Origin of the sequence: Zobellia galactanivorans (genome assembly GCF_000973105.1) — a bacterium.
GTDB classification, from domain to species: Bacteria; Bacteroidota; Bacteroidia; order Flavobacteriales; family Flavobacteriaceae; genus Zobellia; species Zobellia galactanivorans.
The window spans coordinates 2,726,565-2,841,907 of the sequence record NC_015844.1 but is presented as its reverse complement, the minus strand read 5'-3'; the positions used below and the strand labels follow the sequence as shown (position 1 = coordinate 2,841,907).

General features: G+C 43.6%; 89 protein-coding genes and 2 tRNA genes (2 of these 91 cut by a window edge). 24 read left to right on the top strand and 67 right to left on the bottom strand.

Features of this window, described 5'->3' with window-relative positions:
- From ZOBGAL_RS11420 to ZOBGAL_RS11410, 3 genes are all read right to left on the bottom strand, one after another.
- On the bottom strand, window positions 1-3,330 hold the 5' portion of the coding sequence (locus ZOBGAL_RS11420; RefSeq protein WP_013993766.1) for a VCBS repeat-containing protein. Its footprint begins 102 nt before the window's first position; 3,330 of the gene's 3,432 nt are visible here — the first part of the coding sequence; the start codon lies at window positions 3,328-3,330; its stop codon lies off the left edge, out of view.
- A 192-nt stretch (window positions 3,331-3,522) separates the two neighbouring features.
- Window positions 3,523-4,974 (bottom strand): RagB/SusD family nutrient uptake outer membrane protein, encoded by a 1,452-nt coding sequence (locus ZOBGAL_RS11415; protein WP_013993765.1) that lies wholly within the window; start codon window positions 4,972-4,974, stop codon window positions 3,523-3,525.
- A 17-nt stretch (window positions 4,975-4,991) separates the two neighbouring features.
- Complete coding sequence (locus ZOBGAL_RS11410) at window positions 4,992-8,117, bottom strand: SusC/RagA family TonB-linked outer membrane protein (RefSeq protein ID WP_013993764.1); 3,126 nt, start codon at window positions 8,115-8,117, stop codon at window positions 4,992-4,994.
- A gap of 340 nt (window positions 8,118-8,457) precedes the next feature.
- Here ZOBGAL_RS11410 and ZOBGAL_RS11405 point away from each other — a divergent pair, with 340 nt between their 5' ends.
- Complete coding sequence (locus ZOBGAL_RS11405) at window positions 8,458-9,711, top strand: NRAMP family divalent metal transporter (protein ID WP_013993763.1); 1,254 nt, start codon at window positions 8,458-8,460, stop codon at window positions 9,709-9,711.
- A gap of 29 nt (window positions 9,712-9,740) precedes the next feature.
- On the opposite strand, the gene ZOBGAL_RS11400 is transcribed toward ZOBGAL_RS11405, so the two are convergent.
- The 7 genes from ZOBGAL_RS11400 to ZOBGAL_RS11370 all read right to left on the bottom strand — a co-directional run bounded on the left by ZOBGAL_RS11400 (window position 9,741) and on the right by ZOBGAL_RS11370 (window position 20,742).
- Window positions 9,741-11,678, bottom strand: a complete 1,938-nt coding sequence (locus ZOBGAL_RS11400) for an OmpA family protein (RefSeq protein ID WP_013993762.1) — start codon at window positions 11,676-11,678, stop codon at window positions 9,741-9,743.
- A 9-nt stretch (window positions 11,679-11,687) separates the two neighbouring features.
- Window positions 11,688-12,671, bottom strand: coding sequence for a PorP/SprF family type IX secretion system membrane protein (locus tag ZOBGAL_RS11395; RefSeq protein WP_013993761.1), 984 nt, complete (start codon window positions 12,669-12,671; stop codon window positions 11,688-11,690).
- Window positions 12,672-12,679: 8 nt separating this feature from the next.
- Window positions 12,680-16,384 carry a T9SS C-terminal target domain-containing protein gene (locus ZOBGAL_RS11390; protein ID WP_013993760.1) on the bottom strand — a complete coding sequence of 1,235 codons (3,705 nt, stop codon included), beginning with the start codon at window positions 16,382-16,384 and terminating at the stop codon, window positions 12,680-12,682.
- A gap of 151 nt (window positions 16,385-16,535) precedes the next feature.
- Window positions 16,536-17,423 (bottom strand): ACP S-malonyltransferase, encoded by an 888-nt coding sequence (gene fabD, locus ZOBGAL_RS11385; protein WP_013993759.1) that lies wholly within the window; start codon window positions 17,421-17,423, stop codon window positions 16,536-16,538.
- A 70-nt stretch (window positions 17,424-17,493) separates the two neighbouring features.
- Window positions 17,494-18,003 carry a gamma carbonic anhydrase family protein gene (locus tag ZOBGAL_RS11380; RefSeq protein ID WP_013993758.1) on the bottom strand — a complete coding sequence of 170 codons (510 nt, stop codon included), beginning with the start codon at window positions 18,001-18,003 and terminating at the stop codon, window positions 17,494-17,496.
- Between the two features lie 26 nt (window positions 18,004-18,029).
- Window positions 18,030-18,758: a LytR/AlgR family response regulator transcription factor gene (locus tag ZOBGAL_RS11375; protein WP_013993757.1), complete on the bottom strand. Its 729-nt coding sequence runs from the start codon at window positions 18,756-18,758 to the stop codon at window positions 18,030-18,032.
- A gap of 28 nt (window positions 18,759-18,786) precedes the next feature.
- Entirely contained in the window at window positions 18,787-20,742 is a 1,956-nt protein-coding gene (locus ZOBGAL_RS11370; protein WP_013993756.1) for a tetratricopeptide repeat-containing sensor histidine kinase, read from the bottom strand.
- Window positions 20,743-20,990: 248 nt separating this feature from the next.
- Here ZOBGAL_RS11370 and ZOBGAL_RS11365 point away from each other — a divergent pair, with 248 nt between their 5' ends.
- Window positions 20,991-22,178 carry a vWA domain-containing protein gene (locus tag ZOBGAL_RS11365; RefSeq protein ID WP_013993755.1) on the top strand — a complete coding sequence of 396 codons (1,188 nt, stop codon included), beginning with the start codon at window positions 20,991-20,993 and terminating at the stop codon, window positions 22,176-22,178.
- A 78-nt stretch (window positions 22,179-22,256) separates the two neighbouring features.
- Here the strand turns inward: ZOBGAL_RS11365 and ZOBGAL_RS11360 are convergent, their stop codons facing one another.
- Window positions 22,257-23,270 carry a PorP/SprF family type IX secretion system membrane protein gene (locus ZOBGAL_RS11360; protein ID WP_013993754.1) on the bottom strand — a complete coding sequence of 338 codons (1,014 nt, stop codon included), beginning with the start codon at window positions 23,268-23,270 and terminating at the stop codon, window positions 22,257-22,259.
- A gap of 133 nt (window positions 23,271-23,403) precedes the next feature.
- On the opposite strand from ZOBGAL_RS11360, the gene ZOBGAL_RS11355 reads away from it, so the two are divergent.
- The 3 genes from ZOBGAL_RS11355 to ZOBGAL_RS11345 all read left to right on the top strand — a co-directional run bounded on the left by ZOBGAL_RS11355 (window position 23,404) and on the right by ZOBGAL_RS11345 (window position 25,667).
- On the top strand, window positions 23,404-24,318 hold the full coding sequence (locus ZOBGAL_RS11355; protein ID WP_013993753.1) for a NifU family protein: 915 nt from the start codon (window positions 23,404-23,406) through the stop codon (window positions 24,316-24,318).
- A gap of 83 nt (window positions 24,319-24,401) precedes the next feature.
- Window positions 24,402-24,602: a dodecin family protein gene (locus ZOBGAL_RS11350; RefSeq protein WP_013993752.1), complete on the top strand. Its 201-nt coding sequence runs from the start codon at window positions 24,402-24,404 to the stop codon at window positions 24,600-24,602.
- A 228-nt stretch (window positions 24,603-24,830) separates the two neighbouring features.
- The gene (locus tag ZOBGAL_RS11345) at window positions 24,831-25,667 is read left to right on the top strand and encodes a mechanosensitive ion channel family protein (RefSeq protein ID WP_013993751.1); all 837 of its coding nucleotides are present in this window, start codon (window positions 24,831-24,833) and stop codon (window positions 25,665-25,667) included.
- A gap of 4 nt (window positions 25,668-25,671) precedes the next feature.
- Here ZOBGAL_RS11345 and tsaB read toward each other — a convergent pair whose 3' ends face one another.
- The 26 genes from tsaB to ruvB all read right to left on the bottom strand — a co-directional run bounded on the left by tsaB (window position 25,672) and on the right by ruvB (window position 56,917).
- Window positions 25,672-26,346 carry a tRNA (adenosine(37)-N6)-threonylcarbamoyltransferase complex dimerization subunit type 1 TsaB gene (gene tsaB / locus ZOBGAL_RS11340; RefSeq protein WP_013993750.1) on the bottom strand — a complete coding sequence of 225 codons (675 nt, stop codon included), beginning with the start codon at window positions 26,344-26,346 and terminating at the stop codon, window positions 25,672-25,674.
- A 97-nt stretch (window positions 26,347-26,443) separates the two neighbouring features.
- A complete protein-coding gene (locus ZOBGAL_RS11335) occupies window positions 26,444-27,793 on the bottom strand; it encodes a TolC family protein (RefSeq protein WP_013993749.1) in 1,350 nt (449 codons plus the stop codon).
- Window positions 27,794-27,824: 31 nt separating this feature from the next.
- A complete protein-coding gene (locus ZOBGAL_RS11330) occupies window positions 27,825-28,967 on the bottom strand; it encodes an efflux RND transporter periplasmic adaptor subunit (protein ID WP_013993748.1) in 1,143 nt (380 codons plus the stop codon).
- A gap of 62 nt (window positions 28,968-29,029) precedes the next feature.
- Window positions 29,030-30,292: an ABC transporter permease gene (locus tag ZOBGAL_RS11325; RefSeq protein ID WP_013993747.1), complete on the bottom strand. Its 1,263-nt coding sequence runs from the start codon at window positions 30,290-30,292 to the stop codon at window positions 29,030-29,032.
- A 1-nt stretch (window position 30,293) separates the two neighbouring features.
- A complete protein-coding gene (locus ZOBGAL_RS11320) occupies window positions 30,294-31,523 on the bottom strand; it encodes an ABC transporter permease (protein ID WP_013993746.1) in 1,230 nt (409 codons plus the stop codon).
- Window positions 31,513-32,217, bottom strand: a complete 705-nt coding sequence (locus tag ZOBGAL_RS11315) for an ABC transporter ATP-binding protein (protein ID WP_013993745.1) — start codon at window positions 32,215-32,217, stop codon at window positions 31,513-31,515. The genes ZOBGAL_RS11320 and ZOBGAL_RS11315 overlap by 11 nt, the downstream gene beginning before the upstream one ends.
- 109 nt (window positions 32,218-32,326) lie before the next feature.
- Entirely contained in the window at window positions 32,327-33,439 is a 1,113-nt protein-coding gene (locus tag ZOBGAL_RS11310; RefSeq protein ID WP_013993744.1) for an efflux RND transporter periplasmic adaptor subunit, read from the bottom strand.
- 63 nt (window positions 33,440-33,502) lie between these two features.
- Window positions 33,503-34,762: an ABC transporter permease gene (locus tag ZOBGAL_RS11305; protein WP_013993743.1), complete on the bottom strand. Its 1,260-nt coding sequence runs from the start codon at window positions 34,760-34,762 to the stop codon at window positions 33,503-33,505.
- 33 nt (window positions 34,763-34,795) lie between these two features.
- Entirely contained in the window at window positions 34,796-36,040 is a 1,245-nt protein-coding gene (locus ZOBGAL_RS11300; protein WP_013993742.1) for an ABC transporter permease, read from the bottom strand.
- Window positions 36,041-36,138: 98 nt separating this feature from the next.
- Window positions 36,139-36,372 (bottom strand): hypothetical protein, encoded by a 234-nt coding sequence (locus ZOBGAL_RS11295; protein WP_013993741.1) that lies wholly within the window; start codon window positions 36,370-36,372, stop codon window positions 36,139-36,141.
- 38 nt (window positions 36,373-36,410) lie between these two features.
- Window positions 36,411-36,944, bottom strand: a complete 534-nt coding sequence (locus ZOBGAL_RS11290; protein ID WP_013993740.1) for a DUF420 domain-containing protein — start codon at window positions 36,942-36,944, stop codon at window positions 36,411-36,413.
- Window positions 36,945-37,667 carry an SCO family protein gene (locus tag ZOBGAL_RS11285; RefSeq protein ID WP_013993739.1) on the bottom strand — a complete coding sequence of 241 codons (723 nt, stop codon included), beginning with the start codon at window positions 37,665-37,667 and terminating at the stop codon, window positions 36,945-36,947.
- Window positions 37,668-37,693: 26 nt separating this feature from the next.
- Window positions 37,694-38,329, bottom strand: coding sequence for a hypothetical protein (locus tag ZOBGAL_RS11280; protein ID WP_046287889.1), 636 nt, complete (start codon window positions 38,327-38,329; stop codon window positions 37,694-37,696).
- Between the two features lie 104 nt (window positions 38,330-38,433).
- Window positions 38,434-38,817, bottom strand: coding sequence for a cytochrome C oxidase subunit IV family protein (locus tag ZOBGAL_RS11275; protein ID WP_013993737.1), 384 nt, complete (start codon window positions 38,815-38,817; stop codon window positions 38,434-38,436).
- Window positions 38,818-38,872: 55 nt separating this feature from the next.
- A complete protein-coding gene (locus ZOBGAL_RS11270) occupies window positions 38,873-39,862 on the bottom strand; it encodes a cytochrome c oxidase subunit 3 (protein ID WP_013993736.1) in 990 nt (329 codons plus the stop codon).
- A gap of 96 nt (window positions 39,863-39,958) precedes the next feature.
- Window positions 39,959-40,540 carry a cytochrome c oxidase subunit 3 gene (locus ZOBGAL_RS11265; protein ID WP_013993735.1) on the bottom strand — a complete coding sequence of 194 codons (582 nt, stop codon included), beginning with the start codon at window positions 40,538-40,540 and terminating at the stop codon, window positions 39,959-39,961.
- Between the two features lie 4 nt (window positions 40,541-40,544).
- Window positions 40,545-41,444: a heme o synthase gene (gene cyoE / locus ZOBGAL_RS11260; RefSeq protein WP_013993734.1), complete on the bottom strand. Its 900-nt coding sequence runs from the start codon at window positions 41,442-41,444 to the stop codon at window positions 40,545-40,547.
- 173 nt (window positions 41,445-41,617) lie between these two features.
- Window positions 41,618-42,322: an energy transducer TonB gene (locus ZOBGAL_RS11255; RefSeq protein ID WP_013993733.1), complete on the bottom strand. Its 705-nt coding sequence runs from the start codon at window positions 42,320-42,322 to the stop codon at window positions 41,618-41,620.
- Window positions 42,323-42,375: 53 nt separating this feature from the next.
- Window positions 42,376-42,777: a VanZ family protein gene (locus ZOBGAL_RS11250; protein ID WP_052725539.1), complete on the bottom strand. Its 402-nt coding sequence runs from the start codon at window positions 42,775-42,777 to the stop codon at window positions 42,376-42,378.
- Window positions 42,770-43,150, bottom strand: coding sequence for a glycine cleavage system protein GcvH (gene gcvH / locus ZOBGAL_RS11245; protein ID WP_013993731.1), 381 nt, complete (start codon window positions 43,148-43,150; stop codon window positions 42,770-42,772). The genes ZOBGAL_RS11250 and gcvH overlap by 8 nt, the downstream gene beginning before the upstream one ends.
- A gap of 145 nt (window positions 43,151-43,295) precedes the next feature.
- Window positions 43,296-50,471, bottom strand: a complete 7,176-nt coding sequence (sov, locus tag ZOBGAL_RS11240; protein WP_013993730.1) for a T9SS outer membrane translocon Sov/SprA — start codon at window positions 50,469-50,471, stop codon at window positions 43,296-43,298.
- Window positions 50,472-50,476: 5 nt separating this feature from the next.
- Window positions 50,477-51,058, bottom strand: a complete 582-nt coding sequence (ruvA, locus tag ZOBGAL_RS11235) for a Holliday junction branch migration protein RuvA (protein WP_013993729.1) — start codon at window positions 51,056-51,058, stop codon at window positions 50,477-50,479.
- Window positions 51,059-51,113: 55 nt separating this feature from the next.
- Window positions 51,114-53,411: an NADP-dependent malic enzyme gene (locus ZOBGAL_RS11230; RefSeq protein WP_013993728.1), complete on the bottom strand. Its 2,298-nt coding sequence runs from the start codon at window positions 53,409-53,411 to the stop codon at window positions 51,114-51,116.
- Between the two features lie 113 nt (window positions 53,412-53,524).
- Window positions 53,525-54,850, bottom strand: a complete 1,326-nt coding sequence (locus ZOBGAL_RS11225) for an MFS transporter (protein ID WP_013993727.1) — start codon at window positions 54,848-54,850, stop codon at window positions 53,525-53,527.
- A 122-nt stretch (window positions 54,851-54,972) separates the two neighbouring features.
- On the bottom strand, window positions 54,973-55,893 hold the full coding sequence (gene queG / locus ZOBGAL_RS11220; RefSeq protein ID WP_013993725.1) for a tRNA epoxyqueuosine(34) reductase QueG: 921 nt from the start codon (window positions 55,891-55,893) through the stop codon (window positions 54,973-54,975).
- 1 nt (window position 55,894) lies between these two features.
- Window positions 55,895-56,917: a Holliday junction branch migration DNA helicase RuvB gene (ruvB, locus tag ZOBGAL_RS11215; protein WP_013993724.1), complete on the bottom strand. Its 1,023-nt coding sequence runs from the start codon at window positions 56,915-56,917 to the stop codon at window positions 55,895-55,897.
- A gap of 119 nt (window positions 56,918-57,036) precedes the next feature.
- Between ruvB and ZOBGAL_RS11210 the strand changes: the two genes are divergently transcribed.
- Complete coding sequence (locus tag ZOBGAL_RS11210) at window positions 57,037-59,301, top strand: acyl-CoA dehydrogenase family protein (protein ID WP_013993723.1); 2,265 nt, start codon at window positions 57,037-57,039, stop codon at window positions 59,299-59,301.
- Between the two features lie 21 nt (window positions 59,302-59,322).
- On the opposite strand, the gene ZOBGAL_RS11205 is transcribed toward ZOBGAL_RS11210, so the two are convergent.
- From ZOBGAL_RS11205 to ZOBGAL_RS11165, 9 genes are all read right to left on the bottom strand, one after another.
- Complete coding sequence (locus ZOBGAL_RS11205; protein ID WP_013993722.1) at window positions 59,323-60,144, bottom strand: GIN domain-containing protein; 822 nt, start codon at window positions 60,142-60,144, stop codon at window positions 59,323-59,325.
- A 157-nt stretch (window positions 60,145-60,301) separates the two neighbouring features.
- Window positions 60,302-62,131 (bottom strand): cytochrome c oxidase subunit I, encoded by a 1,830-nt coding sequence (locus tag ZOBGAL_RS11200; protein ID WP_013993721.1) that lies wholly within the window; start codon window positions 62,129-62,131, stop codon window positions 60,302-60,304.
- Window positions 62,132-62,197: 66 nt separating this feature from the next.
- Entirely contained in the window at window positions 62,198-63,307 is a 1,110-nt protein-coding gene (locus ZOBGAL_RS11195) for a cytochrome c oxidase subunit II (protein WP_013993720.1), read from the bottom strand.
- Window positions 63,308-63,337: 30 nt separating this feature from the next.
- Window positions 63,338-64,666, bottom strand: coding sequence for a hypothetical protein (locus ZOBGAL_RS11190; protein ID WP_013993719.1), 1,329 nt, complete (start codon window positions 64,664-64,666; stop codon window positions 63,338-63,340).
- A 16-nt stretch (window positions 64,667-64,682) separates the two neighbouring features.
- Window positions 64,683-65,243, bottom strand: coding sequence for a c-type cytochrome (locus ZOBGAL_RS11185; RefSeq protein ID WP_013993718.1), 561 nt, complete (start codon window positions 65,241-65,243; stop codon window positions 64,683-64,685).
- A 2-nt stretch (window positions 65,244-65,245) separates the two neighbouring features.
- Entirely contained in the window at window positions 65,246-65,776 is a 531-nt protein-coding gene (locus tag ZOBGAL_RS11180; protein ID WP_013993717.1) for a DUF3341 domain-containing protein, read from the bottom strand.
- A 2-nt stretch (window positions 65,777-65,778) separates the two neighbouring features.
- Complete coding sequence (nrfD, locus tag ZOBGAL_RS11175; protein WP_013993716.1) at window positions 65,779-67,530, bottom strand: NrfD/PsrC family molybdoenzyme membrane anchor subunit; 1,752 nt, start codon at window positions 67,528-67,530, stop codon at window positions 65,779-65,781.
- Between the two features lie 33 nt (window positions 67,531-67,563).
- The gene (locus ZOBGAL_RS11170; RefSeq protein ID WP_013993715.1) at window positions 67,564-70,725 is read right to left on the bottom strand and encodes a TAT-variant-translocated molybdopterin oxidoreductase; all 3,162 of its coding nucleotides are present in this window, start codon (window positions 70,723-70,725) and stop codon (window positions 67,564-67,566) included.
- A 34-nt stretch (window positions 70,726-70,759) separates the two neighbouring features.
- The gene (locus ZOBGAL_RS11165) at window positions 70,760-72,130 is read right to left on the bottom strand and encodes a c-type cytochrome (protein WP_013993714.1); all 1,371 of its coding nucleotides are present in this window, start codon (window positions 72,128-72,130) and stop codon (window positions 70,760-70,762) included.
- A gap of 235 nt (window positions 72,131-72,365) precedes the next feature.
- Between ZOBGAL_RS11165 and ZOBGAL_RS11160 the strand changes: the two genes are divergently transcribed.
- Window positions 72,366-72,737 carry an SPOR domain-containing protein gene (locus ZOBGAL_RS11160; protein WP_046287459.1) on the top strand — a complete coding sequence of 124 codons (372 nt, stop codon included), beginning with the start codon at window positions 72,366-72,368 and terminating at the stop codon, window positions 72,735-72,737.
- 58 nt (window positions 72,738-72,795) lie between these two features.
- Here the strand turns inward: ZOBGAL_RS11160 and infB are convergent, their stop codons facing one another.
- From infB to rimP, 3 genes are all read right to left on the bottom strand, one after another.
- A complete protein-coding gene (gene infB / locus ZOBGAL_RS11155) occupies window positions 72,796-75,657 on the bottom strand; it encodes a translation initiation factor IF-2 (protein ID WP_013993712.1) in 2,862 nt (953 codons plus the stop codon).
- A 122-nt stretch (window positions 75,658-75,779) separates the two neighbouring features.
- Window positions 75,780-77,012 carry a transcription termination factor NusA gene (gene nusA / locus ZOBGAL_RS11150; RefSeq protein WP_013993711.1) on the bottom strand — a complete coding sequence of 411 codons (1,233 nt, stop codon included), beginning with the start codon at window positions 77,010-77,012 and terminating at the stop codon, window positions 75,780-75,782.
- 16 nt (window positions 77,013-77,028) lie between these two features.
- Window positions 77,029-77,490, bottom strand: coding sequence for a ribosome assembly cofactor RimP (gene rimP, locus ZOBGAL_RS11145; RefSeq protein ID WP_013993710.1), 462 nt, complete (start codon window positions 77,488-77,490; stop codon window positions 77,029-77,031).
- 192 nt (window positions 77,491-77,682) lie between these two features.
- Between rimP and ZOBGAL_RS11140 the strand changes: the two genes are divergently transcribed.
- A complete protein-coding gene (locus tag ZOBGAL_RS11140) occupies window positions 77,683-79,050 on the top strand; it encodes a cation:proton antiporter domain-containing protein (protein ID WP_013993709.1) in 1,368 nt (455 codons plus the stop codon).
- A 45-nt stretch (window positions 79,051-79,095) separates the two neighbouring features.
- Here ZOBGAL_RS11140 and ZOBGAL_RS11135 read toward each other — a convergent pair.
- A tRNA-Gln gene (locus tag ZOBGAL_RS11135) sits at window positions 79,096-79,167 on the bottom strand.
- A 298-nt stretch (window positions 79,168-79,465) separates the two neighbouring features.
- On the opposite strand from ZOBGAL_RS11135, the gene ZOBGAL_RS11130 reads away from it, so the two are divergent.
- Entirely contained in the window at window positions 79,466-82,852 is a 3,387-nt protein-coding gene (locus ZOBGAL_RS11130) for a glycosyltransferase family 117 protein (protein WP_013993708.1), read from the top strand.
- 131 nt (window positions 82,853-82,983) lie between these two features.
- Here ZOBGAL_RS11130 and ZOBGAL_RS11125 read toward each other — a convergent pair whose 3' ends face one another.
- The 3 genes from ZOBGAL_RS11125 to ZOBGAL_RS11115 all read right to left on the bottom strand — a co-directional run bounded on the left by ZOBGAL_RS11125 (window position 82,984) and on the right by ZOBGAL_RS11115 (window position 85,371).
- Complete coding sequence (locus tag ZOBGAL_RS11125) at window positions 82,984-83,280, bottom strand: thioredoxin family protein (protein WP_013993707.1); 297 nt, start codon at window positions 83,278-83,280, stop codon at window positions 82,984-82,986.
- A 96-nt stretch (window positions 83,281-83,376) separates the two neighbouring features.
- Window positions 83,377-84,600, bottom strand: a complete 1,224-nt coding sequence (locus ZOBGAL_RS11120; RefSeq protein ID WP_013993706.1) for a metallophosphoesterase — start codon at window positions 84,598-84,600, stop codon at window positions 83,377-83,379.
- A 48-nt stretch (window positions 84,601-84,648) separates the two neighbouring features.
- Window positions 84,649-85,371, bottom strand: a complete 723-nt coding sequence (locus ZOBGAL_RS11115) for a copper homeostasis protein CutC (protein ID WP_013993705.1) — start codon at window positions 85,369-85,371, stop codon at window positions 84,649-84,651.
- A gap of 64 nt (window positions 85,372-85,435) precedes the next feature.
- Here ZOBGAL_RS11115 and ZOBGAL_RS11110 point away from each other — a divergent pair, with 64 nt between their 5' ends.
- The 7 genes from ZOBGAL_RS11110 (at window position 85,436) to tsf (ending at window position 93,380) form a co-directional block, all read left to right on the top strand.
- On the top strand, window positions 85,436-86,425 hold the full coding sequence (locus ZOBGAL_RS11110) for an isoaspartyl peptidase/L-asparaginase family protein (RefSeq protein WP_013993704.1): 990 nt from the start codon (window positions 85,436-85,438) through the stop codon (window positions 86,423-86,425).
- Between the two features lie 58 nt (window positions 86,426-86,483).
- Window positions 86,484-89,315 (top strand): DNA polymerase I, encoded by a 2,832-nt coding sequence (gene polA, locus ZOBGAL_RS11105; protein WP_013993703.1) that lies wholly within the window; start codon window positions 86,484-86,486, stop codon window positions 89,313-89,315.
- Between the two features lie 102 nt (window positions 89,316-89,417).
- A complete protein-coding gene (locus tag ZOBGAL_RS11100) occupies window positions 89,418-89,765 on the top strand; it encodes a T9SS type A sorting domain-containing protein (protein WP_013993702.1) in 348 nt (115 codons plus the stop codon).
- Window positions 89,766-90,130: 365 nt separating this feature from the next.
- Window positions 90,131-90,586, top strand: a complete 456-nt coding sequence (rplM, locus tag ZOBGAL_RS11095; RefSeq protein ID WP_013993701.1) for a 50S ribosomal protein L13 — start codon at window positions 90,131-90,133, stop codon at window positions 90,584-90,586.
- Entirely contained in the window at window positions 90,586-90,972 is a 387-nt protein-coding gene (rpsI, locus tag ZOBGAL_RS11090; protein WP_013993700.1) for a 30S ribosomal protein S9, read from the top strand. Before rplM ends, rpsI begins: the two co-directional genes overlap by 1 nt.
- 259 nt (window positions 90,973-91,231) lie before the next feature.
- Window positions 91,232-92,305 (top strand): 30S ribosomal protein S2, encoded by a 1,074-nt coding sequence (gene rpsB, locus ZOBGAL_RS11085; protein WP_013993699.1) that lies wholly within the window; start codon window positions 91,232-91,234, stop codon window positions 92,303-92,305.
- Between the two features lie 109 nt (window positions 92,306-92,414).
- Entirely contained in the window at window positions 92,415-93,380 is a 966-nt protein-coding gene (tsf, locus tag ZOBGAL_RS11080) for a translation elongation factor Ts (RefSeq protein ID WP_013993698.1), read from the top strand.
- A 145-nt stretch (window positions 93,381-93,525) separates the two neighbouring features.
- Here tsf and ZOBGAL_RS11075 read toward each other — a convergent pair whose 3' ends face one another.
- Window positions 93,526-95,394, bottom strand: coding sequence for a M61 family metallopeptidase (locus tag ZOBGAL_RS11075; protein WP_013993697.1), 1,869 nt, complete (start codon window positions 95,392-95,394; stop codon window positions 93,526-93,528).
- A gap of 180 nt (window positions 95,395-95,574) precedes the next feature.
- Here ZOBGAL_RS11075 and pyrH point away from each other — a divergent pair, with 180 nt between their 5' ends.
- The 6 genes from pyrH to ZOBGAL_RS11045 all read left to right on the top strand — a co-directional run bounded on the left by pyrH (window position 95,575) and on the right by ZOBGAL_RS11045 (window position 103,039).
- Window positions 95,575-96,282 (top strand): UMP kinase, encoded by a 708-nt coding sequence (pyrH, locus tag ZOBGAL_RS11070; RefSeq protein ID WP_013993696.1) that lies wholly within the window; start codon window positions 95,575-95,577, stop codon window positions 96,280-96,282.
- A gap of 44 nt (window positions 96,283-96,326) precedes the next feature.
- A complete protein-coding gene (gene frr / locus ZOBGAL_RS11065) occupies window positions 96,327-96,881 on the top strand; it encodes a ribosome recycling factor (protein ID WP_013993695.1) in 555 nt (184 codons plus the stop codon).
- Between the two features lie 135 nt (window positions 96,882-97,016).
- A complete protein-coding gene (locus tag ZOBGAL_RS11060; RefSeq protein WP_013993694.1) occupies window positions 97,017-99,413 on the top strand; it encodes an efflux RND transporter permease subunit in 2,397 nt (798 codons plus the stop codon).
- A gap of 78 nt (window positions 99,414-99,491) precedes the next feature.
- Window positions 99,492-100,925 carry an asparagine--tRNA ligase gene (gene asnS / locus ZOBGAL_RS11055; RefSeq protein ID WP_013993693.1) on the top strand — a complete coding sequence of 478 codons (1,434 nt, stop codon included), beginning with the start codon at window positions 99,492-99,494 and terminating at the stop codon, window positions 100,923-100,925.
- Window positions 100,926-100,973: 48 nt separating this feature from the next.
- Window positions 100,974-102,434: an RNA polymerase factor sigma-54 gene (gene rpoN, locus ZOBGAL_RS11050; protein WP_013993692.1), complete on the top strand. Its 1,461-nt coding sequence runs from the start codon at window positions 100,974-100,976 to the stop codon at window positions 102,432-102,434.
- The gene (locus tag ZOBGAL_RS11045) at window positions 102,434-103,039 is read left to right on the top strand and encodes a membrane protein (RefSeq protein WP_013993691.1); all 606 of its coding nucleotides are present in this window, start codon (window positions 102,434-102,436) and stop codon (window positions 103,037-103,039) included. The genes rpoN and ZOBGAL_RS11045 overlap by 1 nt, the downstream gene beginning before the upstream one ends.
- Here the strand turns inward: ZOBGAL_RS11045 and ZOBGAL_RS11040 are convergent.
- The 8 genes from ZOBGAL_RS11040 to ZOBGAL_RS11005 form a co-directional block, all read right to left on the bottom strand.
- Window positions 103,034-103,720, bottom strand: a complete 687-nt coding sequence (locus tag ZOBGAL_RS11040; protein ID WP_013993690.1) for a porin family protein — start codon at window positions 103,718-103,720, stop codon at window positions 103,034-103,036. The two genes, ZOBGAL_RS11045 and ZOBGAL_RS11040, sit on opposite strands and share 6 nt — an antisense overlap.
- 81 nt (window positions 103,721-103,801) lie before the next feature.
- On the bottom strand, window positions 103,802-104,284 hold the full coding sequence (locus tag ZOBGAL_RS11035) for an ExbD/TolR family protein (RefSeq protein WP_013993689.1): 483 nt from the start codon (window positions 104,282-104,284) through the stop codon (window positions 103,802-103,804).
- A gap of 21 nt (window positions 104,285-104,305) precedes the next feature.
- Complete coding sequence (locus ZOBGAL_RS11030; protein WP_013993688.1) at window positions 104,306-104,932, bottom strand: ExbD/TolR family protein; 627 nt, start codon at window positions 104,930-104,932, stop codon at window positions 104,306-104,308.
- Window positions 104,933-104,947: 15 nt separating this feature from the next.
- Window positions 104,948-105,388, bottom strand: a complete 441-nt coding sequence (locus tag ZOBGAL_RS11025) for a hypothetical protein (RefSeq protein ID WP_013993687.1) — start codon at window positions 105,386-105,388, stop codon at window positions 104,948-104,950.
- Between the two features lie 25 nt (window positions 105,389-105,413).
- A complete protein-coding gene (locus ZOBGAL_RS11020) occupies window positions 105,414-106,160 on the bottom strand; it encodes a MotA/TolQ/ExbB proton channel family protein (RefSeq protein ID WP_013993686.1) in 747 nt (248 codons plus the stop codon).
- Between the two features lie 251 nt (window positions 106,161-106,411).
- Window positions 106,412-106,499, bottom strand: a tRNA-Ser gene (locus ZOBGAL_RS11015).
- A 109-nt stretch (window positions 106,500-106,608) separates the two neighbouring features.
- Window positions 106,609-107,640 carry an asparaginase gene (locus ZOBGAL_RS11010; protein WP_013993685.1) on the bottom strand — a complete coding sequence of 344 codons (1,032 nt, stop codon included), beginning with the start codon at window positions 107,638-107,640 and terminating at the stop codon, window positions 106,609-106,611.
- A gap of 31 nt (window positions 107,641-107,671) precedes the next feature.
- Window positions 107,672-108,439 carry a TatD family hydrolase gene (locus tag ZOBGAL_RS11005; protein WP_013993684.1) on the bottom strand — a complete coding sequence of 256 codons (768 nt, stop codon included), beginning with the start codon at window positions 108,437-108,439 and terminating at the stop codon, window positions 107,672-107,674.
- A gap of 37 nt (window positions 108,440-108,476) precedes the next feature.
- Here ZOBGAL_RS11005 and ZOBGAL_RS11000 point away from each other — a divergent pair, with 37 nt between their 5' ends.
- On the top strand, window positions 108,477-108,917 hold the full coding sequence (locus tag ZOBGAL_RS11000; protein ID WP_013993683.1) for a retropepsin-like aspartic protease family protein: 441 nt from the start codon (window positions 108,477-108,479) through the stop codon (window positions 108,915-108,917).
- A gap of 98 nt (window positions 108,918-109,015) precedes the next feature.
- Here ZOBGAL_RS11000 and odhB read toward each other — a convergent pair whose 3' ends face one another.
- Window positions 109,016-110,233, bottom strand: coding sequence for a 2-oxoglutarate dehydrogenase complex dihydrolipoyllysine-residue succinyltransferase (gene odhB / locus ZOBGAL_RS10995; RefSeq protein ID WP_013993682.1), 1,218 nt, complete (start codon window positions 110,231-110,233; stop codon window positions 109,016-109,018).
- 48 nt (window positions 110,234-110,281) lie between these two features.
- Window positions 110,282-113,095: a 2-oxoglutarate dehydrogenase E1 component gene (locus tag ZOBGAL_RS10990; RefSeq protein WP_013993681.1), complete on the bottom strand. Its 2,814-nt coding sequence runs from the start codon at window positions 113,093-113,095 to the stop codon at window positions 110,282-110,284.
- A 97-nt stretch (window positions 113,096-113,192) separates the two neighbouring features.
- Between ZOBGAL_RS10990 and ZOBGAL_RS10985 the strand changes: the two genes are divergently transcribed.
- Window positions 113,193-113,729, top strand: a complete 537-nt coding sequence (locus tag ZOBGAL_RS10985; RefSeq protein WP_013993680.1) for a hypothetical protein — start codon at window positions 113,193-113,195, stop codon at window positions 113,727-113,729.
- On the opposite strand, the gene ZOBGAL_RS10980 is transcribed toward ZOBGAL_RS10985, so the two are convergent.
- The 3 genes from ZOBGAL_RS10980 to ZOBGAL_RS10970 all read right to left on the bottom strand — a co-directional run.
- A complete protein-coding gene (locus ZOBGAL_RS10980; RefSeq protein ID WP_013993679.1) occupies window positions 113,726-114,079 on the bottom strand; it encodes a hypothetical protein in 354 nt (117 codons plus the stop codon). The two genes, ZOBGAL_RS10985 and ZOBGAL_RS10980, sit on opposite strands and share 4 nt — an antisense overlap.
- Before the next feature lie 80 nt (window positions 114,080-114,159).
- The gene (gene galE, locus ZOBGAL_RS10975; RefSeq protein WP_013993678.1) at window positions 114,160-115,176 is read right to left on the bottom strand and encodes a UDP-glucose 4-epimerase GalE; all 1,017 of its coding nucleotides are present in this window, start codon (window positions 115,174-115,176) and stop codon (window positions 114,160-114,162) included.
- Window positions 115,177-115,283: 107 nt separating this feature from the next.
- Window positions 115,284-115,343: the end of a DegT/DnrJ/EryC1/StrS family aminotransferase gene (locus ZOBGAL_RS10970; RefSeq protein ID WP_013993677.1), read on the bottom strand. Its footprint extends 1,095 nt past the window's final position; only the last 60 of its 1,155 coding nucleotides appear in the window; its start codon lies beyond the right edge, outside the window; it ends in the stop codon at window positions 115,284-115,286.

Below are 115,343 nucleotides of genomic sequence, written 5' to 3'. Positions count from 1 at the left end.
GGTTTTCACATCTCCCTTAATGAACAAGCCACTCTCATATGGAAAAAGCGACTTAAAGCCTCCTTTACCATTCCCCAAAAGCAAATTTCCATAACTTCCATCATTTCGGGGTGTTTCAACTTCAGATTGGTACAAATTTCCCGACAGCAGCGCATCGGCATGACCGTCACTATTAAAATCGTCAATGAGGATACTATTGACCGAGGAGAATTGCGTCAACGCATCGAGTTGGTGCACTTTGAATTTAAAGTTGCCTAAATTTTCGATATAGGAACTGGCAAAGGTAGTAGCCCCGTAATGCAATGAATTTTTCAATTCTTCCTTACCGTACACCGTTGACAGGTCGGCTGCCCCAAAATCATCATAACTAGGGAATTTCTTTTTTATAAAAGGCATCTGATCCGATGAACATTGCCTACCCCTTAACGGATAGACCTTTCCTTCTTCATGGTAACCCAATACGATATCTAGTGTGCCGTTCCCATCAAAATCGCTTGTAAACACTTCAAACGGTGCTTCTACAGAGGCTTTGTATTTATAGTTTTCACCTAGATTGCCCACTATAAAATCCATATCCCCATCTTGATCAAAATCTGCCGTAGCCACACTAAACCACCAACCCACCTGATCATCCAAACCGGCCTTAGTGGTGCTATCTATAAATTTACCCTTGTCATTTTCGATAATCTTTACGGGCATCCACTCCCCTACGACAATCAGGTCAAGATCATTATCACTATCGACATCTACCCATTGCGCTTCCGAAACCAAACCGAATTCCGCCATAAAAGGCGCCACATCTTGGGTGACGTCAACAAATTCAATTTTACCTGCTTTGCTTTCGTTTCTAAGCAAATAACTCTTTGCCGGAAAAGGATACTTACCCGGCACCAATTTTCCCCCAACAAAAAGATCTATATCGCCATCATTATCAAAATCGCCAGCTTTGACCGATGCCCCGCTTGTCACTATTTTCGGAATGGCCTTCGCTCCTTTTGCAAACTTACCCTTTCCTAAATTTTCATAAAACCGATCTTGATAGTAGTCATCGTTTTCCTTTGCTTCATTGCCCCCCGAGACCACGTACAAATCAAGGTCGCCATCGCCGTCGGCATCGAAAAATTCCGCTGCCAAGTCTTCATGCATTTTATCTTCTTTCCATGGATGGCCCGACGGCTCAAAATCACCGTTCGATTGCTGCAGCCATAATTCGGAGCTTTCGTTTTTCGCCCCTCCTATATAAAAATCATCCAAACCGTCATTATTTACGTCACCCACAGCTAAAGCCGGACCGTTCTGGGAGAACTTATGGGGTAGCAATATTTCACGTTGAAAGTCGTCAAAATCGTTCTCCTTGTGCTCGAAAGTATTTTTTAAATCGTGTGATACATCCTTAAAGAGAAATGCGTTGTCGCTAGATACATCGTTCGAAAGGCCGCTCTGGGCATCATCGTATTTCAAAACCAACTCTTGGTTCGTTGGCACATCTTTAAGCGACTGACGTTTTCCATCGGGCCAGGTTATCGATACCTTGTCTATTACGTTCTTTTGCCCCGTACCGTAATGCAGTCTATTGCTTACCGACGATTGAAACCCTCTTGACACATAAAGTTCCTTAGACTGCACTACATCATCATACTGCAACGAGATTCGTGCCCCAATACCATTTATATTGCCTTTTTCACCCCTTAACTTGACGGACAAGTAATTATTATCAGGCGCCAATTCGCGACTGTTATTCCGATAAACCGTCACGGGATCATTTATATTGTTTCCGACAATATCCAAGTCACCATCGTTGTCTAGATCAGCGTAAACGGCACCATTTGTTGCGGTAGGTACATTCAATTTCCAGGATCCGTTCATTTCGGAAAATGTAAAATCGCGATTGTTCAAATAAAGTAAGTTTACTTCCTTCTTTTCTGGCATTACCGCTAGAAGGTCTCTATAGTACGATGCAATCAGGGAATCTTTATTGCCATATTTTTTTATATCGTCATATAGTTTTGCTACCCGTTGCCTTTTGTAAATAACAAAATCGTTATTTCGAAATGAGCGCAGTACCCCATTGGAAACAAATACATCTTGCCATCCGTCATTGTTCATATCAAAAAACAAGGGAGCCCAGCTCCAATTGGTCTTTGAAAGCCCGGCGAATTGCGCCACATCGGAAAAAGCCGGTACCGTGCTATTTTCCAACATATTACCATTATTCAATTGTAGTGTATTGAACATATATTGATAATGGAGCCCCTTGCCAACGAGGTCGTGAAATCGTTTGGGATTCATACCGCTCATATTGGTCTTTAAATCATAGTTGTTATTCGAAACCATGTCGACCGATATAAAATCGAAATAACCATCATTATTGATATCGGCGATATCGTTACCCATCGAAAAATTGGAAATATGATTGGTAGCCTGCTGAACCACCTCTTTAAAGGTCCCATCCTTTTGGTTGATATACAGGTGGTCTTTCTCGGAATAGTCCATACCGATGACCATATCGGGCCATTGATCATTATTCAAGTCCCCAATGGCAATACCGAGACCATACCCAATACCGTTGTCGACAATCCCCACCTTTTCCGAAACATCGACATATTTACCTTCGTTGTTCTGAAATAACCTATTGCTACTATATTCCGATTTTTGGCCAAGGAGTTTGTCGATATTCGATTCGGTTTCTGCAGGATCGATACCGTGGTTTAAAAGAAACATATCAAGATCCCCATCTTTGTCATAATCAAAAAAAGCAGCTTGGGTAGAATAATGGGCAAGATCAAGACCATACCGGCTTGCCTCTTCTACAAATTCAGGGACACCTTTATCATTTACCCCTTGATTGATGTAAAGTTCATTTTTTCGATGTTCGGGATTGGGATAATTTCCCGATTTCGAAATATAAATATCGAGTAGTCCGTCTGAGTTGATATCGACCATGGTTACCCCCGTAGGAAAGCCCGTCTTTCCTTTTAATCCAGCTTCGAGCGTCTTCTCCTCGAACACCAAACCTCCCTTATTGAGAAAAAGCTTATTGCTATATAAGTTGGATATAAAATACAGGTCTTGTAAGCCATCATTATTTAAATCCCCTACCGAAACTCCGCCCCCGTTGTATAGATACTCGTACAACACCCCATTTATGGTAGGACTCTCGTTGATAATATTTACAAAGTTCAACTGTGTTTCACTTGGTGACAGTATCGTAAACAGGGGTTGGGAGACTTCCTTAGATCCTTGTTTACCTAAAGACGATTCCTTTTTTTCAGCGCATTGTAAGAACAACATACAAATGACTACAATGGTATAATAACGGCGACTCTTCATCTCTGCTGATTTTGGCATTCCATTTCTCCCTGCTATTCGGTCAGACCCTATTATAAGTAAAAGAAAATAATAAGTCCTTAAAAACCAAATGATTTTCCAAAGGAAGGGATATCCTCAGGAAAACCATTTGATCATTTTACTGTATTAAAAAAACGTATTGGGACCAGATATTCTACTCCCCCGTACCGTTTGCTAATAATTCTCATTTTGAATCAGCACCCCATTACTCAAATCGATTTCGCGCTGAGGGATAGGGAAGTAATAATGCTTTGGTCTGACGAAGGTTCGAGGAGGATCAAACTGCCCTCTATCTTCGGCATAAATAGCTGCGATATCGACAATATTGGCCTTATCCCAGCGCATCAAATCTTGATGGCGTTGATTTTCGCCAACGAGTTCAACCCGTCTTTCATGGATAAGTTCTGGCATATCGGCATTTTCAATCGGAGCAAGTCCGGCCCTTCTTCGTACTTCATTAATCTCAAAATCACCAGAACCGGCACCATTTAAACGAATCTTGGCCTCAGCAACCAAAAGATATACATCGGCAACCCGTAATACGGGTACATTCTGATCACCATTTAAATTACCATCGGCCTTGTAGTTGGCATATTTGGTCAAGCTATACCCCGTTTGTGTCAAATCGGAGGTAAATTCTACAACTCCTCCTTCACCTCGGTCGACCATGTCCCCGGGGCTTAAAATTGAATTGGCCAATCGTACATCACCTTCTTCAAATTCATTCACAACATTTTCGACCGGGTCATGAAAATCCCAACCACCCCATGGTCTGGGCGCATCGAACATCTTGGGCACATCGGCCCAATTTTCCTCTCCTTGTACGGAAAATAACATTTCGGGGTTATTCTCGGTCTCAGGCACAAAGTTATCCCTAAAGTTAGTAGCCAATGGATATGGCCCACCAATTACTTCTTCTCCTGCATCAATGGATTTTTGAAACTCCTCTTCGTAAAGATATAGTTTTGCCAAAAGTCCGTTTGCCGATCCCTTATTGACCCTTCCTAAATTTTCGGCATCGTGGGTTTCGGGCAATAGACTGGCCGCCATGACCAAATCAGCTTCTACTTGGGCACGTATGTCGGCCAAAGATGATTTGGGGATATTAAAGTTGCCTTCAATAGTGTTGGCCTCCAAAATTAAGGGCACCTCACCATACAGTACGGAAAAACGCCAGTAGGCGAAAGCACGTAAAAAATGAGCTTCACCCAATATTCTGTCTTTAAGGGCCGCATCGATATCTTCAATACCGGGAACATTGATCAAGACCGAATTGGCTCTAGATACAATCTCGTATTTGGCACCCCAACCGCTTCGAAAGCCATCATTACTGGGATCGAACGTAAAGTTCTCCATCGCTTCTTCATAACCGTGGTCACCAGCCCTAAAAATATCATCGGAACAATTGTCGAATACGTTTTCACTGTGACCGTACAAATCTTCCCAACGCAAAGGTTCGTACATGGCCGTGGAGGCCGCATTGGCATCTGCGCCATTTCGCCAAAACTCAGCCGATGTCGATTCCCCGTAAGGAATTGTATCCAACACTTCTTCATTACAACTTATTATGATTCCGGCTATAAGCAGACAGGAAAAAACCTTTTTTATTATCATATTATTTTTCATGGTTCTTTTTTCTTAAATTAAAAACTAAGGTTTACCCCTACCAAAAAGGTTCTAGACTGAGGGAACTGGGCAAAATCAACATTCTGCTGAAGGTTACCATCGGTTAGCCCCAATTCTGGATCCAAACCTGAATAGCCTGTTATTGTGAATAGGTTTTGAGCGGTGACATATAAGCGTAAACGGCTCAAACTAATTTTTTCGATATAGTCACCGGGCAAGGAATAGCCGATTGTCAGGTTTTTTAAACGAAAATAATCGCCAGATTCTATGAACAAATCCGAAGTTCTATGGTTAAGGTTCGTACGAAGCGTAGACACTCTTGGAATTGAGTTACTCGTACCCGGCCCGGTCCATCTGCCTTGAATATCGGAATATACGTTAAAAGGATAGGAAGCATCAAGACCTTGCATTCTGTCCGCATTGTAAATATCTACTCCCGCCGCACCTAAGAAAAAGGCGGTAATATCAAAGCCTTTATAGGCGATGTTGGTATTGATACCATAAGTAACATCTGGGTGTGGACTTCCTATTATCGTTCGGTCTACATCGTCGATTACCCCATCTTCATTAATATCGACAAATCTCACATCACCGGGCACCGCTCCCTCTTGCAAGGCATGGGCATCGACCTCATCTTGTGTTTGAAAAAGGCCATCTGCCTTCCACCCATAGAATGTTGCTATAGGCTCCCCTTCAAAGGTCCGTGTCAGTTCTTGGTTAGGTCGGCCATAAAAATCAGAGGCCAAGAAATTACCATCTACCAACTTAATGACCTTATTCTTGACAAAGGCCGCGTTGGCCCCTATGCCATAGCTGAAATCCCCCTTGGAATCTTGCCAGTTCAATTCAATCTCGAGTCCCTTGTTCTCAACTTTTCCAACGTTCTGGAACGGAGAGGAAATCGAGCCCTGACTACCAATGGCAGGAGGCTGCAACAACATATCTTCCGTATTCTTTATAAAATAGTTGAAATTAGCTGTCAGCCTATTATCCATCATACCCACATTCAAGCCAAAATTACTCATCACTACCGTCTCCCATGTTACATCTGGGTTGGCATAACTAGCTTGGGACACACCTTCTACCTGATTGCTTCCATCAAGGCCAAAAGAATATTTTCGACCTGCACTTAGTCTCGCCAAATATTGCAACCTTGAGATATTTTGGTTCCCCAATTCACCCCAACCTCCGGTCAACTTAAGGTCACTAATGAATGGAACGTTAAAAAATGATTCTTCAGAAAGTCTCCATCCTAAAGAAAAAGCAGGGAAGGTTCCCCTTTGATTGCCATCCGCAAAGCGAGATGATTCATCTGACCTTAAGGTAGCGGTAACTAAATACTTATCCTTATAGGAATAATTCAACCTTCCGAAAATTGATTTCAAACCATCATGTGACCGGAATTCATCTGCCGTATCAGCATCTCCATTTTTTAATAGTTTCTGGCTATCGGAAGATTCTACGTTAAACGTTCTTGCACTGAATCCCTGTGAATCGAAAGATTGTTCGGTATAGCCGGCAACTCCCCCAACCACATGGTCTCCAAAGACTTTGTTATAAGAAAGAAAATATTCCATTAGAAAAGAATAAGTTTCGCTATACCCTCGGTACCTACTGCTAGTTCCTCTCTGTCTAATTTGATCCAAAATCTGCGCACTATACTCTCTTTGATCGTTCAACTCGGCATCCACGCCCAAATTGGCCTTAAACTTCAAAGCCGGGGTCAGTGTGATTTCAGCGGCCACATTTGATAAAATTCGAGTGGTCCTGTTTTTTGCGTCGTCAATATCGACCGTATATATTGGGTTGTTGATGTCGCCGAACTCACTACTTACTTGAGATGAGCTATATGTTCCATCTGAATTACGTACAGGAAGGCCTGGATGAAAGCGAATAGCACTCCAAATCAGCCCTGATTGCGCCGAAGTGGTATCAAAGTTATTGCTGGCACGGGTGGAAAGCGAAAGGTTTTGCTCGATCTTCAACCAACTATTAATCCTATGGTCAGAGTTTATTTGTAAGCTAAGACGATTGGCCTGGGCCTTTTCGATAACCCCTTGCTCATCATAATATCCCAAACCAAACAAGAAAGACGATTTCTCACTTGATCCCGTAATGGTCAAATCTACATTCTGGGTTGTACCGGTTCTGAACAGCTCATCTTGCCAATTCGTTCTTTGGGTAAGATATTCGGAATCTTCCCAAATCTCATTAACGGGTAGACCATCGTTAACGTAACGTTCCCTTTTTATCGCAGCTAACCCAGGCGCATCGAGTACGTCAATAGTCTTGACAACATTAGAAAAGCCAACATACGAATCTAACGTCATTTGGGTCTTCTCGCCTTTTCTGCCTTTTTTCGTTGTTATAATTACAACTCCATTGGCAGCACGAGTACCATAAATTGCCGAAGCCGAAGCATCTTTCAAAACTTCGATAGACTCGATATTATTTTGGTTTACCCCGGCAATACTGCTTGTAGGCACACCGTCTATAACGTATAAGGGGTCTGAATTATTAACCGTTCCCGTACCACGGATTCTTATTGAAGCTCCAGCTCCTGGTGCTCCACCGTTGTTGACCACTTGAACACCGGCCAGTCGTCCTTGGAGTACTTTATCTACACTCGATACCGGTAAATTTTTAAAATTATCACCACTTACGGAAGATATAGCCCCGGTAACATCCTTTTTCGCCGTAGTACCATAGCCCACAACAAAAACCTCCTCTAATTGAGAGGCATCAGGTTCCAATGAAACATTAATCGTCGACTGAACTCCTACTTGTATTTCTTTTGTGGCATACCCTAAATAAGATATAAGCAAGAAATCACCCTCACCGGTAACCTCTATTGAATAATTGCCATCAAAATCGGTGGTAACCCCAACAGTCGTGCCTTTAATGAGTACGGTAGCTCCAGGCAAAGGTTCTCCGATCTCATCGGTAACCTGCCCCGTAACAGTAGTCGATTGAAACAAGTCATTTGAGTATGCAAGTTCATATTCAAAATTAGAATTTACAGGATTAGCATTTACGTTGGCAACAAATGCTAAAGCAAGGATACAGGTCAATAGGTTGCCTTCCGATAGACCGAACTTTCGTGTAAAGGAAACCGAATGCCCTCCATAGTGTTTTTTTTTCATAATAAGTAGTAGTAGTAGTTAGGAATTAGTTGAATATATCATTTGGCACCAATTCCCAAACCTACTTAGTACTCAGTGGCAACTTTCACCTTAGTAGAATTGAAATAAGACTCCATACAATAGACGTTAAATATACACTTAATGTCGATGCGCCTTTCCAAATCTGCCTTTATTTCATAAAAAAATATTAATTTTTTGCCGGTATATTTACGTTTTAAAGTAAAACCCTACATAGTCGATATTAAAATCTTCGTTTTTTAAAACAATGGAGATTAAGAACATAAAATTTTAGCCGACACCTCTAGATTAAACTATTAATTTAGGCGGCTCATACAAAGAAATGCTATCCAAACTGAAAATCCTTCTAAAAAACCTCGGACCCGGACTACTGTTCGCCAGTATGGCGATAGGTACGTCACACTTAGTTCTGTCTACCAAGGCCGGTGCCCAATACGGCTGGGTCATGGTCATACCCATTTTGCTCGCCAATGTTTTCAAATATCCTTTTTTTGAATTCGGCGTACGCTATACCAACGTTACCGGAAAAACCTTGACCGAAGGCTACCTCAATCGTGGAAAAACCTATTTGTGGTTTTATGGTTTCATTACCTTGGTATCGACCTTTACCATTTTAGCGGCACTTTATACGGTGACGGCCGGGCTATTCATTAACCTTTTAAAGATATCGCATGTTTCCATAGACATGATCGCCTTGGCCCTATTCTGCTTTATCAGCATACTGTTGATCGTTGGCAAATACCGGTTTATGGAAGTTTCGCTAAAATTTATCGTTTCACTCCTCTTTATTGCCCTGCTGGCAACGACGGCAGTGGTGATTTTTAAGGGCAGTGTAGAACGGATACCCGATTTCACGCCGCCGCCCCTCTTCAACAATGCGGGCATTCTTTTTCTGATCAGCCTAATGGGATGGATGCCGACTACGGTTGAAGCTTCAAGCTGGGTCAGCCTATGGAGTGTAGAGAAATGGAAGACCCAAGCAAAGCCTTCACTTTCCGAATCATTACAGGAATTTAGGGTTGGCTATTATACGACCTGCCTGCTAGCCCTATTCTTTCTGACTATCGGATGTATGACGCTTTACGGCACTCAAACCGAACTCAGCGGGAACGCCGTTACCTTTGCCGATCAAATCGTACAGCTGTTTACCGCACATATAGGCCCATGGGCCTATATCTTGATTTCGGTAGCGGCCTTTGCTACCATGTTCAGTACGTGTATGACCGCCCATGATGCCATCGCCAGGGTCAGTATCGACATACTTGAACTCGGGCTCCCACGCTTAAAGCTGTCGGGAAACAAGCGTATTTTTGCCGTAGGAGTAATCGTTTTGGCCCTTGTAAACTATATTGTGGTCAGTTCCTTTAGTGCCAATATGGGACAATTGGTTTCCCTAGCCACATTTGTATCTTTTGTGGTAGCGCCCATTGTGGGCTATATGAACCTAAAAAACGTTATGAGCGATGAAATACCACAGGCCCATCGGCCTAAAAAAGGGCTGAGAATTCTCACCTATGCCGGTATCTTGTTCTTATCGCTCTTCTCCGTTTATTACTTCTACATCGTAGTCTTTTAATCAAAAGAGAAGGAGCAAGCCCCTTTTTTCTACTGGCTTAACTCGTCATAGTTTTCTATAACAAAAAGCGTTCTCAAGTTTTGTTTATGAAGAAAATCGAGACAATACACTCCGTTGGTACAATTGTTCAAGATTTTCTCTTCCCCGTATCCTACCGCTTTGGTAATATTGCTCGGTGAAACACCCTTGTTCAACAAATACTTCTTTATATTCTCCGATCGCTTTTGAGAGAGCCGCTTATTGGTGCTATTACTTCCCCGGCTATCGGTATGTGTTTCGATGGCAATCTTTAGACGCGGAAACCTTTTGACGGCATCTACCACCTTATCAAGCTCGGGCGTCATCTCCAAGGTAATATCGGTCCTTCCCGAAGCAAAGTAAAAGTTGTTGGTGTGCAATACTTTCTTCCCTTCCTTCTCCCTAACAATATCATCAAAGGAAAGTAACTCTATTTGCAATGGCCGCTTCTGTATTTCGGCCAGTTCTTTTGGATTGTAGCTTTCCTTAAAGGTAGAGTAGCCGTTTTTAACGACTTCCAAGGAAACCATGTCCGTATAGGGTATTTCCACCTTATAATCCCCATTCTTGCCCGATACGGTTCTACTTAAAACCTCTCCTTGAACATCAAGTACTCGGACCTCAACGCCAGCTATAGGTTCATCATAGGGAGGCTTTACTATTTTACCCCTAAAAATCAAGGTTTTAGGACCTGGTTTTTCGGTAATTTTAAAGCCGTAGATATCGTCGTTGCCTTTTCCGCCCGGCCTATTGGAAGAAAAATACCCCATAAGCTCGTGTCCCTCGCCCGGCCTAATAATAAAGCCGAACTCATCGTATTTTGAATTTATACCCTGCCCTAAGTTTACAGGTATACTGAAATCATCACCGCTCCCTATATTACTGCGGTAAACATCCATACCTCCGTAACCGTAGAAAACATCGGAAGAAAAGAAAAGGCTATTATCAAACACAAAGGGTGCTATTTCGTTACCGGGCGTATTGATTCGCGGTCCTAAATTGATAGGCTCAGACATAACTTGGCCGTTGTTGGTCACCACATAGTAAAGATCTGTGCCCCCATAACTATCTTCAAAATTAGCGGCAAAGTACAGACGCTCGTTTTTATCATCGTAAAATGGATAGTAGAAGGAAGTACTCAAATCGCGCAATAAAAAACGGAAAAGCCCACCCTCATAGGCCATCCCTATGGACAAAGCATTCTTTCCCTTTTCATCGAAGGTCAAGTTCTTACCGTCGGCATTTGAAAGCACGTAATACGTACCACCTGTGGCTTCGGAATAAAAGGGTGTAGATTTATGGAACGGCGAATCGGGAACGCCTTTATACAGGCTTACATTATCGAGGTTCCCCCCCTTTTCAATATCGGCTTCGTAGATATCGAGGTAGGACTCGCCCGAAGGACCGTAAACCCGTTTCGATTTGCTCTTTCTTCCACTACTGAACAACAGTTTATCGTTGTAAAAGGCTGGTGAAAAATCTGAAAACGCACTATTGGTATTCAGGTTAAACACGAAGAAACCCGCAGCCTCGGTTTCCTTTTTTTCACGTAGGAGGTAATTGAACTCCGCGTTTTCTACCAACTCGCTCGCAAGCTCATTGCTTTTTGATTTCAAAAAGGCCCTTATTCTTTCTTGTTCCGAGATTTTACCGAAACTCTGCAACATCTTATTAAAACGATGGGCAGACATAATGGTATCGTTCTTATGGATATCAAGGTATATTTTTGAAGCCTTGTTGTACTCACCGGTTTTAAAATACGAGTCGGCCAGGTTCAACAATTGATGGTTGGTAATGAACTTACCCGATTGCATTTGTTTCTTATACTCCTTAATTGCCTCTTCGTAGGCGTAACTATAGAAGTATCCATCGCCCTTAGATGTCAGCTCTTGACCAAGGGAAGACCCTATGGCCAAACTAAATAATAATATGAAGATTCTGAATTTCATAGTCTAATATTAGAAAAATCTAGGCGTATCGATTTGTTTTGGTTTTCCTTTCAAGCTCTTTCCGCTTCCGCCGGAGCCGTCTCCCCTACCCAAATAAAATTTGAGAATCACTTCATGCGAACCGCTACTGAACTCTCCAAGTGGATTGGTATTGTAGTCATACGAATAGCCGATAAAACTACCATTGGTTATCTGAAAACCTACGAGTCCGCTCACGGCACTCCCCAATCGGTACGAGGCTCCCATGGTAAACCTATCGTTGAACAAAAAGTTGGCGCTAAGGTTTGTATTCACAGGCGCCCCATTGATATAGTTGATCAAGAAAGCCGGTTTAAACTTTAGGGTTTCCGAAAAATCGAAGACATAGCCCCCAATAAAGTTGAACTGCAGCTTGTCTTCTATAATCGTGGCCACCTCATCGTTATAGATGCCGTCGGTCAAAAAGTTCGGTATCGACGCCCCTAAGTACCAGATATCGTCTTCGTATAAAAAGAACCCGGCACCAATGGTCGGATAAAACTTAGAAATGGTCTCACGCCCCAAAATAGGTTCGCCCGGATTTTCAAACGTACCTTTTGAAAAGTCAACGTTCAAAAAAGAGCCACCGGCATCCATACCAAAGGAAAGCTTCGTATTGTCAGAAACATTAAATTGGTACGAATAGGCCAATTCAACGTAGGTCTGGGTAGACGGCCCTAACTGGTCGCTTATAATATTAAAACCGAGCCCGTTCTTTTCGTTGGCAAAGGGTATATTGGTACCCAAACGAATGGTGCGCGGCGAACCTTCGATATCAAGCCATTGGGCCCGATAGGTCGCAGCAATTTCCGGATTCTGTACCGACCCCACATAGGCAGGGTTGAAACTACCGATGTTATACATATACTGCGTATACTGAGGTTCTTTTTGAGCAAAGCTGTTTGCCGATATAAACAATACACCTATAGTAAAGCAGATGTAACCGTGAAAGGATTTTAGTATTCTATTCTGCATTATCCGTATTATCTTATAAGCTGGATCCAGCCTTTTTTAGTGGTGGTGGTTTCAAAACCTTCTACTTCTTCCTCTAAGGTTAAATTTAAAACATAAAAGTAAGTACCGTCAGGCGCTTCCTTACCCTTCCATGTTCCGTCCCAAATAACCTCATCGGTCATTTGATCACCTTCGAAAACCACTTTACCGTACCTGTTAAATATTTTGATATCGTAGACGAGGTCTACCAATCTCGATTCTAATTCCCTATTGATTTTCAATACATCATTGGTTCCGTCATTGTTGGGCGAAAACTGATTGAAGACTATGCCCAATTCCGCAGTTGTTCTTTCCGAAACATTGACTGTGGCCGTAGCCCTGTTGTTATCGTAATTTCCTTCACTTTCGGCTGGAGAAGATCTTGTTATTTCCGCGGTGTTCTCAAAAGTACCGGCGATAGGAAGCGCCATCCTAATTTCAAGTACGGCAACCTCGTTCCTAATCAGTTCGGGTATACTCCAAATTCCCGTTTCAGGTATGTACTCGCCTTTATCTGCCGTACTACTGATATACACCAAACCACTATCGACATCAGAGGAAAGGGTATCTCGGACTATTATTCTGGAAACCGCATCTTCATTGGATTCGTTCGTCACCCTTATAGTAAAGATTACTTCTTGTCCGACCAATGGGTTTACCCTACTCAAGTTTCGGTAAGGCCGTTGAACACCCAAGGTGTCATCTTCTTTTACGATCCTAGCAAATTTTTCCAATACCAAATCGATGCCTTCGGGCAAATCAATATTCAATGTCACCTCAGCAGTATCGTTATCAGGGTTGTCGTCTACCGGAAAGGACTGTAGTAATTCGGCACGGTTGGTATAAGGCCCGCCGTCAAGTACTTCTGCCGTTAGGGTCATAGTGACCGTCCCCCCTTCGGATATCTCTGGAATGGTCCACTCACCCGTAGTCAATACATAACTACCGTCGGAGGTGTTATGACCTTTATAGTCGAATCCTTCTTCCAACATCTCCCCTATGATAACGTTCCGAACAATTCTATTGGATAGATTATTTACCGTAATGGTAAAAATAACCTCATCGCCTGCAATGGCCTCGGCCTTATCAACCGTTTTCATCACTTCAAGATCAATGGGTGTCGGGTCACAGTTTCCGTTGTTGATGTCGGGATCACAAGCATCTAAGGGATTCGTTCCATCAGCTTCTTCTTGTCCATCGGTAATTCCATCACCATCGGTATCACATAATCCGTTAGAATTATCAGGCACACATGGATTATCGTTACCGGGATCCAATTGATCCACAACCCCGTCCAAATCAGAATCCAACACATTGGAATCCAAGGCATCGATTATACCGTCGCCATCCTCATCCAAGGGATTGGCAGGATCATCACCTACTTCGTCCCCATCGTTTATTCCATCATCATCGGTATCGGGATTGTCGGGATCGGTTCCTAGGCTGGCTTCCACTCCTCCTAACAATCCATCACCATCATCGTCGGTATCACAACTGCTGACGGCGATAGAAACTTGGGCCGTTTCGTTTTCACAAGGTGCCTGGGCCCCTGTTGTTGTATAGGTAAACACATAGGTACCGCTAGGCACTCCTTGAAAATCTACCACATTATCCGCATTTGGACTCACATTGACAGGGCCGTCGAACCATGCCCAAGTACCGGCACTGGCGATAACCGAAAACGTATTGTCTAAATCAAAGGTGGTAGTACCATATCTTTCGTCGTTACAAGAAGATGCATCCTCTGGGCTACCTGCGGTAACAGCCGGATTAATCGTAGCTATCACCTCGGTTCTTTCCGAGATACAACTATTGGCTTCGGCCTCGACAAAGTAAGAAGCGGTACGCGTCAAATTATTGATAGTGAAACTCGCCCCTGTGCCTAAGCGCGAACCACCGGTGGCACTTGCATACCAATTAATGGTAGCATCTTCCGTTGCGGTAGCGGTAAGAACGACCTGGCCCGGCCCACATCTACTGTCCCCTTCGGTATCCGTAATTTCCGGTGTTGGGTTTACCACCAACGATATGGTCTGTACTGGCCCATCACATTCCAGTGCCGTGTCATAGTAAAACGCATAATACGTTCCAGGCAAGGGATTGGTTATCCTATTGGGCGGAACAGGAGTACCTACTGGATTCCCGGCATTTGTTGCCCATCGTAAAACGGTACCTGCTGGGGCACTACCTTGAATATAGTCGGTCAACGAAGTAGTAATCTCATCACAAAAATCAGTAGGAATGCTCCCATTTACAGCGGGAGCTATCTTGGCCGCACATTTATTACAATCTTCAACGGTAATAATTACCTGTGTAGAATCGTTTTCACAAGGAGCTATGGCTCCGGTCGTAGTATAGGTATACACATAAGTACCGGCCGTTTTACCACTAAACTCGACACGGTCATTGGCCCCTACCGGCTGAACCGTCTCAGGCCCTGAAGAATAACTCCAAGTACCCGGAGCTTCTCCCGTAATCAAAGTACCAAGGTTTACGGCGGTATCCCCAAAATCACCATCCGTGTTATTACACAGCGTAGTTGCCGTAGTAGTACCTGGAGATGGCGGGGTGTTAATAGTTATGCTAACCGGATCACTACTGGCGGTATAACATGAATTGTCGTTCGCCCAATATACGGCGTAATAGGTACCCGACGCGGTAACCGTGGCGTTAGCCAACAAGTTAGCGACTGCCGTTGGGTTGGCCGTTGTACTCCACCTCAACGAACTACCCGCAGGGGCACTTGCGGCACCGCCAACGACAAAAGTATTTAAATTGACACTTGTGCTGGGCGGATTACAAAAAGTCGTCAGCCTTGCTCCATTGATGGCAGGCGGGGTATCCCCGGCCACACAGTCATTATCAAGAATAGTAACCGTTCTTCCCGCAACACCAGGCTGGTTGACTGAAAACAGGGTAGTATTACTAGGGGTACCCAATTGAAGGATTGCGGTTTCGTTGGGTTCGGGATCCGTATCGTCAATTACATCGATAAACAGGTTGACCTGGTTTACCCCGGCCGGAAAAGAAAGTTGGCCTTGGGTAAGATTGGTCACCGTTCGAACCACATAATCGACATTTCGGGTGGCGGTACTTGCAGCAGTAAAGGAATAGGGCACCGTAATGGGCGTTCCCGTTCCGTTGGCCTTATCCAATTTCACTACATATTGCCCCAGATTGGCTGCACCTGGCGCTTCTACTTCGGCGGCATTGGCATCCAGTCTTTCCAAGGTAAAGGTCCCTTGGTCGTCATCCGCAACATTTAAAGTAACAGACCTAGCGATTGGGTTAATCGTACCACTACTAGCACCAGATAGGGTAATAACAATGCTTTCATTGCCTTCGACCAAATCGTCTTGGGCGATATTAACATTAATCGTTCTAGAAGGGTTGAGGCTATTCAAAGTCACATTCCTTGTAAAGGGCTCAAAATCATCGTTTTCGGTAGCAGTACCCCCAACAGTAAAAGTAACAACATTAAATTCTCCCAAATTATTAGTGTTCCTCGATATCGTAAAACTTGCCCCATTCGTATTTCCATCGGTCTCAGCTGCACTGTTGTCAGATGAGGTAATGGAAATAACAGTCTGGGCCATCAACGATTGGCCGGAACTAAGTAGAACCAACAATAAAAATGCTTTGCCAATGGTTCTCAGGTCATTGACAGAACGAAGTATTTTCTTTTTCAATTTCATAACTGTCCTTTGAATACAAATTCAATACACAGCAAATAAAGTAGGTCGTGGCTAAATGGGCGTCAATATTACTAAAAAAATCGTCCTCAACCTTAAATTAGGGGTTAAATCAAGGTTTTACGGACAAACTACATAATATACGGAATAAAGATCAACTCGGGATATCTGCCGATCGACTTTCTGTTCCCGGAACAATTTTTCTTACCAGTCCTTGAAGCACTTTGCCGGGGCCGACCTCGATAAACAGGGAAGCTCCGTCCTTCACCATTTGTTCCACACTTTGCGTCCATTTTACGGGAGCGGTCAATTGCAAAATCAAGTTCTTCTGAATTTCCGCGGAATCGCTCACAGCAACGGTAGTCACATTCTGATAAACCGGACATTTCGGACTAGCAAAAGTCGTATTCTCTATGGCCGCCGCCAGTTCTTCCCGGGCAGGCTCCATCAAGGGAGAGTGAAAAGCGCCACCTACGGGAAGTACCAAAGCCCTTCTAGCTCCCGCTTCCTTCATTTTCACGCACGCTTTTTCAATGGCTTCCACCTCACCTGAAATCACCAATTGCCCAGGGCAGTTATAGTTCGCCGCAACGACAATACCAGGTGTCTCCTCACATATTTTCTCTACAAGGGCATCCTCCAAACCTAAAACCGCTGCCATAGTACTGGGCTGAAGCTCACAGGCTTTTTGCATGGCCAAGGCACGTTGCGATACCAATTTTAAACCATCTTCAAAACTCAAGGTTCCGTTGGCCACCAAAGCGGAAAACTCGCCTAAAGAATGACCGGCCACCATATCCGGCTTAAAACTGTCGCCCATTACCTTACTTAAAATAACCGAATGTAAAAAAATAGCCGGTTGCGTAACCTTGGTCCGCTTCAAGTCTTCAGGCGTACCTTCGAACATTATATCCGTTATCGGAAAACCAAGGATATCATTGGCCTGTTCAAAGAGTTCTTGGGCCAAGGGATAGTTCTCGTAGAGGTCTAACCCCATACCTACAAATTGCGCTCCTTGTCCGGGAAATATATATGCATTCATTATTTTTATTTTTTAGTGGGTGCAAAAATAGCAAATAAAGTTCAAGTGCCAACCTCGGCCTTAAGGCGTCCTATTCTTTGAACCAAGCCGAGTAGGTGACGTAATTGTTTGCTATACGATCGATTTCGCCCGAACTGAGTTCCGGACTTATATCTTTTATCTTTTTTGCCGGTGTACCGGCAAAGACGCTTCCGGCCGGCACATGGGTGCCCTTGGTCAGCACTGCTCCCGCAGCTATAATGCTATTGCTCTCTACCACACAATCATCCATAATGATGCTTCCCATCCCTACCAGCACATTATCCTTTAGGGTACACCCATGAACTATGGCGTTATGCCCTATGGAAACATTATTACCGATAGTGGTGGGCGATTTTTGATAGGTACAGTGCACTATGGCCCCATCTTGTACATTGACCTTATTTCCCATTTTTATATAGTGCACATCGCCCCGAAGTACGGCATTGAACCAAACACTACATTGGTCGCCCATACTTACCTCTCCCACAATGGTGGCATTTTCAGCAATGAAACAATCGTCTCCGAATTGTGGGGTCTTTCCGTTAATCGTTTTTATCATCTTGGTGTTTTATTCTTGTTCTTTCTTTAAAAATACGCCAAAAGCTCTTTCTTTTTCGAAGCTGAGACCAATAGTTCCTTTCCGTTCGAAACTACTACACTACCGCCTTTTCCCTTTCTGTACTTGACCACCTCATCAACGTTTACCAAATACGATTTATGGATACGGGCAAAGGAAAAATCGGTCAGGGCCTCTTCAAAATACTTTAAAGTCTTGCTTACCAAAATCTTTTTGTTCTCTAAATAGATCTCGGTATAATTATCATCGGCCTTGCAATAAAGAATATCGGCCACGTTCAATACCTGAAACCCATCTTGCTGTGGCAGGGTTATCTTTCCCTGTACCGATTTCAACTTCGGTTGTAAGACCTTATCTTCGAGCTCGTTCTCTTTTTGTTTGATTTCCTGAACATATTCCACGGCCTTTACGAGCTCGTCGATATTTATGGGTTTCATAAGGTAATAGGCCGCATGGCTGTTCAGGGCATCCACGGCATATTGGTTATAGGCCGTTACAAAAACGGTTTCAAAGGAACGGTCGGGCAATTGATCAAGAAGGTCAAAGGCATTTCCGAAAGGCATTTCCACATCTAAAAAAACAAGGTCAAGATCGTTTTTGGAAATAAGGTCAAGTCCTTCTTGGATTGACGCCGCCTCTCCCAAGAGCTTGACGTTTGTACAATATTTTCCGAGATAGTTACGCAAAATCTCCCGGCTATTGGCTTCGTCTTCAACAAGTATGGCATTTAAAGTCATAGTAGTTATTTTTTTAGGAAGGCCCCGATCAATCTTTACGGAGCACAAATATCACTTTCGTGCCCGAACCATCGGTCGTGAGGTCGGAAATAGAGACATCAACCTTGTTTTTGTACATATCGTTAAGAATGGCTATTCGCTTTTTGATATTGCCCATCCCTTTCGATTTTTGTTTTTTCTGGTTCTCCGTCTTCAATTGTCCCGATTTCTTTCTACCGATACCGTCATCGGTTATCACGATCTCTATGGATGTCGAACCCTTTGGTCTTACATCGATTGTCAAGCGCCCCTTATCTTCCTTATAACGGAGTCCATGCCAAATGGCATTTTCAATATAGGGCTGCAATAGCATGGGCGGAATTTCAAATGCCGATACATCGACCTTCTTATCTACATTCAATTGATAATCGAACTTATCGGGAAATCGGGAATGCTCCAATTTCACATACAGCTCCAACTGTTCCAATTCTTTGGCCAGCGGGATAAAGTCCTCTTCGGAATTCTCAAGCACCGAACGCATCAATGTAGAAAACTCACTAAGGAAGCGGTTGGCACTGCGTTCATCGCTCTTGGCGATATAATTATTGACCGAATTGAGCGCATTAAAGATAAAGTGGGGATTCATCTGTGACCGCAAAGACTTTAAGGCCAAGAGATTATTTGCCAATTTCTGCTGTTGATTGCTCCTATAGAAGAAAAAGGCGGCCAGCCCCAATAGGATCATTCCGAAAATAAGGGAATAGATGATCCACCTTTGGCGCTTATTGCTTTCCTGAATCAATTGCTGTTCGGTCAAGGCCAGGTCGTACTTGCTTTGCGAAAGTTCGCGTTCTTGCTCCAATCCCGAAATACGGTTTTGACGCATTGAGATTTCCCTATTGAAACGCGCCGCCCTGGCGATTTCCTGTTCTTTACGCACATATAGGGTATCTACCAAGGACACATAACTTCTATAGGTTTCAAAGGCCTTGGGATAGTCGCCCTTATACTCAAAAACCTCCGACAATTTTCTTGTGGCGTCTTTTTGAACCACAAGGTCGTTTTCAGAATCGGCGGTCTCAATACTTTCCTTTAGGTAGGGAATGGCCTCGTCATACTTATCTTGGGCAATGTAGGCATTGGCAATTTTATAATTAATGCGTTGCGGGGTGATAGAATCCAATTCGTCCCTTGCTTCGCGTTTGGCCGTTTTCCCCTTGGGAAGCGTTTTTAGTTCGCTAAGACTTTTTTTCCGCAATTCAATTTCGGCACCATATAGGTTCTTCTGATTGTAAAAATCAGCTACCTTTTCCTTTTCCTGTACGGCCCGTTTCGGCTCCAAGTCTTCGGTAAGTTGCAGCGAGCTATTGTAATACGCACCGGCCTCGACCAATTTATCATCTTGCGCATAGGTATCGGCAATCTTTGAATTCAGGTCGGCCAATTTGGGTGTTATTTGGTTTTTTTTGGCCACTATGAGTCCTTCTTCAAAAAAAGCAAGGGCCTTCTCCACTTGATCTAAGCCGCGATAGGCATCGCCTAGGCTTTCGTTCAAACGCACTTTTTGATAGGGCACCAACCCTTCTATTTTTAACAGGGGAAGGAGTACCGTTTCCGCTTCCGAAAACTGCTTGTTCTGAATATATGCTTCCGCTAAAAGCAGGGTTGTTCGTGTAGATTTATAGGCTTCTAAGGCATCTATGTAATTCGTAATGGCCAAATCGTACTGGTTGTGGTATTGGTAAACCTCCCCTAAGGCGACCAAAGACTCGGAAAGCGATTTCTTATCGGCCTGCTTGCCCAGAACGGCAATGGAATTGGTGATATAATCGATACTCCTTTCTATATCGCTTTGCCTATAGACATTGGCCGAATCGAGATAGACTTGGTGCAGATTGCTTTGGGGCTTGGCCATTTTACCGCGCCGCAGCTCCTTCTGCCCCCATACACTTATGGTGGAGCATCCTATAAAAAGAAAAAGCAATATGTGGCGAATTGAACCCATTTGATTATTTGTACAACGTAAACTTAATCGAATTATGCGTCACTAAAAAACGTACCTCTTCCCTAATTCCCCTAAAAATTACCTTCCGTAAAGGCTTCACGCATCCAAAAGAAGCGTTCCCTCTTTGAAAACGCCACTTCCCTCAAAGCCGGTTTTACACGAAATAAGTTGCTTCTACTTTTACCCCATCAACAACAAATAATACGAATAAATCACCCCCTCTAAATAGGGCCTTAAAAAAAATAATTATGAAACACACAAAACAGATTCTTGGATTAGCCCTTATGTCATTCGCCCTTACAACCATGTACGGTTGCGAACCAAAGGCCAAAAAAACGACAGTAGCACCGGTAATGGCCCAAGCCCTTAATGTTCCAGAAAAGGACAAGCCCAAAAACAACACGGTCAAAATTGCCCTATTGTTGGATACCAGTAATAGTATGGACGGACTTATCAACCAGGCCAAATCACAGCTTTGGGATATAGTAAACAAGTTCACCCACGCCAAATGCGGCAACGAGCAACGGCCTGAATTACAAATTGCGCTCTATCAATATGGAAACGACAACCTATCTTCCAATGAAGGATACATTCAACAAGTATTGAACTTTAGCGGGGACCTGGATGAAATTTCGGAAAAACTGTTTTCATTGACGACCAACGGAGGCGAGGAATTTTGCGGGGAAGTCATACACACCTCATTAAAGCAACTAGACTGGGGCAATAACCCCGATAACCTGAAAATGATTTTTATTGCCGGTAACGAACCCTTTAACCAAGGCAAGCTCAACTACAAAGACGCAGTGACCAACGCCAAGGAAAAAGACATCGTGGTCAACACCATCTTTTGCGGTAACTACGAACAAGGCATCAATACCGAATGGAAGAACGGCGCTACCTTAACGGGAGGGGAATACATAGCCATAGACCACAACAGAAAGGTGGTCCATATCGACACGCCTTACGACGATGTTATCATTCAACTGAATTCAAAACTGAACCAGACCTACATTTCGTACGGAGCCATGGGAAGTGCCAAAATGGAGAAACAACGCGTACAAGACGACAACGCCTACGAACTCGAGGAAGCCGTTGCGGTTAAACGTGCCGTCAGCAAAAGCTCTCGATTGTACAACAACAAGCAATGGGACCTGGTAGATGCCTCCAAAGACGAAAGCTTTAATATTTCCGAAATCAAAAAGGAAGAACTCCCCAAAGAATTAAAGGAAAAATCAGAGACCGAAATAAAGGCTTATATCGAAGAAAAAAAATCAGATCGCGCCAAGATTCAAGCCGAGATCCAAGAGCTGAACGCCAAACGCGAGAAGTTCATTGCCGAACAACAGCAAGAAGGCGAAAAAGGAGAACTTGAAAATGCCATGTTGGAAGCCATCAAAAAGCAAGCAGCCAAGAAAGACTACAAGTGGGAAGAATAATTAGCTTCCATAACCAAACAAAAAGCATCCCGAAATTTCGGGATGCTTTTTTATGTTTTCTATTTGGATTACACCACTCTACTGTGCCGCAGGGCAATAACAATCATACTTGCGCTCCTTTTGACCAAAATCGTAACCTAATGTTATTTGGTGAAAACCTCCGCTATCAAAACGGATATCCCCTGTTTGGTAAGAGTAATTGTACGACACCATAAAATTACCGATGTTGGCCCCTACGATAGGTGTAAACAACTGTAAACGCTGTTCCCCAAAACTATCCGAAGTAGCAAACTGGGCACCATCAAAACTTCTACGGTACGAGAGTCCGCCCCAAATACGTCCAAAATCGACATCCTTGTAGACCTTGGCGTTTAAATCTATGGTTTTCTCTTCGGTGAATTCACTTAACTGAAACAGTACCGAAGGCTCGAATTGCCATTCCTGCTTCCCGAAAACATATCCTACCGAAAACAAATACCGGCGTAAATTATCGATAACAGGTATATTATCATTTGCCTTTCCATAACGATAAAGGTTACGCTTGCTCCCCAACAGATTGGTCACTGCCACATGGGCATAAAATTCCATCAAGTTGTATGAAAAGCCCAAATCAATATTAAAATAGCCCTCGCTCAGTTTTATACCGGCAATGGCATCATCGGGCCCAACCGAAACAAATTCGGACTCATCGAGACTACTTTGCAGGTAGGTCGGACTCAGGCCAAATGAAAGCTGGTTCAAATTTCGACCGTCACCACCGAGTTTTAGGTGATGGGCATATGTAGCCTTAAAACCGGTTTGCGAATGATATCCATTGGCATCATTAAAAAAGATAGCCCCCACCCCGCTGTTACTTTCTCCAATTCTAAAATTGGCATTGATGGTCTGCAGATTGGGAGCGTCTTCAACACTGAACCACTGCATTCTTGCGGTGGCCCTAATCTTTCCCCCATCACTGATACCCGCCATAGACGGATAAACAAGGTAATAGTTATCGGAGAGGTAATCAAAGTATACGGGTATGCCCTCTTGAGCGTTCGATGGGATTGCAAAAACGAGGGACGCCAGCAAGAGCAGGAAACGGTGTTTCATCGGTTTAATATAGAGGATGATTATTTTATCGACTAAATATAACATATAACGGACGAAACGCAACATTATTATATCCCCGTTTCAATACACACCGTTCAAAAATAGGTTGTATTTTTACAAAAATTTTGACACCATGAAGGAGTATACGATTACGGTTGTTAAGACCAACAACCCTGCGATTCTTAAATTTGAGACAAATCATTTTTTGACCAAGAGCAAGAATTACGAGTTCAAAAACATAGATGAGGCCAAAAATTCACCTTTGGCCCAACAACTCTTTTACCTTCCGTTTATCAAAACGGTATATATCTCTGGAAACTTTATCGGGCTTGAACGCTACGACATCGTTACTTGGGACGACGTAAAGGACGAAGTGGCCCAACAACTGGTAGATTACCTAAATGCAGGAGAACCTATTGTAAACGAGGTCGAGGAAACTGTCAAAAAAGTGGCCATTACGGTATATGCCGAAGTCACTCCCAACCCATCGGTGATGAAATTCGTGGCCAACAAACCAATTGTTCCCACCGCCTTTGAATTCAAAAACATAGATGAGGCCAAAAATTCAGAATTGGCCAAGCAACTATTTACCTTTCCGTTCGTAAAGGAGGTTTTCTTTGACCTGAACTATGTATCCGTAAGTAAGTATGACGTTGCGGAATGGGAAGACGTAACCATGCAATTGCGCGAACACATACGGGAATACCTGGCCAATGGCAACGAAGCCGTTTCCGAGGATGCCATAGCGGCAACAAAGGAAGCAAGCGATACCACTTCGGCTCCTACCCAAGCAACGCCGGAACTAGACGATACCTCCCAGCAAATCGTAGATATTCTAGAAGAGTATGTAAAACCTGCCGTAGCCAGTGACGGTGGTAATATTCTCTTTCAGTCATACGAAGAGGAAAGCAAAACTGTAAACGTAATTTTACAAGGAGCATGTAGCGGTTGCCCTTCTTCAACCTTCACCCTAAAAAATGGCATCGAGACCATGCTTAAAAATATGATGGGGGACAAAGTGAACGAAGTGGTCGCCCTAAACGGCTAATGAACTAATTTTTATAGGTTTAGAATCAACAAACCTGTCCGATATTTTCGTAATTTAAAGCGAACTATAAAAAATAATGTATTATGGCAGTTTTAAAAGTTATAGAAGTATTGGCGAACTCTGACAAAGGTTGGGAAGACGCGGCGAAGCAAGCCGTTGAGCAGGCCTCTAAATCAGTAAAGAACATCAAGTCGGTTTACATCAACGAGCAAAGTGCTACGGTAAAAGATGGCAAACTGGACAATTACCGTGTAAACGTCAAGATCACTTTCGAGGTCAAGTAAGCACGAAACATTTTTTTTAAAAAGGCGCTGCACTTCATGTAGCGCTTTTTTTTGATGCCCACCGCAAACCCTGATCATAAAAAGTACCCGCCCCTCTATTTTGGGCACATACGAACAAAGTATTACCGCATTCGATTTACAGATCCTCCATTAACAATAGTTTAATGATTTGTTTTTGACCGAAACCCCTGTATTTAGTAAGTTGCGCCCTTAAAATAAAGCATATAAATGGAAGAATTCGCAAACTATCAAGAACACATAGACAAGGCCATAGAATGGGCTTGGAAAGTACTACCCGATGTGATCATGGCCACCATTATTTTGGTCTTCGGCCTATGGATCATTCGCTTTATAAATAAAATGGTCCGTAAGTTTTTTGAGAAGAAGGACTACGACCTGGCTTTGGAGAGCTTTTTACAGAGTTTTATAAACATCGCCCTCAAGGTACTGCTCTTTGTTCTGGTAGTGACCCAGCTTGGCGTTAAATCATCGTCATTGATCGCCATTATCGGTGCGGCCGGTCTGGCCATAGGACTTGCCCTCCAAGGGTCGCTTTCCAACTTTGCAGGGGGCGTACTCATTTTGCTCTTTAAGCCTTTTAAAATAGGGGATTTTATTTCCGCCCAAGGCGTAGACGGTACGGTCAAGGAAATTACCATCTTCTACACCAAATTGACCACCTTCGGCAACCAATTGGCCATTATACCCAATGGCGAGCTATCAAACAACAATGTCGTTAACTATAGCGCCATGCCTACACGAAGGGACAATATTAAAGTAGGGATAGGCTACAGCTCAAATATCAAGACCGCCAAAGAAATCATGCTCGACATCTGCGCAAAAAACGAGAACGTTCTAAAAGACCCAATGCCCGAAGTATATGTAGATGGATTGGGAGACAGTTCGGTAGACCTGACCTTGCGCTATTGGGCCGAGAACCCGGTGTTTTGGGCTGCACATTTCTTTATTATCGAAGAAATCAAAAGACGATTTGACGAAGCGGGAATAGAAATACCTTTTCCACAGCGCGACGTACACGTCAAGGGACAAGCGATAGAGGCTTAACCCCCTATTTCTTTTTCTGTTGTAGGATAAAATCCTTTAGATAATACGGTTCAAAGTAAGCGACATCTTCAAAATCGCTTGCTTTGAACTTTTTGTATGATAATTGGGCCATTTCCTTTGCCGATGGCACTATGGTGGTATCGAATGTAAGCTTAGGGTGAGATAATAGCGTTTTACACTTTTCCGCACCGCTGCCCACCAAAACGGCTTTTCCTTTTTGTAAAAAATCTGAAAATGAATTCTCGTCTATAATCTCGGCTTCGGTAGGTCTCACTTGATTTTTATCCTTATCGAAAACGGCCGAATAAACTTCCATACGCCGGGCATCTAGCACGGGAATGATATAATCGATATCGTTTGACGTTACCTGTGTAGCCATACTGGTCAGGGTAGCGATCGAAATCAAGGGCACCTCTAAGGCAAAACACAGCCCCTTGGCCGCCGAAACCCCGATACGCAAGCCCGTATAAGACCCTGGGCCTTTACTCACGGCGATGGCATCAAGCTCTGACACATCTACATTGACCTCCTTTAAAACATCTTGAACAAAGACATGCAATTGTTCGGAATGTGAATAATTGGGCGTATCATGCTCTTTAATGGCCAATATACGTCCGTCTTTGGCCACACTGACCGAACAATTGGTAGTAGCGGTCTCTAAGTTTAAGATTATGCTCATAAGGGTACAAAGATAGGTGAGACGGTTGAAATTAGCACATAAAAAAAACCTGTTCGACACGAGGCCGAACAGGTTTTCAATTTCTATGTACAAATCTCTATTTAAGCTCTAGGGGCAGTCCGAAATAGAACTCCAGCACCTTAAGTCTAAAAATATAATCATATTTCGTACGGATCAATTCCGCTTCGGCATTGTCTACCCTTGATTGGGCCTGGCTAAAATCGAAGGCATTCATAAGACCTACCTCGTAGCGTTCCTTTGAATATTCATAGGCCAACCTTCTGGCTTCCAAGGTTTTTTGGGCAGCTTCATAAGCTTTCGAAAAACTTTTCACATCTACATAGGCCTGATTGATATTGGTCTCAAGATCCAATTTTTCTTGCTCGAGCTGCAGCTTGGCCTTTTCGACATTGATCTGTGAGCGCTTGATGTTGTTTCTGACCCCAAAGCCATTGAATATGGGAATATCCAATCTCAAACCATAAGAAATACCATCATTGATCCACAATTGGTTGACAAAGCTTTCAGCCGGAACAAAGACTCCTGTAGTATTAAATCCGCCTTGATCCGAATACCGGGTATTATAGTTAAAAAAGGCTCCCAAGGTAGGATAAATAGCCCCTTTGGCAATATCGAGATCCTTCTTCGCCAAATCGATATTCGACTTCGAAAACTTAATATCGTTTCTAAAGGTCAAGGCCTCGGCAAAAATCTCTTTGGGCGATTTTGTAAGAACTTCGGACGGAGGCACTTCAAAATCGGCATCCAATACATCAAAGTTCTCGTAATCGGTTATTTGAAGCAGTTGCGCCAGGTTGATACGCGAAATCAACACTTGGTTCTGTGTATTGACAATCTGTTGTTCAAGATTGGCGGCGGTAGCTTCGACCTCCAACAGATCACCCTTGGGAAGCACGCCCGCTTCCACCAATTCCTTGGTTCGCTTTAGATCCTGTTCGGTAACGGCAAATTGGGCCTCGAACACTTTAAGCGACTCTTTGTTCGACAATATCTGCAAATAGGCATTGGCCACGTTCAAACGAATGTCATCCTTTAAATCGTCTAAACGATATTGATTGGACAAGGCATTCAGCTTGGCACGGTTGAGCCTATGGAAATTGCGCAATCCGTCAAAAAGCGTCAAAGAAGAGGTCAGGCCTCCATTGGCGGACAGAATTGTTGAAGTTACCGGTTCATTGGTCGTAGGGTCGAACGATAGTCCCGTACTACCCGTCATACTTGACGATGCGTTTAAATCGGGCAATAGGGCCCCAAGCGCATCCGACTTATCTATTTGTGCGTTTTTCAAATCGAGCTCGTACTGTTCTACGGTAAGGTTATGCTCTACGGCATACGCCACGCATTCCTCTAACGTCCATTTTTTATGCTGGGCGGAAATAGCACCGATCGAGCACAAAAACAGTACGATTGTTAATTTAAGATTCATGTTTTGATTTTTTGATTATGATTGATGATTGTTACTCTTCACTCTTTCCCTCTTCCCCTTCTTCGTCTTCCCCTTTTTTGATAGGTTCGGTTTTGTTCCACACCTTTACCTTGTCGGATTCCGTCAAGCCGGAAACGATCTCAACGTTTACCCCATCGGAAATCCCTATCTCTATATCCCTTCTTTCAAACTTCTGGTCACCCGTTTCTATCTCGACATAAGGTTTATCGGTTTTTTTATCAAACTGCAACAAGGCCTCGGGAATCACCAAAACATCATCTTTTTTCTCCAATACCAATGAGGCATTCGCACTATACCCTGCCCTGATAAATACGCCTTCCTTAACCTCTACATCACCTTCGATCTTAAACTGTACCGCACCTGTTTCCTCGATTCCCTTTGGTGCTATAAAACGAAGTTTTGCATCGAGTTCAGTTCCTTCAACCGCCCCTAGACTGATTTTCAAGGGCGTTCCGACCTCTAACTTGGCCACTTCCCCTTCGTCGACCTTTCCTTCAAATATCATCTTGCTCAAATCGGCAATGGTCGCAATGGTGGTACCATCGTTAAAGTTGTTACTTTCAATGACTTGATCGCCTTCTTCTACCGGTATTTCCAAAATAGTGCCCTCTACCGTGGCACGTATATTGGTATTAGCGCTAGTAGAGCCCCCGGCTGACCCCTGTCGGATGATCTGATAATCGGCCCTTGCATTTTGAAGTTCTTGTTGGGCCTGGTCGTACTGAAGCTGCAAGCTGTTGAAATCTTGACTCGATATCACCCCCTTATCGAACAAGGCCTTGTTTCTATTGTATTCGATCGTCACATTGTTAAGGGCCAACTCGGCATTTCGGACCCTGCCCCTAGATTGGTTGAGGGCTTGCTCGTTCGGCACAACCTTAATGGTCGCTATCAAATCACCCGACTTCACCTTTTGGCCCTCCTCCAAGAATATTTTCTGGATGATACCTGAAATCTGTGGTTTGATCTCTACCTCATCTTCGGGTACCACCTTGCCCGTGGCCACCGTTTTCTTTTCAATATTCGATATAAAAGGCGTTTGGGTCTCGTAGGTAACCGCATCCTTGCTATTCGATTTTATAAAAAAGGCCGCAGCCCATAAAGCGCCTAGTACCAAAATACCAATTAAGATATATTTTACGATCTTGTTCATTTCTTAGGAGTATTTGTTATCTATTGGTTTTGTTGTTATGCATTTTGTTACACAATTGTGCGTTATTCTTCCCGTAGGGCATCAATCGGCTTGATACTCACCGCCCTTTGAGCCGGTATGAGTCCGATTAAAGTCCCCAACACCACCATAATGACCAAGGCGCCTATGACGTAGGGTATGGGCACGGTAGGATTGGTATAAGGAAAATCGATATCCTGTGTCATACTATTGATTCCCGCCAAAGCCAGCGCCCCTAGAATGATACCCATGATACCCGCAATTACGGTCAAAAAGACCGATTCAAGAATAATCTGGTTGCGCACCTCGGCCGGTGTAGCCCCCAAGGCCCTTCGTACGCCCAATTCCTTCGTCCTTTCCTTTACCGAGATCAGCAGAATATTACCAATGCCGATAACCCCGGCCAAAATGGTGGCAATACCAACGATCAATGAAAGAAAGGTTATGCCATCGGCAAAGCCTACAATTTTATTGAACTGCTCCCCTAGGTTAAACGAACCGAAGGCCCGATCATCATCGGGGTGTACATGATGAATATTCTTTAATAGGCTTTTAATATTTTCCTCGACCTTTACCACATCGGCATCATCATAGGCCGCAATGGAAAACCACCCAACGTTATCACCAGTATTGTATAGTTTTTTGAAGGTAGTAAAGGGAATAAAAATATCTCCGTCACCCCCAAATCCACCACTAGCTTCGTACTTATGGACCCCAACCACCTGAAAATAGACATTGTCGATTTTAAAGTAGCCCCCAATCGGGTTTTCGTCCGCGTCAAAAAGTTCCTTTTGTGTACGCTCGCCGATTACGGCCACTTTTCGCGCTTGCTCGATGTCTTCGTCATTGATAAACCGACCTCCGTCGTAAATTTTCTTGGGTGCTATTTTAGTAAAGGCAGGATAGTCTCCGAAGAGGGAATAGCTTCCCGTTTTGTTCTTACGGCCAATATTTGCGGGAGGGGCACCAAAGAAGCCCCGTACATTACGTGGGGCAATATATTGCACTTCGGGAATACGGTTCTCGATCATTACCGCATCACCAATTTTCAACTGCATCTGTCTGCCCGTCTTGTAGCCTTCGTTCGGCATACTTGTGCTTTGCGCCCAAACGAACATACTGTTTCTTGCAATGGTCTCGAACATACTCTCAAAACCATTATCCATGCCCTTGGCCGCACCGGAAAGGGCGATATAAATAAAGATGCCCCAGAGAACCCCCACCACGGTGATAACGGTCCGCATCTTGTTCTTGCTGATGGAACCGAAAATTTCTTGCCAAGTATTTCTATCGAATATAAATCGCATATTATTCGTCTCTTAGGGCTACAATGGGTTTGATACGGGCCGCACGCCGAGCGGGTACATAACCGGCAATAGCTCCGAAAATTATTAGAACAATGGTAGCCGAAAGGGCAATACTCGTGTCTATATAGGGATTGGTAATAAAAAAATCCTTCAGTTTCTCTCCCAAGGAGCTTAAAATGGCAATTCCTATGAGCATGCCCACAAAACCCGAAACCGTAGTAATAAATACCGATTCCAACAAAATCGTTCCGATTACGGCCTTAGGTGTAGCCCCGAGGGCTTTTCGTATACCCAATTCCTTCGTGCGTTCCTTGACCACAAAAACCATAATATTACTGATACCGATAATGCCGGCGATAATGGTTCCGAAGGCCACAAAGCCCACTATAATCTGCAACACCCGCGCAAACTGTTGGTTTTGCTTCAACTGATCGGCTATATTTCTAATGAAGATGCCGTTCTGGTCTTTTGGATTGATGAATTTTTTGGAACGGAGAAACTTATCAAGGCTCTTATCTAGGGCCATGGCTCCGGCATAGCCGATTTCAGGCTTAAACCCTACAACGATCTGGTTGATCTTGTCGGTATTCTTTTCAATCAATTGACGCGTGGTGTACGGTATATAGACAATACGCTCCTCATTATCACCCCCATCATCTTGAAAAACCCCGATTACCTTAAAAGAGCTTCCTCCCACATCGATATACTTGCCTATGGAATTTTTGTTACCAAAAAGATCCTGTTCCACCAGACGGCCGATAACCGCATACTTGGTCTTGTTCTTTATATCGAGTTCGTTCAGGTAACGGCCCTTCATCATGATGGTCATCTCACTAAACTGGTGTGCCGGACCCACGGCCTGTGTTCTGTAGCTATTCGATTCGTTCATATAGCTAACGGTATCTTGACGGGTTATTCTTGGACTAATATACTCTACGAACAAGGGGAAATTCTTCTGTATGTCCTCGATATCACTATTGTCGAATTCAATAGTCCGATTCGATTTATACCCTTTGTAAGGCATGGTCGTCCTTCCTGGAAATACAAAAAGAACATTGATAGCGTCATCCCCGAAAAAATCGTCAAAGGTATTGATGAGTCCGTTTCCAAAACCAAAGAGCACCACAAAGATAAGAATACCCAGAGCCACGGTAAACCCCGACAAAAACGTACGGAGTTTGTTTTTCTGAATCGTCTCGAAAATTTCTTTCCAGTTGTCCCTACTTAACATATTGAGCGGCCCTAACCTGTTCTACTTTTTTGTCTTCGACAATTACGCCATCCTTTAAATGTACGATACGTTTGCACATATGGGCAATATCTTCCTCGTGAGTTACAACAAGGATCGTATTTCCCTTGTCATTTATATTTTGAATAAGGTCCATTACCTCATAAGACGTTTTACTATCCAAAGCACCCGTAGGTTCATCGGCCAAGAGCACCTTAGGCTCGGCAGCCATGGCACGGGCAATGGCGACACGTTGTTTTTGTCCGCCCGAAAGTTCATTGGGCAAGTGGGTGGCCCATTCTTTTAAGCCTACCTGCTCTAAATACTTCAAAGCCTTTTCTTCCCGTTCTTTTCGGGGTACTTTTTGGTAATATAGGGGCAAGGCCACATTTTCCATGGCCGTTTTGTAGTTGATCAAATTAAAAGACTGAAAGACAAAACCTAAGAATTTATTCCGATACTTGGCCGCCTTGGTCTCGTTCAGGTTCTTGATAGGAACGCCATCTAAAGTATACGAACCGGAATCGGCCTCGTCCAACATTCCCAAAATGTTCAAAAGGGTAGATTTTCCCGAACCAGAAGAACCCATTATAGCTACAAGCTCACCTTCAGCAATACTAAAATTCAATCCTTTTAAAACATGTAAGGAGTTGCTTCCCATTTTATAGGATTTGTGAAGGTCTTTAATTTCTATCATGATGGTTTTGTTAATTGTATTCGGAATTCTCAAAACAATATGGAAATAAGACAACTAAGTTGCCCAATTGTTACAAGAAGTACTCCAAATTTTCTGTTAAAAAAATATACTAGCCTTTCTCCTCTTCCTTTTCTATGGCATTCCAGACCTTAATCTTGTCCGACTCCGTAATGCCCGATTTCACCTCTACGAAGATACCATCACTAATGCCCAGTTCAATATTACGTCGCTCAAAGTTCTGGTCTCCGTTGGTAATCTCAACGAAAGGAGCTTTGGTCTTATCATCGAACTGCACCAAGGCCTCCTTAATGGCAAGCACACTGTCGGCCCTACCCAAAATGACCGATGCGTTGGCACTAAGGCCCGCCCGGATAAAAACAGAATCTTGTTTCTTCAAGGTACCCTTGATTTCAAATTGAATGGCCCCGTTCTCTTCTTTGCCCTTAGGGGCGATATAATCCAGAACCGCGTCAAAGGTCTTTCCTTCCAATGCGCCCACGGTAATTTCAAGGGGCAGGTTTTCCTTTATTTTTCCTACTTCACTTTCATCGACCTTTCCTTCAAAAATCATTTTGTCGACATCGGCGATAGCGGCAATGGTCGTTCCTTCATTAAAATTATTGCTCTCTATGACCTGATTTCCGACTTCCACGGGAACCTCTAGCACCATACCACTTACGGTTGCCCTTATTTGGGTATTAGCGGCGTTGCCATACCCCTTTGCCGTTCCCGTCTTTACAATATCGTAGCGTTTATTGGCTGCGGCATACGCTTGTTTGGCCTGGCTATAAACTACCTCGGCCCGTTCCAAATCGACCTTAGAGATGACGCCTTTGGCAAAAAGCCCCTTTTGGCGTTCAAGGTTTCGGAGCTGGTCATCTAAGTTTATTTTAGCCTCGTCGATATTGTTTCTGGCATCATTAAGCGCACTTAGGTTGGGCACTACCTTTATTCTACAGAGCAGATCGCCCGACTTCACATAATCGCCCCCCTCTACAAACACCTCTTCGATTACCCCTGAAATATTAGGTTTGATCAACACTTCCTCTAAGGGTAGTATACTACCGGTGGCCACCGTTTTCTTTACGATAGTCTTCTTAACGGCCTGTTCTGTTTCGTATACCACGGGATCTTCGGCATTCTTTTGGTAGAGGTAATACATAGATCCGCCAAAGGCTATCACTATGAGCAAAAGAACGATTCTAGTTACTGATTTTTTCATTTTTTACGATTGATTGATGTTACTCTATTTGTTCTTATTAAAATTTCCTATTTAGGTTTACTATCATTCCGTTCGGAGGGCATCTATCGGCCTCACTTTAATGGCACTCTGGGCAGGAATGAATCCCGCAAGGAGTCCCGAAACAATAAGAATGAACAAGGCACTTATCACCACCCCCAAACTTACACTGGGGTTCAAGAACATATCTACCGGACCATTCATATCCAACAATGTATTTACCCCATAGATAAAGAGGGCTCCCAATGTGATACCCGCCATACCGGAGATAATGGTCAAGAAAATAGACTCCATTAAAATCTGTAATTTAATAGACCAAGGATCCTCGCCCAAGGCCCTGCGAATACCAATTTCCTTGGTACGCTCCTTTACCACTATGAGCATAATGTTACTCACCCCGATAACTCCTGAGAGCAAGACCAAGATTCCGACGAAATAGGCAATAAAGCGCAAGGCCCCAAAAAGGCTCTGTACCCTTTGGAACTGTTCGTAAAGATCAAAATGCCCCACGGCCCTTTGGTCATCGGGGTGTACTTTGTGATTCTGCTTGACCACGGCCATAATTTTATCCTTTATACTGGTTATAGAGGTACCATCGTTGGCGGTTATGGCCATCCACCCTACATCATTGCCCCGATTGAAGGCTTGGGAAAAGGTGGTGAACGGCACATATATTTCTTTCTGTGCCTCTTCACCATCGCCGTCGTTGCTTTTTTTCTTGTAGGTACCGACTACCATAAAATTGACGCCTTGAATTTTAATAAAGCTCCCCAGCACCTCTTCATCCTTATCGTAAAGTCCGGCCCGCACCCCTTCGCCAATAATGGCAATTTTTCGTTTCTCCTTAATATCATTATAATTCAGAAAACGCCCCGAAGTCATGGTCATGGGGTCTTGCTTACTGATTTCAGGATAGTCGCCATACACATTATAGGCCCCGGTCTTTATACCGCGTACCACATTGTTGGCCCCGTTAAAACCTCCAAGTTGATTTCTTGGGGAAATAAACCTTAAGTTGGGCACCTTGTCACTAATGGCCTGCACGTCTTCAACCTTAAAAAGAAAACTTCTGTTCTTAGGAAGCCCCTTATAAGGCTTGGTCGTGCTTCTCGACCACATAAACATGGTATTGGTGGCAATATCACCAAAGTCTTGCATAATACCATTTTCAAGTCCCTTACCTGCAGAAAGCAACAATATCAAAATGAATATGCCCCAAAAAACACCAAAGGCCGTCAATACGGTTCTGAACCAATTACTGGTCAATACTTCCAAAATTTCTTTCCAACGGTCTTTATTGAACATGATTACAAAATCAAAAGATTAATGAGCTTGATATTATTCGTCTCTCAATGCGTCTATGGTATGAATATTTGCGGCCCGCCATGCCGGAAAAAATCCCGCTACGGCTCCGGCCAATACCAATACAAATACCGTAGAAATGGCCACGGTAAAATTCACCGATGGGTTCACGATATAATCCACTTCGATATGTGGGCCCAGAAATTCTAAAAGGCCCATACTGAATATGAGTCCCGCAAAGCCCGATATGGCCGTAATAAAAATAGACTCATGTAAGATCATTCCAACAATGGACCAAGGTTTGGCCCCCAGTGCTTTTCGTATACCGATTTCCTTGGTGCGCTCCCGCACCACGATCAACATAATATTGCTCACGCCCACGACCCCGGCAATAATGGTACAGATGCCTACGAACCAGAAAAACAAGGCTATGTTGTCGGTAAGGCTATAGTATCTTTTAGCCTCTTCCATCGCGCTCCATACAAAAATGGCATTGGTATCATCGGGTGCAACGGTATGCGCTTCCTGCAAATAGGTCCGCAACTTGTTCTTAAACTTGATGGAATGCGCCACCACCTCTTCAAAATTATCGGCCGGAGGCAAGGTATAAGCCAGGTTGTTCAGTCGGTCGCCCCCATTAAAAACTTGCTGGGCCGTTGTCATCGGTATATAGATGCGTTCTTCTTCCCGGTCTTCCGTTTCATTAAAAACCCCAACGATTTTAAAGGGCAGCCCCGAAATTTTGACAAACTCACCTACCGGACTATCGACATCGGAAAAAACGTCGTCGGCAATTTTCTTACCGATGACAGCAACTTTGGCCATGCCCCGTTCGTCTTGATAATTGAGAAACCTGCCCGCCGACATGTTTTCGTTCTCGATCATCTGAAATTGCCACGACACGCCTTGCACCTGATACACCAAGGCCTCATTTCCGTAGGTAACGGAAACGTTGCGAACAAAAATTCTGGGGGATTTAAATTGAATATCGTCTTCGAGTAGCCTAGCCGAAAACTCGTAATTGGCATTGGTCAACTGGATATTTCTTCCAGGATTCAAGCCTTTGTATTTCTTTGTGGTGGTACCGGGCCAAACCCAGACACTGGTTGCCGCATCTTGCTCAAACTCGTGGGCTATACCATTACGGAAACCTTGACCAAACCCCAATAGAATGACCAATATGAAAATACCGGAAGCTACGGATAAGCCTGTGAGAAAGGTCCGTAACTTGTTCTTACGAATAGTATCGAAGATTTCTTGCCACCTCTCGATGTCGAACATGTAGTTGATTTTGATTGATTGATGAATACGATTTATAATCGCACAACTACAAGACAAGAATTGAGGGCCTTTGTTACAGCTTAATTCAAAAAAAAATGTTAAACTTCCTCAGTAGACCTGTTTTTCATCTTTCTATACACAAAGTAGAAAAGTCCCGCAACAAGAATATACGGTAAGGCCATAAGATAGACTATACCGTTGTTTATACCTTCCGCAGCCTTCATATCACCACTACTTTCAAGGGCGGCCCTACACATGGCACATTGGGCTTCAAGCGTATCGGGCAGCATGAGGCCGATTATTATCACGAATACAAACAAAGTCTTTTTCATTCTACTTTCTTCAAAAGTTAAATGCACCTATTCCCCAATCAAGCCGGATAATAAGGTGAAATCATTAGGTAAACCACTACACCGGTAATCGCTACATAAAGCCATATAGGAAAAGTAAGCTTCGCCCATTTTCTATGCTTTTCAAACTTTTTCAAATAGGCAAAAGCATAGGTTTTAAGCACTAAGGGTATGATAGCTATCGAAAGAACGATATGGGTTATCAATATAAAAAAATACAGGTATCGCACCGCTCCTTCCCCTCCATACGAGGTAGATTCAGACGTCATGTGATAGGCTATGTACATCAACAAAAACAACACGGAAAGACCAATACAAGAGGTCATAATGTTTTGATGCAGTTCCCGCTTACCATTTTTTATGGCCCAAACCGCAATCAACAACAAAACCGCGGTAAGTCCGTTTATCGAGGCGTATATAGGAGGAAGAAACCCAAGACGTTCCACATTGGGGATTTTAACCCCGAACAATATGGCCACCACAACGGGCACTACCACCGAAACCACGGTAATCAGCTTATTGAACTTTTTTTCCTGTAGTACTGTCTGTTCCATCTATTCCGCCAATAAACGTTTAATATCTTCTTTTAGGGCTGAAATCTGTTCTTTCTCCCCATGTTCGTTCACTCCCTTTTTCTCGGTTATAGCTCCCCTGTAATATATAATAGGATTACCGAACTCGTCGGTTCTTGAACGCAGGTAACCTTCCTTATCGACCAATGCAAACAGTCCAGAATGCTCAAAGCCACCTGGGGCATCGGGCATTTCTGCCGCAAAGATGTTGAACCCGTTATTGGCCAGGTCATACACCTGCTCTTTGTCTCCCGTCATCAAGTGCCAATCTTTATCATGTATGCCGTACTTTTTGGCATAGGCCTTTAGCACCTGTGGGGTGTCGTAATCAGGGGTAATCGAAAATGAGGCTATACCAAAGTTTTCGCTTGCCTTAAACTCCTCTTGCAAGACCACAAGGTTCTCGGTCATCACAGGACATATGGAAGGGCAGCTTGTAAAGAAAAACTCGACAACGAATACCTTTCCCTTGAAATCGGCATTAGACACCCTTACACTGTCTTGATTGATAAAATCAAAGGCGGGAACCTGTTTCTTCTTATCGTTCAAAGTAATATAGGCCAGGGGCGCCTCCTTAGGCTTCACGTTCATACGATCGTTCTCCACAATGGTTCCTTTTGAAATTCGGTCAACGATCTTAGGAACGAAGATGATTCCAAACACAAGTATTACCAAAGACACCCAAACGTACGTATACTTTTTCATGTTCACTTAGAGATCAACAACCATTATTACTTTGCCCTATCGGCATTATTCTTTTTAAGTGCAAGGCGGTATTCTGCCAATATAATTTTAATATCGTCTTCCATCTTATTGTTCAACTCGGCTACCGAAGTTGAATCAAAGCCATATTTTGTACCATCGTCTTCGTCATTCTCCCTACCACGAAGGTTCAAATCCTTATCTATGATAAAAACGTAAGGGGTACCCAGATTTTCATCGAGGCTTATATCGGTCTTCAGTGATGCGAAAAAATCGGTAATTTGGGCATCATCGGCAAAGACAAAGTTCCATTTTTTCATATCTACCAAATGCCCCAATTCGCCCTCAAGGGCAGCCACCATATCTTCAGTCCCCTTTGGAACGAGCATGACGAACTGAAAATCATTGAACTCGTAAAAGCGCTTATAAATCTTTTGGTTGAGGTTAAAGGCATTCCCGGCCTTGCTATCGAGGTTTTTCCCTAAAAAGCCCACTACGGTAATCTTATCTTTAAACGACACCTTGGCCGTTCCTATATGGGCCACATCGTCAACGCCATTGGTCAATATGGGAAGCTTTCCGAAGTTATTAACGCCAGAGGCAAAGAAGAGGTATGCCACGATAGGCAGTATGAACAATACGGTCAAGACTACAAACTTTTTCACCTGCATATACGAAGAACTTCAGACAATGAAATTAATACTTACAAAAATAAAAAAGACGGTCGTGAAACCGTCTTAGTATGCTGTTAATTTATAAAACTATTCACTTAAAAATTCCACTGAATGAATCCATTCTTATACACGTTATAAACGTAGTCGGCTTCAAAAAGAAGAATAAAGACCAAATAGGCCACAAGGAAAATCGGAGTCCATACAATAGCCCTTCTCAAAGAGCTCTTTTCATCTCTCAAGTGCATGAAATCCCATGCAATGTAGTAAGCCTTCACCAAGGTTAGAATAATGAATACCCAGTTGAGCAATTTCATCCCCAAAAAGTGTGAATGGGTCAAAACCCTTGGTTTAGCAATACCCAAGGCTACCTCTATAGCGGTAACGATAGACAAAAAGATAAGTACGCCCCATATTTTTTGGGTATTGGACTTAAATTTTAGAAGCCCCCTGAAAATCTCTAGTTTGTGTGCGTGTGCCATTTTATAATCTCAATTTCGTTAGATACCGTTTACAACGGAAAAGCTATTGTTCTTGTTATACCAGATAGAAAAAGGTGAATACGAATACCCATACCAAATCCACAAAGTGCCAGTACAGTCCTACTTTTTCTACCATCTCGTAGTGCCCTCTGCGCTCATAAGTACCCAAGACCACATTAAAGAATATAATTACGTTGATTACCACCCCTGAGAAAACGTGGAATCCGTGAAAGCCCGTAATAAAGAAAAAGAAATCGGCGAACAATCGGCTTCCGTACTCGTTACGAATTAGGTTAGCCCCTTCTACGACGTATTTACTATCTTTTATCTTTTTTAAGGATTCCTCCCTGGTAAGTAGTGTTTTATGACCTTCGTTCTCACCTTCCTGAACGATGGCCTCGGTACGAATAAGGATGTTCGGATGTGCCTTAAAACCTTCGACCACCTCATTTAAGGAATAGCTAGGCAAATAGCCCTCATCGAAAAACCAAACTCCGTTCTTACGTTCATGTTCGGTACGCTCGGTAGGAATAGTCTTTGCAAAATCCCTAATTGCAGCACGCTCACCGGTTTCGGCATTCACGAATTGTAGAATTCTACCACCATTGGTTTCTACCGCGCCATAATCACCTTTGATAAAAGTACCCCATTCCCAAGCTTGAGAGCCTACGAATATAGCACCACCGATTATGGTCAAGAACATATACCATATCACGGCGTTCTTCTTCATTTTGTGTCCGGCATCTACGGCCAATACCATAGTTACGGAAGACATAATCAAAACGAAGGTCATAAACGCCACATAAATCATGGGGTAGTTCCCGTGGAAGAAAGGAACGTGGGTAAATACCTCATCGGCAATAGGCCACGTTTCTATAAATTTAAACCTTGAAAAGCCGTAAGCGGCCAAAAATCCTGAAAATGTCAAAGCATCGGAAACGATAAAGAACCACATCATCATTTTCCCATATGATGCTCCTAAGGGACGATTTCCGCCTCCCCACACGTTTTCTTCCGCCGTACCAGTTGTTATCGTTGAATCCATATTATTTGTAGTATGGTTAGATTTTGCACAAATTTATAGTTTTCTTATGTATCGTGAAAGTCGAATACTAATGAAAACCCACTTTATTTTAATTTATTATTCCACGAAATACATAAATGCCAGTAAATAAACCCATAAGAGGTCTAAAAAATGCCAAAAAGTAGCTCCTAAATCTACCCCTAAGTATTCTTGAGGGGAATATTTTCCTTTAATTTGATTGTACAGCACCACCAATAATGAGATAATGCCCGCCGCAACATGCACAATATGCACCATGGCGATCAAAAAGACGTATGATAATTTTATGTTGCTTGTCGGACCGGTAAAATAATATCCGGTAGCGATCATTTCCGAAAAACCTTTGAACTGAAACACGACAAAAGCGATACCCAGCCCCAGAGTGACCAACAACCAGTTCGTACCCATTTTCGACTGCCCCAGCTTTATGGCTTTTTTGGCCATTATATAGGTAAAGCTACTGGAGACAATGATCGCCGTACTTATAAAGAATGAATTTGGCAACAGCAGGTCACTGATCCAGTCTTCACGCGAACTACTTACGATATAGGCACTGGTCCACCCAGCAAATCCCATGAGCAGGCTAACAATACCGAACCAAAGCATCATCTTCTTGGCCCTATCGTTCTTTTCCTTCCCCGTTCCTCTTGTTAAATCCATCTTATTAAATAAACTTATCTATTACGTAAACTACCTGCATTAGGGTTATGTAGCTAACACTGGCCAACATCAATTTGCGGGCGGTAACGTTATCCCTTCGCTCATAGAGCAAAAAGGCAAATACCAACATAACCATACCCATTAGAAATATAATTACCGCGGCCGGTATGGAAAGCTCCAATCTACCCGTAAAACCAAAAGCGGGCACAACTGAAATGACCAACATCCAAATGGTATACATTATAATCTGCAATGCAGTTCCCTTATCCTTTTTCCCGGTAGGAAGCATTTTAAACCCTCCTCTTTTATAGTCATCGTCAAGCATCCAACCCAAGGCCCAGAAATGCGGAAACTGCCAAAAAAACTGTATCATGAACAAGGTTCCCGGCTCAATTCCGAATTCGTTCGTGGCAGCTACCCACCCCAACATAAAGGGAATGGCCCCTGGAAAAGCCCCAACAAAAACGGCCAAGGGCGTCTTGGTCTTCAAAGGCGTATAGCAACTTGTATAAAGAAATATGGAAATAGCGCCGAACATGGCAGTCTTAGGGTTCAATACATAAAGTGAAACCACCCCGAGAACGGTAAGCAAAATGGCGATGAACAAGGCCTTGTTAACAGACATCCTCCCCGAAGGTATCGGCCGGTTTTGGGTTCTTTTCATCAAGGCATCCAGATCTTTTTCAATAATCTGGTTGTACGCATTGGACGCACCTACCATACAATATCCACCGAAAGCCAATAACAACAACGAAACACCTTCTATTTGTTCGGCCCCGAGCAAGTAACCCGCCAAAGAAGAAAAAACCACGCTTATAGCAAGCCTAGCTTTCGTAATCTCTTTAAAATCGGCAATTGCCAGTGCCAAGGTAGGAGCCGTTGCCGTATTCACCGCAGTCTTCATTCATCTTTTTTCGAACGGCAAAGATAGCCTTCACCCTCTATTTTTGCAACCAATTGTACATCTTTATCTTATGTACGGCCACGATATTGAAAGCACCCTGCCGCGCGCAAAGGTAAAACACAAAAAAACCCGCCTAAAATTAGGCGGGTTTTTAAGTAATCATTGAATATATTTTATTGCAACTTAAAGGTAATAGGAATACTAAATGGAACCCTTACAGCCCTACCACGTTGCTTACCTGGTGTCATTTTAGGAAGCTTGCTGATAATACGTGCAGCTTCTTTCTCTAGGTTTTTGTCCGGACCACGCATTCTAACGTTACCGATGCTACCATCTTTTTGAATGGTAAACATTACACTAACCCTACCTTGAACACCCATTTCCTGAGCGATTTCCGGGTATCTAAAGTTTTTACTAATATGCTTTTGCATCATTTTCTGGAAACAAGCCCTTTTATCGGACTCGCCTTCACAACCTGGAAAAATAGGCACATCTTCAATAACCGCAAAAGGCACATCTACATCTTCTACCTCTTCCTCAACGATCACATCCTCTACTTCGATAATCTCTTCTTCTTGACTGGTTTCAGTAGACTCGATTACAGTTTCTTCAACTTCTTCCTCATCTTCTACAACCTCAATTATTTCTGGAGCCGCTGGCGGTGGTGGTGGCGGAGGGGTCTTAATCTGCTCCGTCATAGGAACTTCTTCGTCCAATTCATCGTCAACATTCATTGAAATATCGTAGTCATTGGTTTTATCGTACGTTTTCCATTCTAACGCACCGTAGACCAATGCCATTGTAAGTGCCAGACCAATAACAAAATAGAGCCCGCTATTACGGCCTATATCTGCTTTCGGATTCTTTTTCGGTTCCATATATTTGAATTTTAATGTTTGCTAATTTAATTAAATATTCCTTTAACAAGCAACTAATTTTTCCATTTTAACCACCTTTCCCCTGAAAAAAGGGATTTTGCAATGAATGCCCCGGCAATTGCACCCACACTATTGGCCAATGCATCTAGAATATCGCCATGACGATCAGTTGTTAAACTGTACTGTAACACCTCAATAATTATACCATAAACAATAGCCACCATTGCAGCGTACCAAACCGATTTTTTAAGTGGCGTATCGGCCTTGGTCCGTTCCCGAATAAAGAAAACCCCCAAAAAGGCGGCCCCAAAATAAAAGCAAAAGTGAACGACCTTATCGAAATTGGGTATATCGATGTCAACGCCATCGCTATCCGAAAAAGAAACAAGGCTGGAAACGGTTACAAACACCATCCAGCCCAGTAATGCAATTGTATACTTATAGTTCTTAAGCACCTATAAGAGCCTTGTAATCGTCGGCAGACAAAAGTCCGTCTACCTCAGAAGCATCGCTAAATTTTATTTTCACCATCCAGCCACTTCCATAGGGGTCTGAATTTACGTTTTCCGGAGCATCTTCCAAAGCTTCATTGAACTCGACAATCTCTCCGCTCAAAGGTTGAAATAGATCCGAAACCGTTTTAACGGCCTCTACCGTACCGAACACCTCTTCCTTATCCAAGGTCTCATCAACGGTCTCCACTTCAACATAAACGATATCGCCAAGCTCGCTCTGGGCGAAATCGGTAATACCTACCGTTGCTATATCACCATCGATTTTGACCCATTCGTGATCTTTTGTGTACTTTAATTCTGCAGGTATGTTCATGTTCTTATTTTTATGGAAGCAAATGTAAAGTTTTCTGAAGTAGTTTTCAAAAAAACGAGATGAAGTTGACAAGTAATTTTAGAAGGGTTCGCCAATACCTTTCAAGCGGTGCCGAAAATCCAATCAAAATAGAAGCTCACCTTCTTTAGTTACCGAAATTATACCTTAAGGTAAAGCCGGTATTTATAGTGGTCTGCGGAAAAGCGGTAGAAACGGCAAACTGTGAGAACGAATGATCATAGAAGAACAAGGCGTTCAAGTTTTTACTCAGTGCATAATCCGCAGTAAACTTAATCGATAGCAAGTTTTGACCCGAGGTGATCTGGTTATTGTCGATATCCAAGTTTCTTATAATAGTAATGTTGTCCCTCAAGGTAACATCCGCCTTTAAGTTCAAGTCTCCTTTTAAACGGGTCTTGTTCCCTCCTATGTTGGTCACGAACTTCACATCCTTAAAACGATAACCTAGTCCGACGGTATATTCCTTACCGTTCATTTCGGTCATTAAATTATTATCGAAACTAAGCGCCAAGGTTCTGCTGGTTCTCATTTCGGCCAAGATACTGACCGAGTTTTTCATTTCGAAATCAACACGCACCAAGGGGTTGAACTCATCGTTCAAGACCACGTTGTTCAAAATAAGGTCAGACATTCTATCCCCTGTCTCCGGATCTAGGGCAGGCAAGCCATCATTTTCCAACTGGACTTTCTCGAGGTTGGTCTGAAAGGAATTGATACTATATGCCGCGCGATAGCCATGACTAAGTGAAAATCTTTGGAATTTCTTCTTGAACCACTTATTTCGCATAAGTCCCGTATACTTCAAGTTCCAGTTAGGAATAGGAATCTGACGGAAAGCATCTAGGTTCACCCTTTCGGCATCTTGCCCGGTATAGGCTGCAAAGAAGGCCGGAAGCAATACGTCTTGTTGTGTTTTTCCGTATTTTTCGGGAAAGCCGGTATCGGGATCTATTACCAAATTTTCTCCCCGATCGGCCACCAAGCGGTTGGCGATGGTAATACGGTTTTGCTTGAACTGTTCAAAAGTCTTTGAATCGAACTCATCGCTTTTATTGAAAATCGTACCGATCATAACCGTAGAGATACTGAAATTACCGTAATCGTTCCCTAAAAGGTTATTGTACTCGAATTCACCGTTCGCATTTTTCGTAACACTAAAGTTCTCTTGATAGCTATTCGAAAACTGTCTATCGGCAGATAAGTCTATGGTCAGGTCTTTAATAGGCTGTGCGGTGGCCGTAATGTTCAATTGTCGGTTTACATTCTGAACGAACTGCTCATTAAACTCACCAAAATCGGTCAACCATCCTTTTCTTGCGGCATCAAACCGTACATCGGCCTGACTACCGAACACAAAACCGAAAGACGGTCTCAACGACCCTACAAAGCCGACCGACTGGGTATAGCCCGGCAGCACCTTACCCCTACTTTCGTTATAGTTTACGTTCAAGCGTTTCACCATGGTGAGTACGTCTACTGCCGTATTGAACAGCCCACTACTTTTCTTTTTGGTCTTCTCGCCATCCGAAACCGGGTTGCCCGCCTTATCTTTTCGTACCGGAGCCTTACTGGCACTAGACTTCCCACTGCGCTTTTTAAGTCCTATCATATCGTAGAACTTTTGCATGGTCAAATTGGCCGTAATATTATGGGTACTGGCATTCTGCACCGTATTGATATCCCTTCCCGTTACTTCCTTCAATGCATCACCGCCACGTTGCCAATCAAAGTTACTGGTATAGCTGTATTGTGAATTTATAAAATCAAGCAATGGAATCTTACTGAAGGGAAGATCATAATTGAGTTCCAACTGCTGGGCATGCCGATTCGGCTCACCTAAATCCCAGAAGCCATCCCAAAGCCCCAAGGTTTCATCTATAGCAGAGTTAGGATCGGAAGGGTCTTCAAAATAATTACGTACAATATGGTTGTTACTCGCGGTCATGTTCAAGCGCAACGACTTGGTAAGACTGTAGTTGACCGCATATTGCCAATTGAACTGATAGTTTCTTTGTTGCAATGTCGGCAAATCTAATTTATCTACCCCTTCTTCAACGACATCCCTAAAACGCTGTTGGTTGAACTGTCGGTCTATATTGGAATTTACAGATACGCTTGTAGGCAGCAGACTAAGGTTCAATTCCTTTAACCACCTCCAATATCGACTGGTAAACAACGAATCGTTCTTCATAAAAGGAGCTACCTCCACGGGTTTGAAGCTATGGTTGTACACAAAGCCGGCGGCAACGTTCTTATCTTCCAAGGCCGCTATTTCAAAATCCCTGTGATTGGTTTCGTTATAGGAATAATTAAAAGTAAAGTTCTCGATATCGTAAAAATTGGCCTCGGCCTCTTCCCCCCTATCTTTACGCACCCCAATAAAGTTGATGCTTGTTCTCTTTGTATAATCTTCCGCCTGCTCTTCGATTGCATCCGGATCGTCGCCAACGGCAATTCTATCCTCGAGTTTTAAATCGTCGTAAACCGGATCAAACTCAGGGGTTATCATCTCTTCCGACACCCCATAGTTAAACGGTATTTGAATGCCCCATTTCTTAGGAAGCAATTGACCTATATTTACGTTTGTTACCAAATCATAGGAAATGGCATCTTCACGGGCACGCTCGTTCGGCATTTGATCAATGGCGCCAAAACCGGAGGTACTTGTACTTCCCGTTGCGGAGATATTCGCAAAATCGGCAAAATTGGCATCAACGGCGGCCAAAGCGGCCCATCCTCCCTCGTTATCCAATCCGGCCAAACGAAGCTCATTGAACCATACTTCACCACGGGCCGGAAAATCGCTTACGTTTTTCACCCCCACCATCATACTACGGATGCTTCCCAAAGAAGGGTTACCCTGAATACCGATACGCAATTGACCCGGTGTTCTTGGAGCAAATTCATTTACGGAAACCACTTCCCCATTGACCACCTCAAAATATCTAATCTCACTCAAATCCGTTCCGGAAATCCAAACCGACTTCACCTTGTTCAAGTCCGCCAATAGAATTTCCATTTGGTTGTTATCGGGCCAAACCGCAGATTCAGAGCTAGACCCAAAAGGCGTAAACTCCAAGGGAATTTCCAACTGATAGAAGTTTTCCGAGAAATCGGTTCCTATCCTAAGAAAACCGACCAAAGGTTCTTCCACATTATAGGTATCCGTTTCCAAGATCTTTTCGGCATGAATGAACATTTTCAGCTTCTCGTACTGACGTATATCTATATCAAGGTTCTTGAACACCCCTCGCGAATCTCTAGGCTCAAGGTTTTCGACCACAAAAGAAAGCGATTGCTCGTTTTGCTGAATGATCGTATTATTATTGTTCAGTTGCTCACGACGTACTCCCGGAGGCAAAACATAGGGAATAGGACTCCTATTCTCATTTTCCTGAATGTTAACCGCATTTACATCTAAGGTAGTAGCATCATCCGTTGCATCGGGATCGTCCTTATCGAGCGACTTCACATAGGTACGCCAATCACCACGTACCAAATCAAGGGTAGCAAAACGCAAAAGCACATCGCTAGAAAAACCGGTCATATACATACGCAATGAGCTGATCGACCTAAAATCGTTGATTCCGCCAACGGCCGCCGTAAAGTCACTTAAGGGAATTTTATATTGGATCCACCTTGTACGCACCGTACTTCCGTTCGGAATCCTGTTGCCCGAAAGCACCAATGAATCGCGAATATCGGTAACGTATTTATCGTTAATGGTCGTATTCGGTTTGATCGGAATACGGTATTCGTAATAGCTGTTCACCGTGTTCATGGTCAGGTCACGGTCCATATCCTCAACATCGGGTAAAGTGGTCGACCCCCTATTATCGTTGGTTACCTGTACCGGTGAGTTGCCCTGTGGGTTATTAAAGTTCAAATAGCGATTCAGTATACTTCCGTCGCGCTGCAAGAAATATTCGTAATTATCCAAGGCGGGATCCTCAGGGTTTTCGTTGCCGTAAATAGCCGCTTCGGCCGCATCGTCTAAACCGTCAAAACCAACATCTTGTTGAGCACGGCTCTCTTCATTCACATCAAATGCATAGACCAAGGCTTGGGTTGCCGGAACAGGACCCCAAATAGGATTTTCAGGTTTTACACTACCCTCACCATTTATCGGCAATCCGTTTTCGTACTGCTTTAACCCATCGGCCAAAATATCTTCGGAAATAGTACCAAGGTTAAACACCAGCTCACCTTCGCTTGTGGCCGTACCGTCAAGATAGGGATCCATAACCCAAAACTGAACAAACTCCACATTGGCCTGCTCAAAGTTCGTGCTGCTCAACGAGCGCATTATACCACCCCATTTATCGTTGGGCGATTCGGTCTGAAAATTCGGATTGGCATTATAAGGCCCCTTCATCTCAGGATAGTAAGCCAAGTCAAGTGTAGTCTGCTGACGCGTCTGCCCTTGTGCCTGTTCTATTTTAGGAAATACCTCATCGATATATATTCTTCGCGTGGCATTGGTGGAAATATCATTGTCACTTATACTCGATGGTCTTTGGTTGGTATAGAATATGGGGTCTATGGTATACCACGCCATTTTTGCCCTATTGAAGCCGGTTTCGAGACCTTTCTGGGTAGGCGAATCTAAAAATTCAAGCGGCGTACTGGCAAGGGTCCACCCTAAGGAGGAACGAATATCGATCAATGCCTGAGCTCCCTCGAAATCGTCTAAATAGGTCGTGGTTTCGCCTTCAAAATCGGCATTTTTAGGCGAATTCGGTTTTAACCAGGCCACTTCACCCCGAACCGAAAGGTTCGATGGTACATCGGTATCTATATTGGGAAGCTTATTGACCAGTCGGGTCAAGAAGGGGACTTCAGTGGAAAAGTTTCCATTGATCCCAAATACGGTATTGTTCACCGGCTCAACCCCAAAATTGGACTTTTGTGTCAAAGGGCGTTCGTTCAGGTTCAACAAAGTTGCGCCCAGAACAAAGTTCTTATTGAACTGATGCTCTACGTTTACCCCGGTAAACCGACGTGTTTGCTGCCCGAATACGGCATTGTTCTCTACGGAAATATTGATAGGGGTATTGGAAGCTTCCAGACTAGGATCAAGAATCTGTACCGTACCCGCTTGATAATTCACGGTGTAATCGATACCTTCTTGCAATTGCCTTCCTCCAGCAGTAACCCGAACGGAACCTCTTGGCACATTAAAGGCACCAATGGGTATACCATTGCTTCCTTCCGACTTATACTTTCCTTTTAGAATAAATTTATCCTTTTCAGGATTCTGTAAGGCCGCCGATTTCGTCAGCTCGTACATATCCCTAAAAACATATTTTTTCTGGTTCTCGTTATAGGAGTTTTCAGCATTGTAATCCCCCCCGCCTAAACGGTTGAACAAGTATTCCCCGAAAGGCTCGACCTTTGTAAAAATTATTTGTCCGTTCTCCGTATCTACCGTTATACCCGGTACAAAATCGAAAAAACCGTCACCTCCGGGTTGTATATCGTTATAGACATTAAGCCTGTCGAAATTAAATATCTCTAGCAGTATACGTTCTTGCAAAGGTTTCCCCCCATCCGTTTGGTTCGGAAAATCCTCTACTGGCGTAATATAGTTTCGTGGCGTGGGGTTCGAATAAAGAATATTCATCTTAAAATCTTCTTGGCTCAACCTAAAGGCGCCCGTAGCGTAGATGTTCTTCATCATCAAATCCCAAATAGGATCCGAAACATTGGTGATATTACTTTTCAGTAGTTTTAAAACCAGTGTATTGTTATTGATTACAGGATTATCGACGGCCCCTGAAACCGTAGTGGCATCTAGCCCACCGTTGGCGAACTCACCCACTTGATACACTTGGCCGTTGTAGGTATATTGAAAAGCCACGGCCAAAACCTCGTCATTGCTCAAACGTTGGTTTAAGGAAATGTACCCCAGTTGGGCATTAAATTGAAAGTCCCTTCCCTGCTCCAGTTTCCGTGCATTTTCCAGGTAAGCGTAATCAAAACCCTGGTTCGGCTGGTATCCCGCTATATTGAAACCTTGTTCTATGGTAGACACATCGCGAATACTTTGGGTAAGCGCTCCACCCTTACCTATAAGGCTAGGGTCGTAATTATTGGCGTTGTTACGCGGCAACTGGTTCGGTTGACCCGATGTATTGGATTTAAAGAATTGCGCTGGGGCATTTTGTGAAATTCGGGTTTTGGCCTCTCCGGCCACCAAGGGATCGTACTCCCCCAAATCTTGTATACCGACAACATTACGGACATTCAAGGTTTGTTGGCTTCTATTGGTCACCCAAACCTCTAAACGCGTAATCTGGACTTGGCTCTTGATATACGGGTAATTGGCCAAGGCCGCATCGTAGTTATCCCTAAAATACTGGGCTAAAAAGAAATGTTTGTCTTCGTCGTACTGTAGGGCCGAAACCGAGAAATCGTTAACGGTACCGCCACCTTGGGCCACTACGGTATTGTTTTGTGAACGTTGTTCGGAAAATACCGCGGTCACCATGGTCTTACCGAACTGCAGTTGTGTCTTAACCCCAAAAAGGCTTTGTGCCCCGGTGATCAACGAACTATTCAACGGCATATTTACGTTACCTACCTCAATAGACCTGATGATGTCATCTTCGGTGGGCGTATAGTCTAATTTTACAATGTTCTGAAAATCGAAAGTAGCCTCGGTATCGTAGTTTGCCGTTACCTGTAATCGCTCCCCTATTTTACCCAGCATACTCAAACTGATACGCTGATCAAAATCAAAGGATAGATTGGTACGGTTTCGAGGGGATAAGGAAGGGTTGTCGTTCTTCTGCCAGATGACCCCAAGGTCCATCGCGACGGAACCCTGTGGAATAACCTCTATGGTATTGCCTCCAAAAACGGATTGAAAGAAATTATTATTGACATAAAAGTTGGGCAGTAAGTTTTTTCGAGCTTCTTCACTACCTTCCTTTTTACCTGCAAAGGCATCTGATTTTTCCTTAAAATAATCTTTGATACCCTCTTGGCGCACCAGCTCGTAATACTGATCAGGAGTTAAGATCACAGGGTATCCAATATCAAAATCACCTACCTTTTCAGAATAGATGTACATATTCAAATTGGGATCGTACTCGTATTTACTAACAATACTTTCAGGGTTTTCCATTTTGAGTTTACCCAAAGAAAAACCCGTCTTTACGGAATCCACCTGCTGTTCTTCCTTATCTTCATTTTCGGTTTCCTGGGCATAGGTTATTCCCGTTGAAACAATCAAAAATGAAAATAGGAGAGTAAGCTTAAATGTTGATTTAAGAAATAGTTTGGCCCCTGTTTTCAAACTTGTTATAAATTTTTAAGCGCAAGTTTAATAATATTCTCTACGCTGAGCGAGGGGTCTTGGGCAAGTACTTTATCAACTACCTTTTCGGCGGATCTTCTTACAAAGCCAAGAACCTCTAAAGCAGATAACGCTTCTTCTTTATTTGTATTGTTCGCAGCAGCGGAAACTTCACCTATATCGTACACTTTTAGAATCTTATCGCGTAGGTCGAGAATTACGCGTTGGGCCGTTTTGGCCCCGATACCTTTTATCGATTGAATCGTGGCCACGTCACCATTGGCAATGGCATCCCTAATCTGAGCGGGCTCCAACGACGATAACATGGTCCGTGCGGTACTTGATCCAATACCGGAAACCGAAAGCAAAAGCCGGAAAATTTCGCGTTCCGATCTTTCGGCAAACCCGAACAAGGTGTGAGAATCTTCTTTCACCTGTAGATGGGTGAACAAACTTATACTCTCAGAGTCGCCCACCTTGGCAAAGGTATTGAGCGAAATATTGACAAAATAACCCACCCCTGCACATTCAATTACGACATAGGTCGGGTTCTTCTCTACAAGTTTTCCTCTAAGATGCGTGATCATGTTCGGGTGGTTTTGGGGTTATTTTTGTCCGGCTATTACAGCCGGACAATAGTTGTTATTTGGCCTGAGCCTTGGCCTTTCTTCTTTTTTCTCGTTCTTGGGCATCTATAACGGCAACCGCGGTCATATTCACCATTTCATCTACACTTGCCCCCAATTGAAGAATATGTACCGACCTTCTCAGCCCGACCATGATCGGACCAATACTATCTGCCTGGTTTAATTCCTTCAATAATTTATACGTTATGTTCGCCGCTTCTAGATTTGGAAAAATCAAAGTATTGACTTTTTTGCCCGCTAGTTTAGAAAACGGAAACTGACTTTGAAGCAACTCTTTGTTCAAGGCGAAATCGGTTTGGATCTCACCATCTACCACAAGCTCAGGATTACTTTCATGTAAAATACGAACGGCCTCCCTAACCTTTTTGGCATGGGGATGGCTCGATGAACCAAAGTTGGCGTAAGACAAGAGAGCCAACACAGGCTCAAAACCGAAGGTAGACGCTACGTTGGCCGCGTTTTGGGCTATTTCGGCAATCTCTTCGGCATTTGGATCAATATTGATAGAAGTATCGGCCAAAAACAACGGCCCCCTATCGGTAATCATAATATTGACCGTAGACACCTTCTTCACGTTCGATGCCCGACCAATAACTTCAAAAATTGGTTTCACCACTGTCGGATACGCCCTTGAGTAGCCGGAAATCATTCCATCCGCGTCACCTTCGAGTACCATCATAGCCCCGAAATAGTTGCGTTCCCGCATTCTTATTTTAGCACTGTAAAGAGTCGTACCGCTGCGCTTTCTACTTTCCCAGAATTTGGTAGCGTAACGTATGTGCTTTTCGTCAAATTCTTTGGACGTAGGATCAACGATTTCTATATCGGCATCAAAATCCAATTCTTTTTTCAGCTCTAGAATGATCTCTTTTCTTCCCAAGAGAATAGGCTCTGCAATACCCTCTTCGTGAACGATCTGAGCCGCCTTAAGCACATCAAGATGATCGGCTTCGGCAAAGACGATACGCTTTTTATTCATTTTAGCCCGGTTGTGCAACAAACGCACCACCTTATTGTCATTCCCCGATCGTTGTAAAAGCTCCTCTCTGTAACGGTCCCAATCTTCAATAGGATTTTTAGCCACACCACTATCCATCGCCGCTTTGGCCACGGCCGGTGGAATCTCCGAAATCAGACGTTGATCAAAAGGTTTAGGTATTATATATTCTTTACCAAAAGTCAACCTGGTTTCCCCATAGGCAATGTTCACCTGCTCAGGTACCGGTTGTTTGGTCAATTCGGCCAAGGCCTTAACGGCAGCCATTTTCATTTCTTCGTTAATGGTCGTGGCACGCACATCCAAGGCTCCCCTAAAAATAAAAGGAAAACCGAGTACGTTGTTGACTTGGTTCGGATGGTCCGAACGTCCCGTAGCCATAATAATATCTTTACGCGTCTTAACGGCCAGGTCATAATCTACCTCTGGATCGGGGTTCGCCATGGCAAAGACGATAGGGTTTTCGGCCATTGATTCCAACATCTCGGCAGTAACGATATTCGCAATGGAAAGACCGACGAACACGTCGGCATCGACCATAGCTTCGGCAAGCGTATTTATTTTCCTATCGGTCGCGAATTCTTTTTTAGAGGCAGACAGGTTCTCGGCATCTTTTCTAATGACCCCCTTACTGTCTAGCATAACAATATTTTCGGCCTTGGCCCCAAAAGCCTTGTACAGTTTGGTACAGGATACTGCCGCAGCTCCGGCCCCACTGATAACGATACGTGCGTCCTCTATTTTCTTTTCCGATAATTCGAGGGCGTTCAACAATGCGGCGGCAGAAATGATGGCCGTACCGTGTTGATCATCGTGCATTACCGGAATATCGAGTTCTTCTTTAAGCCTTCGCTCTATTTCAAAAGCTTCAGGAGCCTTGATGTCTTCCAAATTGATTCCACCAAAAGTAGGGGCGATCATTTTAACGGTCTGCACAAACTCGTCTACATCTTCCGTATCAACTTCTATATCTATACCATCGATATCGGCAAAAATCTTGAACAACAAACCTTTCCCTTCCATAACGGGCTTTGACGCTTCGGGCCCAATGTTACCCAGCCCCAAAACGGCCGTACCGTTCGAGATAATGGCTACAAGATTCCCCTTTGAGGTATATTTATAGGCGTTATCCTTGTCCTTTGCAATTTCAAGACAAGGTTCTGCCACACCCGGTGAGTAGGCCAAAGCCAAATCACGTTGGGTGCTATAAGGTTTTGTAGGAACGATTTTTATTTTACCAGGCTGTGGTTTCGCGTGATAGATCAACGCTTCCCTTCTCTGTTTTTGATTGCCCATAGGATTATTCTGTTTTAAGGAGACAAATTTAAGGGTATTCTTCGGATATGTGTAGCCCGTTAAGCGTATAAATTTCTACGATTTAGCCATATTAAAGAGGGAAAACATCTCAACTAGCCCATTTTTTCTTCCTTTTCGCCCTTTACGTTCAAGCGCAGCGAAAACACAGCGGCAAGTACAAAAAACACGCCAGCGAACAAAATGGCATTAACCGCATTGCCCCCTAAAAGACTTTTAAAAATAGGTCCGAAAGTAAGGGTCTCTATCCCCATGGGAATAACGATCATCATATTCAAAATGCCCATATAAACCCCCCGCCTATCTTGCGGTACGATTTTAGACACCATGGTATAAGGTATACCCATCATAGCCGCCCAGCCTATACCAAAAAACACCATGGGCAATAAGACGTATATAGGGTCGGAGATATACGGAATAGCAAACAGTGCCAAACCGGTACCTAACAAACTGGCCGCATAAACCTTTTTGCTTCCGATTTTAAGGACCAAGGGTACCAAAGCTAAAGCCACGACCATGGTAGATATATTGTAGGTAGTACTCATTTTTGCCGATTGGGCGGCGGCCTCGGAAAGATCAAACCCCATGGTATGCATAAACAAAGGGGTTATAAACTGCCAATACACAAAAAGTGCATACCACTGAAAAAGATAAACTACGGAAAGCTTCCACATAAAGGGAGGCATTTCTTTGATTGCCTTGGATATTTCCACGAAAGGCATATTGAAACGCTGAACGAAGGACAGTGCATTATGCTCCTTTATTTCCCTCATTTCATTTTCCGTTGGCGGAATCTCCGGCGTTTTCAATACGGACCAAAGAATAGTGGCTACCGATAAAAAGGCCCCTATAAAAAAGGAATAGTACAACCATTTCGGAATAGACCCTGCCACATCGGCAACATCGCCGCCCCCAAACCAATCTTGAAACAAGAAAATGGAAGCATTGGCCAAAACAATACCCGCTCCCACGAACAGACTTTGCATTTGATACCCGAGACTCAACTGCTTTTCGGGGAGTTTATCGCCTACAAAGGCACGATAGGGTTCCATGGCCATATTGTTCCCCACATCTAAAATCCAAAGTAGGCCAACGGCGAACCATAAGGCGGGACTAAGTGGAAATGCGAATAAACACAGACTGCCAATAATGGCCCCGATCAAGAAAAAAGGTTTTCTACGACCAAAACGGGGAGACCAAGTCTTATCCGATATCGCCCCGATAATAGGCTGAATGACCAGACCCGTAACCGGACCCGCTATATTCAAAATGGGCAACATATCTTCAGACGCCCCCAAGAACAAAAAAACAGGATTGATAGCGGTTTGCTGTAGGCCAAAACTGAACTGAATGCCCAAAAAGCCAACGTTCATATTAAAAATCTGCCAAAAACTTAAGCTTGGTTTTTTTATCAAGTGCATTACAAGGAGGTTTGGTACAAAAACTACCTAACAAGATAACACAATATATCTTCGGCCCGAAAGAACTTTAGTGGAATTTTCAAAAGTTGGCCAACTCTAAGGTTTGAGGACCGCCCCCTCTATTACTTCAAAAATTTGATATTTCGTTGTAAACCAGAAAATTTAGTCCGCTTGACCGCCGATTTTTGAAACACCTTTCGAAATACATCTTCGGTAATCTCTTCCCAATCTTTTTTTGTCATGGACAATAGCTCGGGATGGGGGTCGAACAGCGGTTCTTGGTGGGGTTTGGAAAAACGGTTCCATGGACACACATCTTGGCACACATCACAACCGAAGGCCCAATCGTCAAACTGACCCTTAACCTCGGTCGGAATCTCATTTTTAAGCTCAATAGTGAAGTATGAAATGCATTTACTGCCATCGACCACATAGGGCTCAACAATAGCTTCCGTTGGGCATGCATCGATACAGGCAGTACAGGTTCCGCAGTGATCCGTGACCCGGTGGTCATATTCCAAATCGACATCGACGATAAGTTCGGCTATAAAATAAAACGAACCTACACGTTGGGTGAGTAGATTGCTGTGCTTACCGATCCACCCCAAACCACTTTTAGCGGCCCATGCCTTATCGAGTACCGGTGCGGAATCTACAAAGGCCCTGCCCCCGACTTCACCAATATGCTCCGTCATAAAATTCTGCAGTTCGCGCAACTTCGATTTAATGACGTGGTGGTAATCTTGCCCGTAGGCGTACTTCGATATTTTGTACGTATCTTCTTTTTGCGTTTCCTTGGGATAGTAATTGAGCAATAAGGAAATAACGGACTTGGCACCATCTACCAGCAAACGCGGATCCAACCGCTTATCAAAATGGTTGGCCATGTACGACATTTCACCGTGCATATTATTGTTGAGCCAGCTTTCAAGTCTCGGGGCCTCTTCCTCTAAAAAATCGGCTTTGGAAATACCACATGACAAAAAACCGAGGCGTTTGGCTTCGGTTTTTATAAGTTCTGAATATTTCGCCTTGGAGTCCATATTAAAACAACCCGGGCTGTACTCCTCCTTTAAGCTTTCCCAAGTGTTTATAGGCCAAATCGGTAACTTCACGCCCACGTGGGGTACGCATGATAAAGCCTTGTTGTATCAAAAAAGGTTCGTATACCTCCTCAATGGTTTCGGCACTTTCCGAAACTGCAGTGGCCAAGGTTGTAATTCCCACCGGACCACCTTTGAACTTATCAATGATGGTGGAAAGAATTTTATTGTCCATTTCATCCAATCCGTGGGCATCGACATTCAATGCCTTTAGACTGAACTTAGAAATCTCCATATCTATCGTCCCGTTCCCTTTGATCTGGGCAAAATCGCGTACACGACGGAGCAAGGCATTGCAGATTCTGGGCGTCCCCCTACTTCTGCCCGCAATCTCTATGGCGGCCTCTTGACTAATAGGCACCTTCAATATTTCGGCACTACGCTCTACAATGGTAGAGAGCAGCTCGGTTGAATAGTACTGTAAGCGGCTCTGGATGCCGAATCGGGCGCGCATAGGCGAAGTCAATAGTCCCGAGCGGGTAGTAGCCCCTATCAAGGTGAAGGGATTTAGATTTATTTGAACCGATCGGGCGTTGGGGCCCGTTTCGATCATAATATCTATTTTATAATCTTCCATGGCCGAGTAGAGGTACTCCTCGACAATAGGGCTCAACCGATGGATCTCATCGATAAAAAGCACATCGCGCTCTTCGAGATTCGTAAGCAGGCCGGCCAGGTCACCAGGTTTGTCGAGTACTGGCCCAGAGGTGATCTTTATCCCCACCCCCAACTCATTCGCCAGAATATGTGCCAAAGTCGTTTTTCCAAGTCCCGGTGGACCGTGAAACAAGGTATGGTCTAATGCCTCACCCCTTTGATTGGCTGCCTCTACAAAAACCTTTAAATTTTCCAAGACCTGTTCTTGCCCCGTAAAATCGTCGAAACTTATGGGGCGCAAGGCTCTTTCTATATCAAATTCCTCTGGGGTAAAATTCTCCCCTACGGGGTCTAGGTACTCGTTCATATCAAAACAAAGATAATGGAAAAAGAAACAAGCCCACTATACTTTACAAGGGGAATACATCGTTTTCCAAATGGTCGGATTCCATCTTACCGTGAAAATAATTTTCGTAATTTCATTCTATGCAAGACTCCACTTACTCCTCAGAAATACTTCAGTACATTCCCTTTTTCTATGTCATCTGGTCCGACGACCTACTTACGACGTCTGAAATCGACGTAGTACAAAATGCTATAGATGCAGATAACTCCCTATCGGAAAGGAGTCGTGCGCAGTTGCTTACATGGCTCAACACCAATAATCCCCCAGCCAATTCGGAACTAAAAAAATGGAAACGGACCATTTCGAATTCCTCCGTAAAATTGACCGAAAGCGAAACCTATCCCCTGACCTCCTTTAGTCAAAAAATAGTATGTCATTACAAGAAAGAGTGCCCGTTTAACGACCAACTGAAACACATTGAAATACAATTGGGCATTCAACCCAACCATTACAACCACCTCTTTGACGTGGAGGTAGTGCACAAATCTACTTCGGATTTCTACAGTGCCGATGCCATCGATACGATCTTAAAGGGAAAGCACGCCACGGTAGTCGATAGCTTTAGAAAGACATTGGCCGACCCCATTTTTAAATGGGAAGTACATCGTAACAAAGAAAAATTCAGGGAAACCGTCTTGAAGCAAGTGAAGTTTTTGGCGGATAAGGGTTATGGGGCCATGGCATACCCAGAGGCCTACGGAGGCACCGATGACATGGAAGGTTATGCCTATATGTTCGAAAACATGATGTTCGCCGACGGTAGCCTATCTATCAAATTCGGTGTTCAATTCGGACTATTCGGTGGGAGCATACAAAAACTAGGCACTAAAAAACATCACGACCAATACCTTACAAAGACAGGAAAGACCGAACTCTTAGGATGCTTTGCCATGACGGAAACGGGGCACGGCTCCAATGTGCGTGGAATAAAAACCACCGCAACCTATAACAAAGCGACCGACGAGATTGTAATCCATACCCCTGGCAAAAACGACAACAAAGAATATATTGGCAATGCCCTGCACTCTAAAATGGCCACGGTATTCGCCCAACTCATAGTTAACGGAAAAAACGAAGGCGTTCACGCCATTCTGGTCCCACTTAGGAATAAGGAGCACGAACTTCTGCCTGGGGTAACCGTAGAGGATAATGGATACAAACTAGGACTCAACGGGGTGGACAACGGTAAAATATGGTTTGACCAAGTTGCCGTTCCCAGGGAGAACCTACTCAACAGATATGGAGACATCAAGGAAGACGGCTCTTACTATTCCGAAATCAAAAATCCGAACAAACGCTTCTTTACCATGCTCGGCACCTTGGTAGGGGGAAGAATTTGCGTCGCCCGAGCAGGACTCGGAGGGGCGAAATTTGCCCTGGCCGTAGCCATCAAACACGCCCTAAAAAGAAGACAGTTCAATGACAGCGTTAAAATACAGGAAGACCTATTAATGGATTACCCCTCCCACCAATTACGACTAACGCCGTTAGTAGCAAGCGCCTATGTATATCACGTAACCCTTGATAAGATGATGCAGCTCTATTGCGACCCTTCAGAACCGGACAAAAGAAAGGTAGAGACCCAGGTCGCAGGCTTAAAATCGATCATCACCTGGTACGCCAACGACAGCATTCAAGAATGTCGCGAAGCCTGTGGCGGAAAAGGCTATCTTCTTGAAAACCGAATCGCCGACCTGAAAGGCGACGTGGATATCTTCACCACTTTTGAAGGCGACAATACCGTTCTTCTTTTATTGGCGGCAAAAGGGGTGTTGTCCGATTTCAAATCGGAATTCAATAGCGCAGGATTTTCGGCCGTACTAAAAATATTGGGCATGCAGATCAACGACAAGCTAACGACGATTAACCCGATATACTCCAACAAGGTAGACAAAGACCACTTGTACAATCCAAAGTTTCACAAACACGCCTTGGAGTATCGCACAAGACGGCTGACCTACACCCTGGCCATGCGCATCCGTGACTACATAAAACAAGGGGTACCTTCCTATCAAGCCTTCCTAAAAGTGCAGACCCACCTTTTGGCATTGGGCAAGGCCTACAGCAATGAATTGGCCTATAACACCTTCATTGATTTTATCCAAGACATCGAGGACGACAAAAACCGTACACTCTTTCAGAAACTAGGCACGCTCCACGCACTTCATACCATCAGGCAGGATGCGGAATGGTACTTGGAACAAGGTTATATCGGCGGAACGAAATCAAAGGCCATACGGCAGCGCGTAGAGCGGCTATGCACCGAGCTAAGACCCCATATAGGCGTTTTGGTCGACGGCTTTGGCATACCCGAGCACTGCATGACGGCACCCATTACCCAGTAGAAAAGTATTCTTAGGAATTGTTTACTTTTCCTTATGCAATTCAGAAGTGTCGAGGAAATCGATAATTTCGACTTTTCCTTCACCGAACAGGTAGGTCTTGGCATTGCCACTTGAAGACAGTTGAATATTTTGGGTGGGCCGCACTTCGGCCGTAGCCGATTCCTCTACGGTCAAATATATGGATTCAGCTTCCAGCTTCTCCCCCTTTAACTTAGAGTTCTCAAGAAGATTGGCATATAACTCAATGGCCGTTCCTTCAAGAATAGCGGTAGCGTTCTTATACATCTTGATATTGTTCAGATGGGTATTTGCATAAATCTCAACATCGACCCTATCCTTTAGCACTAGGTTCATTTCCCTTCCCGCAATATTAAAATCTCCCGAACTATTCCCTTCCATATTGATATTGAGGATTTCGGCATCGGCGTTTAAGTTGAGCCTTGCGGATTCATGCAAATCTACGTAGAGGTCCTTTGAGTTGATGGCCCCGTCCATATCTATCTTTCCATCATACATGGTAATCCCCTCAAGGTAGATGTAGTCGACCGTGATTTCAAGTTTCTTCTTTCTTGTAATATTGTAAAACGAACTGATCTGCAAAACACTATCGATTACCCTAAACCTCAAAACATCGATTAGGTTGTCATCGGCTACAATAGACACCCCTTCTTCCGTTGCATCATGGAGCTTGATTTCAAGTCCGTCACGCAACTCTATCGCATGAAAAGGGGGTAGGCCTTGATAGACCTCAATAACACTTTTGTTTCCCTTTATTTTAGGCTTACGTTGGGAGAAACCTTGACAAACGAAAAGAACAACAAATAGAAAAACCAGATTCTTCATCCTAAAACATCGTTAACACAGGTCGTTAAAAAGAAATTGGATTTTGAAACGCCCGCAGATTTCAATTATCAAAAGTAGTGTAAATGTTAAATATAAGGGTCAAAAAAAATGCCTAACTATAAAAGTTAGGCATTGTACATTTGAGTTAGTCCAGCATTTAGTGCTGAAGTTCTTCTTCATCTTCTTGAAGCGGTACGGTCTGTGGGATAAAATCCTGTCCCGGAATAATGTACTCGCCGTTCGCGTCGACCTTACTATAATCATAGGCCCAACGGTGAACTTCAGGAATGGCACCTGGCCAGTTCCCATGAATGTGTTTCTGTGGAGCAGTCCATTCCAAGGAAGTCGCCTTCCAAGGGTTTATAGGACCAACCTTACCGTAGAATATACTTCTTACAAAGTTGAATACAAATACAAGCTGTGCCGCTGCCGTGATGATGGCGAACACGGTCATCAATACTTGAATATCGGTCAATTCATCGAACATCGGGAAAGCGGTGTTCTCATAATAACGTCTAGGTACACCTGCCATTCCGACAAAATGCATCGGAAAGAAAACACCATAAGAACCAACTGCGGTAATCCAAAAATGAACATAACCTAGGTTCTTATTCATCATCTTACCTTCGAACATTATCGGGAACCAGTGGTAAATACCGGCAAACATCCCGTATAGTGCAGATATACCCATTACCAAGTGGAAGTGGGCAATTACAAAATAAGTATCATGAACATTGATATCAAGAGTACTATCACCTAAGATGATACCTGTTAGACCCCCAGTAATAAAGGTAGAAACCATACCGATTGAAAACAGCATCGCCGGATTCAACTGCAAGTTACCTTTCCAAAGAGTGGTTATCCAGTTAAACGCTTTTACCGCAGAAGGAATAGCGATCAACAAGGTAGTAAAGGTAAATACCGATCCCAAGAACGGGTTCATACCAGAGATAAACATATGGTGACCCCAAACAATGGTCGACAAGAATGCGATTGCCAAAATAGAAGCGATCATCGCTCGATAACCAAAAATCGGCTTTCTTGCATTTACCGCCATCACTTCAGATACGATACCCATTGCCGGTAAGATCACAATGTAAACTTCAGGGTGACCCAAGAACCAGAAAAGGTGTTCATATAATACAGGAGAACCACCTTGGTAATGCAAAACTTCACCTTGTATAAATATATCGGACAAGAAAAAGGATGTTCCAAAACTTCTATCCATTATCAACAGCAATGCTGCAGACAATAATACCGGGAAAGATATAATACCAATAATAGCAGTTACAAAAAATGCCCAAATAGTCAATGGCAATCTAGTCATAGACATTCCCTTGGTACGAAGGTTAATTACGGTCACTACATAATTCAAAGACCCAATAAGAGAAGAAGCAATGAATATTGCCATTGCGACCAACCAAAGTGTCATACCCATACCAGAACCAGGCTGCGCCATTGGCAAAGCACTTAAAGGCGGATAGATTGTCCATCCCGCTGCCGCAGGACCTGCTTCTAAAAATAAAGAAGATAACATTATAATACACGAAACAAAGAACATCCAGAACGATAACATGTTCATAAAACCAGATGCCATATCACGCGCGCCAATCTGCAATGGAATAAGTAAATTACTAAAGGTACCACTCAACCCCTGTGTAAGTACGAAAAATACCATTAAGGTACCGTGGATGGTCACCAAAGCAAGGTATACATCGGCATCCATAACACCTTCTGGTGCCCACTTACCCAATAAAGCTTCGAAAACCGAAAAGGATTCACCTGGCCAAGCCAATTGCATCCGGAACAAAAGAGACATTGCAATACCTATTGCCCCCATAACGAATACACCAAGAATCAAATATTGTTTAGAGATCATTTTATGATCCTGACTAAATATATATTTGGTTACAAAGGTTTGTTTGTGGTGATGCTCATGATCGTCATGTGCATGATCATCAACCTGTGCATTTGCAGTAACAGACATATTTGTTATTCTTTAATTATAAAATTTTCCTTTTCTAACTAGCAAGTACGCCTTCCGTATAAAGACTTAGTGACTTGCCGTAGCCGTTTCTAGTTTACCAAAATCCTCAGTCGAACCCGCATCGGCCTGCCCCATGTTTTGACCGAAAGTTTTCTGTTCGGCAATCCAAGCGTCATACTCTTCTTGGGTCTCGACGATAATTTTCATTTGCATGTTGTAATGCGACTTTCCACAAATCTTGTTACAAAGCAAGACATAATCGAATTCCCAAGGATCAGAATTATCTTCACCCCTAGCGGCTCTCTCAGCCCTGATTTCGTTGGTTCGTTTTACCTTCGCGGCAACATCGGGATTCTGACGCATTTCCTCAGTTGTGTAAATCGGTGTAAAAGAGAACTCGGTAATCATACCGGGTACACAGTTCATTTGCGCCCTAAAGTGAGGCATGTAAGCAGAATGCAACACATCTTGTGAACGCATTTTGAAATTCACCTTTCTACCCACGGGCAAGTGCAATTCTTTTACGATGATATCATCGGCCGCATAGGTGTCAGATTCATCCAACCCAAGAACATTGGCCTTGTTGATGTCGATCATTCTAACGTTGGCCTTCCCCAAGACATTATCATCACCGGCGTATCTGGCCGTCCAGCTAAACTGCTGTGCATATAGTTCTACAACAATAGGATCATCCTCGTCATTGATATCCATAATATTGGTCCACGTGTACAATCCCCAAAGGATAAGACCTGCCAATACAATTACAGGAATAATCGTCCAAATAAACTCCAAACGGTCGTTATCGGCAAAGAAAAGTGCCTTTCTTCCTTTAACACCCCTGTATTTGTATCCGAAATAATGAAGTAAAGCCTGAGTCAAGGTCTGTACGATGAAAATGATCACCATAGACACCAACATTAGGGAGTCGTAATCGCCACCGTGCTCGGATGCAGCTTCCGGTAGTAAGTATTTACCATAATTCCAAAAGCTGAAAATGGTTATACCATAGATAAAGATAAGAAACGCAAACAGTAGATATCCGTTCGTCTTGTTATCTGAATCGTTAGCTATTTGAGAATTTTCGGCCTTGAGCTGGGACAGTTCGAAAATCTTCGTCATCTGCCAAATCGCTATTGCCACAAGGGCCAAAACCACTAAAGTCAATAATGTAGTCATCGTACGTTCTACTATTATACGTTAAAATTACTAATAATGAAAATGCCTGCTTTCTTCTATAAACGGATTTCGTTTCGGTTGTAAAGGCGCACTGCTCAAGGCACGGAAAACCCAGAAAATAAAGGCTCCAGCAAAGAATAGTATCGATCCTATCTCAGGAATACCGATAAACCATTGATCACCCACCGTAGATGGCATTATCATATTAAAGATATCCATATAGTGCCCTGCTAGAATAACGATACCCGTAAGAACCACAAACCAATTCAAACGTTTGTAATCACTATTCATCAAGAGCAATACTGGGAATAAAAAGTTCATAGCGACCATTCCGAAAAACGGTAATCTATAATCGGCAATTCGAGTTACGTAATACGTAACTTCCTCAGGAATATTAGAATACCAGATCAACATAAACTGAGAGAACCAAAGATAGGTCCAGAAAATACTGATACCGAACATAAACTTGGCCAAATCATGAATATGGCTATCATTAACATCTGGTAAGTATCCTTTCGATTTCAAGTATATGGTTATCATAGCGATTACCGTAATACCCGACACGAACATACTTGCAAACACATACCATCCAAAAAGTGTACTGAACCAGTGTGGGTCAACACTCATGATCCAATCCCAAGACATAATAGACTCGGAAACCAAATAGAATACCAAGAAAGCGGCAGACCATCTAAAGTTCAATTTAAAATTGGAATTATCATCCGATTCATCTTGTCTAAGTGAAAGCTTTCTAGAGTATTCCCTATAGAATATCCATCCGCCTAAGAATATAGCGGCACGAATCAAGAAGAAAGTAGGGTTCAAATACCCGGATTTTCCTTGTAAAAGGTGATCATGCGCCACCACTTCGGGATCCATCCAAACAAATAGGTGATTCATGTGCAATACGGAAAGTACCAATATTACAAATACTATTATACCACCCGGCACCAAATAGGCGGTAATTCCTTCCATCACACGAAATAGCAATGGCGACCAACCCGCTTGGGCCGCTCGTTGAATGGCATAAAAGGCCAATACTCCCAATGCGATCATAAAGAAAAAGAATGCCGCAACGTAAAGCGCCGCCCATGGCTTGTTCCTTAATTGGTGAAAAACATGCTCGTCATGCGAGGCATCGTGCGCTTCTGCCGCTTCACCATGCGCATCGGCAGCAACCGCGGCATGTGCGTCCGTAGCACCATGAGCATCACCGTGTGCGTCACCATGGCTGGCAACAATAGCTTTTGCTTCTTCAACGGTACTCGGTGCCGAAATGAATCCGATTGCAATACCAAGTATTCCAAGCGCCATTAAAACAAAGGAACCGATCTTTAATTTGTTTGAAAACGTATACATATCCCTTTTCTAAGTATTATTTCGTTAAGTCTTGTTTCAATTTCATCACGTACTCCGAAACCTGCCACATCTCTTTGGTATCCAATTGAGATGCATAAGACCCCATTGAGTTCAAACCGTACTGAATTGTATGGTAAGCCGTACCTATAGTAATGTTACGCGCCTCATCGGCGTAACTCGGTACCCCTAAAATCTTTTCTCTTTTTACCAATGTACCCTGACCGTCGCCCTTGTCACCATGACAAATCGCACAATAAATGGTATACAACTCGGCACCAACCGCCAAATCAGATTCAATGTTCAACGAATCTAAGGGGCTCTTTTGTACCCTGGCCAACTCTTTACCTTCCGGTGTGTTTTCGTAACCATAAGGAATCCATCCCCGCGAAATCGTATTTGCAGGAGGCACCATGGCCTCTTGCCCATTTGGCAGAAAATCGACTTCCCCATAGGCTTCATAGCCTACTGGTTCGTACATATTAGGCATATACTGATAGTTGGGACTGTTTTTATCGGCACAAGCCGTAACGCACAGTAGCAACCCGAAAACAATTCCTATTTTGCTAAAACTGTTCATATTTAATGACTGTTTTTTTCCACTATATTTATTTCGACTGCCCCTGTATCCAACAACAGATCTCTCAATTCTTTTTCGTTATCGTGTATATCGATCTCCATTAAAAAATGGTCATCGGTAGTACGCGGATCAGGATTCTCAGCATCTTTAAAAGGCCACAACCGGCTTCTTAGGTAAAACGTGATAACCATTAAGTGAGCTGCAAAGAATACGGTAAGCTCGAACATAATCGGTACAAAAGCCGGCATATTCTCTAGATAGCTAAAACTAGGCTTACCTCCAATATCTTGGGGCCAATCTTCGATCATAATGTAATTCATCATCAAAGTTGCCACTGTCAAACCAACACAACCGTAAAGAAACGATGTAATGGCTATACGCGTAGGGGCAAGCCCCATAGCCTTGTCTAAACCGTGAACCGGAAATGGGCAATATACCTCTTCAATGTGATGCTTGGCTGCTTTTACCTTCTTAACGGCAAGCATTAGCACATCATCATCGTCATAATATGCGTGTATCGCTTTAGATGCCATAATTACTGTTTCTTGTTATTTAATAATTTTGCCTGTCCGGCCCAATCGTCTCGTTGTGCCCTACCTGGGAAAGATTCGGTAATTGAATCCAACAAATCGTATTCCTTAGCGGTCATTCTTGCCACCTGGGCAAAAGTGAAGATACCGATTTCATTAAGGGTAGCTTCCATTTGAGGTCCAACACCCTTAATTTGCTTAAGGTCGTCAGCCGTTTCCTTGGTCGCATCGAAAGTACCGATAGTACTCAAAAGCTCGGATACGCTCTCACTAGCATCTTTTTGAGGAACAACCTCTCCCATCAACACATCATCCGTAATAACAGCTTCCTTTATTTTTGAGGCATCCATCTTTTTTATCTGATACAATGGCTTACCTGCATCCCTAAGATCTTTGTAACGTTGGCCTGAGGATTTCAAAATAGATTTTACTTCTGCCTGTGCAATCACGGGGAACGTTCTAGCATAAAGCAGGAACAATACGAAGAAGAACCCTATCGTACCCACGAAGATACCGATATCGACAAAGGTAGGAGAGAACATCGTCCAAGATGATGGAAGGTAATCCCTATGCAAAGATGTAACGATGATCACGAAACGTTCGAACCACATACCTATGTTCACGACAATAGATATAAAGAAAGAGAACATGATACTGGTACGTAATTTTTTGAACCACATGAACTGTGGGGAGAACACGTTACAAGTCATCATTGACCAGTAGGCCCACCAGTAAGGCCCCGTAGCCCTGTTCAAGAAGGCATATTGTTCGTACTCCACACCTGAATACCAAGCCATAAAGAGCTCTGTAATATAAGCACAACCTACGATAGAACCTGTAATCATGATTACGATGTTCATCAATTCAATATGCTGAACGGTTATATAAGCTTCTAGATGACACACTTTACGCATAATGATCAAAAGCGTGTTCACCATGGCAAATCCGGAGAAGATAGCCCCTGCCACAAAGTATGGAGGGAAAATCGTTGTATGCCATCCAGGAATTACCGAAGTAGCAAAGTCAAAAGATACGATGGTGTGTACGGAAAGTACAAGTGGCGTTGCCAAACCGGCCAATACCAAAGACACCTCTTCGAAACGTTGCCAGTCTTTTGCACGACCACTCCATCCGAAACTCAATAGACTGTATATTTTCTTTTGAAAAGGAAGTACCGCCCTATCACGTATCATGGCGAAATCGGGAAGCAAACCTGTCCACCAGAAAACCAAGGATACGGAAAGGTAAGTAGAGATCGCGAACACATCCCAAAGCAAGGGAGAGTTAAAGTTCACCCAAAGCGAACCGAATTGGTTCGGAATAGGCAATACCCAGTACGCCAACCAAGGACGTCCCATATGTATGATCGGGAAAAGTCCCGCTTGTACCACCGAGAAGATGGTCATAGCCTCCGCAGAGCGGTTAATGGCCATTCTCCACTTTTGACGGAACAATAAAAGTACCGCGGATATCAACGTACCGGCGTGACCGATACCTACCCACCATACAAAGTTTGTAATATCCCAAGCCCAGTTAACGGTCTTGTTCAATCCCCAAGTTCCAATACCTGTTGATACGGTATAAATGATACAACCTACACCCCATAGGAATGCTACCAAGGCAATGGAAAACACAATCCACCAATGCTTATTGGCCCTTCCTTCTACGGGGGCAGAGATGTCCACACTAACATCGTGGTAACCTTTATCCCCGACAACTAAGGGCTTTCGAATAGGTGCTTCGTAATGCGACGCCATAAAATTCTGTTATAGTTGTTTACTTAAATACGATTATGCTTCGTTCGTGTTTCTGACCTTAACATGGTAGAACACATTTGGTTTTGTTCCTACATGCTCCAATAAATGGTACATGCGGTCGCTCTCGGCCAATTTGGCAACTTTACTTTCCTTATCGTTGACATCACCGAAAACGATAGCTCCAGTACTACAGGCAGACGAACAGGCCGTTTGAAACTCGCCATCTTTTACAAGGCGACCATCTCTCTTGGCATCTAAAATGGTTTTTTGTGTTTTTTGGATACACATCGAACATTTTTCGATAACCCCTCTTGAACGAACGTTTACATCTGGGTTTAATACCATTTTACCCAAATCGTTGTTCATGTGGTAATCGAACTCATCATTGTTGCTATACAAGAACCAGTTGAACCTTCTTACTTTATACGGACAGTTGTTAGCACAGTATCTCGTACCTACACAACGGTTATACGCCATGTGATTCTGACCTTGACGGCTATGCGATGTTGCAGCAACCGGACATACCGTTTCACACGGCGCATGGTTACAGTGCTGACACATTACAGGCTGAAAGGCCACTTGTGGGTTGGCCGCTGGATGCTCCAACTCACCAAAACCACCTAAAGAACCATTATCTCCGGAAAGACCGTCGAAATTATCCTTTTTGGTATTGTCATCCTCAAAGGTATCCTCCGAAGAATAATATCTATCGATACGCAACCAGTGCATATCCCTACTTTTTCGCACTTCTTCCTTACCTACTACAGGAACATTGTTCTCCGCATGACAAGCAATAACACAGGCACCACAACCGGTACACGCATTAAGGTCAATGGACATGTTGAAATGATGACCGATAGAACGATCAAAACTATCCCACAAATCCACAGAAGTAGCAGGAACCTCTTTATGGTCTAAGGACACCATCGGTTGAACATTCCACTCCGAATGATCTTTGGTGTTGAATATCTCCAAGGTAGTTTCTTTAATGATATCACCCCTACCCATCAAGGTTTTATGCAACTGAATACAAGCAAACTCGTGTGTACCTGAAGCTTTTTCTATAGTAGCCGACTGAACGCTCTTAAAATCTTGATATAATGGATAAGCGTTTACCCCGGTCTGCATTTCAGACTTCATACCGACCTTTCTTCCATAACCAAAGGAAAGTCCGATTGAACCCACTGCCTGACCAGGCTGTATTATTACAGGAACGTTGCTTACCGTAACACCGTTGACCGTAATATTGGCATAGCTACCATCAAGGCCACCGTTGGCCACATGATAGTTTTCGAAGCCCAATCGTTCGGCATCATCCTTGGAAACCGTTACGTAATTATCCCAGGAAACCCTTGTTATAGGATCAGGGAACTCTTGCAACCATGGGTTGTTAGCCTGATGACCGGCACCCATTCCTGTTTTTGAATAAAGCTCCAATTCCATACCCCCGCCACTTGTAGCATTGACCAAACTATTAATGGCCGCGGCAATAGAAACACCGGAAGCAACAACTTCCTCGGCCTCACTCGCATTGACAGTTTCCTTATCTTCTTCCGAAGCGGCCTCATCCTGTGGATCAGCATCGTTTCCAGCTGTAAAGACAACAGCAGCACCCGAATACACACCATCATGAAGCGCCTTATTCCAATCGTTCCCGGCCAATATTGAATTTGACCAAGTCTCCTTAATATAATCGTAATAACTTTTATCACTACCCAACCAGTTCAACAAGGCCGTTTGAAACTGCCTTGTATCGAACAACTCTTGAATAGTAGGCTGCATTAAACTATAATGCCCTTTTTTCACCTGAACATCACCCCACGACTCAAGGAAGTGATTCGCAGCAGCAGTGTACTGCATCACCTCGGTAGTTTCGTTCCAATTGGTAGAAAAAGCAACTGAAAGCCCTACTTTCTCAACACCTTCCTTAAAATCGGCGGCGTTGGGCAAGGTATACATTGGGTTGACCCCATCGGTTATCAAAGCACCCACCTTACCGGCCTTCATGTCGGCAATCAACTTCTGAACCGATTTTACGTTACCCTGTCTTACATAACGGGGCGACTTCGCATCAAAAGCCTTACTTCCCAACATTTCGTTGATGGCCAATACAACGGTCTGTGCATTTATATCATCAAGCCCCGTAACCACTACGGCACCATTTTTATTCTTAGCTATCTGCGCGGCAACATCTTTTATCGCCTTCAACACCCCTTCCGAAAGCTCACCACCAACACTGCTACCGTTCAATTCGGCGTACAACTTGGCCAAGGCGATTTTTTGCTGCATTGGAGTCAAGGGAACACGCTTATCGGCATTAGCCCCACTCAAAGTCATGTTCGCCTCAAACTGTACGTGACGCGACATTTTGCCCTTCTTAGGAATTCTACCCTTGGCATAACCCGAATCATAACCGCCTCCTTGCCAATCCCCTAAGAAATCCGCTCCGAAGGAAACAATAAGATCCGCTTTTTCAAAATCGTAATCGGCCAACGCACGCTCACCATATCTTGCTTCAAAAGCACTGGCTGCGGCATCTTCGGCTATGGCATCGTAAACCACATGGTTCACATTGCCGAACTCGGCCTTCATATCAGCTATCAATCTATCGGTAGACGGACTGGCATATGTCTGGGTCAACAAAGCGATTTGTTGTCCTGAACCTTTAAGACTACCCAACTTGGCTTTTACCGCCGCATCAAGCACCGACCATTCCACAGGCTCACCGTTGGCCATTGGACCTTGCAAACGCGTACTATCATACAACGAAAGCACAGAAGCCTGAACCCTGGCATTGGCAGAACCCGCAACCTTGGCATCTTTATTATTCTCAACCTTTATAGGTCGACCTTCCCGAGTCTTTACAAGGATACTTGCAAAATCAAAACCATCCGCTATGGTAGTAGCATAGTAGTTCGCAACACCAGGAATAATATTCTCCGGTTGAACCACATAAGGAATGGATTTATGAACAGGACCCTCACAAGCCGCCAATGTGGCCGCTGCCGTACTAAAACCGACGTATTTAAGGAAATCCCTTCTATTGGTAGATGTAGCGGACAAACCTTCTTTATCACCCAAAAAATCATCTACGGGAATTTGCTCAACAAATTCGTTCTGTCTTAGCGTCTCAACAATGGAATCGTTCGGATTTAACTCCGCTTCGTTTTTCCAGTATTTTTTGTTTGATGCCATACGTTTTTATGTAATTAGCTACTTTCTAGTTCGATTAATAGTGACACTTTCCACATTCCAGACCACCCATTTGAGCAGCGGTCAACTTATCCACCCCATACTTCTTGGAAAGTTCGGCATGAATTTTTTCATAGTAAGCATTCCCTTCTACCTTGATATCGGTCTCACGGTGACAGTTCACACACCAACCCATGGTCAATGGCGAATACTGATACATAACCTCCATCTCCTCAACCGGTCCGTGACATTGCTGACACTCAATACCCGCAACACTCACGTGTTGAGAATGGTTAAAGTAAGCAAAATCAGGTAAGTTGTGGATACGCACCCATTTTACAGGCTGGCTTTCCCCGGTATACTTTTGATTTTCTTCATCCCAACCAACGGCAGCATAAAGCTTCTTGATTTCTTTATTATAGTCGATACCGTACTCCCTTTTACCTTCTTCCAAGGTTTCATCGGCCACTTGATAGATCGACTTATGACAGTTCATACAAACATTCAAGGATGGAATTCCGGAAGTTTTGGAAACCCTAGCGGAAGAATGACAGTACTTACACTCTATTTTATTGTCACCGGCGTGGATACGGTGCGAGTAATGAATAGGCTGAACCGGGGCATAACCCTGATCAACACCTACCTGCATCATCCACCCATAGGCAAAATACGCACTTCCCAACAACAAGAAGACAACGGTCACCAAAACCAAAAATTGGTTTTTAGCAAAGGCCTTCCAAAGCGGAAGTCTTTTTGCCGACTCTTCTTGACTTAAATCCACACCATTTGCCTCAGCGATTCTTCTTAGCGTTTTGTTCACCAAGAACAACATCACCACCAACAAGGCAAAAACCAGGGCCAAGGCACCAAGCACCAACTCATTTGAAACCCCATCACCGGAAGAACCACTACCCGAACCGGAAGCTTCCCCAGCGGCAGCGGCAGCAGGAGCGGCCGTTTTCGGCGGAGCGGCAGTATAGGCCAAAATATTATCGATATCCTCATTCGACAAAGTCGGAAAAGGAGTCATTGCAGCCTGGTTGTACTCACTGTACACCTTATTGGCATACGCATCCCCGGAAGCAATCAAGCCCGGACTGTTTTTAATCCAATTGTAAAGCCATTCACGATCCAGACCTTCATCATCCGACAACCTTGACTCAACATTAGCCAAAGCCGGACCGGTCATTTTTCGAGTTAATGAGTGACATGCGGCACAATTCTGATTGAACAGTGCTTTACCTTTCGCCGGATCCCCAGAGGAATCTCCCGAATCCGCAACCTCGGCAGAAGCCCCCTCAGCGGAACCTCCATCTTGAGCGAATATAGAAACGGAAAATAGCAGGAATACAATTAGAGATACACCTAAAACCTTAGAAATCGAATGGCGGTACGGAACCTTTTTCATATGAATCTTATTTCTATCGAGATCTTGGCACGATAATTTCAGTTGCAAGGAACGACACCTTGTTTTTATCAGTGCTAAAATTGATGGCAAAAATACGTAATACACTTTATTCTTTAAATGTTAGCGGATTGATAATTTCTAATTTATAATAGTTCTAAATAAATCGGAAGGGCTTTCTATGCCTCATAATAATTTACTTTTGCATAAAATATTAAAACCCAATTATTTCACGACAATGAAAACATTTTTCACCCTTAGTCTCACCATAGCGTCATTAGCCATTGGCCACGCACAACAGGGCCAAGTTCATATAGAACAAGACCAAAAAATCACCGATCTCATAGAAATCTACAAGACTTCAAACGAAAGTTCGGACTATTACCGCATTCAAGTCGGCTTTGGTTCTTATAACAAAGCCCAAAACATTCAAGCGAAAGTAGAACAAGATTTCCCCGACCTTCCTTCTAAAATCGATTTTGACTCCCCTACCTACCGCGTAAGGGTCGGAAGGTTCGCCAACAAATTGGACGCCGAGCGGAAATTTCGCGAGGTACGGCAGAAATATCCCGATGCCATGTTGTTAAAACCAAAAAAATCGACCCGTTAGGTCGATTTTTTTATTCTTATTATTACTTCACAGGTCACAAGGACCTATTTCAAATCACTTATTTCGTCTTAAGCTTCTTCTTAACGGCTACTTCTTGGAAGGCCTCTACGATATCCCCTTCCTTGATATCGTTGTAATTCTTCACCTGAAGACCACAGTCATATCCTTTGGAAACTTCCTTGACATCGTCTTTGAAACGTTTCAACGAAGACAGCTCCCCGGTAAAGACCACCACACCATCACGTATCAAACGTATACCGGCGTTACGAAGAATCTTACCATTGGTAACCATACAACCTGCAATGGTACCGACTTTAGAGATTTTAAAGGTCTCTCGTATCTCGGCCGTACCGGTAATCTCTTCCTTGATCTCTGGAGACAACATACCTTCCATCGCATCCTTAAGGTCATTGATCGCATCATATATAATGGAGTACATTCTGATATCGATCTCTTCTTTTTCAGCAACATCCCTTGCATTACCCATCGGCCTTACATTAAACCCGATAATAATTGCATCGGATGCAGAAGCCAACAACACATCGGATTCGGTAATGGCACCTACACCTTTATGAATGATGTTCACTTGAATTTCTTCAGTAGACAATTTCTGGAAAGAGTCGGTCAATGCTTCAACAGAACCATCCACATCACCTTTAAGAATGATGTTCAACTCCTTAAAGTCACCCAATGCGATACGTCTTCCGATTTCATCAAGGGTAATATGCCTTTGTGTCCTGACCGATTGCTCACGCTGTAATTGCGAACGCTTGGTGGCAATTTGTTTTGCCTCCCTTTCATCTTCAAGCACATTGAACTTATCACCGGCCTGTGGCGCACCATCAAGCCCCAATATGGATATCGGTGTTGCAGGACCTGCAGTTTTCACGATGTTTCCCCGCTCATCTTGCATAGCCTTGACCTTACCACTATTTGTTCCGGCAAGCACATAGTCACCTATTTTAAGCGTACCACCCTGCACCAAGATCGTAGATACATATCCACGGCCCTTATCCAAGAAGGCTTCTACAACAGTACCATGGGCCATCTTGTTCGGATTGGCCTTAAGCTCTAACAGTTCAGCTTCAAGCAGGACTTTTTCCAAAAGTTCTTTTACGCCCTCACCTGTTTTTGCCGATATGTCATGTGATTGTATTTTACCCCCCCAGTCTTCGACCAAAAGGTTCATTTGAGCCAATCCTTCTTTTATTTTATCAGGGTTAGCCGTAGGCCTATCGATTTTATTTATCGCAAAAACAATAGGAACACCTGCCGCCTGGGCATGGCTTATCGCTTCTTTGGTCTGGGGCATAATATCATCGTCCGCCGCAATAACGATTACCGCTATATCGGTAACCTGCGCACCCCTGGCCCGCATCGCCGTAAAGGCTTCGTGACCCGGAGTATCCAAGAAGGTAATTTTTTGTCCGTCTTCCAACGTAACACCATAAGCACCGATATGCTGGGTAATCCCACCACTTTCGCCTGCAATTACATTAGCTTCCCTAACATAATCCAACAATGAGGTTTTACCGTGATCCACGTGACCCATAACGGTTACGATGGGCGCTCTTGGCTCAAGATCTTCAGGCGCATCGGCCTCAACTTCTATAGATTCCTCTAATTCGGCAGTTACAAACTCAACCTCATAACCAAACTCATCGGCTACGATAGACAAAGTCTCGGCATCCAGACGCTGGTTCATGGTGACCATGATACCTAAAGACATACATGCCGATATAATTTCAGTGGTAGACACCTCCATCATGGTAGCGACCTCACCAACGGTTACAAACTCGGTAACCTTCAACACCTTACTTTCCAGTTCTTGTTGTTCAAGATCCTTCTCGGTCTGTTGACGGTGTTGATCTCTTTTATCCCTTCTATATTTGGCACCTTTGCCCTTCTTCGATTTACCCTGTAACTTCTCTAGGGTCTCCCGAATCTGTTTTTGTACATCTTCTTCGGTAGGCTCTACTTTTGGAGCTCCATAACGTGGGTTACCACCGCCACCGCCTTTTCTGGCAGCTGGGCCCGTACCTCTTTGTCTAGGCGCATTTCCGGTATTACCGCCCGAATTATTGCTTACAATACGTTTTCTTCTCTTCTTACGGTCATTGCCCGCATCGGAGCCAGTCTTGGGCTCTTCTTTTTTCTTCTTGGGCTTATTGAACTGCGAAAGGTCAATTTTGGCCGTAATCTTAGGACCGGTAAGTTTCTTGTACTTGGTAGCCAGTATACCGTCATCCTTAGGGACTTCAGCTTCTGTCTTCGCAGCAGTTTCCTCTTTTTCCGCTTTTTCCGGTTTGGCCTCAACCTTAGGCTCTTCCTTAGGAGTTTCTTCCTTCCCTAGCTTCTCCGGTTTCTTCTCCTCTACTTTCTCGACCACCTTTTCAACTGGCTTCTCCTCTACCTTTTTAGGTTCCTTTGGAGCCTCTACCTGTGGTTTCACTTCTTCGACCACAGCTTTCTCCTCAACCTTCGGCTCTTCCTTCTTAGCAACTGGAGCTGGAGTTGGAGTCGGTGCCGGCGTTTCCTTGGCTTTCTTCCCACCATCCAAATCGATTTTACCAATCGTTTTGGGGCCTTGAAGTTCCACCTTGCCAACCAAAGTCTTTTCTGCGGCAGCTGCACGTTTTTCACGGGCCAAACGTCGTTCCTCTTGCTCTTGCTCTAATTGCAATCGCAGGGCCTCCTTTTCTTTACGCTTTTCTTCACCGACTTCCTTAGAGGCAACTTTCTTGCTCTTATCGGTCTGAAATTCTTGTTGAAGCACTTCATAGACCTCGTCAGAAATCTTCGTTGTCGGCCGTGCATCTATTTCGTGCCCTTTCGAGGCAAGAAAATCCACAGCCCTATCCAAAGAAATATTAAACTCTTTGAGGACTTTGTTAAGCCTTATTTTTGCAATGTCTGCCATAAATACTTTCTCCTAATTCTCTTTAATCCTTGCTAATATACAGAACCTTGGCCAGGTTTCACAAACCAATACAGAAGCAGAATTTTCCGCTAAAGTATTAAAAACCCTTGACTAGTTCATAGCTATTCTTCCAATTCTTCCCGAAGAATGCGCACAACTTCCAAAATTGTTTCCTCTTCGAGGTCGGTACGCTTAACAAGATCATCAACATCTTGCTCCAATATACTACGAGCTGTATCCAATCCTATTTTCTTAAATTCTTCTATAATCCATGCATCGATTTCATCGGTAAACTCGGTCAATTCCACATCTTCCTCGACCCCTTCCCTGAATACATCTATTTCATAACCAGTTAACTGACCCGCGAGACGAATATTGTGTCCTCCCCTACCAATGGCCTTTGAAACCTCTTCGGGTCTTAAGTACACCTGGGCGGTCATCTTCTCGTCGTTCAACTTTACCGAAGACACCCTTGCCGGACTCAACGCCCTGGTTACCATCAACTGAGGGTTAGCCGTCCAGTTGATTACATCGATATTTTCGTTACCCAATTCACGAACTATGCCATGAATTCTCGAACCCTTCATACCCACACAGGCACCTACAGGGTCGATACGGTCATCATACGAGTCAACGGCAACCTTTGCCTTTTCCCCAGGAATACGAACCGCTTTTTTAATGGTGATAAGTCCGTCGTACACCTCTGGAATCTCCTGAAAAAACAATTGTTCCAAGAATTTAGGGGAGCTCCTAGACATTATGATGGTAGGCTTGCTTCCTTTCAACTCCACACTTTCGATCACACCTCGCACATTATCTCCCTTTCTGAAAAAGTCGGAAGGTATCTGCCTATCTTTTGGCAAAATAATCTCATTTCCCTCATCATCCAACAAAATAATGGCCTTGTGACGAATATGGTGGACCTCGGCGGTGTAAATTTCACCTTCCAAATCCTTAAACTGCTTGTAAATAGTAGTATTATCATGCTCGTGTATCTTAGATATCAAGTTTTGGCGCAGTGCCAAAATAGCCCTTCTACCCAAGTCGATCAACTTTACCTCTTCGGAAACATCTTCCCCGACCTCAAAATCGGGCTCGATCTTACGCGCTTCGGAAAGCGATATCTCTTCGTTAGGCTCTTCAACCTCTCCATCTTCGACTACTACACGATTTCTCCATATTTCCAAATCGCCTTTATCTGGATTGATAATGATATCGAAATTGTCATCAGAGCCAAATTTCTTCTTGAGGGCACTTCGAAATACATCTTCCAAAATGGCCATCAACGTTACCCTATCTATGAATTTATCGTCTTTAAATTCCGAAAAAGACTCAATCAGTGCAATATTTTCCATTACGCTACTATTACCATTAAAATTTTAAAATGACTTTTGCTTCCTTGATGTCAGAAAAATTGATTTCCTCTTTTTTCTGAACTGTAACTTTCCCTTTTCCAATGGGTTTGGGTTCCCGTGCCTTCCATTCCAGCACAATACCTTCATCGGTAGTTCCGGTTAAATTTCCTTCAAAGGTCTCCGCCTCGGTTCTCACCATGAGCTTTCGACCTATATTCTTAGTATACTGACGAGGCATCACTATCGGCGATGCCGCACCGGCCGAAGCGACCTCCAATGAAAAATCGTATTCATCGCGATCTAAATTATGTTCTATTGCACGACTAATTTTCATACAGTCTTGCACCGTTACACCTTCATCGCCATCTAAAACCACTTTTATATGGTTATCGGCAGACATCGAAAAATCGATTAAAAATAACGTGTCATCCGCTGCCAGCGCATCGTCTAAAAGTGCCTTGACCTTGTCCTTCAACATAATATTTAGAAATAAAAAAGAGGACCAAATTGTCCCCTCATGAATACTTTTATATCCTTTCAGTGATGCAAATATACGATTTTTTTATTTCCGACAATATAGCTTTCACTTAAAGAGTTTTATATCATAGTTATTCATATAAAATTAACAATTTTACAATAGATTCAAAACACCCAACCCAATCAACAGCCCATGGAAATCTTATCTTCTTACAATATGATCATCGGAGCCTCGGCCATTGTGATCATATCATTCTGGTTTAACGGCATCTCGAAAAAGACCAACATCCCCTCCGTTCTCATGCTGATCGTCTTAGGCGTTCTCTTACAATTCGGCCTAAAACACCTTATGGGCGCCGAGATCAATTTTGAAAAGAACCTACGCGGCACCCTTGAAATTATCGGAACCGTCGGCCTGATCATGATCGTGCTCGAAGCCGCGCTAGAACTCGAACTCAAAAAAGAAAAACTGATACCCATTCTAAAATCTATGGCCATTGCCCTGGTCGGCCTGGTCGCCTCGGCATGGGTAGCAGCCCTTGTACTCCATCAATTCATCGACGGCATGAGCATGCAATCGGCCTGGCTCTATGCCACCCCACTATCGATATTATCGAGCGCCATAATCATACCCAGCGTGAGCGGACTACGCGAAGACAAAAAGGAATTCCATATTTACGAAAGCACCTTTTCCGATATTATGGGAATCATGATGTTCTATTTCCTGACCGGAACCCTAGACCCCGAGACCGACACGGGCGCCCTGGCCTTCGGCGGAAATATCGTTCTCACCATTGTCATCGCCATTGTTGCCAGCTATGCCCTAGTACTTATTTTTCAAAAAATAAAAAGCCAGGCCAAGCAATTTTTATTGATTGCGGTACTCTTATTGCTTTACGCCATCGGAAAGAAAATGCACCTGTCTTCCTTGATCATTATTTTAGTGTTCGGATTGGTCATCGCCAACGTCAAGCTCTTTTTTCCGGGTAAGACCGCTATTTTTCTCGAAAAGGAAAAGATGCAGCAGATTTACCATGAGCTACATATCATCACCCTCGAGACCGCCTTTATCGTTCGCACCTTTTTCTTTGTCATCTTTGGTATAACCATCGTTCTTTCTTCGCTTTTTAGCATTAACGTTGCCCTAGTCAGCATATTGATCATCGCCTCTATCTACGTCATTCGATATGGCATGCTAAGGCTTTTTATCGGCAAGGACATTTTCCCCCAGGTTTTTATCGCCCCACGGGGATTGATTACCATTTTACTCTTCTACGCCATTCCCAAAAAAGCAGAAGTGGCGGGTTTTGAATCGGGCATCCTACTCTTTGTCATCATAGCCACCAGCCTGATCATGACCTGGGCCATGATTCGCGACAAGAAGAAAATGGGCACCATGCTAGACGAAATAGACGAAGAAATGCTGGCCCGCAACGCGGCCGAAGACGAACTCAACGAACTTCAAAACGAATCCCTTGAAACGGAAACTCCCGAAGAACACACCTTTGAAACCCCTTACGACAAGAAAGACCCGCCCGATTACGGGAACGAAACGGCTTAACACAAAAAACCCGATACTTTGCAGTATCGGGTTTTTTAATTTTTGTTGGCCTACTAGGACTCGAACCTAGAACGACTGGACCAAAACCAGCTGTGTTGCCAATTACACCATAGGCCATTACCGTAATTGTCACTGAAACAAGTTCAGCATTTGAGCGTGCAAATTTAAAACAAAGTTTGGTTTGCACAAACATTTTCTGCTACAATAATTTAAAATCTACACAACTTACAGATTTTCAACACCATAAAATCTACAATTTGACACATTTTTATAAACACAAGACTTGCCCGCAAAGCCTTGACGACATAGAAATTCGTATTCCTCCTACAAATTGCCTGTTAAAGGTTTATCAAAAATGGCCTTGCATATGTATATTAATTAGTAAATTCGCCACATTGGTTAAACCACGTAGTACATGTTTTCAAAGAACTTCGAAAAATGGGACAATCTTCTTGGATGGTCCGTCTTTTTTATAGCCCTTATCACTTATGCCATTACCGTTGAACCCACGAACAGCTTTTGGGATGCCGGTGAATACATAGCCACTTCGGCCAAACTGCAGGTCGGTCACCCCCCAGGGGCACCACTGTTACAAATGATCGGCGCATTTTTCGCCATGTTCGCCATCGAACCCGACCAGGTGGCCCGTATGGTAAATTATGTTTCGGGCGTATCGAGTGCCTTTACCATTCTTTTTATGTTTTGGACGATTACCAATCTCACCCAAAAACTTATAAAAGGAAAGGACGATGTCATTACCAACAGTAAGGCCATTGCCATTTTTGGCAGCGGCATCGTTGGCTCACTGGCTTTCACCTATTCCGATAGTTTCTGGTTCAATGCCGTTGAGACCGAAGTATACTCCACCGCGAGTTTACTCATGGCCCTCTTGTTATGGCTCGGACTGAAATGGACCGACGACCTTCAAAACCCTAGGGGCAATAAGTGGCTCGTTCTTATTTCATTCGTTGTCGGACTGACGTTCGGGGTACAGTTCATGGGCTTTTTGGCCATACCTTCCATAGGACTCCTCTACTACTTCAAGACCTACGAAAAGACGACCGTAAAGAACTTTTTAGTGGCGAATCTTGCCGTGATTGCGGTATTAATGTTGGTGTACAAGTTTTCCCTGACCTACGTTTTAAAACTTTTTGGCTGGAGCGAAGTCTTTTTTATCAACACTATCGGCCTTCCCTTTAATTCGGGTACCATAATCATGGGGCTTATTTTTATTGCCGCATTCTACTTCGGATTGAGATATACCCGACAAAACAACTACAAAACGGCAAACACCATCGTGCTTTGCCTAATGTTTCTCTTTTTAGGATTCTCATCATGGATGATGCTTCCTATCCGTGCGAACGCCAGGGTGGTCATCAACGAGAACAACCCTGAAGACGCCCGTGCCTTATTGGCTTACTACAACAGGGAGCAATATCCCGGGGTAGACAGCCCTTTTTTCGGAACCTACTATTCCAATACCTTTGGCGAGGGCGGTGAAGACAAAGACGAAGCCCCCAAATATGAAAAAGACGAAAAACTGGGCAAGTACGTTATCGTAAACCACTACAAAGGTGCGGTACCGGGCGACGACCCCAAACACATTGGCTTCCTGCCCCGTATGTGGAGCGGCCAACATGCCGAAAATTACATGCGCTACTTCGGTCCTTTAGATTTCAAATTGAAACAATCCAACGAAGAACTGAGACAAGCAGCTACCCAAGTAAAGGAAGGTTTTGCCAAAGGCGAAATAGACGCCGAGCAATACATTAGCTTCCTAAGAAGGTTTGGCGACTACCTTGAAGTCCAACCCCCATCGATCTGGCAGAACATCGTTTACATGGTAGAGTTTCAGTTTGGATATATGTACTGGAGGTATTTTATGTGGAACTTCGCCGGTAAAAACAACGATGTACAAGGGCGCTACAACGGTAATGGCGAATGGCTTAGCGGCATCGACCTCGTTGACAGCGCGCGCTTGGGAAGCCAAAACAACCTGCCCGACGAAGTAAAAAACAATAAAGCTAGAAACACTTATTTTTTATTGCCCCTTATACTGGGTATTGTAGGCATTCTATTCCAGATCAGCAAGAACCCTAAACAATTTTGGGTCTTACTCGTTTTCTTTTTATTCACGGGTCTGGCCATTCAGTTTTATACCAACCCCTACATTTTCCAACCCCGTGAACGCGACTATTCGCTTGTAGGCTCATTTTATATTTTCGGCATATGGATAGGCTTGGGGGTTTACGGTCTTTTTGACGAAATGAAAAAATACCTGGCCCCAAAAATACTGGCCCCGGCCATAACCATAGTCTGTCTTTTGGCCGTTCCGACGGTAATGGCCGTTCAAAACTGGAACGACCATGACCGATCTAATCGGTACACCGCAAATTCATCGGCCAAGGCCTATTTAGACTCTTGCCAAAAAGATGCGGGCGCCATACTCTTTACCATTGGCGATAACGACACCTTCCCCCTCTGGTACGCCCAAGAAATCGAAGGCTATCGCACCGATGTACGTATTGTATGTACCAGCCTTTTTGAAACCGACTGGTATATTGACCAAATGAAAAGGAAGGCCTATGAGAGCGAGGCCATACCCTCACAGATTTCCCACGACAAGTACCGATGGGGATCGCGTGACGTTCTGTACTACCAAACGGTTGACCCGCTTTTCAACAAAAAGATATCGGAAAGCCGATGGTCTATTCAAGATTTCATCAAATGGGTCGATAGCGACAACCCGCAAACCAAGCTAAAATATATTCTAGAAAGGCAAGAGAACATAGATTTAGGCGCCTATTCGGAAAGCAGCCAGAACATTGTTTACTACCCGACGAACAAGCTTCGCATACCGGTAAACAAGAAAAACGTTTTGGAGACCGGCTTGGTCAAAGAAAAGGACTCGGCACTTATCGTTGACTATATCGATATCGAATTGCCAAAGAGCGCCATTACCAAAAAGAGTATGATGATGCTTGACATCATTGCCAACAACGACTGGAAGCGCCCGATTTACTTTTCAGGAGGAAGTTTTGACGATGCCGAATTTATTTGGATGAAAGACTACTTACAGCTTGACGGCATGGCCTATAAGTTGGTTCCCATAGAAACAAAACGAAAGAATTCTTTTGAAATGGGAAGGATAGATTCTGACCTAATGTACGAAGTGGTGACCAACTGGGACTGGGGCAACTCAGGAAGCCCTGACATCTATCACGATCCACAGACCCGTATCCAAGGGCTATCGTACCGAAGTAATCTGGCGAGACTACTCGAACAATTGCTGAAAGAAGAGAAAATTGAAAAGGCGAAGAACATTATCGACATTACCATGAAAAACCTCCCTGTAGAGTATTTCGGGTACTACACCTTTGTCGAACCTTTCGTTGATGGCTATTACAAAGTTGGCGAAACTAACAAAGCCAGGGAACTTTTCGGAAAATTAAAATACATCTACCAAGACCGCTTGGATTACTATGCTGGCATACCTTTGGATGAGCAGTATAAAAAGATAGATGAAATTATAGGCGACATGGAAGGTTACCGCAGAAACATCGACATCTTGATCGGTAACAACGACCGTGAAATGGCAGAAAAGGAAACTTTGATTTTCAATGAATACATTGAAAAGTTCGAACATTTCTACAAAAACAGCCTATTGGAGGAAGACGAGCTAGAACCAGGACAGAACCCCGACTTGGAAGACAGCACCCCTATTTCCGACACAACCGCCAAGGATGCCGTAAACGGGTTAGAAACCATAAAAGACACAGTGCTGATACCCGAAACCAATTAATGCGTTTTATATCACTAAAAAAGCCGGTGCGAACAATGTTCACACCGGCTTTTTCTATTTCTGCCATCGACAGAATTACCTTAGAATTGCCTAAGCTGAATTTCAGCAAAACAATTCACTATATATAACTTCTAAACGTATTCCTTTAGAATACCGATAAGCGTATTGGCATCTTGTTCACCGCTCTGCCGCCATACCATTTCGCCCTTTTTGTAAATCATCAAGGTAGGAAGACCTTTAACACGAAGTGCCTGGGCAAGCTCCTTGTTCTTGTCCACATCGATCTTTATGACCTTTCCCTTGTCACCCAAAGCAGCCGCAACATCGCGCAGAACGGCGTGCATGGTATTCGATTGCTCGTTCCAATCCGCATAAAAATCCAAAAGAACAGGGATTTTCAAATCTATAAGTTCACCAAACTTTGACATACGTAGTTATTGGGTTAGGATCCAAAAGTAAGAAAAAATGTTAAATAGCCACCTATAGCCCAAATTTTATAGACTTTACGCGGCGTTAAAATCGTGTTAAGCCCTCTTTTTAAGTGTAATTACGGTTATTTCCGGCCATATACCAACCCTTCCCGGATAGCCTAAAAAGCCAAAACCCCGGTTTACATTAATGTATTGGCCCAGCTCATTATAGATGCCCGCCCAGTATTTGTAACGCCATTTTACCGGGCTCCACTTGACCCAACCGGGAATTTCAATCCCGAACTGCATACCATGGGTATGACCACTCAAAGTAAGGTGATAATGGTAGTCATCATGAAGGACCACATCTTCCCAATGCGAAGGATCATGGCTCATCAAGATCTTAAAGTCCTCTTGATTCACATGGGCCACGGCCTTTCTAAGGTCACCGGCCTTTTTAAATCCGCCACGCCCCCAGTTCTCGACTCCGACCAAGGCAATCTTGTCATCGCCTTTCTGCAAATATCGATTTTCGTTGAGCAATAGATCAAAGCCCATATCGCGCTGTAGCGCCTTTAGATCTTCTAAGTTTTTATGCTTGGCCTCTTCGGTTTCCCAATCTACATAATCTCCGTAATCGTGATTTCCCAAAACCGAAAACTTACCATCGGCAGCCTCAAGGGTCGAAAACAAATCCGCCCAAGGAAGCATTTCCTCGGCCTTGTTATTGACCATGTCCCCCGTAAACAAAATCACATCGCTCTTTTGCTTATTGATAAGGTCTATGGCATATTCTATTTTTTCCCTATTGTCAAAACTACCACTATGTACATCGGATATTTGGGTAATCTGATACCCATCGAAGGCTTCCGGCAAATCGTCGAACTCTAAATTATACTTCAATACCTTAAAGTTATACTTGCCTTTGTACATTCCGTAAAGCAGGGCCCCAAACGGAATCGCCGCCAACCCAAGCCCTATCATACTCAAAAACTTCCGGCGTTCCGGCAAGGTAAATTCTTTTGACCGACCCGAAAACTTGAAGTAGACACTAGAGAAAAACCGAAAGATATCCTCTGAAAAAAGAAATAGAATGGTGACCAATTGAAAAGACAACACGGTGAGCAAAAAGCCAAAAGCGTAACTTTTTGACCGACTCAACACCCTACCTTCTTCTTCTCCCAAGGTAAATTGATAAACAAAATTACCCAGCACCAGTACGGCGACCGTTATAAACAGATAGTATACCCAAGGGTATCGGGTTACGGTTTTCAGTGCCTGCAAAGTATAGAGGCCCATTACAATATAAACGACAATAAATATAATCCAACGTAGCATAGCCGCAAAGATATTTCAATCTAACGCCAAGATCGCCCCATTTAGTTTTTATTTAACCCTATTTACAACATCTTCTATAGTATTAAGGTCGGTAAGGGCTATTTCCGTATCGCTTAAAAAGGAGGCCGAGTTCATAGAAACCCTATCGGATTCGGGCAAGGTCCTAAAAAATTTGGTTCCCGACAAATGCACGGCCTTAAAGCCCTCGGCCATAAAGGTTTCAACATTGGTCGGCTTCACCCCTCCACCGGGCATAAGAACACAGTTCGATTCGTCTTTTAGGAGTTCTTTCAGCAAGGCCATTCCCTCAACGGCCGCTGGCCGCTGCCCCGAAGTCAACACATAGTCCACTCCCAAAGATTGAAGTTGTCCGAAGGCTCCCCGAGGATCCCGAACCCAATCGAAGGCCCGATGAAAGGTAAACTTCAAGCTTCCGGAAGCCTCTATCAGTTTCTTGGTCCGATCTATATCCAAAGAAAAATCCGTCTTTAAAACCCCTGAAACAATTCCATCAAAACCCAGTTCCACACAAAGGGCGATATCCTCTTTCATGATTTCCAGCTCATTGGAAGTATAAGTAAAATCACCGCTACGGGGGCGCACCAAGACATGAACGGGTATCGAAATCATTTCGCGAACCGATTTTAAGAGACCATAGGAAGGGGTAATCCCCCCGACGGCAAGTTCGGAACAAAGTTCGATTCTATCCGCCCCCGCCCTTTGGGCGTTTAGCGCAGATTGCAATGAATTGGCACAGACTTCTACTAGCATTTTACTTATATTTAATGCCCAAACGTTTTTTTAAAACTACGCCTAAAATAGAAATCCTTAGACCATGCAAAGAAGAAACTTCCTAAAAAAATCTACCGCGGCTACCGCGGGACTGATTTCAGGTCCGATATTGGCTTCCCCACAAAATATCACCGGCCCGACCATCGAAAAAAATCATAAGCCGGTAAAACCTATCGTTATATGCACCTGGAATTTTCTCAATGCATCCTCAAAAGCATGGGAAGTATTAAAAGAGGGCGGCTCTTCTTTAGATGCCGTTACCCAAGGCGTAATGGTAGAAGAAAACGACACGAGCAACCAGACCGTTGGGGTGGGCGGCAGACCGGACCGCGACGGAAACGTAAGCCTTGACGCCTGTATTATGGACAAGGACGGCAATTGCGGTGCCGTACTGGCCCTACAGAACATCGCCAACCCGATCTTAGTAGCCCGCAAGGTCATGGAAGAAACACCCCATGTGATGCTCGCGGGAAAAGGCGCCGAACAATTCGCTTATGAAATGGGGTTCAAAAAAACCAATCTCCTTACCGAGAAATCAAAACAAGAATGGCTGGAATGGAAGAAGACCTCACAATACAAACCTATTATAAACATTGAAAACCACGATACCATCGGCATGCTGGCCATTGACAAGAAGGGGGATATTTCAGGAGCCTGTACCACCAGCGGCATGGGATACAAAATGGCGGGACGCGTAGGCGATTCCCCGATTATAGGGGCCGGACTTTTTGTCGACAACGAAATTGGGGGCGCCACGGCAACCGGAATGGGCGAAGAAGTCGTACGTACCGTAGGCAGCTTTCTCATTGTTGAATTGATGCGCCAGGGGAAATCGCCCCAAGAAGCCTGTGAAGAAGGGGTGAAACGCATTATGGCCAAAAATAAAGGTAGGGACGATTTTCAAATCGGATTTATCGCTATCAATAAAAAGGGCGAAACAGGCAGTTACTGTATTCACCCGGGCTTTACCTTTCGGTCGTATTCGGAGGAAGGACATGTTAATAATCCTTCGGAAAGCTATATCAAATCGTAAAACACTAAAAAGAAATCAAAAACTTGATTAGCTTTGAAACCTTTTGAAAAACTATAAAATGCCAGAACAAAAACGACTCTTCCTTTTAGACGCCTACGCACTAATCTTTCGCGGCTATTATGCCCTTATAAAAAACCCAAGAATCAATTCCAAAGGCATGGACACCTCTGCCATCATGGGATTCATGAATTCGCTTTTTGACGTAATCAAGCGTGAAAAACCCGATCACTTGGCCGTTTGCTTCGATAAGGGAGGGAGTGCCGAACGCACCGAATTATTTCCTGAATACAAGGCCAACCGCGACGAAACGCCCGATGCCATAAAAATAGCCATTCCCTATATACAGAACATTCTCAAGGCCATGCATATTCCTTCCGTAGTCCTAGAAGGATGGGAAGCCGATGACATCATAGGTACCTTGGCAAAACAGGCCGAAAAAGAAGACTATAAAGTATTCATGGTTACCCCCGACAAAGATTTTGGCCAATTGGTCTCCGAAAACATATTCATGTACCGCCCTGCCCGAATGGGTAACGGAATCGAAATATGGGGCATTCCAGAAATACAGAAACGTTTCGGCGTTGAACGCCCCGAACAAGTCATCGACTATCTCGGTATGATGGGCGATGCCAGTGACAACATTCCCGGCTTGCCTGGTGTAGGCGATAAAACCGCCAAGAAATTTATTGAACAGTTCGGGTCTATGGAAGAGCTATTGGCCAACACCGATAAATTAAAAGGGAAAATGAAAGAGCGGGTCGAAGCCAATAAAGAACTAGGCCTACTCTCTAAAAAACTAGCGACCATCTGCACCGATTGCGACGTAACCTTCAACGCGGAAGACTACGAACTTTCGGTACCCGACAGCGAGAAGGTACAGGAAATCTTTGAAGAACTGGAATTCAGAAGACTCAAAGACCAATTTATAAAAATATTTTCGGGCGAAGCGGAAACACCGACCCAAGTTAGTAGTACCGATACCGGCAAAAAACAATCCTCGTCGGCCGGAAGCGGTCAGTTTTCACTCTTCGGTGGCGATGGGGCCTCACCGGCAACCATAAAAGACAGCTCGAGCCGCAAGACCATAAAAGACGTAGCCCACGTCTACCAAAGCGTAGCACCGGGCATGGCCATGAAGCTCTTTATGCAGAACCTGATGAAACAGCCCTCGGTATGCTTTGACACCGAAACCACATCCTTGAATCCACTTGAGGCCCAACTTGTAGGTATTGCATTTTCTTGGGAGGCCACCAAAGGATACTACATTCCTTTTCCGGAAAACAAAGAGGAAGCCCAAGGACTCATCGAAATACTTCGACCTTTCTTTGAATCGGAAACCATTGAAAAAATAGGCCAGAACCTAAAATACGACATCAAGGTTCTCGACAAATACCATATTAAGGTACGAGGTACTTTTTTCGACACCATGTTGGCCCACTACCTTATCAACCCCGATATGCGCCATAATATGGACGTGCTTTCGGAAACCTATTTGAACTACACCCCTATTTCAATCACCGAGCTTATAGGTAAAAAAGGAAAGAACCAATTAAATATGCGCGATGTGCCGTTAGAAAAACAAACGGAGTACGCGGTAGAAGATGCCGACATCACCTTTCAATTGGCAGAACACTTCAGACCCGAACTGGCCGAGGCAAAAACAGATGTACTTTTTAAAGACATCGAGATCCCCTTATTACGTGTTTTGGCCGATATGGAACTGGAAGGCATCAAGCTTGACGAAAAGTTTCTGAACTCCCTTTCCGAAGACCTGAACAACGATATCAAGACCCTTGAGCAAAAAATCTACCAAGATGCAGGCGAAGAGTTCAACATAGGATCGCCCAAACAACTCGGGGAAATACTGTTCAGCAAAATGAAGCTGGTCGACAAACCCAAAAAGACTAAAACGGGACAGTTCTCTACCTCGGAAGACGTATTATCGTACCTGGCCAAAGACCATGAGATCATAAGGAATGTATTGGAGTATCGTGGATTGGCCAAGCTAAAAAGCACCTATGTCGACGCCTTGCCCGAACAGGTGGAGCCTTCCACCGGAAGAATCCATACCGACTATATGCAAACCGTAGCCGCAACCGGCCGCTTAAGCAGCAATAACCCGAATTTACAGAACATCCCCATTCGTACCGAAAGGGGCCGTCAAGTACGTAAAGCTTTTGTGCCCCGCAATGAAAACTATATTTTATTGGCGGCGGATTACTCTCAAATCGAATTGCGCATCATTGCCGCCCTAAGTGAAGAGACCACTATGATCGAAGCCTTTAAAAACGGCGAAGACATTCACGCCTCTACCGCTTCCAAAGTTTTTAACGTACCCATTGAAGAAGTTACCCGTGAACAAAGAAGCAACGCCAAGACCGTAAACTTCGGAATCATTTATGGGGTTTCGGCCTTCGGACTTAGCAACCAAACCGACCTATCGCGTTCGGAAGCCAAAGAACTGATCGACACCTATTACAAAACCTACCCCAAGCTTCGCAACTACATGAGCGAACAGATCGATTTCGCCCGTGAAAACGGCTACGTACAAACCGTCTTGGGCCGTCGCCGCTATCTAAAGGACATCAACGGAAGCAATCAAGTGGTTCGCGGAGCCGCAGAGCGAAACGCCGTCAACGCCCCTATCCAGGGCAGTGCCGCCGACATCATAAAAATAGCGATGATCAACATCCACAGAAAGCTGACCGAAGGCAACTACAAATCTAAAATGCTGTTACAAGTACATGATGAATTGGTATTCGACATCTTTAAACCCGAATTGGACGAATTGAAATCGCTTATCAAATCGGAGATGGAAAACGCCTATACCCTATCAGTACCTTTAGATGTAGAAGTCGGAATCGGACAAGATTGGTTGGAAGCACATTGACATACAAAACCCTCCTTTTCACAACATTTTTTGGATTAAAGCCTTTTTCATAATTACTTTTACACTCCCGTTCCAAACGGAACAGGGTCTAGCAACGTTCATATGAAAACCTTCGTATCACTTATCTGCCTTCTTTTTTTTATCTGCACCGCCCAAGCACAGGACAGCGCGGAAAACAATGGGCGCCAGAATACCAGCATTACTTCAACAAAAAAAGTAAAGGTCTTCCCAAACCCCGCCAGTAATGTCGTAAACATACTAGGCCTAGAAAATACGGACAAGGCACATATATCCATAATGGACATCTATGGCAACACGGTTCTGATATACGAATGGGAAATCAGGCGCAATGCCATTAATATCCCCATTCCCTCTTTAGATTCCGGTGTATACACGGTCACCGTGAATTCCAAAGAACAAAAGGTATGTGTCAAATTCTACAAGCAGTAGCAACTGCACCACCCTAAAACAAACCATATTTTACAATAATACGCTTTCCCGACCCCCTCTTTTAAATAGGCTTTATAAACCTAGCAGCCCATTCCGAATTGCAAAAAGGAAGACAAAAAGTTTCCCGTTAAAGTTTGCCATCGGAAAAACAACAGATCGCCCCATGGTCTCATCACGAGTTACCTCCCTCCTCACTTTCCCCTTAAAGTCGAAGCATTAATTTTATTTAAATTTGGCCCAAGAAATTGAAAAAGAGTATTTTTAACTAAAAATAATCGTAAATCACCACTTGTTTTTCAATAGAATTAGTGTACATTTGCAGCCCGTTTGACGGGATTGAAGTGTTTAATTAAAAAGTAACCGTAGTGGATACATTGAGTTATAAGACCGTTTCTGCCAATAAGGCGACTGTTAACAAACAGTGGTTGTTAGTTGATGCAGAAGGAGAGACTTTAGGCCGATTGGCTTCTAAAGTTGCCAAAATGCTTAGAGGAAAACATAAGCCAAATTTCACGCCCCACGTTGATTGTGGCGATAACGTTATTGTTATCAATGCAGAAAAAATCGACATGACCGGTAACAAATGGGAAGACAAAACCTATTTGCGTTACACAGGTTACCCTGGTGGTCAGCGTGCGACTAGCGCAAAAGAACTTTTGGCCAAGAAACCTGGGCATATCGTTGAAAAAGCGGTTAAAGGCATGCTTCCTAAGAACAGATTGGGTGCAGACCTTTTCAGAAACCTTAAGGTTTTTGTAGGTCCTGAGCACAACCATGAAGCTCAAAAACCACAGGTTATCAACTTAAAAGAATTCAAGTAATGGAAATCATTCATAAAATCGGCAGAAGAAAGACAGCGGTTGCCCGTGTATATGTTTCAGAAGGAAAAGGAAACATTACCGTTAACCAGAGAGATCTTAACGATTATTTTCCAACAGCCACTCTTCAGTACAAAGTAAAGCAACCTTTTGCCCTTACTGAAAACGAAGATGCTTACGATGTAAATGTAAACGTTTACGGTGGCGGTATTACCGGTCAAGCCGAAGCTATCCGTTTAGCTCTTTCGAGAGCTATCTGTGAAGTAGACGCTGAAAACAGATTGGTTCTTAAGCCAGAAGGCTTATTGACCCGTGACCCGAGAATGGTTGAGCGTAAGAAATTCGGACAGAAGAAAGCTCGTAAGAAATTCCAGTTCTCTAAACGTTAAGAGTACAATTTTATTGATACCCACCGATCGGTGGGTATCACCTTTATATTTTTTTCTTTAATCAAAGTTCATTGAAAGTTCGCATCGAGCGAATAAATTAAAAACTATTTTCCGTTTAGGGAATAGTTATTCGGGAGACCCAAGAACATCTCATGTTCAAAGGCACCGTTAGTTTAGCATCTAAATGCTTGAGGCTTGTCGATTATATCGGTATACCACTTGGGCATTGCCTATTCAAAAGAACGTAAACTAAATTCAAATGGCGAAAGTCGAAGTAAAACAATTATTGGAAGCTGGTGTGCATTTTGGCCACCTTACACGAAAGTGGAACCCTAACATGGCGCCCTACATCTACATGGAGCGTAACGGTATCCACGTTATCAACCTTTACAAAACTGTTGCAAAATTAGATGAGGCCAATGAGGCCCTCAAGAAGATTGCAGCATCTGGACGAAAAATTCTTTTCGTAGCCACAAAAAAACAAGCAAAGGACATCGTTGCCGAAAAAGTAGCGAACGTAAACATGCCCTACATCACAGAAAGATGGCCCGGTGGTATGTTGACCAATTTCGTTACCATCCGTAAGGCGGTAAAGAAAATGGCATCTATCGACCGTATGAAAAAAGACGGTACGTTTATGACCTTATCTAAAAAAGAACGTCTTCAAGTAGACCGTCTTCGTGCCAAATTGGAAAAGAACTTAGGTTCTATTTCCGACATGACCCGTCTACCTGGCGCCTTGTTTATCATCGATACCATGCGTGAGCACATTGCGGTAAAGGAAGCCCAAAAATTGAACATCCCTATTTTTGCAATGGTCGATACCAACTCCGACCCAAGAGATGTCGATTATTTGATTCCATCTAACGATGATGCCTCAAAATCTATCGATATTATCATGACGCAAGTAACCAATGCTATCGCAGAAGGCTTGGCCGAACGTAAATCCGAAAAACAAGCAGACAAAGAGGGCGCTGAAGAAACCCAAAAAGAGCAGCCTAAAAAAGCTGCCGCAGAAGCTCCTAAAGCTGAAGCTCCAGTAGCTGAAGCCCCAGCTGCCGCTACGGAAGCCCCAGCAGAGGCCGTTGACCTTACCAAAATAGAAGGTGTTGGCCCAAAAGCCGCAGAAGCTTTGGTAAACGCCGGCTTTGATTCTTACGCTAAATTAGCCGAAGGTGACCCTGAAAAAATCAAGGAAATCTTGAACGAGGCCAGCTCTAGAATGGCCCATTTAGATCCTACCTCATGGCCAAAGCAAGCCAAAATGGCTGCCGATGGCAAATGGGACGAGCTAAAAGAATGGCAAGACAGCGTTAAAGGAGGGGTAGAATAGATTTCTTTCCTTACTTATATAGTAAACGAAATAATAACATAACATTTGCTTTAAGATAGAGTCGTAAAATGGCTCTATCTTGGGGGCAAATTGAAAAATAGAACACAAAATGGCAAAAATTACAGCCGCAGAAGTAAACAAATTAAGAAAAGCTACTGGCGCAGGAATGATGGACTGCAAAAATGCTTTGGTTGAAGCTGAAGGAGATTTTAACAAAGCAATTGAAGTTCTTCGTAAAAAAGGACAGAAAGTAGCCGCAAAAAGATCTGACAGAGAGTCCTCTGAAGGTGCTGCAGTTTCTAAATTGAATGCTGACCAAACCGTTGGCGTTGCAATCGTATTAGGTTGTGAAACCGACTTTGTTGGAAAAAACGAAAACTTCTTAGCATTAGCAAACCAAATTGCCGATATAGCTTTGAACTGTGATTCTAAAGAAGCTCTTTTAGAAGCTGATTTTGGAGGAATGACCGTTGCTGAAAAATTAATTGAGCAAACTGGGGTTATCGGTGAGAAATTAGAAATCACCGCTTTCGAAAAACTAGAGGCCCCATATGTTGGAACTTACGTTCACATTAACAAAATTGCCGCTTTAGTCGGTCTTTCGTCTCGAGTAGATTCTGCCGAAGTGCTTGCAAAAGACCTTTCTATGCAAATAGCTTCAATGGGAGCAACAACTTTGTCTTACAAAGATTTTGACCCTGCATTCGTTGCCGCCGAAACAGAAGCTAGAATCGCCGTTATCGAAAAGGACAATGAAGAACTTGGTCGTTTAGGAAAGACACTTAAAAACGTTCCTAAATACATTTCAATGGCCCAATTAACTGACGAAGTTTTAGCCCAAGCCGAAGAAGATGCGAAAGCACAATTGAAAGCCGAAGGCAAGCCAGAACAAATTTGGGACAAAATTCTTCCCGGTAAAATGGAAAGATTCATTTCTGACAACACAACTTTGGACCAAGAACAATGTTTATTGGACCAAAACTTCATCAAAGATGAGAAAATCAACGTTGCAAAATACGTTGCTTCTTACGGCGATGTATCCGTTACCGGATTCAAACGTGCTACAGTAGGATAACCCTATATTCAACACATACAAGAAAAACCGCATTAACTTCATCGTTAGTGCGGTTTTCTTTTTAACATATACTACTTAGGTATTTCAAATAAAAACCGTGACACTTTTCAGCATCACGGTTTTTTTATAGGTTAAATTCACCCGCCTAACCTTTCAACCAGGCTTGACGCAATTCCAAAACTTCATCAGATACATTTTCAACGGGAACTATGGTTTCCACATTTACGGTAGGCGCACCAACCTTTCCTTCCAACAATACCTCTTTGCCGTCACGATCAACCACCATACTGATTTCGGTATCGGGAGACCAACCAAAACTCTTTCCTATAATGGGCCGAATCGACTCCAAGGTTACCGCAGTTCCGTTAATTTCCTTGATTATATCACCTCCTTCGGCGCCCAGCCCCTTAAAGAAGCTATTCAATTGAATGCCCTTTCGAATAAAAACAACATTCTCATTGCCTTGTTCCACATCTATAAAGGGGTTATCACCATCTAGAAAATAACCGGTTTCCTGCTCAATTAAATCAGTCGACAACCCTACCATACCCAAATAAGAGTTGTAATCAATAGGCGTATCGCCAATAACGTAGGTATCAAAGAAAGTCCGTATTTCAGGATAGGTCATGGCAACGATTTCATCAATCAGCTTATCATCTTCAAAAGGCGTGTCGTTCCCGTACTTTTTAGAAAGCTCCTTCATCAACCAAAGCACCCCTTTTTCCCCATTGCTCAATTGACGCAACTGAATATCGAGAACCATATTTATCAAGGCGCCTTTTTCATAGACATTGGCATAGTTCTTTTTATAGGGGTCCACCAAAATGTTCTTACTCATCTCGGTAAAAGACATGGCATCATCGTATGACTTAGCGTTATTGATCTTATCCATCATCCGTTGATAAAACTCCCCTTCATCGATGAGTCCTTGCTGAATTTGAAAAAGATTGGCAAAGTATTCGGTCGTCCCTTCATACATCCACAAGTGTTGTGACATTTTTGGATCGTTAAAATCGAAATACTGCACCTCTTCCGAATGTACGTTCAAAGGAGTAACTATATGAAAAAACTCGTGCGAAACCACATCGACCATAGCCTGCTCCAAACGTTCTTTCGGCATGGCTTCGGGCAACACGACCACCGTTGAAGTATGATGTTCGAGGGCACCAAAACCGGATGCATCATCAGCTTCCATAGTAGACAAATACAACAGTATGTTGTAAATTTTGGTTCCATCTACATCACCCAAGAACGTCTTTTGGGCACCCATCATTTTTTCCATGCGGTCCTTTAAACTTAAGGCCGAATAGATTCCCGATGGCGAATACACGCTCAAGGTTACAGTTATACCATTAATCTCAAAGGTTTCGGTATTGGGCTTTGCGTAAAGAATAGGGTTATCGATAACATCAAAATACCTACTAGCCGAAAAGACATCAACATTTGCAACCGGAGCTTCCAGTACTTTGGGCGTTAATGAGGTCGTAGGCTTTAAAGCTTCCGGCCTGACGATGGACAATTCATAAGGCACTTCTTTCAGTCCCCCGAAATACCCGACAAAACCATGAAGGTTGAGCATAAAGGTCTTTCCCGCATTGATATTTGTTCCAGAAGGGGAGAAAACCTTGTCCTTCACTTCGCCTTCCGTATCATAGGTATCATTCACCCAATAAGTCACCTTATCAAGGTTTTTTCCATTGGAAACCTTCCACGTATTATCGTCCAATTTAGAAAAAGTCAATTCCTTCCCTTCATAATCCAAGGCCTTAAACCCTTCAATATATTGACCGTAATTATCTGTACTATACGTACCGGGCACCGTTTTAGGGATATAAAACAAAACTTCATCCGTAGTAAAAGCACCAGCATCGACCGTTACGGCAACTTTATCGTCAACCACGTTTTTTAGGTCTAATTTGGCCAAGACCGGGGCCTTGTCTGCCGTCAACACCGTTTTGGTCGCTCCGCAGGCCGCCAAAAGTACGGCAAATGCGAGTAATCCTATTTTTCTCATTGTATCTATTTAATCGCTTTATTGTAAGTAATCCCTCTAATTTTTAAAGGGTTACAAGATTATAAAATTTAACAGAATACGGCATCATTATTAGGAAATAATTAAGGTTCGCTTAATCTGTACCTTCAAAAACAAACCCTAAGATTTTTTGATTATTTTTGCCCCAACGAAATACTAGCCATGCAATACAAAAGAATACTCTTAAAACTCAGCGGTGAAGCCCTAATGGGTGAAAAGCAATACGGAATAGACTCAAAACGTCTAGCGGAATACGCCGAGGAAATTAAAGAGGTAGCCGAAAAAGGCATAGAAGTAGCCATCGTAATCGGCGGAGGAAACATTTTTAGGGGCCTAACAGGTGCCGCAACCGGTATGGACCGCGTACAGGGCGACCATATGGGCATGTTGGCTACCGTAATCAACAGCTTGGCCCTACAGAGCGCCCTTGAGACCATAGGCGTACAGACTAGGGTACAATCGGCCATTCAGATCAACGAGGTTGCCGAACCCTTTATCAGAAGACGGGCCATGCGACATCTTGAAAAGGGACGTGTCGTCATTTTTGGTGGAGGAACGGGAAACCCCTACTTTACTACCGATTCGGCGGCGGTGCTTCGGGCCATTGAAATCGAGGCCGATGTCATTTTAAAGGGCACGCGCGTAGACGGCATCTACACCTCCGACCCCGAAAAAGACAAAAACGCCACAAAATTCGATTCTATCTCTTTTGCAGACGTTCTTCTAAAAGGCCTAAAAGTTATGGACACCACCGCTTTTACCCTGAGCCAAGAGAACGAACTGCCGATCGTTGTTTTCGATATGAACAAAAAAGGGAACTTAAAAAAACTGGTTGAAGGTGAAAACATCGGTACGGTCGTAAATCTTTAAAACAGGTCTACTATATATTTGCACCGTTATATTATATTTGAATTATGAACGAAGAGATACAGTTTATACTTGATTCCGCAAAGGAGAACATGGATGCCGCTATGAGGCATTTGGAGAAAGAATTTGTAAAAATACGTGCAGGAAAGGCAAGCCCCGCCATGCTTTCTTCCGTGATGGTCGAATATTACGGCTCGCAGACCCCCCTATCACAAGTAGCCAACATCAATACGCCCGACGGCCGAACCCTATCGGTACAGCCATGGGAAAAGAACATGCTCCACGAGATAGAAAAAGCCATCATGAACTCGAACTTGGGCTTTAACCCTATGAACAATGGTGATTTTGTGATCATCAACGTTCCACCGCTGACCGAAGAGCGTCGTATTCAGCTGACCAAACAAGCCAAAGCCGAGGCCGAAGACGCCAAAGTCGGTATACGTAGCGCCCGTCAAGATGCCAATAAGGAAATTCGGGATTTAGACGTTTCCGAGGATTTACAAAAAAACGCAGAAGTAGACGTTCAGGCCCTTACCGACAAATACATTAAAAAAGTAGATGCCTTTTTGACCGTAAAAGAAGCGGAAATCATGAAGGTCTAATTCAGCATCTTTTTATAAAAAACAGAAAAAGCAGCCCTAGGGTTGCTTTTTTCATTTACAGATACGTTAATAAAATATTACATTTTAGGTACACTCCCGATCATTCTATACCTTTGCGCTCGGTAAAATTGAACGATGGCAGCGAAACTTAAACAAGGTTTTTGGGAAAAGACAGCGAGTATAATTCTCCGTAATCGCATTTTAATACTTATTCTAATCATTGCTTTCACCGTCTTTTTGGGCATGCAGTGGAAGAATATGCGCTTTAGCAATACCCAGGCCAACCTATTGCCCGACCACCACCCGGTCAACCTTGAATACCGTGCATTTCTAAAAAAATTCGGTGAAGAAGGCAATGCCGTAGTCTTCGCCATTCGCGATTCCTCTCTTTTTACTCCCGACAAAATCAATAGATGGAATAAATTCAGCAAGCAACTTGCCGCTTTTCCCGAGGTTGATTTTGTGCTTTCACTCGACAATCTGCAAGAACTCAAAAAGGACAACGAAAACCAAAAGTTCATACTCGAACCCCTTATTCGTTCGCAAGTAAAGTCAAAACAGGAAATAGACAGTATAAAGAACCATCTTTTCAACGACCTTCCTTTTTATGACAATTTGCTTTTCAACAAAGAAAGTGGAACGGTAAGAACCGTTGTCAACCTAGATAAGGATATCATCAACACTACGGTCCGTAAAGATTTCATTTTAGAGGACCTGACCCATTTGGTGGAAAAATTCGAAGAGGAAACCGGCCTCGACGTACGCGTATCGGGCATGCCCTACATACGCACCATGAACTCGCAGAACATCATAGATGAAATCGGCAAGTTCATTCTGGCGGCCCTTGGGGTCACTTCCTTGATCTTCTTTTTCTTCTTTAGAAGTTTTAGGGCCACCCTAATTTCAATGTGCGTGGTTATCATTGGTGTTATGTGGGCCTTTGGTATTTTAGGCCTCTTACAGTACGAAATAACCGTGCTTACCGCCTTGATCCCGCCTTTGATCATCGTTATCGGTATACCCAACTGTATTTTCTTGATCAACAAGTACCAACAAGAAGTAAAGAAACACGGCAACCAGGCCCTTTCGCTTCAAAGGGTGATTTCCAAAATCGGAAATGCCACCTTGATGACGAATATGACTACGGCTTCCGGTTTTGCCACTTTTATTATTACCGACAGTAAACTGCTCAAGGAATTCGGAATCGTAGCTTCGATCAACATCATTGGTATATTTATACTTTCCTTATTGATCATCCCTATCATCTATAGCTTTTTATCCCTTCCCAAGACAAGACACCTTAAGCATCTCAACAAGAAATGGATCGATGCTTTTGTCAACTGGATGGAACGCATTGTAAGAAACCATAGGATCTCGGTCTATATCGTATCCATTGTTCTTTTAGTAACCAGTATCATCGGCATCTATCAAATCCAGATTTCAGGAAGCCCTATCGAAGACATGCCCAAAAATGCGCAATTCTTTAAGGACATTCGCTTCTTCGAGCAAGAGTTCGACGGTATTATGCCCGTAGAAATCGTCATCGATACCAAAAAACCCAAGGGGGTTTTAAAGCCGGCCAACCTCAAACGAATGGACCAATTAGGCGATGTGATCATGGAGATTCCCGAGCTATCGCAGCCCATCTCGGTCGTTAACCTGGTAAAATATTCCAAGCAAGCCTTTTACAACGGTATCCCAAAGTACTACCAATTGCCCACTTCGCAAGAGAACAACTTTATAATGAAAGTGGCGCAAAACTCGGGAGGCAATGGCAACCTGCTCAAGAACTTCGTCGACAGTACCGGTCAAACGGCGCGTATCACCACCTTCATGCAAGACGTGAAGACCGATCGCATGGAGCAAATTGAAGAAAGGTTGAACGAGAACATCAACAAGTTCTTTCCACCTGACCGCTATAACGTTTACATGACCGGTAGCGCCCTTTTGTTTTTAAAGGGCACCAAGTATCTCGTAAAGAACTTAGTACTCTCATTGGCCTTCGCCATATTCTTGATAGCCCTCTTTATGGCCTATCTCTTCCGTTCGTTCCGAATGATCGTCATTTCATTGATCCCGAACCTTTTGCCCCTGGTAATTACCGCAGGAGTCATGGGCTTTGTAGGTGTCCCCATAAAACCGTCTACCATACTGGTGTTCAGTATTGCTTTTGGAATATCGGTTGACGACACCATTCACTTCTTGGCCAAATACCGTCAAGAACTGATAGCGAACAAATGGCATATTCGAAAATCGGTCTATGCCGCCTTGCGCGAAACAGGGGTTAGCATGTTCTATACCTCCATTGTACTTTTCTTCGGGTTCTCGGTATTCATCATTTCAAACTTTGGAGGTACCGTAGCCCTTGGGGCCCTAGTTTCGGCCACCTTGATGTTCGCCATGCTGGCCAACCTGATCTTATTACCTTCACTTTTGTTGTCTTTAGAGCGAAATATTGCGAGTAAAAAAATCTTAAAAAAGCCACAAATCAATATTCTACCGCAAGGTGAAGACGAGAACCCTAAAAAATGAGGTTGATTTAACCCTTCATTAGCACGGATTCTTTTGTCCAAAAACTTATCTTTGCCCTTCAATTTTCAAGTGACTCAAATGAAATCGTACAGCGTAAAAGAACTGCTTTCGGAAAATTTTTTATTACAAGAGGTAACCGTCAACGGATGGGTTAAAACCTTCAGAAGTAATCGTTTCATAGCCTTAAACGACGGATCCACCATCAACAATATTCAGTGTGTTGTCGATTTTGAATCATTTGACGAGAGTCTTCTAAAGCAAATCAACACGGGTGCCGCCCTTAAAATATCGGGGACCCTTGTAGAAAGCCAAGGCAGGGGACAAAGCGTAGAGATCCAGGTAAAGGACCTAAAGGTCCACGGCGGCGCCGATCCGGAGACCTACCCTATCCAACCTAAAAAACACTCTTTGGAGTTTTTGCGTGAAAAGGCGCATCTACGTATACGCACCAACACGTTCGCTGCGGTAATGCGCGTACGGTCGGCCTTATCTTTTGCCATTCATCAATATTTTCAGCAAAACGGCTTCTATTACTTTCACGCACCGATCATAACCGGATCCGATGCCGAAGGCGCCGGTGAGATGTTCAAGGTGAGTACATTAGACGATAAAAATCCGCCCCTAGACGAGGATGGAAACGTAAACTATAAAGAAGATTTCTTCGGAAAGGAAACCAACTTAACGGTTTCCGGCCAATTGGAAGCCGAAACTTACGCCATGGCCTTGGGCAAGGTCTATACCTTCGGCCCCACATTCCGTGCTGAAAACAGTAACACCTCAAGGCACCTGGCCGAATTTTGGATGATAGAGCCCGAAATGGCCTTCTTTGACCTAGACGCCAACATGGATCTAGCCGAAGACTTCATAAAAAGCGTTATCAAATACGTTCTCGACAATTGTCAAGACGACCTTCAGTTTCTTGAAAAACGTCTTTTAGACGAAGAGAAAACCAAACCACAGGCCGAACGCAGTGAGATGGCCCTAATCGAAAAGCTCAAGTTCGTTGCCGAGAACAATTTTATGCGGGTATCGTATACAGAGGCCATCGATATCTTGCGAAACAGCAAACCGAACAAAAAGAAAAAATTCCAATACCCCATTAATGAATGGGGAGCGGACCTACAGAGCGAACACGAGCGCTTTTTAGTGGAAAAGCATTTTAAATGCCCCGTAATCTTATTCGATTATCCGGCAAAGATCAAAGCTTTCTACATGCGCCTTAACGAAGACGGAAAAACGGTTCGTGCCATGGACATCCTATTCCCAGGTATAGGTGAAATCGTAGGTGGGTCTCAGCGTGAAGAACGCCTTGACGTCCTCAAAGAAAAGATGGCGGCATTGGGTATTGACGAAGAAGAACTATGGTGGTACCTAGACTTGAGAAAATTCGGTAGTGCGGTGCATAGTGGTTTCGGCCTAGGATTTGAACGCTTAGTGCTGTTCGCTACAGGCATGGGCAATATTAGGGATGTAATTCCTTTTCCAAGAACACCGCAGAATGCAGAATTTTAGCAGGAATTCGCTAACTTAGAAGGCAGGCAAAACGAATTTTAGACCCCAATGCTAAAACAACACTTACAATTCAAATTATCACAAAAGCTATCTCCCCAGCAGATACAGCTTATGAAGTTGATTCAATTGCCCACACAGGCCTTTGAGCAACGTCTTAAACAAGAATTGGAAGAAAACCCCGCATTGGAAGGAGGCAAAGAGGAATCGGACTCCATAGACGACGAATTTGCCGACACTTACGAAAACGATGAGACCGATAGTGAGATCATATCCACCGAAGACATCAACATCGACGATTACCTAAGTGACGACGAAATACCCGACTACAGAACAAAGGCCAACAATTATAGCGCCGATGACGAAGAAAAGAACGTTCCCTACGCGGCGGGCACTTCGTTCAACCAGTATTTGTTGAGCCAAATGAACACCGTATATCTTAGCGATGACGAGTGGAGCATTGCCGAATTTCTTGTCGGTAGCGTAGACGAAAGCGGCTATATCAGAAGACCGCTCTCAGACATAACCGATGACCTTGCGTTTACCCAAAACATATACACCGACGAAGAAACGGTAGAACGGGTATTGAAAATCGTTCAGAAACTCGACCCTCCCGGGGTTGCGGCACGCTCATTGGAGGAATGCCTAATCATTCAACTCAAGAGAAAAGAAAGCTCGCCAAGCATAGAACTAGCGATTAGCATTCTCGAAAAGTCATTCGAACAGTTTACCAAAAAGCACTACAAAAAGCTTATTCAGAAATATAATATTTCAGAAGAACAGCTCAGGGAAGCCATTAGTGAAATCGAAAAGCTAAACCCAAAGCCCGGTGGCTCGTATTCAGGCAACAACCGCATGGTAGAGCACGTTGTTCCCGATTTTTCCATTCGGATCGTAGACGGCGAACTAGAGCTTAGCCTAAACGGAAGAAACGCCCCGGAACTTCACGTATCGAGGGAGTACAGCAACATGTTAAAGGGATATAAAGACGCCAAGAAGAAGTCGAAATCACAGAAAGACACCGTTATGTTCATCAAGCAAAAGCTCGATGCCGCAAAATGGTTTATAGATGCCATTCGACAACGTCAACAGACCCTATTCATCACCATGAACGCTATAATGCAGTACCAGTCGGAATACTTTCTTACGGGAGACGAACGCAACCTGAGACCCATGATCCTAAAGGACATTGCCGACGAAATAGAAATGGATGTCTCTACCGTGTCGCGTGTAGCCAACAGCAAGTACGTTGACACCCCTTACGGCACCAAACTCATCAAGGAATTCTTTTCCGAATCGATGAAAAACGACCAAGGGGAAGATGTATCCACCAAGGAAATAAAGAAAATCCTTGAAACGGTCATTGGGGAAGAATCGAAGAAAAAGCCCCTTACCGACGATAAATTGGCAGCACTGCTTAAAGAAAAAGGGTATCCGATTGCCCGTCGAACCGTTGCCAAGTACAGGGAGCAGTTAGACATTCCGGTAGCCAGGCTGCGCAAACAGATTTAATGAAGGTTCTCTTAAAAGCCATATCCTACGTTTTCCACCCTTTATTCATACCGGTGGCAGGTACGGCAGCCTATTTTCTCATAACACCGAAATACACTCCCCTGAGCGTTCAGGGCGCCTTCTTTTTTCCCATTTTCGTACTTACCGTAATCATTCCCATAATCACGTATTTTATATTGAGAAACCTCGGTTTGGCCAGTAGTGTTTTTATGAGCGACCTGAAAGAACGCAAATACCCCATGTACGTTCACATCATACTGTTGCTCTTTGTCATTTATAAAATCATCCCCCACTCCAACATCGTTGAACTCTATTTCTACTTTGTAGGTCTTGTCATAGCCGCACTGACCGCATTGACCCTTTTGTTTTTCAAAACAAAGATAAGCATGCATCTTATGGGCATGGGTAGCTTGGTCATGTTCTTGACTAGCCTAAGCATTCACTTTGAGGTAAATATCACATTGGCAATAAGTATCGCCACACTACTCACCGGTGTAGTCGCCACCTCTAGATTATACCTAAACGCGCACACCCCGATAGAACTTGTTCTAGGTTTTTTTATCGGGTTTCTGTCCCAACTATTAACGATACGTTTTTGGTTATAGGATATAGAAGATGAGTCCTATTCTAAGCGGCTTTGAATTCAAGCTTTCGTCACCCAAAACCACCCCATCGTTAAAGAGACTGTTCAATGCGTAATACGCATGCAGATTGAAGGTGTTATACCCAAAATTTAAGGTAACACCATAATGAAAATCCCTGATATCATTATTGTAAAAGGAGACTTTAGGAGTATCGTTCGGTACGAGTTTAGACCTACCACCGAACACATAACCGAATTTCACTCCCGCATATAAACGCCAGAACTTATACTCCGAAGGTGTAGAGTTACGCCATCTGACCTCAAACGGCACCTCCAACATGTGGGTCTCTACCTTATTTCGCTTAAAATCATCGTCTATCACACTATAGACAACACCATCGGCCGTCTCGCTTGCCAAAAGGTTAGTATAATACGAATAAACGCCGTATCCAAAGCCAATTCCAAGTGCGGTAGTTCTACTATGGTTAAGAGGGATATCCTTTATAAAACCCGCTTGTAAGCCGTAAGACAGGTTACGCTGGCTTACACTCTCAGGCTGGGCCACAAGAAAGTTATAGGTAATACCAATATAAAACTGATCCTCTAGATATCGCTCATCGGAAACGACAGAATCATTGACCGCTTGCGCCATTACGTTCGCACAGCACAAAAACATCAGCACATAAAAACAAGGCTTCATCATGGGTCAAAAATAAGCAAATAAAAAACGCTTCGGAAAAGAATCCGAAGCGTTCATATATTCTAACTATAGTTTGAAAAAATACTATTGCAAATTGTTGAAGGCGTCACCGTCATAAGTCGTATAATTGACCTTAAGGGCGTTAACCTTTCTCAATTCTTGCTTAATATCGGAAATGAGTCCCATATTAGCATTCTTATCCACTTTCAAAGCAGTAGTCAATACATTCTGCAATTCTTGAGGCTTCTTAGCTCTTTCCTGCAAAATATAGTCACCTACTTCGTTAGGCGATGAGAACTTATCGTTCAATTGAATTCTTGCCTCTTCACCGAACTGAGCCTTATACTGAGAAGTTGGTTCCCCAACGTAAATGTATATAACCCTATCTTTCTTTTCCAGTTTCTTGGTCTCACTGGCGTTTGGCAGAGTATTCTCTACTTTCAAGGTATTGTCTTTCATCACCGTTACGGTCATGAAGAAAAATAAAAGCATAAATACAATATCAGGTAACGATGCAGTGTTTACAGCTGGTAAACCGGCGTCTTTTTTCTTTGCAAACTTTGACATATATTTTGTTTTAAGCTCTTATTAATTACTTGAATCAGTCTCCGCCTCGGACAACTTCTGTGGAAACAATTCCTGAATCCGCTTCACCTTCTCTTTAAGATCCTCTTTTCTACTAGATTCGGTTTCTGGGTTAAGGTACTCTGCTTCCATATCGGTAAAGTCCCTTTTATAAAGACGTTGTGCCTCACGGTTACGCAAATCATTGTAAGCCCCTACCAATTCGTTTTGAACCGTTATATAGGTACCGTACTTTGTTTCACGGTCGTTTTTAAGAGAGATAATCGCCTTAGTAGGGTTATCCGATGAATCGGATAATCTTTTGCCTTTACAGTAGCTACAGTAGTCAGGAGAACCTGATGGCGCGCCACCGTTATCAAGAAAAGCGATCGCTTTTTCTCTCAAACTTTTGATATCGGTAAGCTCGTCTTCAACTAACAGTTGACCGTTACGGTTAATGTTCACCGTAAAGATATTCTTCTCCTTAATGATTGGCGGTGCTTCGGTAGGCGGCTCTATAGGTGGCAACATACGATCCAAACCTGCATCTGTTTCAATGGTCGTGGTGACCAAGAAAAATATAAGCAGTAAGAATGCTATGTCTGCCATGGAACCGGCGTTTACCTCTGGTGGTGCTCCTCTTCTTGGCATAGTTTTATCTTTTAATTATTTTATCATCTTTCTCACACCGCCCCAAAGCATAGCTCCTACGGCTACAAGGGTCAATATGAAAAACACATTTATACCAGCTCCGATCTGCTTGATTTCAGACTCATTGGTAGATACACCCCTATCAGCCATTTCCTGAATATTGACATCAGTACCACTGGCCATTACATAGCCGATACCGATCACCAAAAGAAAACCTACGACTACGAAAAGGGATTTCTTTAAGCTAGCAGGATTCGAAAATAGATTCTTAAGGGCGAACACAACGCTGGACACTATGGCTATTCCCAATAGCAACCATGTAATCATGAACATCGCGTTAAGCGCTCCGTTATTGATCGCTTCGGAAGCAGGCATTTCAGACTCTGGAAGCATGAACCACAAGGCAGCGCCTATCAAGCCCACAACGACCAATATAATCTTTATTATTTTGTGCATAATTTAAGGTATTAAGTTGTGCGACTTATTTTTTGTGATCCACCAACATATCTATCAAAACGATAGAAGAATCTTCCATATCATTAACAATGCTATCGATTTTAGCAATGATGTAGTTATAGAAAATCTGAAGGATAATAGCAGTAATAAGACCAAATACAGTTGTCAATAACGCTACCTGGATATCACCTGCAATAAGGGATGCACTCAAGTTACCAACAGCACTAATTTTCTGGAAGGCCTGAATCATACCGATTACCGTACCCATGAAACCAAGCATAGGCGCAACAGCGATAAACAAAGACAACCAAGAAACGTTTTTCTCCAATTGACCCATTTGAACACCACCGTAAGCAACAACGGCTTTCTCAGCAGATTCGATACTCTCTCCAGCTCTATCCAAACCTTGGTAATAAATAGAAGCAACAGGACCTTTTGTGTTTCTACAAACTTCTTTTGCAGCCTCAACACCTCCGGATGCCAAAGCATCTTCAACTTGTTGTCTAAGTTTAGCGGTGTTTGTAGTTGCCATATTCAAATAGATGATTCTTTCGATGGCCACGGCCAAACCAAGAATCAAACACAAAAGAACAATACCCATGAAGCCGGCACCACCTTGTATAAACATTTCTTTCAACACTTGGGTAAAACCTGCTTCAGCTTCGGCAGGGGCATCTTGTAGCATTGTTGCTGCAGTAGCCATTGCATTAACAGTATTTGTACTCATTACAAACAACCCGCCCACGGCTAGGATAGAGGATAATTTTTTCATTTGTTCAAACTTAAATTAGTTATTTAATAGGGTTAAAGATAAAAAAAAATCACAATAAAAAAAGTAAAACTTCGTTGCATCGGGGAAGTAGGGCCAAATACAGCACAAGACATCCTAATAGGCCTTTCGCACTATTATAGCGACTTGATAGGACCAAGCGCAGACTTCCATTTTACATACAGAAACTAAACTTACAAAATTTCCAGTCTAAACTATTCTATTATACACTGAAAATTCCTTTTTTGTTCTCGCAGAGAGGAAGGGATTCGAACCCTCGATACACTTTTGGTGTATACACACTTTCCAGGCGTGCGCCTTCGACCACTCGGCCACCTCTCTAAATTTACCCCGCCCATCCATTTCAAAACAAAAACAGACCAGACAAGATCACCCTTTTTAAGGGGTGCCCAAATAACAAAAAAAATATTAGTTGAAGAAATTAAAATTGCTAATTTTCTTCGATTTCACCGCGCAGGGAGGTCTCGAATATCGATTTGAACAGTTTCGGGGAAACATTACTGCCCAACAGATACATCAGCTTGGCCACGGCCGCCTCGGTCGTAATGTCTTTACCATTAATCACTTGCAGCTCCTCCAACTGCTTACTCGTTTCATAGCGCCCCATTGAAACACTGCCCCCAGAACACTGGGTAACATTTACAATATGAATATTTTTTTCTTTCGCCTCCCTTAGAATATCGATTACCCAAGGTTCCGTTGGGGCATTTCCGGCACCATAAGTCTCCAAAACCAATGCTTTCAGACCCGGAATACGCACTACACTTTGCAATACAAGCGGCCCAATACCGGGAAACAACTTCAAAATCGCCACATTTTGATCCATTTCCTTGTGTACCGTAAACTTTTTTCGACCCTTATTTCGCAAAAGATATTCTTCACTCACCTTCAAAAACACCCCAGATTCGATCAACTCAGGGTAATTTAACGAGGCAAACGCCTGAAAATGCTCGGCATTTATTTTAGTGGTTCGGTTGCCCCGGTACAGCTTATATTCAAAATAAAGTCCCACTTCCTGAACCACAGGTTTGTTTTTCTTTCGCAAGGCCGCAATCTGAATAGAGGTTATCAGGTTTTCCTTGGCATCCGTCCTTAAGTCGCCAATAGGCAATTGAGAGCCCGTAAAAATCACGGGCTTGCCTAAATTTTCAAGCATAAAACTTAAGGCCGAAGCCGTATAACTCATGGTATCGCTACCGTGCAACACTACAAAACCATCGTGCGAATCATAATTTTCCTCGATCAAGGTAGCGATCTGCACCCAGTGCGAGGGATTCATATTCGAAGAATCGATCGGCTCCTTAAAAGAAACCGAATCGACATGACAATCAAGTTGCTTGATTTCCGGTATACTCTCCAGTAACTTATCAAAATTGAACGCCTTTAACGCTCCGGAGGCATAGTCCTTTACCATACCAATGGTTCCCCCGGTATATATTAATAGGATACTACTTTTTTTCATCGTCTCATAATTTTTCGATTCAAGCCCTATCTCAGACCCCGAAAACACGCTTCGAATTTTCCGTGGTAAGCTCGGCCACCGTCTCGACAGGAAGCCCATATAAGTCCGCAAGCTTCTCGACCACCTGCATCAAATAGGCACTTTCATTTCTTTTCCCTCGATAGGGAACCGGTGCCAAATAGGGCGAATCGGTCTCCAATACGATATTTTTCAATGGAATCTCGGCCAAAAAGGTATCGATCTTTCCATTCTTAAAAGTCACGACCCCACCGATCCCGAGCATCATATTATAACTAATGGCTTTTTGCGCCTGTTCCAAATTTCCGGTAAAACAGTGAAAAACACCATAGAGTCCGTCACCCTTTTCGCTTTCAAGCACTTCAAAAACCTCATCAAAGGCATCCCGACAATGGATAACTATAGGAAGTTTATATTTTTTTGCCAACTGTATCTGCGTACGAAAGGCCTCTTGCTGTTCCTTGATAAAAGTTTTATCCCAATACAGGTCAATCCCTATTTCACCGACAGCATAAAACTTTCGCTGGGCCAACATTTCCTCAACATGCCGTAATTCCTCCTTATAGCTTTCCTTTACGTGTGTAGGATGGAGGCCCATCATCAAAAAAACACTCTGAGGATATGACTTTTCCAGCTCAAGCATGGCTTGGGTATACGTAGAATCGATGGCCGGTATAAAAAACCGTTTAACACCAAGCGCCATGGCCTTTTCAATAACAGCCTCCCTATCTTCATCGAAGGCTTCACTGTATAAATGTGTATGGGTATCCGTTAGTATCATGCTGCAAAAATAGCCTTATCTTTGACAAAAAGAATACATGTCTTCCCTGAAAAGATTTCTTCGGAAAAAAAACTACACCCCGATCACCCTAAGACTTACAAATACCGACCACTTTGAAATATCGGCCAAAATAAATGGCATTTCAGGAAGGTTCATCCTCGACACCGGCGCATCGAACACCTGCATCGGCATAGACAAGATAAGCCGATTCGGACTAGCATCCGAGGCTTCGGAGGTAAAAGCGGCCGGGGCCGGGGCCACCAACATGGAAACCCTTATCTCTTCAAAAAACAAAATTGAAATAGGCCAATGGAAAAAGAAAAACCTAAAAATCGTACTCTTTGACCTCGTACATGTCAACGAAGCGCTAAGCGCACAAAACGCATTGCCCGTAGACGGCATTATCGGCGCCGATGTCTTAAAACAAGGCAAAGCCATTATCGACTACGAAAAATACTGTGTCTATTTAAGGAAATAGCCGGGCCCACCCCAGCCGGACATATCAAAACTTCGCATAAAAAAAGCCCCGAAAATGCATATCATCTTCGGGGCCATATTATATAAAGAGCTGTATTCCTACATCTCCAAAGCTTTCTTCACGTTACCGTCCATCAACAATTCTTCAGGACTCTCCAAAGCTTCCTTGATCGCTACCAAAAATCCTACGGACTCCTTACCATCAATGATACGGTGATCATAAGACAAGGCAACGTACATTATCGGAGCAATGGCAATACCTCCATCCCTTACGATAGGTCTTTCCACAATATTGTGCATTCCTAAAATAGCACTTTGTGGCGGGTTGATTATCGGAGTCGACAACATTGAACCAAAAACACCACCATTGGTAATCGTAAACGTACCACCGGTCATTTCATCAACCGTAATCTCGCCTTCTCGAGCACGGATGGCCAATCTTTTCACTTCCGCCTCAATCCCCCTGAATGTAAGGTTCTCCGCATTCCTGATAACAGGAACCATCAATCCCTTAGGCCCAGAGACCGCAATACTGATATCACAGAAATCGTAAGTAATCATTTCCTTTCCGTCTATCATAGAATTCACGGCAGGATACATTTGTAACGCACGAACCACCGCTTTGGTAAAGAAGGACATAAAGCCCAAACCTACGCCGTGCTTACTTTTAAAGTCTTCCTTATATTGTTTTCTAAGTTCGAAAATAGGCGACATATCAACCTCGTTAAAGGTGGTAAGCATAGCCGTTTCGTTCTTGGCGGACACCAAACGTTCGGCGACCTTTCTACGTAACATAGATAATTTTGAACGGCTCTCACCCCTATTTCCTCCTGTTGGGCTACCCATTGAAGGCACGGCCTTGACCGCATCATCCTTGGTTATACGACCATCTTTTCCACTACCTTTTATTGCGGAAGCGTCTATACCTTTTTCACTTAATATCTTTTTAGCAGCGGGCGAAGCCACTCCGGAAGCATAGGTTTCCTTGGCCTGAGCCGGCTGTGGAGCTTTAGCCTCCTCTTGCTTAGGCTGCTCTTTTTTCGGTTCACTTGTTTCTTTACCCGCACCTTCAGGCTTGGCCGCATCGGTATCGATCAAACAAACCACTTCACCAACGGCAACAGCATCGCCAACTTCAGCCTTAAGGGTAATTACCCCGCTCGCTTCGGCCGGAAGCTCTAAAGTAGCCTTATCGGAATCTACTTCGGCAATGGCCTGGTCTTTTTCAACGTAATCGCCATCTTCTACCAACCATTCCGCTATTTCAACTTCGGTGATAGATTCGCCCGGAGATGGGACTTTCATTTCTAATATCATGCTATTCTTATTTGCTATGTTATCTAAACTATTTGAACAACCTTTTTCTTAACCCTTGCTTGGCTTGGGCATTGGTTTTGACATATTATTCTTGCTCTTATCGAACACATAATCTATCACTTGTTGATGTCTCATTTTGGAACGAACGGCACTACCCGCGGCCGGCGAAGCATAGAATCTTCTAGAAGCCACCCTGAATTTATCAGAATCGCTAAAATGCATCATCATGTGACTCCAGGCCCCCATGTTTCGAGGCTCTTCTTGTGCCCAGACCAAATCATCGGCCTTCGTATATTTCGCTATCACCTCTTTCATTTTCTCCGATGGCAAGGGGAACAACTGTTCCACACGAACCAAGGCCACATCATCCCTTCCTTGCTCTTCCTTGGCCGCAAGCAAGTCATAATAAAACTTACCGGTACAGAACACCAAGGTCTTTACCTTATCTACGTTGGCCGTAGCATCATCGATCACTTCCTGAAAATAACCCGAAGCCAATTCATCTACCGTAGACACGGCCTTTGGGTGACGCAACAGACTTTTGGGCGTAAAGACAATCAAAGGTTTTCTAAAATTGACCTTCATTTGCCTTCTTAAGATATGGAACATTTGGGCCGGGGTAGAAACATCGGCTATATACATGTTATCACGGGCACAAAGCTGTAAATATCGCTCCATACGGGCGGAAGAATGCTCCGCTCCCTGCCCCTCATACCCATGGGGAAGCAACATCACCAATCCGTTCTGCAACTTCCACTTGTCTTCGGCCGCCGAAATGTATTGGTCGATCATGATTTGGGCACCGTTGCTAAAATCACCAAACTGCGCCTCCCAAATGGTCAACGTATTCGGGCTCGCCATGGCATATCCGTAATCAAAACCAACTACACCGTATTCCGACAATAAGGAGTTGTAGATTTGGAATTTAGCTTGCTTCTCACCGATATGGTTCAACAGCATTACTTCCTCCTCACTCTCTTCAACCTTCATTACGGCATGTCTGTGCGAAAAGGTACCTCGCTCCACATCTTGACCTGACATACGAACCGCATAGCCTTCTTGCAACAAGGTACCATAGGCCAACAATTCGCCCATTGCCCAGTCTAACCTATCGGTTTCGAAGAACATTTTTTTACGGTCGCGCACCAATTTTTCAACCTTTCGCAAGAACTTCTTATCGGAAGGAAGCTCAGTGAGCACCTTTGCAATTTTGGTCAGTTCCTTTTTATCGAAAGTCGTATCGACGCGCTCCATCATCTCCCACTCCCGAACATTGGCAAAGCCTTTCCATTCATCGGCCATAAACGGGGTAATCTCCGTTTTATCCTCTTTACGCGAATCTTCAAGTTCCTCTTCCAAGGAAGCTTTGTACTCTTCTTCAAGACCTTTGACAAAATCGGCCTCAATAACCCCTTCCTTAAGCAATCTTTCCGCATAAATATCACGCGGGTTTTGATGCTTGGCAATGGCCTTGTATAATTTGGGTTGGGTAAAACGAGGCTCATCACCTTCGTTATGCCCATATTTTCTATATCCTAATAAATCGATAAATACATCCCTATTGAAACGCATACGGTATTCCAAAGCGAATAAAGACGCATGTACCACAGCTTCGGCATCATCGGAATTGACGTGCAACACAGGACACAGGGTCACCTTACCCACGTCAGTACAATAGGTAGAACTACGTGCATCAAGGTAATTGGTCGTAAAACCGATTTGGTTATTGACCACGATATGTATGGTACCATTGGTTTTATAACCATCAAGATTGGCCATTTGCACTACTTCGTACACCAAGCCTTGACCCGCAATAGCCGCATCACCGTGGACTACAATAGGAAGTACTTTTGAAAAATCGTCAGGGAAATGGGCATCTTGCTTGGCCCGTGTTATACCCTCGACGACCGCACCCACGGTTTCCAAATGCGATGGATTGGGCGCAATATTCATTTTTATTCGATTACCGTTATCGGTCTTGCGTTCCGACGTCCACCCTAAATGATATTTTACATCACCGTCAAAGATTTCCTGCTCGTAATCCTTGCCATCAAATTCGCTAAAAATATCCTTGGCGGCCTTTCCGAAAATATTGGTAAGCACGTTAAGTCGACCTCTGTGGGCCATACCCATAACAAACTGCTCTACACCCAATTCGGCGGCCCGCTCCACCACGGCATCAAGGGCCGGTATTAACGATTCGTTCCCTTCCAATGAAAAGCGTTTTTGTCCAACGTACTTGGTATGCAAAAAGCTTTCGAAAGAGACCGCTTGGTTTAATTTCTTTAAGATGCGACGCTTGTGCTCCGCATTGAATTTCGGATGGTTATCGTTAACATTGAGCCAGTTCTGGATCCATTCGACGCGCTCAGGTTTTCGAATATACATATATTCAACCCCTATGGCATCACAATAAATACGCTTCAGGTGCTCAATAATCTCCCTCAAGCTGTTCGCACCGATGCCAATGATTTCACCTGCGCTGAAGACCGTATCCAAATCGGCCTGTGAGAGTCCGAAATTCTCGAGATCAAGGCTCGGCTCATATTGTCTTCGCTCGCGAACCGGGTTCGTTTTGGTAAACAAATGCCCCCTGCTTCGATAACCGTCTATCAGGCGGATCACTTGAAACTCCTTTTGCAAGGACTCCGGCATTTGTTGCGCCACACCGTTCTCTCCCGCTTTCGCGGTCATTAGACTTTCCACATCCAACTCATCAAGAGCTGTTTCGGTTCCAAAATCAAAACCTTGAAAGAAGGCGCGCCAACTTGGCTCTACGCTATCGGGGTTCTTGAGGTATTTATCGTATAAATCCGCAAAAAAAGAGGTGTGCGCGGTATTTAGAAAGGAATATTTGTCCATAGAAGATTCTCTGTCATGCAAATAAATGGGTACAAAAATACAATATTTCCTATTTCTGGAACGTATCTTAGTATGCAATATTGAAAAATTAAAGATAATGATTAAAAAACTTTTTAAGACCCCAAAAAATACTTTTTTAGGTCTATTTCTTATAGTTTTCGCAATAAGTGGTTCCGCACAAAACACGAATACACCTACGAATTTCTGGAACAATGTTCGATTTGGTGGAGGATTGGGTCTGGGATTTACGAACGGAGGCTTTAATGCATCGGTATCACCGAGTGCCATTTATCAGTTCAACGAGCAATTTGCCAGCGGGGTCAGCCTGACGTTCAACTACGCCAAATTCGACGCCAATCACCGATATGCTTACGGCGGAAGCATTTTATCACTCTACAACCCCATTCCCTTTTTACAGATTTCGGCAGAGCTGGAACAACTTCGCATCAATCAGAACATTTCCTATAACGGACTCCCTACGATCAGCGAAAACTATTGGTCGCCAGGCCTGTTTCTAGGACTGGGCTATACGGACCGAAACTTTACGATAGGTATACGCTACGATGTGCTTTACGACAACAACAAAAGTATTTATGCGAGTGCCTGGCTACCCTTTGTACGGGTGTATTTCTAGGAGTATTTAGCTTTGAGCCATACCTTTTGGAGTTCCCTTTTCAACACTAAAAAAGAAACTTGGTCGGCCACCTCTACCGCATCGGTAACTTTAATTTCCTTAAAGGCCTTTTCGGGCACATCAATGATGTACAAAAGATTCAGATACTCCGAAAAGCGCTCCATAATCAGGTAATACACCTTCTCACGCAACACTGTCACCAAATCGTTCGGGGAAATCCCTTGAAACAAATCTACATGAACATTGGCCAGACTAAAATCCTTTTCCAATTGGGCCACCAACTTGTCGTATAACTGTTGGGCCTCTGCATTTTGAAGGAGGTCGTTACTATCGTCAAAATTTAAAACCATGAATTATCTACGTTCCCAATTTGGGTTTTGGTTCGACCTCGACTCCTAAAAAAAATACAAAATCCCGTCTAAACCTTATATCAGGCCCTTATTTTTTGTTCCCACTCCCAAGCGGACTTCATAGCCTCATCCAAGGTATACTCGGCCTTCCAACCTAAAACCTCATTGGCCTTTTTCGTATCCGCGTAGGCAGAGACCACATCACCGGGACGTCGGTCGACAATTTTATAGTTCAATTTTTTTCCGGATACACGTTCAAAACTATGAATGACCTCTAGCACCGAGCTTCCTTTTCCGGTACCCAGATTAAAGACCTCGTAGTTCTCTTCGTTCTTCCCCTCCAATAGTCGCTGTAATGCTTGAACGTGGGCCTTGGCCAAATCTACCACATAGATATAGTCACGAATACAAGTGCCGTCTTCCGTAGGATAATCGTCGCCAAAAACCGATAACTGCTCCCTAAGGCCTACCCCTGTCTGGGTAATGAAGGGCACTAAGTTTTGGGGCACCCCTATCGGCAATTCCCCAATATGACCGCTCGGGTGCGCCCCCATAGGGTTAAAATACCGCAAAGCGATAGCGTTCAACCCCTGGGTAACCGCACAGGTATCACGAATAATCTCTTCGCCCATCTGCTTGGTATTGCCGTATGGCGATTCTGCAGGCTTAACAGGAGCGGTTTCACTGATCGGCATCTTGTCGGCCTGACCGTAAACGGTGCACGACGAACTAAAAATAAAGTTCGACGTATTCTTTTTTGAAAGTTCTTTCAACAGATACACCAAGGTGCCGATATTGTTCTCATAGTACAACAACGGTTTCTCTACACTCTCGCCCACCGCCTTGGAAGCGGCAAAATGAATAACCCCTTCTATATCTTGGTACTTCTTAAAAAAAGCTTCTACTTTCGATTTTTCCTTTAGGTCAATTTTTTCGAACAAGGGCATTTTTCCCGTAATGGAGGTAATTCCCTCCAACACCTTTTCCGACGAATTTGAACAATCATCGATTATAACCACCTCAAAACCCTTGTCCTGAAGTTCTACAACAGTGTGAGACCCAATAAAACCAAGACCTCCGGTCACTAATATCTTCATATCTTTTAGCTTTTCCACATTCTTAGTACCGCAAGAATGCAATTGTATTATTTATAGTTATTGGTTGGGCGGGACGCCCAATGAAGGGCACGAAAATACGACCTTGCCTATCCGTTCACAAACTCCAATACCGTTTTTGTAATAAAATTTATTTGCTCATCATCTAA

Excerpts from the sequence above, each read along its gene's own strand:
- ZOBGAL_RS11415 (WP_013993765.1), bottom strand. The coding sequence starts at position 4,974 with ATGAAAAATAATATGATAATAAAAAAGGTTTTTTCCTGTCTGCTTATA.
- ZOBGAL_RS11410 (WP_013993764.1), bottom strand. The coding sequence starts at position 8,117 with ATGAAAAAAAAACACTATGGAGGGCATTCGGTTTCCTTTACACGAAAG.
- ZOBGAL_RS11405 (WP_013993763.1), top strand. The coding sequence starts at position 8,458 with ATGCTATCCAAACTGAAAATCCTTCTAAAAAACCTCGGACCCGGACTA.
- ZOBGAL_RS11400 (WP_013993762.1), bottom strand. The coding sequence starts at position 11,678 with ATGAAATTCAGAATCTTCATATTATTATTTAGTTTGGCCATAGGGTCT.
- ZOBGAL_RS11395 (WP_013993761.1), bottom strand. The coding sequence starts at position 12,671 with ATGCAGAATAGAATACTAAAATCCTTTCACGGTTACATCTGCTTTACT.
- ZOBGAL_RS11390 (WP_013993760.1), bottom strand. The coding sequence starts at position 16,384 with ATGAAATTGAAAAAGAAAATACTTCGTTCTGTCAATGACCTGAGAACC.
- fabD (WP_013993759.1), bottom strand. The coding sequence starts at position 17,423 with ATGAATGCATATATATTTCCCGGACAAGGAGCGCAATTTGTAGGTATG.
- ZOBGAL_RS11380 (WP_013993758.1), bottom strand. The coding sequence starts at position 18,003 with ATGATAAAAACGATTAACGGAAAGACCCCACAATTCGGAGACGATTGT.
- ZOBGAL_RS11375 (WP_013993757.1), bottom strand. The coding sequence starts at position 18,758 with ATGACTTTAAATGCCATACTTGTTGAAGACGAAGCCAATAGCCGGGAG.
- ZOBGAL_RS11370 (WP_013993756.1), bottom strand. The coding sequence starts at position 20,742 with ATGGGTTCAATTCGCCACATATTGCTTTTTCTTTTTATAGGATGCTCC.
- ZOBGAL_RS11365 (WP_013993755.1), top strand. The coding sequence starts at position 20,991 with ATGAAACACACAAAACAGATTCTTGGATTAGCCCTTATGTCATTCGCC.
- ZOBGAL_RS11360 (WP_013993754.1), bottom strand. The coding sequence starts at position 23,270 with ATGAAACACCGTTTCCTGCTCTTGCTGGCGTCCCTCGTTTTTGCAATC.
- ZOBGAL_RS11355 (WP_013993753.1), top strand. The coding sequence starts at position 23,404 with ATGAAGGAGTATACGATTACGGTTGTTAAGACCAACAACCCTGCGATT.
- ZOBGAL_RS11350 (WP_013993752.1), top strand. The coding sequence starts at position 24,402 with ATGGCAGTTTTAAAAGTTATAGAAGTATTGGCGAACTCTGACAAAGGT.
- ZOBGAL_RS11345 (WP_013993751.1), top strand. The coding sequence starts at position 24,831 with ATGGAAGAATTCGCAAACTATCAAGAACACATAGACAAGGCCATAGAA.
- tsaB (WP_013993750.1), bottom strand. The coding sequence starts at position 26,346 with ATGAGCATAATCTTAAACTTAGAGACCGCTACTACCAATTGTTCGGTC.
- ZOBGAL_RS11335 (WP_013993749.1), bottom strand. The coding sequence starts at position 27,793 with ATGAATCTTAAATTAACAATCGTACTGTTTTTGTGCTCGATCGGTGCT.
- ZOBGAL_RS11330 (WP_013993748.1), bottom strand. The coding sequence starts at position 28,967 with ATGAACAAGATCGTAAAATATATCTTAATTGGTATTTTGGTACTAGGC.
- ZOBGAL_RS11325 (WP_013993747.1), bottom strand. The coding sequence starts at position 30,292 with ATGCGATTTATATTCGATAGAAATACTTGGCAAGAAATTTTCGGTTCC.
- ZOBGAL_RS11320 (WP_013993746.1), bottom strand. The coding sequence starts at position 31,523 with ATGTTAAGTAGGGACAACTGGAAAGAAATTTTCGAGACGATTCAGAAA.
- ZOBGAL_RS11315 (WP_013993745.1), bottom strand. The coding sequence starts at position 32,217 with ATGATAGAAATTAAAGACCTTCACAAATCCTATAAAATGGGAAGCAAC.
- ZOBGAL_RS11310 (WP_013993744.1), bottom strand. The coding sequence starts at position 33,439 with ATGAAAAAATCAGTAACTAGAATCGTTCTTTTGCTCATAGTGATAGCC.
- ZOBGAL_RS11305 (WP_013993743.1), bottom strand. The coding sequence starts at position 34,762 with ATGTTCAATAAAGACCGTTGGAAAGAAATTTTGGAAGTATTGACCAGT.
- ZOBGAL_RS11300 (WP_013993742.1), bottom strand. The coding sequence starts at position 36,040 with ATGTTCGACATCGAGAGGTGGCAAGAAATCTTCGATACTATTCGTAAG.
- ZOBGAL_RS11295 (WP_013993741.1), bottom strand. The coding sequence starts at position 36,372 with ATGAAAAAGACTTTGTTTGTATTCGTGATAATAATCGGCCTCATGCTG.
- ZOBGAL_RS11290 (WP_013993740.1), bottom strand. The coding sequence starts at position 36,944 with ATGGAACAGACAGTACTACAGGAAAAAAAGTTCAATAAGCTGATTACC.
- ZOBGAL_RS11285 (WP_013993739.1), bottom strand. The coding sequence starts at position 37,667 with ATGAAAAAGTATACGTACGTTTGGGTGTCTTTGGTAATACTTGTGTTT.
- ZOBGAL_RS11275 (WP_013993737.1), bottom strand. The coding sequence starts at position 38,817 with ATGGCACACGCACACAAACTAGAGATTTTCAGGGGGCTTCTAAAATTT.
- ZOBGAL_RS11270 (WP_013993736.1), bottom strand. The coding sequence starts at position 39,862 with ATGGATTCAACGATAACAACTGGTACGGCGGAAGAAAACGTGTGGGGA.
- ZOBGAL_RS11265 (WP_013993735.1), bottom strand. The coding sequence starts at position 40,540 with ATGGATTTAACAAGAGGAACGGGGAAGGAAAAGAACGATAGGGCCAAG.
- cyoE (WP_013993734.1), bottom strand. The coding sequence starts at position 41,444 with ATGAAGACTGCGGTGAATACGGCAACGGCTCCTACCTTGGCACTGGCA.
- ZOBGAL_RS11255 (WP_013993733.1), bottom strand. The coding sequence starts at position 42,322 with ATGGAACCGAAAAAGAATCCGAAAGCAGATATAGGCCGTAATAGCGGG.
- gcvH (WP_013993731.1), bottom strand. The coding sequence starts at position 43,150 with ATGAACATACCTGCAGAATTAAAGTACACAAAAGATCACGAATGGGTC.
- ruvA (WP_013993729.1), bottom strand. The coding sequence starts at position 51,058 with ATGATCACGCATCTTAGAGGAAAACTTGTAGAGAAGAACCCGACCTAT.
- ZOBGAL_RS11230 (WP_013993728.1), bottom strand. The coding sequence starts at position 53,411 with ATGGGCAATCAAAAACAGAGAAGGGAAGCGTTGATCTATCACGCGAAA.
- ZOBGAL_RS11225 (WP_013993727.1), bottom strand. The coding sequence starts at position 54,850 with ATGCACTTGATAAAAAAACCAAGCTTAAGTTTTTGGCAGATTTTTAAT.
- queG (WP_013993725.1), bottom strand. The coding sequence starts at position 55,893 with ATGGACTCCAAGGCGAAATATTCAGAACTTATAAAAACCGAAGCCAAA.
- ruvB (WP_013993724.1), bottom strand. The coding sequence starts at position 56,917 with ATGAACGAGTACCTAGACCCCGTAGGGGAGAATTTTACCCCAGAGGAA.
- ZOBGAL_RS11210 (WP_013993723.1), top strand. The coding sequence starts at position 57,037 with ATGCAAGACTCCACTTACTCCTCAGAAATACTTCAGTACATTCCCTTT.
- ZOBGAL_RS11205 (WP_013993722.1), bottom strand. The coding sequence starts at position 60,144 with ATGAAGAATCTGGTTTTTCTATTTGTTGTTCTTTTCGTTTGTCAAGGT.
- ZOBGAL_RS11200 (WP_013993721.1), bottom strand. The coding sequence starts at position 62,131 with ATGTCTGTTACTGCAAATGCACAGGTTGATGATCATGCACATGACGAT.
- ZOBGAL_RS11195 (WP_013993720.1), bottom strand. The coding sequence starts at position 63,307 with ATGACTACATTATTGACTTTAGTGGTTTTGGCCCTTGTGGCAATAGCG.
- ZOBGAL_RS11190 (WP_013993719.1), bottom strand. The coding sequence starts at position 64,666 with ATGTATACGTTTTCAAACAAATTAAAGATCGGTTCCTTTGTTTTAATG.
- ZOBGAL_RS11185 (WP_013993718.1), bottom strand. The coding sequence starts at position 65,243 with ATGAACAGTTTTAGCAAAATAGGAATTGTTTTCGGGTTGCTACTGTGC.
- ZOBGAL_RS11180 (WP_013993717.1), bottom strand. The coding sequence starts at position 65,776 with ATGGCATCTAAAGCGATACACGCATATTATGACGATGATGATGTGCTA.
- nrfD (WP_013993716.1), bottom strand. The coding sequence starts at position 67,530 with ATGGCGTCGCATTACGAAGCACCTATTCGAAAGCCCTTAGTTGTCGGG.
- ZOBGAL_RS11170 (WP_013993715.1), bottom strand. The coding sequence starts at position 70,725 with ATGGCATCAAACAAAAAATACTGGAAAAACGAAGCGGAGTTAAATCCG.
- ZOBGAL_RS11165 (WP_013993714.1), bottom strand. The coding sequence starts at position 72,130 with ATGAAAAAGGTTCCGTACCGCCATTCGATTTCTAAGGTTTTAGGTGTA.
- ZOBGAL_RS11160 (WP_046287459.1), top strand. The coding sequence starts at position 72,366 with ATGAAAACATTTTTCACCCTTAGTCTCACCATAGCGTCATTAGCCATT.
- infB (WP_013993712.1), bottom strand. The coding sequence starts at position 75,657 with ATGGCAGACATTGCAAAAATAAGGCTTAACAAAGTCCTCAAAGAGTTT.
- nusA (WP_013993711.1), bottom strand. The coding sequence starts at position 77,012 with ATGGAAAATATTGCACTGATTGAGTCTTTTTCGGAATTTAAAGACGAT.
- rimP (WP_013993710.1), bottom strand. The coding sequence starts at position 77,490 with ATGTTGAAGGACAAGGTCAAGGCACTTTTAGACGATGCGCTGGCAGCG.
- ZOBGAL_RS11140 (WP_013993709.1), top strand. The coding sequence starts at position 77,683 with ATGGAAATCTTATCTTCTTACAATATGATCATCGGAGCCTCGGCCATT.
- ZOBGAL_RS11130 (WP_013993708.1), top strand. The coding sequence starts at position 79,466 with ATGTTTTCAAAGAACTTCGAAAAATGGGACAATCTTCTTGGATGGTCC.
- ZOBGAL_RS11125 (WP_013993707.1), bottom strand. The coding sequence starts at position 83,280 with ATGTCAAAGTTTGGTGAACTTATAGATTTGAAAATCCCTGTTCTTTTG.
- ZOBGAL_RS11120 (WP_013993706.1), bottom strand. The coding sequence starts at position 84,600 with ATGCTACGTTGGATTATATTTATTGTCGTTTATATTGTAATGGGCCTC.
- ZOBGAL_RS11115 (WP_013993705.1), bottom strand. The coding sequence starts at position 85,371 with ATGCTAGTAGAAGTCTGTGCCAATTCATTGCAATCTGCGCTAAACGCC.
- ZOBGAL_RS11110 (WP_013993704.1), top strand. The coding sequence starts at position 85,436 with ATGCAAAGAAGAAACTTCCTAAAAAAATCTACCGCGGCTACCGCGGGA.
- polA (WP_013993703.1), top strand. The coding sequence starts at position 86,484 with ATGCCAGAACAAAAACGACTCTTCCTTTTAGACGCCTACGCACTAATC.
- ZOBGAL_RS11100 (WP_013993702.1), top strand. The coding sequence starts at position 89,418 with ATGAAAACCTTCGTATCACTTATCTGCCTTCTTTTTTTTATCTGCACC.
- rpsI (WP_013993700.1), top strand. The coding sequence starts at position 90,586 with ATGGAAATCATTCATAAAATCGGCAGAAGAAAGACAGCGGTTGCCCGT.
- rpsB (WP_013993699.1), top strand. The coding sequence starts at position 91,232 with ATGGCGAAAGTCGAAGTAAAACAATTATTGGAAGCTGGTGTGCATTTT.
- tsf (WP_013993698.1), top strand. The coding sequence starts at position 92,415 with ATGGCAAAAATTACAGCCGCAGAAGTAAACAAATTAAGAAAAGCTACT.
- ZOBGAL_RS11075 (WP_013993697.1), bottom strand. The coding sequence starts at position 95,394 with ATGAGAAAAATAGGATTACTCGCATTTGCCGTACTTTTGGCGGCCTGC.
- pyrH (WP_013993696.1), top strand. The coding sequence starts at position 95,575 with ATGCAATACAAAAGAATACTCTTAAAACTCAGCGGTGAAGCCCTAATG.
- frr (WP_013993695.1), top strand. The coding sequence starts at position 96,327 with ATGAACGAAGAGATACAGTTTATACTTGATTCCGCAAAGGAGAACATG.
- ZOBGAL_RS11060 (WP_013993694.1), top strand. The coding sequence starts at position 97,017 with ATGGCAGCGAAACTTAAACAAGGTTTTTGGGAAAAGACAGCGAGTATA.
- asnS (WP_013993693.1), top strand. The coding sequence starts at position 99,492 with ATGAAATCGTACAGCGTAAAAGAACTGCTTTCGGAAAATTTTTTATTA.
- rpoN (WP_013993692.1), top strand. The coding sequence starts at position 100,974 with ATGCTAAAACAACACTTACAATTCAAATTATCACAAAAGCTATCTCCC.
- ZOBGAL_RS11045 (WP_013993691.1), top strand. The coding sequence starts at position 102,434 with ATGAAGGTTCTCTTAAAAGCCATATCCTACGTTTTCCACCCTTTATTC.
- ZOBGAL_RS11040 (WP_013993690.1), bottom strand. The coding sequence starts at position 103,720 with ATGATGAAGCCTTGTTTTTATGTGCTGATGTTTTTGTGCTGTGCGAAC.
- ZOBGAL_RS11035 (WP_013993689.1), bottom strand. The coding sequence starts at position 104,284 with ATGTCAAAGTTTGCAAAGAAAAAAGACGCCGGTTTACCAGCTGTAAAC.
- ZOBGAL_RS11030 (WP_013993688.1), bottom strand. The coding sequence starts at position 104,932 with ATGCCAAGAAGAGGAGCACCACCAGAGGTAAACGCCGGTTCCATGGCA.
- ZOBGAL_RS11025 (WP_013993687.1), bottom strand. The coding sequence starts at position 105,388 with ATGCACAAAATAATAAAGATTATATTGGTCGTTGTGGGCTTGATAGGC.
- ZOBGAL_RS11020 (WP_013993686.1), bottom strand. The coding sequence starts at position 106,160 with ATGAAAAAATTATCCTCTATCCTAGCCGTGGGCGGGTTGTTTGTAATG.
- ZOBGAL_RS11010 (WP_013993685.1), bottom strand. The coding sequence starts at position 107,640 with ATGAAAAAAAGTAGTATCCTATTAATATATACCGGGGGAACCATTGGT.
- ZOBGAL_RS11005 (WP_013993684.1), bottom strand. The coding sequence starts at position 108,439 with ATGATACTAACGGATACCCATACACATTTATACAGTGAAGCCTTCGAT.
- ZOBGAL_RS11000 (WP_013993683.1), top strand. The coding sequence starts at position 108,477 with ATGTCTTCCCTGAAAAGATTTCTTCGGAAAAAAAACTACACCCCGATC.
- odhB (WP_013993682.1), bottom strand. The coding sequence starts at position 110,233 with ATGATATTAGAAATGAAAGTCCCATCTCCGGGCGAATCTATCACCGAA.
- ZOBGAL_RS10990 (WP_013993681.1), bottom strand. The coding sequence starts at position 113,095 with ATGGACAAATATTCCTTTCTAAATACCGCGCACACCTCTTTTTTTGCG.
- ZOBGAL_RS10985 (WP_013993680.1), top strand. The coding sequence starts at position 113,193 with ATGATTAAAAAACTTTTTAAGACCCCAAAAAATACTTTTTTAGGTCTA.
- ZOBGAL_RS10980 (WP_013993679.1), bottom strand. The coding sequence starts at position 114,079 with ATGGTTTTAAATTTTGACGATAGTAACGACCTCCTTCAAAATGCAGAG.
- galE (WP_013993678.1), bottom strand. The coding sequence starts at position 115,176 with ATGAAGATATTAGTGACCGGAGGTCTTGGTTTTATTGGGTCTCACACT.